The 89,061-nt window shown below is 68.0% G+C and carries 84 protein-coding genes, 3 tRNA genes and 1 other RNA gene (1 of these 88 only partly in view); 27 read left to right on the top strand and 61 right to left on the bottom strand.

All coding sequences use genetic code 11. From position 1 onward, the window contains the following. Nucleotides 1-32: 32 nt before the first annotated feature. Nucleotides 33-179, bottom strand: coding sequence for a zinc finger domain-containing protein (locus ABD705_RS07190; protein WP_425562046.1), 147 nt, complete (start codon nt 177-179; stop codon nt 33-35). A 329-nt stretch (nt 180-508) separates the two neighbouring features. Continuing rightward, nucleotides 509-853 carry a hypothetical protein gene (locus ABD705_RS07185; RefSeq protein WP_344782003.1) on the bottom strand — a complete coding sequence of 115 codons (345 nt, stop codon included), beginning with the start codon at nt 851-853 and terminating at the stop codon, nt 509-511. A gap of 116 nt (nt 854-969) precedes the next feature. On the opposite strand from ABD705_RS07185, the gene ABD705_RS07180 reads away from it, so the two are divergent. Both ABD705_RS07180 and ABD705_RS07175 read left to right on the top strand, forming a co-directional pair. Beyond that, on the top strand, nt 970-1,194 hold the full coding sequence (locus tag ABD705_RS07180) for a helix-turn-helix domain-containing protein (protein WP_344782001.1): 225 nt from the start codon (nt 970-972) through the stop codon (nt 1,192-1,194). Nucleotides 1,195-1,359: 165 nt separating this feature from the next. After that, a complete protein-coding gene (locus tag ABD705_RS07175) occupies nt 1,360-2,076 on the top strand; it encodes a hypothetical protein (RefSeq protein ID WP_344781999.1) in 717 nt (238 codons plus the stop codon). 142 nt (nt 2,077-2,218) lie between these two features. On the opposite strand, the gene ABD705_RS07170 is transcribed toward ABD705_RS07175, so the two are convergent. Together ABD705_RS07170 and ABD705_RS07165 are read right to left on the bottom strand one after the other, a co-directional pair. After that, nucleotides 2,219-3,532, bottom strand: a complete 1,314-nt coding sequence (locus ABD705_RS07170) for a nucleotide-binding domain-containing protein (RefSeq protein ID WP_344781997.1) — start codon at nt 3,530-3,532, stop codon at nt 2,219-2,221. Then, complete coding sequence (locus ABD705_RS07165; RefSeq protein WP_344781995.1) at nt 3,529-4,110, bottom strand: SLATT domain-containing protein; 582 nt, start codon at nt 4,108-4,110, stop codon at nt 3,529-3,531. Before ABD705_RS07165 ends, ABD705_RS07170 begins: the two co-directional genes overlap by 4 nt. A gap of 325 nt (nt 4,111-4,435) precedes the next feature. On the opposite strand from ABD705_RS07165, the gene ABD705_RS07160 reads away from it, so the two are divergent. From ABD705_RS07160 to ABD705_RS07150, 3 genes are all read left to right on the top strand, one after another. Beyond that, nucleotides 4,436-7,150 (top strand): DNA methyltransferase, encoded by a 2,715-nt coding sequence (locus ABD705_RS07160; RefSeq protein ID WP_344781993.1) that lies wholly within the window; start codon nt 4,436-4,438, stop codon nt 7,148-7,150. Nucleotides 7,151-7,239: 89 nt separating this feature from the next. Continuing rightward, entirely contained in the window at nt 7,240-9,132 is a 1,893-nt protein-coding gene (locus ABD705_RS07155) for a DEAD/DEAH box helicase (RefSeq protein ID WP_344781991.1), read from the top strand. Beyond that, complete coding sequence (locus ABD705_RS07150) at nt 9,129-10,319, top strand: GIY-YIG nuclease family protein (RefSeq protein ID WP_344781988.1); 1,191 nt, start codon at nt 9,129-9,131, stop codon at nt 10,317-10,319. Before ABD705_RS07155 ends, ABD705_RS07150 begins: the two co-directional genes overlap by 4 nt. A 47-nt stretch (nt 10,320-10,366) precedes the next feature. Here ABD705_RS07150 and ABD705_RS07145 read toward each other — a convergent pair whose 3' ends face one another. Then, nucleotides 10,367-11,995 (bottom strand): DUF6119 family protein, encoded by a 1,629-nt coding sequence (locus ABD705_RS07145; protein WP_344781986.1) that lies wholly within the window; start codon nt 11,993-11,995, stop codon nt 10,367-10,369. A 231-nt stretch (nt 11,996-12,226) separates the two neighbouring features. Here ABD705_RS07145 and ABD705_RS07140 point away from each other — a divergent pair, with 231 nt between their 5' ends. Next, entirely contained in the window at nt 12,227-12,565 is a 339-nt protein-coding gene (locus tag ABD705_RS07140) for a hypothetical protein (RefSeq protein WP_344781984.1), read from the top strand. 240 nt (nt 12,566-12,805) lie between these two features. Here the strand turns inward: ABD705_RS07140 and mutM are convergent, their stop codons facing one another. The 6 genes from mutM to ABD705_RS07110 form a co-directional block, all read right to left on the bottom strand. Next, a complete protein-coding gene (gene mutM / locus ABD705_RS07135) occupies nt 12,806-13,699 on the bottom strand; it encodes a bifunctional DNA-formamidopyrimidine glycosylase/DNA-(apurinic or apyrimidinic site) lyase (protein ID WP_344781982.1) in 894 nt (297 codons plus the stop codon). Between the two features lie 4 nt (nt 13,700-13,703). Next, complete coding sequence (rnc, locus tag ABD705_RS07130; RefSeq protein WP_344781980.1) at nt 13,704-14,396, bottom strand: ribonuclease III; 693 nt, start codon at nt 14,394-14,396, stop codon at nt 13,704-13,706. A gap of 7 nt (nt 14,397-14,403) precedes the next feature. Beyond that, a complete protein-coding gene (gene rpmF, locus ABD705_RS07125; protein ID WP_310291267.1) occupies nt 14,404-14,613 on the bottom strand; it encodes a 50S ribosomal protein L32 in 210 nt (69 codons plus the stop codon). A 17-nt stretch (nt 14,614-14,630) separates the two neighbouring features. Then, a complete protein-coding gene (locus ABD705_RS07120; protein ID WP_344781977.1) occupies nt 14,631-15,125 on the bottom strand; it encodes a YceD family protein in 495 nt (164 codons plus the stop codon). A 117-nt stretch (nt 15,126-15,242) separates the two neighbouring features. Then, on the bottom strand, nt 15,243-15,740 hold the full coding sequence (gene coaD, locus ABD705_RS07115) for a pantetheine-phosphate adenylyltransferase (protein WP_344781975.1): 498 nt from the start codon (nt 15,738-15,740) through the stop codon (nt 15,243-15,245). A gap of 58 nt (nt 15,741-15,798) precedes the next feature. Continuing rightward, on the bottom strand, nt 15,799-17,967 hold the full coding sequence (locus tag ABD705_RS07110; protein ID WP_344781973.1) for an ATP-dependent DNA helicase RecG: 2,169 nt from the start codon (nt 17,965-17,967) through the stop codon (nt 15,799-15,801). 48 nt (nt 17,968-18,015) lie between these two features. On the opposite strand from ABD705_RS07110, the gene rsmD reads away from it, so the two are divergent. After that, nucleotides 18,016-18,585 carry a 16S rRNA (guanine(966)-N(2))-methyltransferase RsmD gene (rsmD, locus tag ABD705_RS07105; protein WP_344781971.1) on the top strand — a complete coding sequence of 190 codons (570 nt, stop codon included), beginning with the start codon at nt 18,016-18,018 and terminating at the stop codon, nt 18,583-18,585. Here the strand turns inward: rsmD and thiL are convergent, their stop codons facing one another. Continuing rightward, nucleotides 18,586-19,578 carry a thiamine-phosphate kinase gene (thiL, locus tag ABD705_RS07100; RefSeq protein ID WP_344781969.1) on the bottom strand — a complete coding sequence of 331 codons (993 nt, stop codon included), beginning with the start codon at nt 19,576-19,578 and terminating at the stop codon, nt 18,586-18,588. It lies immediately after the preceding gene. A gap of 36 nt (nt 19,579-19,614) precedes the next feature. Here thiL and ABD705_RS07095 point away from each other — a divergent pair, with 36 nt between their 5' ends. After that, nucleotides 19,615-20,094, top strand: coding sequence for a DUF3515 family protein (locus ABD705_RS07095; protein ID WP_344781967.1), 480 nt, complete (start codon nt 19,615-19,617; stop codon nt 20,092-20,094). 23 nt (nt 20,095-20,117) lie between these two features. On the opposite strand, the gene ABD705_RS07090 is transcribed toward ABD705_RS07095, so the two are convergent. From ABD705_RS07090 to ABD705_RS07055, 8 genes are all read right to left on the bottom strand, one after another. Beyond that, nucleotides 20,118-21,203, bottom strand: coding sequence for a D-alanine--D-alanine ligase family protein (locus ABD705_RS07090; RefSeq protein WP_344781965.1), 1,086 nt, complete (start codon nt 21,201-21,203; stop codon nt 20,118-20,120). After that, the gene (locus ABD705_RS07085) at nt 21,109-22,236 is read right to left on the bottom strand and encodes an NAD(P)H-dependent glycerol-3-phosphate dehydrogenase (protein WP_344781963.1); all 1,128 of its coding nucleotides are present in this window, start codon (nt 22,234-22,236) and stop codon (nt 21,109-21,111) included. Before ABD705_RS07085 ends, ABD705_RS07090 begins: the two co-directional genes overlap by 95 nt. Beyond that, nucleotides 22,226-22,999: a lysophospholipid acyltransferase family protein gene (locus ABD705_RS07080; protein ID WP_344781961.1), complete on the bottom strand. Its 774-nt coding sequence runs from the start codon at nt 22,997-22,999 to the stop codon at nt 22,226-22,228. Before ABD705_RS07080 ends, ABD705_RS07085 begins: the two co-directional genes overlap by 11 nt. Nucleotide 23,000: 1 nt before the next feature. Further along, on the bottom strand, nt 23,001-24,365 hold the full coding sequence (murA, locus tag ABD705_RS07075; RefSeq protein WP_344781959.1) for a UDP-N-acetylglucosamine 1-carboxyvinyltransferase: 1,365 nt from the start codon (nt 24,363-24,365) through the stop codon (nt 23,001-23,003). A gap of 24 nt (nt 24,366-24,389) precedes the next feature. After that, entirely contained in the window at nt 24,390-24,995 is a 606-nt protein-coding gene (gene leuD / locus ABD705_RS07070; RefSeq protein WP_344781957.1) for a 3-isopropylmalate dehydratase small subunit, read from the bottom strand. A 1-nt stretch (nt 24,996) separates the two neighbouring features. Further along, nucleotides 24,997-26,454 carry a 3-isopropylmalate dehydratase large subunit gene (leuC, locus tag ABD705_RS07065; protein ID WP_344781955.1) on the bottom strand — a complete coding sequence of 486 codons (1,458 nt, stop codon included), beginning with the start codon at nt 26,452-26,454 and terminating at the stop codon, nt 24,997-24,999. Between the two features lie 156 nt (nt 26,455-26,610). Then, nucleotides 26,611-27,615 carry a TerC/Alx family metal homeostasis membrane protein gene (locus ABD705_RS07060; protein ID WP_344781953.1) on the bottom strand — a complete coding sequence of 335 codons (1,005 nt, stop codon included), beginning with the start codon at nt 27,613-27,615 and terminating at the stop codon, nt 26,611-26,613. Nucleotides 27,616-27,750: 135 nt separating this feature from the next. Beyond that, entirely contained in the window at nt 27,751-28,428 is a 678-nt protein-coding gene (locus ABD705_RS07055; RefSeq protein ID WP_344781951.1) for a phosphatase PAP2 family protein, read from the bottom strand. Nucleotides 28,429-28,558: 130 nt separating this feature from the next. Between ABD705_RS07055 and ABD705_RS07050 the strand changes: the two genes are divergently transcribed. After that, nucleotides 28,559-32,320, top strand: a complete 3,762-nt coding sequence (locus tag ABD705_RS07050; RefSeq protein ID WP_344781949.1) for an LGFP repeat-containing protein — start codon at nt 28,559-28,561, stop codon at nt 32,318-32,320. A gap of 156 nt (nt 32,321-32,476) precedes the next feature. Here the strand turns inward: ABD705_RS07050 and ABD705_RS07045 are convergent. Beyond that, a tRNA-Glu gene (locus tag ABD705_RS07045) sits at nt 32,477-32,549 on the bottom strand. Nucleotides 32,550-32,655: 106 nt separating this feature from the next. Between ABD705_RS07045 and ABD705_RS07040 the strand changes: the two genes are divergently transcribed. Continuing rightward, nucleotides 32,656-33,294: an MBL fold metallo-hydrolase gene (locus ABD705_RS07040; RefSeq protein ID WP_344781947.1), complete on the top strand. Its 639-nt coding sequence runs from the start codon at nt 32,656-32,658 to the stop codon at nt 33,292-33,294. A gap of 4 nt (nt 33,295-33,298) precedes the next feature. Here ABD705_RS07040 and ABD705_RS07035 read toward each other — a convergent pair whose 3' ends face one another. Next, the gene (locus tag ABD705_RS07035) at nt 33,299-34,117 is read right to left on the bottom strand and encodes a hypothetical protein (protein WP_344781945.1); all 819 of its coding nucleotides are present in this window, start codon (nt 34,115-34,117) and stop codon (nt 33,299-33,301) included. Between the two features lie 76 nt (nt 34,118-34,193). Here ABD705_RS07035 and ABD705_RS07030 point away from each other — a divergent pair, with 76 nt between their 5' ends. Next, nucleotides 34,194-36,161, top strand: a complete 1,968-nt coding sequence (locus ABD705_RS07030; RefSeq protein WP_344781943.1) for an ArnT family glycosyltransferase — start codon at nt 34,194-34,196, stop codon at nt 36,159-36,161. A 6-nt stretch (nt 36,162-36,167) separates the two neighbouring features. On the opposite strand, the gene ABD705_RS07025 is transcribed toward ABD705_RS07030, so the two are convergent. Continuing rightward, nucleotides 36,168-36,443 (bottom strand): hypothetical protein, encoded by a 276-nt coding sequence (locus ABD705_RS07025; protein WP_344781941.1) that lies wholly within the window; start codon nt 36,441-36,443, stop codon nt 36,168-36,170. A gap of 20 nt (nt 36,444-36,463) precedes the next feature. After that, nucleotides 36,464-37,324: a Rieske (2Fe-2S) protein gene (locus ABD705_RS07020; protein WP_344781939.1), complete on the bottom strand. Its 861-nt coding sequence runs from the start codon at nt 37,322-37,324 to the stop codon at nt 36,464-36,466. 158 nt (nt 37,325-37,482) lie between these two features. Between ABD705_RS07020 and ABD705_RS07015 the strand changes: the two genes are divergently transcribed. Then, the gene (locus ABD705_RS07015; RefSeq protein WP_344781937.1) at nt 37,483-37,704 is read left to right on the top strand and encodes a hypervirulence associated TUDOR domain-containing protein; all 222 of its coding nucleotides are present in this window, start codon (nt 37,483-37,485) and stop codon (nt 37,702-37,704) included. A gap of 87 nt (nt 37,705-37,791) precedes the next feature. Here ABD705_RS07015 and ABD705_RS07010 read toward each other — a convergent pair. The 7 genes from ABD705_RS07010 to ABD705_RS06980 all read right to left on the bottom strand — a co-directional run bounded on the left by ABD705_RS07010 (nt 37,792) and on the right by ABD705_RS06980 (nt 45,255). After that, a tRNA-Gln gene (locus ABD705_RS07010) sits at nt 37,792-37,863 on the bottom strand. Between the two features lie 69 nt (nt 37,864-37,932). Further along, the gene (gene gltX, locus ABD705_RS07005; protein WP_344781935.1) at nt 37,933-39,450 is read right to left on the bottom strand and encodes a glutamate--tRNA ligase; all 1,518 of its coding nucleotides are present in this window, start codon (nt 39,448-39,450) and stop codon (nt 37,933-37,935) included. 10 nt (nt 39,451-39,460) lie between these two features. Beyond that, nucleotides 39,461-40,693: an MFS transporter gene (locus ABD705_RS07000; protein WP_344781933.1), complete on the bottom strand. Its 1,233-nt coding sequence runs from the start codon at nt 40,691-40,693 to the stop codon at nt 39,461-39,463. A 4-nt stretch (nt 40,694-40,697) separates the two neighbouring features. Then, complete coding sequence (locus ABD705_RS06995) at nt 40,698-41,465, bottom strand: fumarylacetoacetate hydrolase family protein (protein ID WP_344781931.1); 768 nt, start codon at nt 41,463-41,465, stop codon at nt 40,698-40,700. Between the two features lie 23 nt (nt 41,466-41,488). Continuing rightward, on the bottom strand, nt 41,489-42,586 hold the full coding sequence (locus ABD705_RS06990; RefSeq protein ID WP_344781929.1) for a branched-chain amino acid aminotransferase: 1,098 nt from the start codon (nt 42,584-42,586) through the stop codon (nt 41,489-41,491). Between the two features lie 50 nt (nt 42,587-42,636). Continuing rightward, the gene (locus ABD705_RS06985) at nt 42,637-43,701 is read right to left on the bottom strand and encodes a 3-isopropylmalate dehydrogenase (protein WP_344781927.1); all 1,065 of its coding nucleotides are present in this window, start codon (nt 43,699-43,701) and stop codon (nt 42,637-42,639) included. Nucleotides 43,702-43,710: 9 nt separating this feature from the next. Next, nucleotides 43,711-45,255 carry an MFS transporter gene (locus ABD705_RS06980; protein ID WP_344781925.1) on the bottom strand — a complete coding sequence of 515 codons (1,545 nt, stop codon included), beginning with the start codon at nt 45,253-45,255 and terminating at the stop codon, nt 43,711-43,713. Nucleotides 45,256-45,345: 90 nt separating this feature from the next. Here ABD705_RS06980 and ABD705_RS06975 point away from each other — a divergent pair, with 90 nt between their 5' ends. Both ABD705_RS06975 and ABD705_RS06970 read left to right on the top strand, forming a co-directional pair. Further along, nucleotides 45,346-45,894, top strand: a complete 549-nt coding sequence (locus tag ABD705_RS06975; RefSeq protein ID WP_344781923.1) for a TetR family transcriptional regulator — start codon at nt 45,346-45,348, stop codon at nt 45,892-45,894. A 106-nt stretch (nt 45,895-46,000) separates the two neighbouring features. Further along, entirely contained in the window at nt 46,001-46,258 is a 258-nt protein-coding gene (locus ABD705_RS06970; protein ID WP_344781921.1) for a DUF6458 family protein, read from the top strand. A 2-nt stretch (nt 46,259-46,260) separates the two neighbouring features. Here ABD705_RS06970 and serA read toward each other — a convergent pair whose 3' ends face one another. The 9 genes from serA to ABD705_RS06925 all read right to left on the bottom strand — a co-directional run bounded on the left by serA (nt 46,261) and on the right by ABD705_RS06925 (nt 56,322). Continuing rightward, the gene (gene serA, locus ABD705_RS06965) at nt 46,261-47,853 is read right to left on the bottom strand and encodes a phosphoglycerate dehydrogenase (RefSeq protein ID WP_344781919.1); all 1,593 of its coding nucleotides are present in this window, start codon (nt 47,851-47,853) and stop codon (nt 46,261-46,263) included. A 135-nt stretch (nt 47,854-47,988) separates the two neighbouring features. Beyond that, nucleotides 47,989-48,354 carry a bacitracin resistance protein gene (locus tag ABD705_RS06960; RefSeq protein ID WP_344781917.1) on the bottom strand — a complete coding sequence of 122 codons (366 nt, stop codon included), beginning with the start codon at nt 48,352-48,354 and terminating at the stop codon, nt 47,989-47,991. Continuing rightward, nucleotides 48,351-48,839 (bottom strand): DNA polymerase III subunit gamma/tau, encoded by a 489-nt coding sequence (locus ABD705_RS06955; protein WP_344781915.1) that lies wholly within the window; start codon nt 48,837-48,839, stop codon nt 48,351-48,353. Before ABD705_RS06955 ends, ABD705_RS06960 begins: the two co-directional genes overlap by 4 nt. A gap of 73 nt (nt 48,840-48,912) precedes the next feature. Then, nucleotides 48,913-49,941 (bottom strand): ketol-acid reductoisomerase, encoded by a 1,029-nt coding sequence (gene ilvC, locus ABD705_RS06950; protein ID WP_344781913.1) that lies wholly within the window; start codon nt 49,939-49,941, stop codon nt 48,913-48,915. A gap of 73 nt (nt 49,942-50,014) precedes the next feature. Continuing rightward, nucleotides 50,015-50,524, bottom strand: a complete 510-nt coding sequence (gene ilvN / locus ABD705_RS06945; RefSeq protein WP_344781911.1) for an acetolactate synthase small subunit — start codon at nt 50,522-50,524, stop codon at nt 50,015-50,017. A gap of 6 nt (nt 50,525-50,530) precedes the next feature. Beyond that, nucleotides 50,531-52,336: an acetolactate synthase large subunit gene (locus ABD705_RS06940; RefSeq protein ID WP_344781909.1), complete on the bottom strand. Its 1,806-nt coding sequence runs from the start codon at nt 52,334-52,336 to the stop codon at nt 50,531-50,533. Nucleotides 52,337-52,386: 50 nt separating this feature from the next. Beyond that, nucleotides 52,387-54,093: a dihydroxy-acid dehydratase gene (gene ilvD, locus ABD705_RS06935; protein ID WP_344781907.1), complete on the bottom strand. Its 1,707-nt coding sequence runs from the start codon at nt 54,091-54,093 to the stop codon at nt 52,387-52,389. After that, the gene (gene otsB / locus ABD705_RS06930) at nt 54,086-54,919 is read right to left on the bottom strand and encodes a trehalose-phosphatase (RefSeq protein WP_344781905.1); all 834 of its coding nucleotides are present in this window, start codon (nt 54,917-54,919) and stop codon (nt 54,086-54,088) included. Before otsB ends, ilvD begins: the two co-directional genes overlap by 8 nt. Then, nucleotides 54,916-56,322 carry an alpha,alpha-trehalose-phosphate synthase (UDP-forming) gene (locus ABD705_RS06925; protein WP_344781903.1) on the bottom strand — a complete coding sequence of 469 codons (1,407 nt, stop codon included), beginning with the start codon at nt 56,320-56,322 and terminating at the stop codon, nt 54,916-54,918. Before ABD705_RS06925 ends, otsB begins: the two co-directional genes overlap by 4 nt. A 111-nt stretch (nt 56,323-56,433) precedes the next feature. On the opposite strand from ABD705_RS06925, the gene ABD705_RS06920 reads away from it, so the two are divergent. Then, nucleotides 56,434-56,688, top strand: a complete 255-nt coding sequence (locus tag ABD705_RS06920) for a cytochrome c-type biogenesis protein (protein ID WP_344781901.1) — start codon at nt 56,434-56,436, stop codon at nt 56,686-56,688. A gap of 24 nt (nt 56,689-56,712) precedes the next feature. On the opposite strand, the gene ABD705_RS06915 is transcribed toward ABD705_RS06920, so the two are convergent. From ABD705_RS06915 to ABD705_RS06905, 3 genes are read right to left on the bottom strand one after another with little or no spacing between them, the layout of a single operon-like run. Next, nucleotides 56,713-57,891 carry an acetyl-CoA C-acetyltransferase gene (locus ABD705_RS06915; RefSeq protein WP_344781899.1) on the bottom strand — a complete coding sequence of 393 codons (1,179 nt, stop codon included), beginning with the start codon at nt 57,889-57,891 and terminating at the stop codon, nt 56,713-56,715. A 1-nt stretch (nt 57,892) separates the two neighbouring features. After that, a complete protein-coding gene (locus ABD705_RS06910; protein WP_344781897.1) occupies nt 57,893-58,546 on the bottom strand; it encodes a CoA transferase subunit B in 654 nt (217 codons plus the stop codon). 1 nt (nt 58,547) lies between these two features. Beyond that, the gene (locus tag ABD705_RS06905) at nt 58,548-59,333 is read right to left on the bottom strand and encodes a CoA transferase subunit A (protein ID WP_344781895.1); all 786 of its coding nucleotides are present in this window, start codon (nt 59,331-59,333) and stop codon (nt 58,548-58,550) included. Between the two features lie 69 nt (nt 59,334-59,402). On the opposite strand from ABD705_RS06905, the gene ABD705_RS06900 reads away from it, so the two are divergent. After that, the gene (locus ABD705_RS06900; RefSeq protein WP_425562044.1) at nt 59,403-60,242 is read left to right on the top strand and encodes an IclR family transcriptional regulator; all 840 of its coding nucleotides are present in this window, start codon (nt 59,403-59,405) and stop codon (nt 60,240-60,242) included. Here the strand turns inward: ABD705_RS06900 and ABD705_RS06895 are convergent. The 9 genes from ABD705_RS06895 to ABD705_RS06855 are packed head-to-tail and all read right to left on the bottom strand — an operon-like array spanning nt 60,211 to nt 68,828. Then, nucleotides 60,211-61,140, bottom strand: coding sequence for an alpha/beta hydrolase (locus tag ABD705_RS06895; protein ID WP_344781891.1), 930 nt, complete (start codon nt 61,138-61,140; stop codon nt 60,211-60,213). The genes ABD705_RS06900 and ABD705_RS06895 overlap by 32 nt on opposite strands. Next, the gene (locus ABD705_RS06890; RefSeq protein WP_344781889.1) at nt 61,137-61,889 is read right to left on the bottom strand and encodes a 3-hydroxybutyrate dehydrogenase; all 753 of its coding nucleotides are present in this window, start codon (nt 61,887-61,889) and stop codon (nt 61,137-61,139) included. Before ABD705_RS06890 ends, ABD705_RS06895 begins: the two co-directional genes overlap by 4 nt. Beyond that, complete coding sequence (locus ABD705_RS06885) at nt 61,886-62,575, bottom strand: TetR/AcrR family transcriptional regulator (protein ID WP_344781887.1); 690 nt, start codon at nt 62,573-62,575, stop codon at nt 61,886-61,888. The genes ABD705_RS06890 and ABD705_RS06885 overlap by 4 nt, the downstream gene beginning before the upstream one ends. Next, nucleotides 62,562-64,145: a class I adenylate-forming enzyme family protein gene (locus tag ABD705_RS06880; protein WP_344781885.1), complete on the bottom strand. Its 1,584-nt coding sequence runs from the start codon at nt 64,143-64,145 to the stop codon at nt 62,562-62,564. The genes ABD705_RS06885 and ABD705_RS06880 overlap by 14 nt, the downstream gene beginning before the upstream one ends. Next, nucleotides 64,142-65,266 (bottom strand): branched-chain amino acid ABC transporter permease, encoded by a 1,125-nt coding sequence (locus ABD705_RS06875; RefSeq protein WP_344781883.1) that lies wholly within the window; start codon nt 65,264-65,266, stop codon nt 64,142-64,144. The genes ABD705_RS06880 and ABD705_RS06875 overlap by 4 nt, the downstream gene beginning before the upstream one ends. Further along, entirely contained in the window at nt 65,263-66,141 is an 879-nt protein-coding gene (locus tag ABD705_RS06870; RefSeq protein WP_344781881.1) for a branched-chain amino acid ABC transporter permease, read from the bottom strand. The genes ABD705_RS06875 and ABD705_RS06870 overlap by 4 nt, the downstream gene beginning before the upstream one ends. Then, complete coding sequence (locus tag ABD705_RS06865) at nt 66,138-66,854, bottom strand: ABC transporter ATP-binding protein (protein ID WP_344781879.1); 717 nt, start codon at nt 66,852-66,854, stop codon at nt 66,138-66,140. Before ABD705_RS06865 ends, ABD705_RS06870 begins: the two co-directional genes overlap by 4 nt. Further along, nucleotides 66,851-67,615 carry an ABC transporter ATP-binding protein gene (locus tag ABD705_RS06860; RefSeq protein ID WP_344781877.1) on the bottom strand — a complete coding sequence of 255 codons (765 nt, stop codon included), beginning with the start codon at nt 67,613-67,615 and terminating at the stop codon, nt 66,851-66,853. The genes ABD705_RS06865 and ABD705_RS06860 overlap by 4 nt, the downstream gene beginning before the upstream one ends. Nucleotide 67,616: 1 nt before the next feature. Beyond that, nucleotides 67,617-68,828: a substrate-binding domain-containing protein gene (locus ABD705_RS06855; protein WP_344781875.1), complete on the bottom strand. Its 1,212-nt coding sequence runs from the start codon at nt 68,826-68,828 to the stop codon at nt 67,617-67,619. A gap of 147 nt (nt 68,829-68,975) precedes the next feature. Between ABD705_RS06855 and ABD705_RS06850 the strand changes: the two genes are divergently transcribed. The 3 genes from ABD705_RS06850 (at nt 68,976) to ABD705_RS06840 (ending at nt 72,042) form a co-directional block, all read left to right on the top strand. Continuing rightward, a complete protein-coding gene (locus ABD705_RS06850) occupies nt 68,976-69,410 on the top strand; it encodes a MarR family winged helix-turn-helix transcriptional regulator (protein WP_344781873.1) in 435 nt (144 codons plus the stop codon). After that, nucleotides 69,407-70,639 (top strand): MFS transporter, encoded by a 1,233-nt coding sequence (locus ABD705_RS06845; protein ID WP_344781871.1) that lies wholly within the window; start codon nt 69,407-69,409, stop codon nt 70,637-70,639. The genes ABD705_RS06850 and ABD705_RS06845 overlap by 4 nt, the downstream gene beginning before the upstream one ends. A 158-nt stretch (nt 70,640-70,797) precedes the next feature. Next, nucleotides 70,798-72,042 carry an MFS transporter gene (locus ABD705_RS06840; protein ID WP_344781869.1) on the top strand — a complete coding sequence of 415 codons (1,245 nt, stop codon included), beginning with the start codon at nt 70,798-70,800 and terminating at the stop codon, nt 72,040-72,042. Between the two features lie 388 nt (nt 72,043-72,430). Here ABD705_RS06840 and ABD705_RS06835 read toward each other — a convergent pair. Continuing rightward, a tRNA-Lys gene (locus tag ABD705_RS06835) sits at nt 72,431-72,505 on the bottom strand. Between the two features lie 95 nt (nt 72,506-72,600). Here ABD705_RS06835 and ABD705_RS06830 point away from each other — a divergent pair. Together ABD705_RS06830 and ABD705_RS06825 are read left to right on the top strand one after the other, a co-directional pair. Continuing rightward, a complete protein-coding gene (locus tag ABD705_RS06830) occupies nt 72,601-73,443 on the top strand; it encodes an inositol monophosphatase family protein (protein ID WP_425562043.1) in 843 nt (280 codons plus the stop codon). Further along, nucleotides 73,440-74,030 (top strand): hypothetical protein, encoded by a 591-nt coding sequence (locus tag ABD705_RS06825; RefSeq protein WP_344781867.1) that lies wholly within the window; start codon nt 73,440-73,442, stop codon nt 74,028-74,030. Before ABD705_RS06830 ends, ABD705_RS06825 begins: the two co-directional genes overlap by 4 nt. Here ABD705_RS06825 and ABD705_RS06820 read toward each other — a convergent pair. After that, nucleotides 74,027-74,434 (bottom strand): ester cyclase, encoded by a 408-nt coding sequence (locus tag ABD705_RS06820; RefSeq protein ID WP_344781865.1) that lies wholly within the window; start codon nt 74,432-74,434, stop codon nt 74,027-74,029. The two genes, ABD705_RS06825 and ABD705_RS06820, sit on opposite strands and share 4 nt — an antisense overlap. Nucleotides 74,435-74,534: 100 nt before the next feature. Here ABD705_RS06820 and ABD705_RS06815 point away from each other — a divergent pair, with 100 nt between their 5' ends. The 4 genes from ABD705_RS06815 (at nt 74,535) to ABD705_RS06800 (ending at nt 82,035) form a co-directional block, all read left to right on the top strand. Beyond that, entirely contained in the window at nt 74,535-74,849 is a 315-nt protein-coding gene (locus ABD705_RS06815; RefSeq protein ID WP_344781863.1) for a hypothetical protein, read from the top strand. A gap of 653 nt (nt 74,850-75,502) precedes the next feature. Beyond that, complete coding sequence (locus ABD705_RS06810; protein WP_344781861.1) at nt 75,503-75,937, top strand: hypothetical protein; 435 nt, start codon at nt 75,503-75,505, stop codon at nt 75,935-75,937. 101 nt (nt 75,938-76,038) lie between these two features. Further along, nucleotides 76,039-76,938 carry a DDE-type integrase/transposase/recombinase gene (locus ABD705_RS06805; protein ID WP_344781859.1) on the top strand — a complete coding sequence of 300 codons (900 nt, stop codon included), beginning with the start codon at nt 76,039-76,041 and terminating at the stop codon, nt 76,936-76,938. Between the two features lie 1,134 nt (nt 76,939-78,072). Beyond that, the gene (locus ABD705_RS06800; protein ID WP_344781857.1) at nt 78,073-82,035 is read left to right on the top strand and encodes a helix-turn-helix domain-containing protein; all 3,963 of its coding nucleotides are present in this window, start codon (nt 78,073-78,075) and stop codon (nt 82,033-82,035) included. Nucleotides 82,036-82,997: 962 nt separating this feature from the next. Here ABD705_RS06800 and ABD705_RS06795 read toward each other — a convergent pair. Together ABD705_RS06795 and ABD705_RS06790 are read right to left on the bottom strand one after the other, a co-directional pair. After that, on the bottom strand, nt 82,998-83,402 hold the full coding sequence (locus ABD705_RS06795; RefSeq protein ID WP_344781855.1) for a PIN domain-containing protein: 405 nt from the start codon (nt 83,400-83,402) through the stop codon (nt 82,998-83,000). Beyond that, the gene (locus tag ABD705_RS06790) at nt 83,399-83,620 is read right to left on the bottom strand and encodes a type II toxin-antitoxin system VapB family antitoxin (protein ID WP_330170724.1); all 222 of its coding nucleotides are present in this window, start codon (nt 83,618-83,620) and stop codon (nt 83,399-83,401) included. The genes ABD705_RS06795 and ABD705_RS06790 overlap by 4 nt, the downstream gene beginning before the upstream one ends. Here ABD705_RS06790 and ABD705_RS06785 point away from each other — a divergent pair. Beyond that, nucleotides 83,619-84,935, top strand: coding sequence for a site-specific integrase (locus ABD705_RS06785; protein WP_344781850.1), 1,317 nt, complete (start codon nt 83,619-83,621; stop codon nt 84,933-84,935). The genes ABD705_RS06790 and ABD705_RS06785 overlap by 2 nt on opposite strands. A gap of 142 nt (nt 84,936-85,077) precedes the next feature. On the opposite strand, the gene ssrA is transcribed toward ABD705_RS06785, so the two are convergent. Beyond that, nucleotides 85,078-85,447: a transfer-messenger RNA gene (gene ssrA, locus ABD705_RS06780) on the bottom strand. 160 nt (nt 85,448-85,607) lie between these two features. Here ssrA and ABD705_RS16085 point away from each other — a divergent pair. Beyond that, nucleotides 85,608-85,919 carry a hypothetical protein gene (locus ABD705_RS16085; RefSeq protein WP_425562042.1) on the top strand — a complete coding sequence of 104 codons (312 nt, stop codon included), beginning with the start codon at nt 85,608-85,610 and terminating at the stop codon, nt 85,917-85,919. A gap of 277 nt (nt 85,920-86,196) precedes the next feature. Here the strand turns inward: ABD705_RS16085 and smpB are convergent, their stop codons facing one another. The 4 genes from smpB to prfB all read right to left on the bottom strand — a co-directional run. Next, a complete protein-coding gene (gene smpB, locus ABD705_RS06770; RefSeq protein WP_344781848.1) occupies nt 86,197-86,673 on the bottom strand; it encodes an SsrA-binding protein SmpB in 477 nt (158 codons plus the stop codon). 114 nt (nt 86,674-86,787) lie between these two features. After that, entirely contained in the window at nt 86,788-87,702 is a 915-nt protein-coding gene (gene ftsX / locus ABD705_RS06765; RefSeq protein WP_344781846.1) for a permease-like cell division protein FtsX, read from the bottom strand. Beyond that, nucleotides 87,699-88,787: a cell division ATP-binding protein FtsE gene (gene ftsE / locus ABD705_RS06760; RefSeq protein WP_344781844.1), complete on the bottom strand. Its 1,089-nt coding sequence runs from the start codon at nt 88,785-88,787 to the stop codon at nt 87,699-87,701. The genes ftsX and ftsE overlap by 4 nt, the downstream gene beginning before the upstream one ends. A gap of 61 nt (nt 88,788-88,848) precedes the next feature. Beyond that, on the bottom strand, nt 88,849-89,061 hold the end of the coding sequence (gene prfB, locus ABD705_RS06755; RefSeq protein WP_344781842.1) for a peptide chain release factor 2. 897 nt of this gene lie beyond the right edge of the window; 213 of the gene's 1,110 nt are visible here — the last part of the coding sequence; its start codon lies off the right edge, out of view; its stop codon occupies nt 88,849-88,851.

Below are 89,061 nucleotides of genomic sequence, written 5' to 3'. Positions count from 1 at the left end.
AGCATCCGCACCACAACCGAACAACCACAGGGCTAAACTGCCCGCAACTGCTCACTTTTCGAACGCCGAAACCGTTCAAAGTTCGAGCGCCGCCGACAGTGGCTGGAGCGGTTCATGAAGGACGCCCGCACGATCGGCCGCCCGCACCTCGGGCACGGCTTCCCGCCCCTTCCGTACACGTGCAGGGAGTGCTCGAAGTAGCCCGACTTCCCACGTTAGATACATTCACTCTTCGGTGCGTCGAGGGTGCGGCGTCTTGCCTGGTCAAATGCTGTTTCGTGAGGGTTCAGCATGAACCGGGCACATGGTCAGAGTTCCCGTCCGGACGACTCGCGGGACCTCGTCTCCGGAAGCGTGTCGAACTGCGCATCGTCACTGACAGAGCGCTGCAAGCGCCACCCGGATCTGCGAATCGGCCCTCCGCAGTGGCCGTACTTCGCAACCGTGCGATCTGTTCGACCTCACTGGCGTCCCCGCTCGATGCTTAGCGTTCAGGGACGCGAAATCTCTACGTCGGCGTTCCGGGACCGGTAACGTCTCCCCGCTGCTTGGCATCTCGTTCTCGGATGTGGTCGAGGAAGACCTTGCGAATCGCGACTGCCTGCTCCTCGCTGAACGGAGTCGCCGCCATCCGAATCGCGCGGACATGCGCCTCGTGAGCAGTCCATCCGAATGTGTCGTTCAGGTCGGATGCCCGAACCAAGGTCTTGATGACCGGGCGTCCGTCTCGCCCGTTCATCTTCTTCTTCTGCGCTGGGAGGTCTCCAGCCCTGATACGTCGCCAGATCGTCTGGGTACAGCAGCGGTGCCGCTCAGCCGCAGCTGCGACGTCGAGCCATTCATCTTCGGACATCGCGGCTCCTTCAGATCGTGTGCGTCCACGTGACGACTTGATCGAGGGCGTCGGGGTATCCGCGATGTGACTCATCGTCCGTGGACTCATAGTCAGCGTATCGAAATCGTTGATGCATGACCATCCCGGCGCATCGCATCGCCTTCGGCGAGCACCTCCGCGACTTGCGTCAAGACCGTGGCTGGTCATCGCAGGAAGCCTTCGCCCATCACGTCGGGATCGACCGCACCTACATCAGTGGGCTGGAACGAGGACGTCGCAACCCAACCCTTGATGTCATCGTCAAGCTCGCGCAGAGCCTCGACGTGAAGCCGGCCGAGCTCCTCGCCACGATCGAGTGAGCCTTCGTAGCGATCTGCCCGCTCGCGAGGCACAAACAACCCCCACGCCGTGGTGCGCGCGCACGATTCAGCATTTCCCCGTTCCTTGGCGCACCGTGAGGTAGAAAAGCAGAACCCCGGCCGTGTGATCGGCCCTCGGACGAGGACTACAGGGACGGTTCCGGGGTGTTCGCCAGCGATACTACAGGACAGGAGGTGCATGTGGCCAGTGTGAGCAGCTGGGCGTTCTATGAACGTCACTTCGCCCACGCGCGACTCCAGCACTATCTCACCCACACCGGCGGCGATCAGTCGGCCGCGATGGAGTTGTACCGCTGGAACGTCGCAACCTCCGGCGCTTTCTGGCAATCATTGGCCTATTTCGAGGTGGCGTTGCGCAACGCACTCGATGAGCGCATGAGCACCAGGCACTCTGCGTTCGAGCGTCCGGGTCACTGGGTGTTCGATGACGCTCGCGAGCTAGGTCGAGATGCCGACGGACCAGGTCACCACCGTCAGCCGTACAAAGACATCGCCGAGGGGATCCGGCGTGTGCGCCGAAACCAGAAGCCACTGAGTGCCGGCCAGATCATCTCTGAGGTGTCCTTCGGGTTCTGGCACCAACTGGTCTCACGTCGCCAGATGTTCTTGTGGCCCGATCTTGCCGGCGCATTCCCCCACGCGCCGAATCGCAACCAGCCGACCATCCAACGTCCGGTCGCGCAACTGCGCGAGTTCCGAAACCGGCTCGGGCATCACCACCGGGTGTGGTCGGAGAACGTCCAAGATCGCTACGACGACCTGCTGGGGGTCGCCGGCTACATCGACCCTGATCTCAAGAAGTTCATCGGTCAGCGCAGCATGGTGCCGGCTCTGCTCGCGAAGCAGCCCTGGCCCGCATAGGGACGCAGCCTGCTTGACCTCCGTCGTTTTCTGCCATGACCTCGAACGTAGTGAACAAGTTCGTGAAGGGTCGGCGCTCGATTACTCGCCCAACTGGGATGACCAACGACAGATCCTCCTTGGCGTCCCAAGGGCACACCGATCATGAACTAGTGGCTGCGGCGGGGCTCGTATTGCTGATGGGCACGTCGATCCGGTCCCGTGCGACGACGATGCCGTCCTTGACGGCGTAGCACTCGACGACATGCTCGCCCTTGAAGTCCGAGTGCTCGGTGTGAACTCCCGGCTTGCTCGAGTCGACGATCTGACCTCGGATCATGTCCCGTCTCTCGGCCTCAGCTCCGCGATTGAGTACCTTCCATTTCAGGACGTAGGGTCGCTCGACCGAGCATCCGGTCACCACGAACTTCAGGCTCCTGTTCGCCTTGAGTAGTGCGCCGGTGCGCAGCATCTCGCGCAGCTTCGTTGGTCTCCAGCCATCCTGCGTGACTTCGCAGTCGATCGACACCGACTCCGAGATGTCGATCGGGAAGCAGTCCTCGATGAACTGCTCGGTGTCCCTGAACGACCGCGATGCCTCATTCTTGCTCGTCGCAAGCGGTACCGAGGTCCCGAACACCTCGCGCCACTTTCTGTTCGCGGCCGCCTTGCCGTCGAAGTCGATCGCCTCGAGGCAGCGGTTGTACGCCTTCTTGGCCTTCGGCTGGAACTTCTGCTTGACGTAGACACGTTGCCGGCTGCCGAGCGCCAGGTAGTAGTCCTGTTCGGGCTCGTCCTTGAGGAATTCGAAGAAGTCACGAGCCATCAGGTCGAACGAGCTGCTGCTGGCCGAGTCGTACTCGGTCGTCTGCGCAAAGAAGTTGTGAACGAGCGTGTCAATAAGCAGGCCACCCATGTTCGCGCCGCTGGTGTTCTTCCACGCCCGCGCCATCCGTGCCAGGTGCCGCATGTTCGTCGAGGTGCGGTCGTTGCACTCCTTAGTCGCCGCGATCTCATCGCGCGGCTTCGTGACCTTCCACCCCTCGGCCTTGGTGTCCGGGTAATCGAAGCTGCCGTCGTCGTTCTCGAACGCGGGCTGGACCTCGAACTTGAAGGCGTTCGAGCTGAACTGGACTCGGACGACGCACTGGTCGACGCGGATGTCCGTGTCCTTGTACCTCGACTTGAGGGCGTCTCGGACTCTGTTGAGGATCCGGCGCGGGCCCGTGTCACCGTCGTAGTCCTTCCGGATCCCGGGCGGCAGGATGTAGATCATGTCGAGGTCCGACACGCCCTTAATGGCGGTGTGCCGACCGAACGAGCCGACCATGAGCTTGTGCTCGGTCGAGCCCGTCTTATCGTAGAAATCCTTGTTGAGCGCCTTGGTGATCTCGTCCCGGCGAGCGGCAACCGTCGTGGCGGTCCCTCCCAGCTTGAGGTTCTGCAGCAGCCCGTCGAAGATCTCGGAGGTCTTCATGCCTGCGCCTCGCCTTCGTCGATGCGGAGCGCTTCGGGAAGCAGGAGATCGATCTCCCTGGCAGTGAACGTCATCTCCTCGTTGTTCTTCAGCCCGTCCTGCGCACGCCTGAACGCCATGTCGCTGGTCCGCGGAGCCTCCGCATATGCGTCTCGCGCGGATTCCTGGAGCTCGTCCCTGCGTGCCCGGGCGTCCGTGTCCGAGATGTCGCCGGACATCATGTCCGCGATGAGGGAGATGTAGGACTCGCGCACGTCCCAGAGCTTGGACGCGATGCCACGGTGGGCCTCGGACGTCTCCTCGAACTTGAACGTCTTCGCCCCGAGACTCAGCCAGCTCACGAGCAGCGCGATGAAGGACGTCGCCAGCGCCGTTAGCACCGTGCTGCCGAGGAGGCCGGCGACCGCGGCGAGGAAGGTGCCAGAACTGATCGCGGTGAGGACGACGAGGACGCCCTGCTGCCACCTGTGCTTGGTGAAGCAGATGTCAGCCTGCTTCTCGTGCGTCTTGTGGCCGTAGACGACTCGTCCGAAGGACTCTCGGATCTGCGCCAGCAGGTACGGGTCGCGGTCGGGCACCGCTGCTCGCTCGTGGGTCAACTCTCTCCGATCTCTGGAGAACTGTGGAAGGCGCACCCGGGAGCGGGTGCTGTGGCTCCGAGCATGCCCGGGACCACCGACACTCCACACGAACGAGCGGACCCCCGCGTATCAGAACCACGGATACCGACTCTCGATCCGCGACTTCGTCCGACGTCGTTGGTGCGAGGAGGAGCTCCAAGGCTGGCCGACAGCCTGGTTGCCGAAAGTCGCCGAGGCAACGCTTCGGCCAGAGCGTGTCGGCACAGCCCGATAGCATCGACCTAGCGGTGGCCTGAGGTGGCCAGAGGAGAGGAGACATCCGTTGGCGAAACTCAACCTCAAGGCCGTCGAGGAGCGAGTCGCGCCACTCGGAGGCCGGGGTTCCTACGACCGCGAGTTCATATACGAACTCCTCCTGGCCTACGGCAAGCCACAAGGCAACGTCACGCGGCTCCGGAAGGGATCACTCAACGTCGCCGACAACCCCGAGACCGAGGTTGCGCAGAAGAACGTTGTCTACTTCAAAGAGACGCCCGACGATACGCTCGCCGTCATCGACGGGCTCAAGACCTCCCCGACCGTAGTGCGCTACAACACGCGCTTCGTGGTCGTCACCGACTACAACGAGCTCCTCGCAGTCGACACCAAGACCGGCGAGAATCTGATGATTCCCATCCGGGAAGTCGACCAGCACTTCACCTTCTTCCTGCCCTGGGCCGGCATGGAAAAGGCACAGTACGTCGCCGAAGCGCACGCCGACGTCAAGGCTGCTGAACGCATGGGCAAGCTCTTCGACGAGTTGCTCGCCGCCAACCCTGGCCTCCTCGAGCGGCCGAACGGGCGACATTCACTGAATGTTTTCTTCACCCGTCTGCTGTTCTGCTTCTTCGCCGAGGACACCGGGATCTTCCACGAGGGACAGTTCACGAACGCGGTCGGGTCGCACACTCAGCGCGACGGGTCTGACACCAAGGAGTTCCTTACCGCACTGTTCGAAGTACTGGACACCCAGGACAGTGAGCCGAAGCCCACCTACCTGGCTTCTTTCCCCTACGTCAACGGCCGGCTGTTCCGGATGGATCCGGATCACACGGTGCCGGTCTTCACGAAGTCTGCGCGGGATCTGCTGATCGCGATGGGCACGCTTGACTGGAGCCAGATCAATCCGGACATCTTCGGGTCGATGTTCCAGGCGATCGTCACCCCAGGCAAACGCTCCGATCTCGGGCAGCACTACACCTCGGTGCCGAACATCCTCAAGACCATCGAACCGCTCTTCCTCGACAAGCTCAAAGAACAGCTCGACGCAGGATTCGACTCGGTCAAGAAGCTTGAGCGGCTGCTGGATCGGATCAGCGCGATCAAGGTCTTCGATCCCGCTTGCGGTTCCGGGAACTTCCTCGTCATCGCTTACAAGGAGCTGCGCAAGCTCGAACATGCGATCCTCGAACGCCTCGCCGACCTCGATCCTAAGCATCAGGTTCTGTTCGCCGAGTCGCGAATCAACATCGAGAGCTTCTACGGCATCGAGATCGACGACTTCGCAGTCGAGGTGGCGATCCTCTCCCTATGGATCGCCAAGCACCAGATGAATACCGAGTTCAAGGAGAAGTTTAATGTCGCGATCCCGCTGATCCCACTCAAAGAGACAGGACAGATCCGTGGGGGCAACGCAACCCGCGTCGATTGGAACTCTGTCTGCCCCAACGATGGCGGCGAGATCTACCTCATCGGAAACCCGCCTTATGCAGGCGTCAAAGAACAGACCAAAGAGCAGAAGGCTGACTTTGCGCCCGTGTTCGGGGCGCGCCAATTCTCGAAAAAGCTTGACTACGTATCACTGTGGTTCGTGAAGGCTACCGACTACATCGAGAGCACACGCGCGGAAGCAGCGTTCGTCAGCACGAAATCAATCACGCAGGGCGAGCAGGTTGGACTCATGTTTCCCATGATCTTCGACAGGGGCATAGAGATCGGTTATGCGTACACGCCGTTCAAGTGGGAGAACAATGCCAAGCGCAACGCTGGCGTCACGGTCATCGTAGTTTCGCTCCGCAATGTATACACCTCGGCGAAATATCTATTCCAGGGCGACCTCCGGGTCGAGGCAAGAAACATCAACGGCTATCTGGTCGACAGTGGAAACGTCTTCGTCATCCCTCGCTCCAGGCCTCTGTCGCAACTGCCACCTATGACATCGGGTTCAAATGGAACCGACTGGGGTTACCTGATGCTCGAACCAGAGGAGCGCGCCGCACTTCTGGCGCACGACCCCCAGGCGGAGCCGTTCATCCGTCGAATCTTCGGCACTGACGAGCTGGTAAAGGATCAGGAGAGGTACTGCATCTGGGTTCCAGACGACAAGTATCAGGAGGCGGCCACAATCTCCTCTTTGAGGGCGCGATTCGACCGGACGGCGGCCAAACGAGCAGAGAGCGCAAAAGGCCCGACCAAGCTGTTGGCGCAGGTTCCGTACCGCTTCGGCGAGGTTCGGTACAAGCCTACCGAGTCAATCATCATGCCGAAGGTCTCATCGTCCCGCCGTGACTACATTCCGGTCGGATATCTCGATGCCGAATCCATCATAAATAGATCTGCGTTCGCAATTTACGACGCCGAGCCGTGGGTACTCACGTTGTTGATGTCCAGGACTCACGTCGCCTGGACCGGAGCTGTCGGCGGGCGGATGCGCGAGGACTACCAGTACTCGAACACGATCGTCTACAACAACTTCCCCGTTCCGCCGCTCAGCGATGCAATGAAGGAGCAGCTCACCGTCGCCGCGCTACGGGTGCTGGACGTACGGGAGTACCACTGCGAGCGGACACTCTCCGAGCTCTACAACCCAGACCTCATGCCTGCTGACTTGCGGCGGGTGCATGCTGAGGTCGATGCGCTCGTCGACTCGCTCTACTCCAAGCACGAGTACGAGACCGACGAGCAGAGACTGTCAGACCTGTTCGCTATGTATGAGGTGATGATTACTGAGGAGGCTGCCAAGGCTCCGGTGAAGAAGATGAGGGGTGCTCGGAAGTGAACGCGACGAGGAAGCCGGTCAACATCGTCGATGTGACATACGCCCGGACGGGCGAGTCAGTCACCACGGACGCGTTGGGTATGCGGGAGATGCAGCAGCGGGTCTTCGCCAAGCGCGATGCACAGCACCTTCTCGTGAAGGCTCCGCCGGCCTCCGGCAAGTCCCGGGCCCTGATGTTCGTCGGGCTCGACAAGCTCTACAACCAAGGCCGACGGAAGGTCATCGTCGCGGTACCTGAACGGTCGATCGGCGCGTCATTCGCCTCGACGAAGCTCACCGAGCACGGGTTCTTCGCCGACTGGGAGGTCAAGCCCGAGCACAATCTCTGCGACCCCGGCTCCTCTCAGGGCAAGGTCGGTGCGTTCATCGACTTCCTGAACGGCCCCGACGCGATCCTGGTCTGCACCCACGCGACACTGCGGTTCGCGTTCGAGAAGCTCTCCCCGGACGCATTCGACGGCACGGTACTGGCGATCGACGAGTTCCACCACGTGTCCGCCGACACCGAAGCGAGCCGGCTCGGCGCGCTGCTGCGCGACATCATGAACGGTTCGGACGTGCATATCGTCGCCATGACGGGCTCGTACTTCCGCGGCGACTCGGTGCCGGTGCTCTCCGCCGAGGACGAGGCGAAGTTCACCCCGGTCACGTTCAACTACTACGACCAGCTCAACGGCTATCAGTACCTGCACTCGCTCGGCATCGGTCACCACTTCTACCAGGGCCGCTACACCGACGCGATCGGTGAGGTCTTCGACCTGGACAGGAAGACGATCATTCACATCCCGAACGTCAATTCGGGTGAGTCCACCAAGGACAAGATCGAAGAGGTCGGGTTCATCATCGACTCGATCGGCCTGGTTGAAGACACCGATCCCGACACCGGAATCATCAGCATTCGCCGCTCTGATACGGGCGCGATCCTGCGGGTCGCTGATCTCGTCGACGACACCGACCAGAAGAAGCGCGCCGACACCTTGCATTACCTCGCGACAGTCGCGTCGAAGGACCGCGACGCCGTCGACGTCATCATCGCGCTCGGCATGGCCAAGGAAGGGTTCGACTGGCCCTTCGCCGAGCACGCGCTCACCGTCGCCTACCGTGCCTCCCTGACCGAGGTGATCCAGATCATTGGCCGTGTCACCCGGGACTCCCCTGGCAAGGAGCACGCCCAGTTCACCAACCTGATCGCCGAGCCGGATGCCTCCCAGGGCGAGGTCAAGGTGTCGGTGAACAACATGCTCAAGGCGATCACCGCCTCCCTGCTGATGGAGCAGGTGCTGGCGCAGAATTTCACTTTCAAGACCAAGCACCCCGGCGAGGGCGGCTCTCCCCCACCGGGGGTCATCACGATCAAGGGCTTCAAGGAGCCGTCCAGCGACCGAGTCAAGCAGATCGTAGAGACCGACCTCAACGACCTCAAGGCGACGATCCTGCAGGACGACACCTTCGCGAAGGCCGCCGCCGGCTCGGTGGACCCGGAGACGACGAACAAGGTGCTGATCCCCAAGATCATTCGCGAGCGATACCCAGACCTGAACGAGTCCCAGGTGGAGGAGCTCCGCCAGCAGGTCGTCGTCGACTCCGTGATCAAGAACGGTGAGGTCCGGGAGGTCGGTGACAAACGCTTCATCAAGATGTCGGAGAAGTTCGTCAACATCGACGACATCAACATCAACCTCATTGACTCCGTCAACCCGTTCCAGCGGGCCTTCGAGGTCATGTCGAAGTCGGTCACCCCCTCGGTGCTGCGCATCATCTCCGACGCGATCACCGCCACCCGGATCGAGTTCACCGACGAAGAGGCGTTCGCCCTGTTCCCGAAGATCCAACAATGGGCCAAGGTCAACGGGCGGAAGCCCGATGTGCGCTCGGAAGACCACACCGAGAAGCGGTACGCCGAGGCTTTGTTGTATCTGCAGAGGCGCAAGCAGCAGCATCTCGCCGCGCAACGCGCCACCGAGACAGACGAGGAGTCATGACGAGCAGCGAGGGCGTCGGGCCAGTGGATTTCTCCTATCCCGCTGTCGACATCCAGGTGTTGATCGACTCCGACGTCGATGGCCTCCTGGATGCGCCGGAGAAGCCGAAGAAGGTCACCTCAGCCGACAGGCTGGAGCGCGCCTTCCTCGAAGTCATCGAGTTTCGGCGCACACATGGACGGATCCCGAGCTCGACAACGCGAGAGATCGCCGAGCGGAAGCTCGGTGCGCGACTGGACGGGATCCTCGCCGACGAGGAGAAGATCGCCGCGCTGAAGCCGCTAGACGAGTTCGGGATGCTGGAAGCCCCAGAGCCTCCGGGATCGATCGACGACCTGTTGGAGGGCGACGATCTTGACCTCCTCGGCGATGAGTCGGGGCTGCTTGACGTGTCCGCTCTCCCGGTGCGTCGCCAGGTGTACGACGCGGATGCGGCTCGCCGGCGCAAGGCCGAGGATTTCGAGCAGTTCGAGCCGCTGTTCAGGCAGAAGCACTCCGAACTCAGGGCGGGTACGTCCAAACTCCTGCCCTACCCCGGCATGGCCCACATCGTCCCCGGGGCGTTCTTCGTCCTCAACGGAGTGATGCTGTTCATCGCCGAGGTCGGCGAGACCGAGTACAAGAAGTCGACCGTCCGAGAGAACAAGCGCGAACGACTTAGGTGTATCTTCGAGAACGGCACCGAGTCCTCGATGTACCGCCAGTCCCTGGCGATCCGCCTCAGCGACGAGGACGGTCAGATCTTGGTGCAGACCGCAATGCCCGAGATTCTCACCGACGACGAGGTCAGCGGCTACATCTACGTGCTCCGTTCCCGGAGCGATGACCCCCAGATCGCGGCCATCAAGGACTTGCACAAGATCGGCTTCTCGCGAGGCCCTGTCGAGAAGCGGATCAAGAACGCCGAGAAGTCGCCGACGTACCTGATGGCACCGGTCGAGGTGGCAGCCAACTACCGCGCGTACAACCTGCGGGCCTCAGCGCTGGAGAACCTGCTGCACCGCGTGTTCGCCGAAGTGCGGCTCGACATCACTCAGATCGACCGGAAGGGCGGTGACTACGACCCATCGGAGTGGTTCGTCGTCCCGCTCTCTGTCATCGATCAGGCGGTCAACCTGATCATCTCCGGAGACATCGTGGGCTACGTGTACGACGCATCGGCTCAGAAGCTGATCAGGAACAGCTGAGCAAACGTCAGTAGCGATCCCAGAGCGCGCGACTGCTGGATGGCCTGTCACTCGGGTAAATACCCAATCGTGGTCACTCGTACCTCGATACCCCTGCTCTCCAACTCATCGAATGCCCGAACCAGGGACACCTTGCTGAAGCTGAAGAGGTCATCCGGGGTGATTGACTTGCCAACCTCCTTCGGCCGGATGGCGTAGATGACTCTGCGAGGCTTGTTGCCGATGAGATCGCGATCGCCTCCGCGTTGCTGTACTCGGTCGCGGAGCTTCATTCGAGCCTCTTCGTCGTGCTGCAGCGCGTGAGCGGAGTTGGCTCCCTGAGCGAACAGATGACTAAGCGGTGCCGACGAGGTCGCCGACTTGACGTGGACATAGACGTCGCTTTCGATGATGAGATCGCTCGGCTCGAAGCCCCGCTTGTTCTGGGCCGTCTGCACGAGCTTGCGATCCATCAAGACAGCGCCCATGACCTCGGCAGCCTTCTTGTTGTATGCCTCCTCGTCGTCAGGCACATGCCACTCGGGCATGGTCACTCCGGACGACTTCGCGAAGATGCCCTTCACACGTTGGTCGAGCTGCTTGGCGTAGTCGAGGTCCATGGCAAACCACTGCCCATCATGCAGGAAGTACCGCCGCCCGCCCTCCTCGATCTCGAGCGCAACCCACTTGCGGAGCGGGATGTCGCTGCTCACCGCATCTTCGCCTTCGGCATCGCCGAATAGCTGGATCTTGATCCTGTCCAGCGATGCGATGTCACGGCCCGACAACAGTTGCAGCACGAGCTCCTTTGTCGGTAGATCGGCCCTTGGTTGCGTGCCCCCACCGCCCTTGACTCGGAACGACTCCGCTGGCTTGTTCTCATTCAGGTGCTCGTGAGGCCACGTCACCATGATCTTGGAGGTATCAGGGGCTTGCTGAAGTTCGTATAGAAGGCGCGTCTCCAGGCGCTCGTGTACGTCTGTTCCCTTCTTGACCGGGACAAGCTGTTCCAGCACTTGCAGCTCGGGACGAGGATCCTGAGTCAGGAGATCGTCGAGTACCTTGAGATCGGCGAGCAGCGTTGCCGGTGTGAGCCCGAGCGGCACGGACACGGCATCGGCTCCCCGCACGCGGAACTCTTTCCCGATCGTGAGGCCCTTGATCTCGGCCTTTCCAACGACCCGGGTAACCAATTCACCGAAGCCACCGATGCCGAATCCAGTAAGGCCCGAGCCGGCGGGTATGGAGGAGCGGTCCACCTTGGCTCGTTCGTCGAGGACAGTACGAGTAAGCGAACTCAAAAGGTCTGGATCAGCAGACCTCAGAGCAAGTCGCTGGCCGAACGCTCCGTCCACCAGCCCCTGGTCCAGCAACAACCAACCCATCCCCCAGCAGAGCGCCCAGGTGGCAGCGTCGGGCCGATCGTCCAAACGCAGGAGCAGCACCCCGGCGGCGGTCTCGTTCGAGACCTCCACAACCGTGCCAGTCAGCGTCTTGACGCGAGCTGCCCACTTGACAGGCTCGTTGCCGCCGATTGATCCGACAATCAGGAGTGCGTCGCGATCCTTGACGGTGCACGCGTCTTGAGCGAAGGTCGAGTTCTCCCTGTACTTCTTCTTGACCGCATCCTTCAGCTCGTCGGTATGCCGCAGTCGGTACAGCGTTGTCGCCTGCGCGATGGCCTTCTGACGAGCCATACCTACTCCTTACCTGTGCGCGACGTCATCGCGACGAGCATGATCAGAGTCTGCCAGAGACCGCGCCCGAGTGCGCCAACTCGAGACTTGACTCTCGTCGGGCAGAACCATAAGCACCCGGACCAATCACGGCACCGACGCTCGGCGGGAAGTCCCACCTTGCGTGCAACGCTTCCGTCCGTTCGCGTGTAGACGGCAGCCAGCGAGGGCGTCTTCGGGGAGAATCGGGATATGGCGCAGCACGACGATGACTGGACTCAACAGAACGAGGGTCCCTACGACGTGATCTCGATCGAGTCCATCTCCTCCGATGAGTGGGCCCGCGAGATCGCCAGACGGCCGGGCATGTACCTCGGGAGCGCGACCTTCGAGCGAGCAGTCGGCTTCATCCACGGCCTCGAACACCCACTCATCGTGAAGTGCCGGACGCCGGAGGACACCGCCGCACTGCCGACGAGTCGGCACGCCGAACTACTTCGACGCAACGACGATCTCGACGAGGCCGAAACGATCCGTCAACTTGAGCCTGTGCTTGTCGAGCTCTTCGACGCTCTGAAGGGCGAACGCTGATCGCCGGACCGTTGGCCGTCGTACCAACACGCGTGGGATACAGCGGCAGCTCATAGCTCGACAATCTCGTCCTCGGGCTGACGGCCCTTCGTCACCCAAACATGCCGCGTCACCCTCGACCCTCTGCACGTGAATGTCAACGGGCTGAGCAGTCGAGACGAGCACCGTCACATGCTTCGGCGTGACGCTGGCCGACCCTCGAACCGCGGTATGGTCATCGGGCGCTACGCAAGGGCGAAATCAGCGTTTCCGCTGGCAGCGCGGGCAAAAGTGGCTTGATCGATTCATGAATTTCTCCCGTACGATGGGGGTGCCGCAGCGCCCACACGGACGGCCCGCGAGCCCATAGACACGAAGTTGTCGGGAAAAATAACCCGCCTGGCCGTTCACGTTGACGTACTGCATGTCGAAGGTGGTGCCGCCCTCGGCCAGCGATCTGGTCAGCACCGCGCGCACTTCGGCCAGCAGCCGGTGCACGGCGCGCGTGGCCAATGCCCGGGCGGGCGTGGTGGGGTGGATGCGCGCGGCCCACAGCGATTCGTCGGCATAGATGTTGCCGATTCCGCTGACCACGCCCTGGTCCAGCAGCACGCGCTTGACCGCCGAGTCCTTGCGCGAGAGCGCTGCACGGAACGCGTCGTCGTCGAAGGCCGGATCCAGCACGTCGCGCGCGATGTGCGCCACCTGGCCGGGCACCGCCGCCGCACTGTCGCCGAATCCGCCGGGAGCACCGTCGGGCGTGGGCAGCAGCGCGTCGATGGCCAGCGAGCCGAAGGTGCGCTGATCTGCGAAGACCACCGCGAGCTCCTGTCCGGTGGGATGCTCCAGGTCGAGCCGGATGCGCTCGAAGCGCAGCGCCGGCGCACCGGATTCACGCACCAGGATCTGGCCGCTCATGCCGAGGTGGCCGATCAGCGCCTGCGTGCGTCCCGCCAGCGGCATCCAGAGGAACTTGCCCCGGCGCACCGCCGACAGCAGCGTCTTCCCGGTCAGGGCCGCTTCGAAGTCGGCCGCGGATCCGTGGTGCCGGGTCAGTGCGCGCTCGTCGTGCACCGTGACGGCGACCACGCGCGCGCCGGAGACCGCCGGCGCGAGCCCGCGCCGGACCACCTCGACCTCGGGCAGTTCAGGCACGCCGTCAGCGCCGCTTCGAGAGCGTCTGCCACAGGTCGAGCGCGGCGGCCATCTCGGAGTGCTTCTTGCTGCTGCCGGTGCCGGTGCTGGCGAAATCGGCCACCGAGACGGTCGCGGTGAACACGCGATCGTGGTCGGGGCCGGCGGCGTCCACCGAGTAGACCGGCGGCGCGAAGCCCAGTTGCGCGGCGAGCTCCTGCAGGCTCGTCTTCGGGTCGATCGCGGCGCCGTACCGGTCGGGGTCTGCCAGCAGCGGCTCGATCAGCCGGCGCACGAGGGCGGCGGCGGCATCCTGCCCGGCCGACATGTAGGTCGCGCCGATGACTGCTTCCATGGTGTCGGCGAGGATCGAGTCCTTGTCGCGACCGCCGGTCTGGTCTTCACCGCGACCGAGCTTGAGGTGCTCGCCCAGGCCGATGCCGCGTGCGATCTCGGCCAGCGCGACGGTCGAGACCACGCTCGCCCGTCGTTTGGCCAGGCCGCCCTCATCCAGATCGGGATTGGTCGTGAACAGCAGCACGGTCACGGCCTGCCCCAGCACGGCGTCGCCGAGGAACTCGAGACGCTCGTTGTGCGGCACATGCCCGTGCTCGTACGAGTATGAGCGGTGCGTGAGCGCGCGCGACAGAAGCTCGGGGTCGATGTCGACCCCGAGCTTGTCTGTCAGCAGGGAGGAGTCTCCCGCAGGCGCTGCCACGCGCGAATCAGACGTCGGCGACCTTGCGGCCCTTGTACTCGAGGAACAGCTCGGTGCCCTGCGAGTCGGTGACGACCTTGGCCTGGTGCGGGCGGCTGTAGACGGTCTTGCCGTTCTCGACCGTCTTGACCAGGGTCGGGACCTCGGCCTTCCACTGCGCGCGACGGGAGCGGGTGTTCGAGCGGGAGACCTTCCGCTTCGGGGGGTTGCCTGCCATTTTGCTCTTCCTTTGTCCTAGGTCTGGGGTGTGGGTGCACTGTCGTCTGCGCCCGCTGCCGATTCCGGCGTGAACCCTGCCAGGGCTGCCCAACGCGAGTCGGGGTTCTGGCGGGGTTCTGCATCCGGCAGATCAGCCAGCCGCTCGCCCGTGATCGTGTCCAATCCCGGGCAGTCCGGCCGGCATACCGGCTGAAATGGAAGCGAAAGAACGAGCGCGTCCCTGACCAGAGTTTCAAGATCCACGTGGTCGTCTTGAACCTCGAAGTCATTCGCTTCGTCTCCAGGGTACGCGAAAAGTTCCTGGAACTCGACTTCGACGCTCGCCTCGATCTCGCGCAGGCACCGTCCACACTCCCCGATGTAGCGGCTGTCTGCCGTGCCGGAGGCGAGGATCCCCTCGTGCACGGACTCGAACCGCACCTCGACGTGCACCTGCTCGCCGGCTGGGAAGGCCACGAGACCCTCGCCCCAGTGCTCGGGCAGCGTCACGTCGAAGTCGACCTCGCGCATCGCTCCAGGCTGGTGGATGATGTCGCGCAGGTGCGTGCTGAATGCGCCGGGGCGTAGATGTCTCACACGGGTGAGTCTACCGGCGCGGTCTGAGTGGATGCCGGGGCCCGGCGGGCCTCAGATGCCGCGTGCGCCGGTGTCGAGGAACTGCGCGACCGGCCCGGGCACGTACGGCGAGACGTCTCCGCCCAGGCCCGCGACCTGGCGCACCAGCGAGCTGGAGACCAGCGCGTGGGCGGGATCGGGCAGCAGGAAGACCGTCTCGATCTCGGCGAGGTGCCGGTTGACGATGGCCATCGGCGTCTCGTAGGCCACATCCAGCTGGGAGCGGATGCCCTTGACCAGCACGCCGGCGCCCACCTCGGTGGCGTAGTCCACGAGCAGGCCCATGCTCCACGAGGCCACGACGATGTGGCCTTCGATCTGCTGCCCGGCGATGGACTGCTCCAGCAGCGCGAGGCGCTGCGCGATGGGCAGCATCGCCTGCTTGTCGGGGTTGTGCACGACCAGCACGTGCACGGTGTCATACAGCGAAGCCGCCCGTCGGATCACATCGAGGTGGCCGAGGGTGGGCGGGTCGAACGACCCCGGGACGACGGCGATCCGGTTGCTCACCGCTCCAGCCTATCGGCCGACCCGTGCGCCCGCTGAACGGCCTCTCGCCGGGTGGGAGTCAGTTCTTGGCCAGCGCGGCGCGCTCGGCGGCATCCAGCCGTCGCTCGATCGCCTGGGCCAGGCCGGTGTGCTGCAGCAGCGCCGGGTCGCCCGAAAGGATGGCCTCGCCCTCCTGCCGGGCCAGCGCGATCAGGTCCGCGTCCTTGATCACGCGCAGCAGTCGCAGCGACGTGCGCGCCCCGGATTGCACGTCGCCGAGCACGTCGCCCTCGCCGCGCAGCTCGAGGTCGGCCTCGGCCAGCTCGAAGCCGTCGGCGGTGCGCGCGACGGCGTCGACCCGCGCCCGCCCGGGTGTGGTCGCGTCGGCTTCGGTGACCAGCAGGCACAGGCCCGGCACGCTGCCCCGGCCGACCCGGCCGCGCAGCTGGTGCAGCTGCGACACGCCGAAGCGATCGGCCTCGAGGATCACCATCGTCGAGGCGTTGGGCACGTCGACGCCGACCTCGATGACGGTGGTGGCCACCAGCACGTCGATCTCGCCGTCGGCGAAGGCCCGCATGATGGTGTCCTTCTCCTCGCCCGGCATGCGCCCGTGCAGCATCTGCACCCGCATCTGGGCGAACGCGGGATGCCCGTGCAGCAGCTGGGTGGCCTGCACCACGCCCCATCGGGTCTTCGCCGGTGCGCCGTCGTCGTCGAGCAGCTCGTCGTCGGCGGCCCGATGCTTGGCGTCGACGGTCGCGTCCGCGTCGATGGCCGGGCAGACCACGAATGCCTGGTGCCCGGCGGCGACCTCTTCGGCGACGCGCTCCCACACCCGGGCGAACCAGTTCGGCTTCTCGCCCACCGGCGCCACGAACGATTCGATGCCCGCGCGGCCGGGCGGCATGGTGCGGATCGTCGAGACGTCCAGATCGCCGAACACCGTCATCGCGACCGTCCGCGGGATCGGGGTGGCCGTCAGCACCAGGGCGTGCGGGCTGCTGCCCTTGGCGCGCAGCGCCTCGCGCTGCTCGACACCGAAGCGGTGCTGCTCGTCGACGACCACCAGCCCCAGGTCGGCGAAGGTCGTGCTCGCACTGAGCAGCGCGTGCGTGCCCACCACGATCAGCGCCTGACCGGCGGCCACCCGCAGCGCGGCCCGGCGCCGCTGCGCCGCCGGCAGCTGCCCGGTCAGCAGCGTCGGCATCAGCTGCGGCGCCAGCTGCGGGCCCAGCATCCGCGCGATCGAGCGCAGATGCTGCCCCGCCAGCACCTCGGTGGGGGCGATCAGCGCGGACTGCCCGCCGGACTGGGCGACCTGCAGCATGGCCCGCAGGGCTACCAGGGTCTTGCCCGAGCCGACCTCGCCCTGCACGAGGCGGTTCATCGGCCAGCCCGCGACGAGGTCCGTCGTGATCACGTCGCCGACGGCGACCTGGTCGGGCGTGCGGGTGAACCCCAGCGCCGCGTCGAACGCGGTCAGGAGGTCACCGGCCGGGCGCGCCGTGGCCGACAGGGCGCGCACGAACTGGCGCTCCTGCAGCAGGGCGGTCTGCAGCACGAGCGCCTCGTGCATGCGCAGCGTGCGCCGGGCATCGGGCACCTGGTCTTCGAAATCGGGGCGGTGCACGCGCATCAGCGCGTCCCGGGCGCCCAGCAGCCCGTGCCGGCGACGCAGGTCCTCCGGAAGCGGATCGGCGACGTCACCGAGACCGTCCAGGATGATCTTGACGATCTTCTGCAGCTGCCAGCTGCTCACGCTCGACGTGGCCGGATAGATCGGGATCGGCTCGTTCGCCCGCGCCTCGGCCGTCATCCGCGCCATGTCGAGGTCGTCGAAGAGCTGGTAGTCGGGATGCGCGAACTGCTTGCCGTGCCGGTACTCCCCCACCTTGCCCGAGAAGATGCCCTGCCGGCCCGGGGTGAGCTCGTTCAGGCGCCAGGACTGGTTGAAGAAGGTCAGCTGCGCGTCGCTGCGCCCGTCGGTGATGATCACCTCGACCAGCGAACCGGGACGGTTGCGCATGCGGCGGTCGGTGGCCGAGCGCACCTGGGCGACGATCGTGACCTGGTCGCCGACGGTCAGCTCGTCGATCGGGGTGAGCTCGCCGCGCGTCGCGTAGCGGCGCGGATAGTGCGCGAGCAGGTCGGCCACCGTGCGCATGCCGAATGATCGCTGCAGGGCGTTCGCGGTCTTGCCGCCGAGGGCGCCGTCCAGGCGCGTCTGAAGCGAATAAGCCGACATGGTTCGAGTTTAGGCAACGCGACGGACACGGCTTTGTAGGGTGGTGGGGTGACGCGCATCATCGCCGGCGGGGCCCGCGGCATCCGACTGAGTGTGCCGGCGGCCGGAACGCGCCCCACCAGCGACCGGGTGCGCGAATCGCTGTTCGGTGCGCTCGAATCCGCCGATGCCCTCGACGGCGCCCGGGTGCTCGACCTGTATGCCGGTTCGGGTGCGCTGGGGCTGGAGGCGCTCAGCCGCGGCGCGGCGTCGGTCGACCTGGTGGAGCGGTCGCCTGCCGCGTGCGACCTGGCGAAGGCGAACGCCGCGAAGGTGACCGCCGCGGCGAGGGTGTCGGCATCCGCGGCGACCGTGCACCGCACGATGACGGCGACGTTCCTGCGCCGGATGCACCCGGGCCTTTTCGACCTGGTGTTCCTGGACCCGCCGTACGACGCCCCGGCCGATGAGGTGACCGCCGTGCTGCAGGCCCTGGTGCCGCTGATGTCGCCCGGCGGCATCGCCGTGCTGGAGCGCGCGGCGCGCTCGGGCCAGCCGCAACTGCCGGACGGGCTGGACCTGGAGCGCAGCACGCGCTATGGCGATACCGCTCTGTGGTGGCTGCGCACCGCGGCCTGATCAGCCGCCCGCGGTGCCCCCGTCCCGGTACGGGTCCCACCCGGTGTGCCCGGTGTAGGGGCTGCCGTCGACGCTGAGCCGGTCATCGCCGGCCGCACGCACCCGCCCGATCGGCCGGAACCCCTCCGGCAGCACCGCGTCGGAAGGGAAAGTCGCCAGCAGCGCGTGGTCCTCGCCGCCCGACAGCGCCAGCGCGGGGTCGTCCCCCAGCGCGGCGGTGTGCAGGTCGAGCGTGACGGCGGATGCCGCGGCCAGCCGCGACGCGTCGAGAGCGAGTCCGTCCGAGACATCCATCATCGCCGTCGCGCCCGCCCGCGCGGCGACGGGGCCGAGGTGGATGTGCGGCGCGGGCCGCAGCTGCTGCGCCACGGCGTGGGCATCGTCTGCCGACAGCTGCTGCGCGTCGACCGGCACCGGGCGCCCGGCGCCGTCGCGGAACCGGTCGAAGAGGATCTGCAGCCCGCGCGCCGCCACACCCGCGTCGCCGGCCAGCGCGACCACGTCGCCGGCGCGCGCACCGCTGCGCAGGACCGGGGCGGCGCCGTCGAGCACGCCCAGCGCCGTGACGGCGACGGTGAGCGTCTGCGACACGGTCAGATCGCCGCCGGCGACCGTGCAGCCCGGTGCGAGTGCCGCGCACGCGTCGCGCAGACCGTCGGCGACGGCGGTCACGAACGCGAGCGCCGTGCCGGCGGGCAGTGCCAGCGCGACCAGAAGCGCCGTCGGACGGGCACCCATGGCCGCGACGTCGGCGAGGTTGACGGCGGCGGCCTTCCAGCCCAGGTCGTACCCGCTGGTCCAGGCGAGCCGGAAATCCGGGCCATGCACGAGGGTGTCGACGGTGGCGACGATGCGGCCGTCGCCGGCATCCAGCACTGCGGCGTCATCCCCCGGACCCACCGGCACCGGGGACGGCCCGAGCCGGCCCAGAATGGCCTGCAGCACCGCCGCCTCGCTCATCTCGCCGACGACCGGCCCGTGCTCTGCCACCATGCCTCCACGGTAGCGGGCGCAGGTTAGCCTGGACGGGTGACCCGAATTCGCCGCGCCAGCGCGGTCGCCCTCCTGCTGGTCGGTCTCGCTCTGGCCGGCTGCTCGGCGACCGTCGCCCTCGACCCGGCGCCGAGCGCGAACGATCCCGCATGCGCGGAGATCATGGTGCGACTGCCGGGCAACATCGCCGGCCAGGAACGGGTCTGGACGAACGCGCAGTCGACGGCGTCGTGGGGGTCGCCGACGAAGATCATCTTCACGTGCGGCGTGACTGCGCCGGGGCCGAGCACGCTGAAGTGCATCTCGCTGGGCGGCGTGGACTGGCTGGTCGACGAGTCGGCGCAGCCGAACTTCCGCATCACCAGCTACGGCCGGGTGCCGGCGGTGCAGCTGTATCTGGACGGCAGCAGCACCGGGGTCGACCCGAACGCGGTGCTCACGCAGATGGGGCGCCTGGTGGCGGCGCAGACGACGCAGACCGCCCAGTGCACCAACCCCGACACGGTCGGGAAGTAGCGCCGCCACCCGGCACTCGCCGCTCAGGCCCGGGCCAGCGCCGTCTCGAGCAGGTCGCTGATCAGCTCGGTGTAGGTCATCCCGCTGGCGATCCAGCACGTGGGGAACATCGAGATCGGTGTGAAGCCGGGCATCGTGTTGATCTCGTTGACGAAGAACTCGGTGCCGGTGAAGAAGAAGTCCACCCGCGACAGGCCCTGCCCGCCGACGGCCTCGAACGCGCGCGCGGCGATGCGCTGCATCTCGGCCAGCTCGCCGTCGTGCAGGGACGCCGGGCACACCAGCTCGATGCCGGGCGCGCCCAGGTACTTCGCGGCGAAGTCGTAGAAGTCTCGCCCCGAGATCACCACCTCGCCGGCCACGCTCACCCGGGGCAGCCCGCCGTCGCGCCCCTCGAGCACGCCGCACTCCAGCTCGCGGCCGACGACGGCCTGCTCGACGAGCACGGTGCCGTCCTCGGCGAATGCGGTATCCAGGGCCGCCTCCAGCGTGCTCCAGTCCTCGACCTTCGAGACGCCGACGCTCGAGCCCGCGCGGGCCGGCTTGACGAACACGGGCAGCCCCAGGGCGCGGATCCGCTGCTCCCACAGCCGCCGGTCCCGCCGCAGTCCGGCAGAGGTCACGCTCACCCACGGCACGACCGGCACCCCGGCGGCCTGCAGCACGTGCTTGGTGGTGTTCTTGTCCATGCCGATGGCCGACATCAGCACGCCGGCGCCCGCGTAGGGGATGTCCAACAGCTCCAGGAACCCCTGGATCGTGCCGTCCTCGCCGAACCGGCCGTGCAGGATCGGCAGCACGACATCGACCTCACCCAAGGACCGCGTGCCCGTCGCATCGACGACATTCAGCTCGCGGCTGCGCGCCGAGTCGGGCCAGATGATGCGGGTGCCGTTGTCGACGACCTCGGGCAGGTGCGCCGGGTCCAGCGCGAACTTGCCGGGGTCGTCGTCCTCGAGCACGAACGCGCCGTCGCGGGTGATCCCGATCGGGATCACCCGGAACCGGTCGCGGTCAATGGCGTGGAGCACTCCCCCCGCTGTTGCGGAGCTGATCGAATGCTCGCTGGATCGTCCGCCAAAGAGCACCGCCACCGCCGGCTTGTCCATTCTGGGTCCTCTCACCTTTCGGCGTGTCGTCTTCGGTCGTCAGGTGCGGCGCGATGGTGCGCGGGTCCATGGTGCCATCGAGCACGCGCTTGACCTGTTCGACGATCGGCATGTCCACGTTCGCAGCGCGCGCCAGCTGCAGCACCGGTGCCACCGAGGCGAGACCCTCAGCGGTCTGCTGCATCTGCTTGACGACATCCTGGTAGCTGTATCCCTGACCCAGGAGCCGGCCCGCGGTGTTGTTGCGGCTCAGCGGCGACTGGCAGGTGGCGATCAGGTCGCCGAGTCCGGCGAGCCCTTGCAGCGTCTCGGCTTGGGCGCCCTGCGCGACGGCGAAGTCGGTCATCTCGACCAGCCCCCGCGTGATGATCGACGCCTTCGTGTTCTCGCCATAGCCGACGCCGTCGACGATGCCGATCGCCAGCGCGATCAGGTTCTTCAGCACCGCGCCGAACTCGGTGCCGATCACGTCGGCGTTCACGAACGTGCGGAAGTAGCTGTTGCGGGCCCGTCGGGCCACCGCCGCGGCGGTCTCGGGGCTGGTGGATGCCACGACCGCCGCCGTCGGCTGCTCGCGCGCGATCTCGAGGGCGAGGTTGGGGCCGGAGGCGACCGCGATGCGCGCCGGGTCGCACTGCAGCTCCTGTTCCAGGACCTGACTCATCCGCAGGCCGGTGCGCCGCTCGATGCCCTTCATCAGCGACACGACCGGCGCCGCGGTTCCGGCGACCAGTGGACGCACGGCCTTCAGGCTGTCGCGCGCGGACTGGCTCGGGATGCAGACGTAGACCTGCTCGGCGCCTTCCAGCGAGGTGGACAGGTCGTGCGTGGCCGCCATGCTGCGGGGCAGGTTGATGCCGGGCAGGTACTGGCTGTTGCGCTTTGCCTCGTTGATCTCGAGGGCGAGCTCCGGCCGGCGCGCCCAGATCGTCACCAGGGCTCCGCCGTCGGCGAGGATCTTGCCGAACGTGGTGCCCCAGCTGCCGGCGCCGAGGACGGTGACCCGGGTGGCGGGCTCATGTCTAGGGGTCAAGGCGACCGGTCTCCTTCTGGCCGTGCTCGGCGGGGTTCCAGCGCTGCGCCGGGGCGGGGATGCCGCGCAGCGTCGACAGCATCTCGGCGATCCGATCCATCACGACGGTGGTCGCGCGGCTGAGCGTCGCCGGCGCCGGCTTGCCGTCGCTGTGGAACCCGGCCAGGTCGATCGGGTCGCCGAAGACGACCGTGACCGGCCGGCGCAGCGGCCACAGTGCGATCTTGCCGTAGCGCGGCATGATCTCCTGCGCACCCCACTGCGCGACCGGGATGAGCGGGATGTCGCCGGCCAGCGCCAGTCGCACGGCGCCGGTCTTGCCGCGCATCGGCCACAGGTCGGGATCGCGGGTCAGCGTGCCCTCCGGGTAGACGATCACCCCGCGGCCGTGCTCGACCAGCGCCTGGGAGACGTCCAGGGTGTGCTGCGCATCGGCCGACGAGCCGGTGCGGCCCACCGGCACCATGCCGGTGGCCCGCAGCGCCCAGCCCAGCACCGGCACGTGGAACAGGCTCTCCTTGGCCAGGAACCGGGGCAGGCGGCGCAGCCGCCAGACCGCGACGGCGACCATCACCGCGTCGAGCTCGCTGTAATGGTTGACGGCGAGCACGAACGGGCCCTCACGGGGCAGCTTGTGCCCGTCGACGATCCTGATCTTGGCGAGCAGGCTGATCGGCGGCACCACGATGGCCGCCAGCGTCCAGAATGCGCTGGGCCAGGTCCGCTCACTGGTGCCGCGCGAACGCGCCGTGCGCCAGGCCATCTCAGTCGAGGACGTCGAAGTCGGCGCCCAGCGCAGCGAGCTTGCTGAAGAACTTCTCGTAGCCGCGGCTGATGATGCCGACGTTGTGCACCGTCGACTGGCCGGTGGCCGTCAGCGCGGCGATGACGTGGCTGTACCCGCCGCGCAGGTCGGGCACGGTGATGTCGGCGCCGGTCAACGGTGTCGGGCCGTTGATGACGGCAGCCTGCTCCAGCGTGCGTCGCGGCACCCGGCGGGGGCCGTCCTGCAGGCCGTGCGGGTGCACCGTGATGTCGGCGCCCATCTTCACGAGGGCGGCGGTGAAGCCGAACCGGTTCTCATAGACCGTCTCGTGCACGATGGACTCGCCGTGCGCCTGGGTCAGTGCGACGATCAGCGGCTGCTGCCAATCGGTCATGAAGCCGGGGTGCACGTCGGTCTCGACGGTGACGGGCTTCAGGTCGCCGCCGCGGCGGAACATGATGCCGTCTTCGCGGATGTCGAAGTCGCCGCCGACCTTGCGCACCACGTTCAGGAACGTGAGCAGCTCGGGCTGGCGGGCACCGCCGACGAAGATCTCACCGTCGGTGGCCAGGGCGGCACTGGCCCAGCTGGCGGCCTCGTTGCGGTCGAAGATCGCGCGGTGCTCATAGCCGGTCAGCCGGTCCACGCCCTCGATCAGGATGGTGCGGTTGGGCTCGTACGAGATGATCGCGCCCATCTTCTGCAGCACCGCGATGAGGTCCATGATCTCGGGCTCGATCGCGGCGTTGCGCAGTTCGGTCACGCCCTCGGCGCGCACCGCCGTCAGCAGCACCTGCTCGGTGGCGCCCACGCTCGGGTACGGCAGATGGATGTTCGCGCCGTGCAGTCCATGCGGGGCGGAGAGCCGGATGCCGCTGGGCTGCTTCTCCACGACCGCACCGAACTTGCGCAGCGCGTCGAGGTGGAAGTCGATCGGCCGGTCGCCGATCCGGCACCCGCCCAGGTCGGGGATGAACGCCTGGCCGAGCGCGTGCAGCAGCGGACCGCAGAACAGGATCGGGATGCGCGACGCACCGGCGTGGGCATCGATCTCGGCCATGTGCGCAGATTCGACGTCGGCGGGGTCGAGCAGGATCGTGCCCTCCTCGTCGCCGTCGGCCACCCGCACGCCGTGCACCTCCAGCAAGGAGCGCACCACCGCCACGTCGCTGATGTCCGGCACGTCGCGCAGCACGCTGGGGGTCTCGCCCAGCAGCGCCGCGACCATGGCCTTGGTCACCAGGTTCTTGGCACCCTTGACGTCGACGCGACCGCGCAGCGGGCGTCCGCCGCGAATCGCCAGAGTCTCACCGGATCCTCCCGCACGAGCGCCCGTGGTGGTGATGCCGTTCAGGAGTGTCATTCAGTGTGCCTCACAGTGTTGGATTCAAGCAGCCGGCGGCACCGGAAGAGTCTTGGGCCGCCAATTCTCACGTCGCGCCTCGTAAGCGGCGATCCGCTCTTCATTGCGGAGGGTCAGTCCGATGTCGTCCAGACCTTCCAGAAGCCGCCACCTAGTGTAATCGTCGATCTCGAACGGCACCTGGATGTCGTCCAGCGTCGCCGTCCGGGTCTGCAGGTCGACGGTCATCTCCACGCCGGGCTGCGCGTCGATGGCGGCCCACAGCCGTTCCACGTCCGCCTCCGAGATCACGCCGGTGACCAGACCCTGCTTGCCGGCGTTGCCGCGGAAGATGTCGGCGAAGCGCGGGCTCAGGACCGCCCGGAACCCGTAGTCGCGCAGCGCCCAGACGGCGTGTTCGCGACTGGAGCCGGTGCCGAAGTCGGGGCCGGCGACCAGGACGGATGCCTTCTGGTACGGCGCCTGGTTCAGCACGAAGTCGGGGTCCTGGCGCCAGCTGGCGAACAGCGCATCGTCGAACCCGGTCTTGGTCACGCGTTTGAGGTAGACGGCCGGGATGATCTGGTCGGTGTCCACGGCCGAGCGCTGCAGCGGCAGGGCGATGCCGGTGTGCGTGGTGAACTTCTCCATGTCAGGCGCCCTTCTCGATCAGTTCGGCCTCGACGTCGCTGGGGCTGGACAGCGTGCCGCGGATCGCGGTCGCGGCCGCCACCAGTGGTGAGACCAGGTGGGTGCGGCCGCCCTTGCCCTGGCGGCCTTCGAAGTTGCGGTTGCTGGTGGAGGCGCAGCGCTCCCCCGGCGCGAGCTGGTCGGGGTTCATGCCCAGGCACATCGAGCAGCCGGCGAACCGCCACTCCGCACCGAAGTCGATGAACACCTGGTCCAGTCCCTCGGCCTCGGCCTCCAAGCGCACGCGGGCCGAGCCCGGCACGACCATGACGCGCACGCCTTGCGCCTTCTTGCGACCCTTGATCACCGACGCGAACTGGCGCAGGTCTTCGATGCGGCTGTTCGTGCACGATCCCATGAAGACGGCATCCACCGGCACGTCCTTCATGCGCGTGCCCGGTGCCAGATCCATGTAGGCCAGCGCACGCTCGGCGGCGGCGCGCAGATTGGGGTCGTCGAACGAGTCCGGTGCCGGGATGACACCGGAAAGCGACACGCCCTGCCCGGGATTGGTGCCCCAGGTCACGAACGGCTCCAGCTCGGCGGCATCCAGATACACTTCGGCGTCGTAGACGGCGCCCTCATCGGAGGGCAGTGTGCGCCAGTACGCGACGGCATCGTCCCAGTCCTGGCCCTTCGGCGCGTGCGGGCGGCCTTCGAGGTAGTCGAAGGTGGTCTGGTCGGGGGCGATCATGCCGGCGCGGGCGCCGGCCTCGATCGACATGTTGCACATCGTCATGCGGCCCTCCATCGACAGGGCCCGGATCGTGCTGCCGCGGTACTCCAGCACATAGCCCTGGCCGCCGTTGGTGCCGATCTTGGCGATGATGGCGAGAATGATGTCCTTGGCCGTGACGCCGGCCTTCAGCTCGCCCTCGACCGTGATCGCCATGGTCTTGAACGGCTTCAGCGGCAGCGTCTGGGTGGCCAGCACGTGCTCGACCTCGCTGGTGCCGATGCCGAACGCCATGGCGCCGAACGCGCCATGGGTGGACGTGTGGCTGTCGCCGCAGACGACCGTGATGCCCGGCATGGTCAGCCCCAGCTGCGGGCCGATGATGTGCACGATGCCCTGCTCTTTGTCGCCCAGCGAGTGCAGCCGCACCCCGAACTCCGCGGCGTTGCGGCGCAGCGTCTCGATCTGCGTGCGGCTGGTGGGGTCGGCGATCGGCCGGTCGATGTTCAGCGTCGGGGTGTTGTGGTCCTCGGTCGCGATCGTCAGGTCGAGCCGGCGCACGCCGCGGCCCTCGGCACGCAGTCCGTCGAAGGCCTGCGGACTGGTGACCTCGTGCAGCAGGTGCAGATCGATGTAGATCAGGTCGGGCGAACCATCCTCGCCCTTGACGACCAGATGATCGTCCCAGACCTTGTCGGCCAGGGTGCGGGGGCGATCCGGGATGGCGGACTCGGGTGTGCTCATAGCTGTTCGTGCTCCTTGCGAAGAGGGGATCCAGCCCACGACGGACTCCGCGACGAGTCTGGGCTGATGATCAGAACTCGCCGCGGCAGGTAAGGAGGAGCCGAGCGATCCGCACCAGGTCAGATTACCACCGTCTGTGATCGCGCCGGCTGCCCGTCACCGGCCGGCGGAGGCATCCGACCTCTTCTGGCGCCGGGAGGCGATCAGGCTCGCGATCGTGGCCACGCCCATCGCGATGATGATCACCAGCAGGGATGCCACGGTGGAGATCTCCGGTGCCCATTCGATGCTCTTGCCGCCGTTGATGAACGGCAGCTCGTTCACATGCAGTGCGTGCGCGAACAGCTTCACCCCGATGAAGGCGAGGATGAAGGCGATGCCGTAGTGCAGGTAGCGCAGCCGGTCGAGCAGGCCGCCCAGCAGGAAGTAGAGCTGGCGCAGCCCCATCAGGGCGAACACGTTCGCGGTGAACACGATGAAGGCGTGATGCGTGATGCCGAAGATCGCCGGGATGGAGTCGATGGCGAAGATCAGATCCGTCACACCGATCGCGATGAACACCAGCAGCATCGGCGTCCACACCTTCTTGCCGCCGACCAGAGTGCGCAGCTTGGAACCGTCGTAGTGGTCGGTGATGTCGATGAACCGGCGCAGGAAGCGGACGATGCCGGTCTCGGTCTGCGTGTCGTCGTCTTCTGAACCGGGGAACGCCTGCCGCCAGGCGGTGTAGAGCAGGAAGGCGCCGAAGATGTAGAAGATCCAGCTGAAGTTCTCGATCAATGCGGCGCCGAGCAGGATGAAGACGCCGCGCAGCACCAGGGCGATGATGATGCCCACCATCAGCACTTCCTGCTGATATCTGCGGGGCACCGCGAACTGGCCCATCAGCAGGATGAACACGAACAGGTTGTCGATGGACAGGCTGTATTCGGTGAGCCACCCGGCGACGAACTGGCCGGCGGCATCGGAGCTGCCGGTGACCCACAGGATCACGACCGTGAAGATCAGCGCCAGTGCGACATAGAAGACGACCCACGCGGTCGCCTCCCGAGCGGACGGGATGTGCGGCCGTTTCAGGATCAGCAGCAGGTCGGCGGCCAGGATCAGCACCAGCACGATCATGGCGGTGATCTCGAACCAGGCGGGGATCACGAAATCCATGGATTCCTCTCGAGCGGTCGACGAAGCGTCGAAAGTCTCTCCCCCGCGGGTGCGGAGCGCGCCCGGGATTCCTCCGACGGAACCCGTGATGACGAACGCGCAGTGGCTGGGATACTCCCCCTCGTGCGGGCCAGTCTAACGGTGCGAGATGGCAAGCACCGGCATCCGGCGCGTGATCCGGTCCAGCGGTATCGCGATCGCGGGGATCAGGATGATCGACGCGAGCACGTCGGTGGGGTAATGCACGCCCAGATACACGCGCGACCAGGCGACGGCCAGCGTGAAGAGCGCGCCGATCACGATGACCGCGGTGCGGGTGGCGGTGCGCGGCGCGGTCAGGCACAGGATGACCGCGCAGGTCAGTGCCGCGGCGAATGCGGCATGCCCGCTGGGGAAGCTGGAGGTGAAGGTGTCGGGCGGGATCGTCCGGGTCAGGGCGCGGATGTCGGGCCGAGGTCGCTGCACCGCGTACTTCATCGCCTCGGCGATGCCCCAGGGCACCGCCAGCAGGACGGCCGCGCGCAGCGCCGCCCGCCAGGTGCGGGCGACGATCAGCGCCGCGACCACCAGCAGCAGCCCGAGCAGCGGTGCCACGAACGGACCGATCACCACGTCGATCGTGCGGGCGAGGGCGTCCAGGAAGGGACTGTGCGGCGAGCCGACCCAGGCCACGACGTGCAATTCGGCGCGGGAGAAGCCGGCACTGGCCGCGATGCTCAGCCCGGCGACCCACACCGCGACCAGGATGGCCAGGCCGGTCAGGCTGGTGGCCAGGATGGACGGCCGGACGGCGTGCTGCGTCGTGGAGGTCATCCCCCGATGATGCTCTCGCTTGCTTTGGATCTGCCCGATCGACGCGGCCGTGTATCAGGCGGCACCCGCCCGCCCTCTTCCTGCGTGACGGCCCAACGCCGCGCCACCGATCCACACCGAGGGGTTCACCATGTCCGCTCTGATCGACTACACACTGTCCGCCACCACCGCCGCGAACCCGGATTCCTCCCATCCCGCCGCGTTCGCGGGTGCGACGCCGATCGGCGGGCCGGGCGCGACGGCGCTGGGCACCTACCCCGATGCGCTGATACTCGCCGCCGCGGGCTCGCCCGCCGCCACGGTCGACCTGACCGGGCTCAGTCCGGACCGCACCCGTTTCACGGTCGACGTCGTGCTGCGACTGGATGCCGTCCCCACGACCCCGCAGCCGATCCTCTCCGGCGCGCTGCTGCCGTTCGCGCTCGCCGCGGTGCCGCACAGCGCGGGCGGATACGCGATCGAGGCCGACCTCGCTCTCGCCGTGCCCGGGCTGGCGGGCGCTCGCACGCACACTCCCCTCGCTGCGGGCACGTGGTACACGGCGACCCTCGTGTACGACATCGACACCCTCGCCGTCTACATCGACCACGTCATCGAGTCCGTGCACGCCTACCCCGCGGGCGCCGTGGCCGCGGCGGGCGCGGCGGGCGCGGCGACCATGACGGTGGCGGCCGGTCCGATCGCGCTCGCCGCGATCCGCTGGCAGGACGACATCGACCCGGCTCTCGAAACGCAGCTGGACGACCGTCGCGACGGCCCCGAATGGGCGCTCAGCTACAAGCGCGAACAGCTCGGCGCCGGCTTCGCGCTCGGTGACGCCCAGGGTGAGCCGACGCAGGACACGCGTACCGGCGCCTGGGTGCAGCACTACGCGGCCGGTCTGATCATGTGGTCGGAGTACACCGGCGCGGCATGCGAGATGCACGGCGACATCTGGAGAACCTACCTGTCGCTGGCCGACGCGACGCCGCTGGGCGTGCTGGTCTCCGACGAGCTCGCCGGCGCGGGGCCCGGCTCGCGGCGGTCCACGTTCACAGCGGGGACGATCTACTGGTCCCCGGCCACCGGCGCCGTCGCGGTGATCGGGCATCTGTATGCCGACTACGAGCGCCTGGGCGGCCCCGGCGGGCTGCTCGGGATGCCCACGGCGCTGTCGGTCGCCGTCTCGGGCGGGCTGATGCAGACCTTCGAAGGCGGCCGCATGTACTACCGCAGCGGGGCCGGTGCCGCGCATGAAGTGCACGGCGCGATCCTCGCGCAGTTCCTGGCCACCGGGGATGTCAACGCGTGGGGCTTCCCCCTCACCGACGAGATCGACGCCACCGCCGAAGGCGGGACGATCGGACGGATGAGCGAGTTCGACGGCGCCACGTTCTACTGGTCGGCCGCCACCGGAGCGCACGAGGTGCATGGCGACATCCGCAGCTACTACCGCGCGAACCGCGGGGCGGCGAGCGACCTCGGTCTGCCCACGTCCGACGAGAGGGACATTCCCGGTGGCTCCGGCCGCATGAACACCTTCGCCGGCGGATCCTTGCTCTGGTACGGCTCGTACCCGAGCATCGCGTGGGTGCACCCGTTCCAGCTCTACATCGGCAGGATCGACACGGTCGAAGACGAGGGCCTGTTCATGGGGCAGAACGACGTGTACGGCAAGGTCACGCTCACGCAGGGTGGTGTCACGCTGTACGACCGCCGCCAGCCGGCATCCGGCGACAGCGACGACCACAACGTCGTCGACTGGGCGTTCACGGTGTCACCCACGATCACCCCGACTCTGGAGACGGTGACGCTGACGATCGACCTCTGGGACAGTGACGACGGCGCGCCGTTCGGCGGCGGCGATGACCACCTCGGCACGTGGCACGTGGACCTCACCCCCGCCAACAAATGGGGGCTGGACATCGCCGGCGGCATCATCGATTCGGGCAAGTTCCAAGACGTCAATTCCGTGCAGGTGGCGGTCAAACCGGTCGTCGACGTCGCCGCACTCACCCCGTCGCAGCGGTGGTGGGGCGCGCGCAACCGCGGCACCGACACGATCGGCTATCCGCTGTACGCCGCCGCCTTCGCCGACGTCGACTCCGATCCGGAATGGTCGGATCCCGGCGACTGGCTGGCGAAGGCCTACTACGCCGCGGTGGCCGAGCACATCGCCGAGGGCGGCAATTGCTTCGGAATGAGCGTCGCCGGCATCGATGCGCTCAAGGGCACCGGCCCGTTCAGTCTTCCGCTGGACCGGTTCACGACCTGGAGCGCGCTCGAGTCGCAGTTCAACGTGCGCCACCAGTACCAGGTGGGAGCAGGCCCGATCTGGTGGTTCGTGACCGAGTTCCTCAGTGGCAGCACGCACTCTCCCAAAGCCGTCTTCGCACGCACGCGCGAGGCATATGCGCGCGGCGACAACCCGGTGCTGTGCATCTCGCAGAAGTCCGACTTCAGCGGTGCACCGCACTGCATCATGCCCGTCGGGTGGGACGATTCCTCGACGCCGTGGCGGTTGATGGTGCAGGACCCGAACTTCCCGGCATCCCCGCCCCGTCCGCTGCTGGTCGACCCGCGCGCCGACACCTACCACTATGACGGCGGCAACGTCTATGACGGAGCCTCGGACGGCGGCGGCCGCATGCACTGGATGCCCTATCACCTGCTCTGCCACCGTCAGGACACGCCGATCGGCGAAGTCCTCGCGCTGCTGCTGGCCGGCACCATCATCGTGCTCGGCGCCGGTGCCGATTCGGCGGCGATCACCGACCCGGACGGCAATGATCTGGATGCCGCCGGCACGCGAGCCGCGGGGGTGCTGTCGCACGGCGCGCCGCTGGACGGCTATTTCCTTTCGGTGAAGGGCTCGTCCTCCGACCTCGGGCACGTCGGCGGCCGCAACCCCGTCCGGGTGTCCACCGCGGCTGCGGCGGGGGCTGTGCACGGCGTCGGCATCACCCAGAAGGTCACGGACAAGGTCACGGATGCCATTCGCGGGACCGTGCGAGTGCCGATCGGCGAGGGAATCGTGGTCACGCCGGTCCGACGGATCGAGGACCCGATCGCGGGCGGCCTGCTGCTGCGTCCGGGCCAGCCGATCCAAGACGTCGTGCTGACAGTCCGGCCCCGGCGCGTATTCGTGCCCCCCATCACCACGGTCGATCTGACCGCCCGGCCGTCGGGACGGACCGCTCCCGAGCCCCTGGACGAGCGAACGGTCACGCCCGCTCATCGGGCCGCCCTGCTCACGGCGCTTCAGAAGGATCCGCAGGCCGCCCGCGTGGTCGCGGCGCGTTCGCCGCACAACGTGCTCGCCGATCCGATCGCGTCGGCCCGGCTCGAACCCGCCGTGATCGCCGCGCTGCGGTCGCAGACGGCGGCAACCGGCTCCGACTTCGTCCATCGCGTCACGGGGACCGGCGCCGATCTGGACTGCACCGTCAGGTACGGGCTCGCCGAGATCCGCGTGACCAGCCCCCTGGCGGCGGGCGAGCGGTCCGAGGTCACGGTGACCGGGCTGGGTACGGCCAAGGCCGTCGTCGGGCTCACCGCGGCGACCGCCAAGGCCGCGTCCGTGCGCATCGACCATCGACTCGGCGTCGGCGGGGATCACCTGTCGATCCGGTTCGACCGGCTGCCGGTCGGCCCCGGCGCCGATCTGCAGGTCAACGTCAAGCCCGGGATCGCCGGGGTGGACGTGCTGGCAGGCGGCGCGCACCTCGACGTGCCGGTGTCCATCCAGGGCGTCATCGCCGGCCGACCGATCGGCGGGCAGTTCTCGGTCCGCCTCGATGACGGCATCCGACTGGCGGTGTCGTCGATGATCGACAGCGGTGCACTGCGGGTCGGGCAGATCGCGGCCCTGTTCGCTCCGGCATCCGCGGTGTCGGTGGTGGCACCGCTCTGATTCGGCCGCCAGAGAGCGAAGAAGCCCCGACCGTTACCACTCGGCCGGGGCGAGACGGATGAGAGTCCGCCTATCGGTCTACAGCCTACCCCACCGCATGGCGGGAGCGGCACAAACCGAGAAAGCCGGTCTGGAAGGACCGGCTTTCTGATGTCGTGACCCCAGCGGGATTCGAACCCGCGTTACCGCCGTGAGAGGGCGACGTACTAGGCCGCTATACGATGGGGCCGTCGGACAACCGTTCAAGTATGCCATGCCAGGCAGGGCTCGCAAAATTCGCACGCCGCCCGCGGCAGCGGCTTGCCGCGGCCGATTCGGAAGGGTTGACTGCAGTCATGCGAGTCACCAAACACGAACATGCGGCGCTGCGCATCGAGGCGGGCGGCAAGGAGCTCATCGTCGATCCGGGCACGTTCACAACCCCGCTCAGCGAAGTGCAGAACGTCGTCGGCGTCGTGGTCACCCACCTGCACGCCGACCATTGGACCCGAGAGCATCTCGACCGCATTCTCAAGGGCACCGGCGGCGTGCCGATCTATGGTCCGGTGGGTTTCGCGGCGGCCGCTGCCGACTATGGCATCACCGTGGTCGCGCCGGGCGACACCATCGCGGTGGGCCCGTTCACGCTGGAGTTCTTCGGCGGCACGCATGCCGTCATCCACGAGTCGATACCGGTGGTCGACAACGTCGGCGTGCTCGTCAACGACCAGTTCTACTATCCCGGTGACTCCTACGCCGTGCCCGCCGGCCACGACGTCCGGCTGCTGGCCGCCCCGGTGGGCGCGCCCTGGCTGAAGATCGGCGAGGCCATCGACTTCGTGCTCGCCGTGGCACCGCGCCGCGCGTTCGGCACGCACGACATGACCCTGTCGGTGATCGGCCGCACGATGGGCCGGGAACGCTTGAAGTGGGCGGTCGAGCAGGGCGGCGGCGAGTTCCTGGAGCTCGATCCCGACGACACCGCCGACATCTGACCCGTCAGTCGTGCGCCGGCGCAGGCGTGCCCGCCGACTTCCACACGAGCACCGAGTCGCCGTGCACCTGCACGCGCACCCAGCTGCCGTCCTCCGTATAGGACGTGCCCATGTCCGGTTCGAACGCCGACCCCGGCATGTCGGTCAGTGCGTCCATCCCCGCCGGGGCGCACGCCCCGCCCCGCGGAGAGTCCTCGACGACGGTTCCGGTCTGGTCGTTCTGCACGTACTGGGTCGTCTGCCCGATCAGCACGAGGCAGCGCAGCCCATCACGGTTCGTGCCCGTCCACACCCGCATCGAGCCGTACCGATCACTCAGACTCAGCGTGGCGGGGTCGATGCCCCAGCTGTCGAGGAAGAACCTCGATTGGTCCATCGCGCTGTCGTCGGCGGTGATCGCGTGCAGGGCGAGAACGGCAGTGGGATGCTGCGTGGCGGTGGGATTCGCACTCACCAGCCCCGACACGAACCCTGCGCCGATCAGCAGGGCGGCCGCCACCGCTGCGGCGACACCGACCAGGGCGCGCCGACGCGGCGCCGGAGCCGATTCAGACCGCACGACGGCCGCGGCCGGTGCGGCCGTCGCAGATGCGACCGGCCTCGCGGTCGCCGCCGGGATACCCGGCTGCCCGGCGGCCGGAGCGGTCGGAGCAACCGGCACCGGCGGGCGCGGCGGCCGGCTGCGTGCCATCCGCTCGAGTTCGGCCAGCCGCGCGGCGGCGACGGGATCCGAGGCGATGTCGCCGCCCGGCGCATAGGCACGCCGTCGCAGGGCGGCCAGCTCCTCGGCCAAGGGTGCGGGCATCGTCGCGTCATCGGGCATACCTAGATTCTGCCTGACAGTTCGTTCATAGGCGTTCCTGGGCGCGCGCCTGCCGCCGCGCTTTAACGTGCTCTGCATGGCCGTTCTCTCGCCCGCCCCGCCGCGCGCCGCCGCACCCCGGCCGCACCTGCGGCGGCGCGGGACGTCGTGGCGCACCGCACTGGTGGTGCTCGGGCTCGGCGCGGCGCTGCTGACCGTGTGGCAGCTGTGGAACGGGTCGCGTTCGGAGTACTACGCCTCGATCGCGCTGTCGATGAGCCACAGCTGGCCGGACTTCTTCTTCGGCGCGCTGGATCCGGCCGGCACGGTCACGCTCGACAAGATCCCCGGCTCGTACTGGATCCCCGCGCTGTTCGTGAAGCTGTTCGGATTCTCGACCTTCGCGGTCGTACTGCCCAACGCGCTGGCCGCCGTGGCGGCGACCCTGATCACCGCGGTCACCGGGCGCCGCCTCGGCGGCGATGCGACCGGGTGGCTGGCAGGCGCCGTGGTGGCCACGACCCCGATCCTGATCGCGGTATCGCGCTCGAACCAGCCCGAGTCGTTCTTCGTGCTCGGTCTGGCGCTGACGGCGTGGGCCGCGGTGCGGGCGATGCAGCGCGCGCAGCTGCGCTGGCTGCTGCTGGCCGGCGTGTTCGTGGCCGCCGCGTTCCAGGCATACATGCTCGAAGCGTGGGCGGTCTGGCCGGCGCTGGCCGCCGGCTACCTGTGCACCCGGCAGTCGTGGCGGCGCCGCATCGGCCACGTCGTCTGCGCCGGGCTGACCAGCGCGGCGCTGTCGGTGCTGTGGATCGCGATCGTCTGGCTGATCCCCGCGGGCAGCCGGCCCTACCTCGGCAGCACACTGCACGACAACCCGTGGGAGATGGTGTTCGGCTACAACGGGCTCGGCCGGTTCGGCTCGGCCACGGCCGACTCCTCGGTGTACAACTCATTCACCCCGCCGTTCTCGGGCAGCCCGGGCGTGTTCCGACTGTTCACGGCGCAGCTGGCCGGTCAGATCGGCTGGCTCATCCCGGCGGCGCTTCTGGCCGTCGCGCTGTTGGTGATCCTGCGCAGCCCCGCCTGGCAGTACGCGCTCGTGGGCGGGTGGCTGATCACGTACCTGGTGATGTTCTCGGCCGTCGCCGGCATGCACCAGTTCTACACCGCCGCGCTCGCCGTGCCGATGGCGCTGTCGATCGGCACCGCGTTCGGCAGGGCGCGCAGCCTCGGCGTCAGGTGGCCGCAGGTGCTGCTGCTGGCGGTGACCGCCGGTACGGCGATCGGCATCGGCATCGCGTACGGCGGATACTCGGTGCCCGTCGCGACAGCGCAGGCGGTCCTGGCACTGGCGGCCGTGGCGCTGCTGGTCCGCACTCCGTCGGGGCGCGGCCGGTTCGCGACGATCGGTCTGATCAGCGCCGGGATGCTGATGGCTCCCGCGGTCTGGTCGGCAGTGGCCATCAGCCATCCCAGTGCCACGAACCCGGTCGCCGGGGGCGTCAGCGACGTCAGCATCGGCAGTGGCTTCACCGGCCCCGCATTCGCGCGTGCGGCGGGCGGCGCGGCTGCGGGCTCGGGCCGGTTCGGCATGCCGGGCGGATTCGCCGCCGGGAGGTTCGGGGCCGGCGGCGGCCAGCCCGCGCCGGCCGCGAACGGCCCACGGCCCGCACCCAACGGTGGACGGTTCGGCGGCGGGATCACCGGCGGCTCGGACGACGCGGCGCTGCTGTCATACGTGCGTGCCCACGCCGGCGGCGCCGAGTACCTCGTCGCGGTGTTCGGCGCGCAGCAGGCGGCGACCTTGATCGTGCGATCCGACGGCGGCTCGGTGCTGCCGATCGGCGGCTTCAGCGGCGACGACCCGGTGCCCACGCCCGACGCGTTCACCGCGATGGTGGGGGCCGGCGACGTGCCCTACGTGCTGGTCAGCGGGCGCGGCGGCGGGTTCGGCGGCGACCCCTCGACCGCCTCGACGCAGATCCTGACCTGGGTGCAGGCGAACTGCATCCAGGTGACCGACGCGAACGTCAACGGGCTGTATGCGTGCGCCGCCCGCTGACCCCGGTCACGACTCCCGCACGCTCAGCAGCTGGTACCCGGCGGGCACCTTCGCCTGCAGGGCGGCCAAGTCCGGTGCCTCGATGTCCTCGACGCCGTCCCGTCGGGCGATCTTGGCGTGCAGCGTGATCGTCGTGGACGCCTTGGCCATCGTCGCCTCGGCATCGGTCAGCACCCAGCCCGCCGGCACCTGGGCTTGGGCCTGCTCTCGCGCGGCCTGGATGCTGTCGGCCTGAACGGTCAGCTCGCGCACGTCAACCGGACGAATTCGACCACTCAGCATGCGTCTCAGATTACCGGCCGCTACGCACGCACCAGAACGCGCCCGCCCTCGACCTTCACGTCCCATCTCGGCGCGGGTTCGGACGCCGGTCCCCGCTCGACGCCGCCGTCCTCGATGCGGAAGCGACTGCCGTGCCACGGGCAGGTCACACAGCCGCTCGCGTCGAGGGTGCCCTCGTCGAGCGGCCCGCCGGCGTGCGTGCACACGGCGGAAAGGGCATGCAGCTGCCCGCGCTTCCTGATCAGGACGACCGGAACCCCGTCCACCTCGACCCGGGTCAGCGAGCCCGCCTGCAGGTCGGCTTCGGCCGCCACATCGGTCCACTCCTCGGCCGGCTCCTCGAACGCGGTGTGATTGACCCCGACACCGCGGCTGAGGGTCAGGTGGCCGCCGAGGTACGCCGAGCCGAGCGTGAGACCGAGGCCGACCAGGCTCAGCAGCGCACCCTGTCCGCGACTGCCGCGGCGGCGTGCGGCCCAGGATGCCGCCTGCAGGGTGGTCGCGGTGATGTTGACGACGGCGTGCACCAGGCCGATGCGCTTGTCGGGCCCGTACGTGGTCGACCAGTCGCTGCTGCCCGAGATCCCGGTCGGGACGGCGGCGAGCACGCCGAGTCCGACCATCGTCTGCGCGGCCCGGGCACCCTGCTCGCCCGCTGCGACATCCAGCGTGGTGGCGGCCAGCCACGCCCCGATCGGCACATCCGTCAGAGCGGGATGCAGCGGATGACCCAGGAAGGTGCCCGACAGCAGGTTCTTGACCGGGGTGGGGCCGGTGATCTTCGTGACCAGGCCCGAGACGGCATCCGCGATCGTGTCGATGGCCTGCCAGTCGCCGATCGATCGGACCGTGCTGCGCAGCGCGGTGGTGACATTTCGCATTCTGAACACTCCTGTCCGCGCGAACTCCGCGCGTCAACGGCCCGGCGTCGGTGCCGTGTCCTGTCTCGTGTCTAGCCCGCTGCATGCGGCAGGTCAACACCCCCGCACATTCGCCGGGGTTCCGCGGCAGAATGGAGCCGGAACGGAGGACGCCGGAGATGACTTCGCAGCGTTTCGAGATCGGTGACCACGTGCGGTGGAACTCGGAGGCCGGCTACGTGTCGGGCACGATCATCAAGATCCACACCGCCGACTTCGACTACAAGGGGCACACCCATCGGGCCAGCCGCGACGACCCCCAGTACGAGATCAAGAGCGACAAGACCGATCACGTCGCCGCGCACAAGGGGCGCGCGCTGCGCCTGGTCGATCCCACCTGACGGCATCGTCGCGGCGGCCGACGTTCGGGCTCGCACAGAGTGATGAGGCAAACGAGAACCCCCGGATGACCGGGGGTTCATTCACTGCTGGGGTACCTGGACTCGAACCAAGAACGACGGTACCAGAAACCGCTGTGTTGCCAATTACACCATACCCCAAGAGGTCTGACCGAAGTCGTACCGAGGGTCAAGTCTAGACGACGCCCGGGCCCTGGCCAAACCAGCGCGTCACCGGGCGAGTCGCTGCACGAGGGCTCCCAGCCGGCGCAACGTCTCGGCCTTGCCGAGCAGTTCCATCGACTCGAACAGCGGCGGCGAGATGCGGCGCCCGCTCAGCGCGACGCGCAGCGGTCCGTATGCCACGCGAGGCTTCAGTCCCAGCTCCTCGACCAGCGCGGTCTTGAGAGCGTCCTGCACCACGGCGGCCTCGAACTCCGACTCGGGCACCAGCTCGAGCGCGCTCACGCCGGCCACGAGCACCTCGGCGGCGTTGGCGGGCAGGGTCTTCATGGCGTCGTCGGCATAGTCGATGTCGTCCGTGAACAGGAACCCGAGCAGCCCGGGCACCTCACCCAGCAGCTGCACGCGCTCCTGCACCAGCGGCGCCGCCGCGGTGATCAGCGCCTGCTGGCCGGCCGTCGGACTCTCGCCCACGATGCCGGCGTGCTGCAGGTACGGCACGATCCGTGTCGCGAAATCGTCTGGCGCCAGCATCCGGATGTGGTCGCCGTTGATCGACTCGGCCTTCTTCTGATCGAACCGGGCCGGGTTCGGATTGACGTCGGCGATGTCGAACGCCGCCGTGAACTCCTCCAGCGAGAACACGTCGCGGTCGGCGGCGATCGACCAGCCCAGCAGCGCCAGGTAGTTCAGCAGCCCCTCGGGGATGAACCCCTTCTCGCGCTGCAGGAACAGGTCTGCCTGCGGATCGCGCTTGGACAGCTTCTTGTTGCCGGTCTCCCCCAGCACCAGCGGCATGTGCCCGAACCGCGGCATGAACGTCGCGACACCGGCCCTGATCAGTGCGTCGTACAGCACCAACTGGCGCGCTGTGGACGGCATGATGTCTTCGCCGCGGATCACGTGCGTGATGCCCATCAGGGCATCATCGACCGGATTGGTGAACGGATACAGCGCCTTGCCGCCGGCACGCACGATCACGAAGTCGGGGAACGACCCGGCGGGGAAGGTCACTTCGCCGCGGATCAGGTCCACGTAGGTGAGGTCCTCGTCCGGCACCCGCACCCGATACGCCGGCTCGCGGCCGACGGCGCGGAACGCGGCCTTCTGCCCGTCGCTCAGGTCACGATCGAAGTTGTCGTAGCCCAGCTGGCGCGCCCGCCCCGCGGCGTCGTTGCGCGCGTCGATCTCTTCGCCGGTCGAGAAGCTCTCGTAGACGAGCCCCGCATCGATCAGCTTCGCCAGCACCTCGGCATAGACGGCGGTGCGCTCGGACTGCCGGTACGGGCCGTGCGGACCGCCCTTCTCGACGCCCTCGTCCCAATCGATGCGCAGCCAGGTCAGCGCCTCGACCAGCTGCTGGTAGCTCTGCTCGCTGTCGCGGGCGGCATCGGTGTCTTCCACCCGGAAGATGAGCTTGCCGCCGGTGTGCCGCGCGTACGCCCAGTTGTACAAGGCGGTGCGCACCATGCCGACGTGCGGCAACCCGGTCGGCGAGGGGCAGAAGCGCACCCGCACATCGGGGCCGGATGCGGTCGTGGTCAGGGCGTGGGGGGAAGCAGGCACGCCCTCCAGCTTAGTTCGCGCGGCTCGCGCGCCCGAGCGGCGAGAACGCCACGACGACGGCCACGACCGCCAGCGCGCACAGCGCGAGCCCGCCGTAGCCGATCCACGACAGCACGACGCCGGCCAGCACCGCGCCGGCGGCACCGGTGAGATTCATGGTCAGGTCGTTGCGGCCCTGCCGTGTGGTGCGCAGGTTCTCGGCGGATGCCTCGGTCAAAAGTGCCGCGCCCGAGACGGTCGACGCGCTCCAGCCCAGGCCCAGCAGCACCAGCGCGACCGTGACCGCAGTGGTCGAGGACTGCCCCATCGCGGCGGTCAGCATCGCCGCCACCAGCAGCGCCTGGCCCAGCAGAATCGTGCGGACGCGGCCGAATCGGTCGGCGAGGATGCCGAACACCGGCGACAGCGCGTACATGCCCGCGATGTGCAGGCTGATCGTGAGCCCGACGATCTCGATCGCGGCGCCTTCGTGCACCAGGTGCACCGGCGTCATCGCCATCACCGACACCATCACGCCGTGGGCACCCGCCACCGCGAGGATCGCGTATCGCGCAGCCCCAGGCCGGTCGGCGTGCGCGACGGCGTGCCCGGCGGCCGCGTGGTGGGCCACCAGACGCTGCGCGAGCAGCAGCGGGTCGGGTCGCAGCGCGACCAGGTACAGCACGACGCCCAGCCCCTGGGCGACGATCGTGAACAGATACGGGCCGGTCAGCTCGGGCATCCCGAGCAGGATGCCCAGCGCGTCACCGGGCCCGACCAGGTTCGGGCCGAGCACCGCGCCGATCGTGGTCGCCCAGATCACGATCGACAGGTCGCGGGCACGCGAGGAGTCGGTCGCGAGGTCTGCCGCAGCGAACCGCGACTGCAGGTTGGCGGCCTGACCGGCGCCGATCAGCACGAACGCGACGATCAGCAGCGGAAAGGCCCGGACATCCACGGCATAGATGACCAGGCCGACACCGGCAAGCGCGATGATCATGCCGGTCGCCAGCGATGGCCGGCGGCCGGCGCGATGGGCCAGCGCCGCCAACGGAATGGCGGTGCAGGCGGCGCCGAGGGTCACCGAAGCCGTGGCCCATCCGGACAAGGCCTCCTGCCCCGAGATCTCGGCGGCCAGCACGGCGCCCAGCGAGACGGTCGCGCCGAACGCCAGGCCGCCGAGGATCTGACCGAGCGAGAGCACCCAGATGGTGCGTCGCCGGATCGCCGCCAGCGTGGCCGGGTCGACCAGTGCCGTCGTCATCCGTTCACGCGCTGCGTGCGGTGTTGCGCAGCACGCCCAGTCCGGTGATCTCGACCTCGACGCTCTGCCCGGCGGTGAACGACCCGACACCCGCCGGCGTGCCGGTGAGGATGACGTCTCCCGGCAGCAGCGTGAACGCCGCCGACGCGTACGCGATGATCTCGGCCACCGAGTGGATCATGTCGGCGATCGCGCCGTGCTGGCGCACTGCCCCATCGACACGCGTCGTGATCACCGCGTCACCGGCCGGGTCGAAGTCGGTCTCGATGGCGGGTCCGAGCGGGCAGAACGTGTCGAAGCCCTTGGCGCGCGACCACTGTCCGTCGGAGCGCTGCAGGTCGCGGGCGGTGACGTCGTTGCCGATCGTGTACCCGAAGACGTACTCCAGCGCCCGCTCGGCGGGCACGTTCTTGGCGATCGTGCCGATCACGGCGGCGAGCTCGCCCTCGAAGTCGACGCGCTCGGACTGCGGCGGCAGCATGATGGCGTCGCCGGGCCCGATCACCGACGTGTTCGGCTTGAGGAACAGCATCGGCTCCGGCGGCACCTCGTTGCCCAGCTCGGCGGCGTGGTCGCGATAGTTGCGCGCGATCGCGACGACCTTCGAGCGCGGGATCACCGGCGCCAGCAGCGCGACATCGCCCAGTGGCACGCGCTCACCGGTCGTGTCGAATCCGGCGAACATGGGGTCGCCGGCGAGCACGACGAGATCGGTCTCGTCGACGATGCCGAACTTGATGGCGTCCTGGTGGCTGAACCGCGCGATTCTCACCGCACCAGCCTACTGGCCCGCGCTCACGCGTCCAGGCGGTAGAGCCAGCCGTGCGCGTCGCCGCGGCGGCCGTACTGGATGTCGGTGAGCTCCTCGCGCAGCTGCAGCGCCAGCGTGCCGGAGGGCTGCTCATCGGTGAAGTCGTGGCCCTTCAGAGCGCCGATCGGGGCGACCACGGCGGCGGTGCCGCACGCGAATACCTCGACGATGTCGCCGGATGCCACTCCCTGGCGCCACTCGTCGATCGAGATCGCGCGCTCCCGCACCTGGTGGCCGCGGGCGGCGGCCAGCTCCAGCAGCGACCGGCGCGTGATGCCCTCGAGGATCGAGTCGGACTTCGGGGTCACGATCGTGCCGTCCTTGAAGACGAACACGACGTTCATGCCGCCGAGCTCTTCGACGTTGCGGTCGTGGTCCAGGAACACCACCTGGTCGCACCCCTGTGCGGATGCCTCGGCCTGCGGCAGCAGGCTCGCGGCGTAATTGCCGCCGGTCTTGGCCGCCCCCGTGCCGCCCTTGCCGGCGCGCGCGTAGTCCTCGCTGAGCCAGATCGAGACGGGCTTCGCGCCGCCCTTGAAATAAGCGCCGACCGGGCTGGCGATCAGCGCATACTCGACGTGGCGGGCCGGACGCACGCCCAGGAACGCCTCGGCGGCGTACATGAACGGCCGCAGGTACAGGCTCTGGTCGGCCCCGGACGGCACCCAGCCGCCGTCGACCGCGATCAGCTCGCGCAGCGACTGCAGGAAGTACTCCGCCGGCAGCTCCGGCAGCGCCAGCCGGTGCGCGCTGCGCTGCAGGCGCCGCGCGTTCTGGTCGGGGCGGAACGTGTAGACCGATCCGTCGGCATGCCGATAGGCCTTGATGCCTTCGAAGATCTCCTGCCCGTAGTGCAGCACGGCCGCCGCGGGGTCCAGCGAGATCGGCCCGTAGGGCTGCACGCGCGCGTCGTGCCAGCCGGCATCCTCGGTCCAGCTGATGCCGACGGTGTGGTCGGTGAACACGGTGCCGAAGGCGGGCTCGCGCAGCAGCTCATCGCGTTCGGCCGACGATTTGGCGGCCGCGTTGCGAGTCACGGCGAACTCGAGCGCGGCGCGCTCGGTGTCGAGGGAAACGGTCATTTCACACATCCAGTCATCGTGGGCGAGGGCAGTGCTCGCACGCCTTCAGGTTACGCCTGCAGCCGTGCGGTGATGGCGTCGCCGATCTGCGCGGTGGTGCGGCCGGCGGCCGGGGCGGCGGCGCTGCGGGCGCCGATGTCGGCTTCGACCGCGCGCGTGACGCGGCCGGCTTCGCTCGCCAGCCCGAGGTGGTCCAGCAGCAGCGCGATGGACAGGATCGCGGCAGTCGGATCGGCCTTCTGCTGGCCCGCGATGTCGGGCGCCGAACCGTGCACGGGCTCGAACATCGACGGGAACGCGCCGTCCGGATTGATGTTCCCGGATGCGGCCAGACCGATTCCGCCGGTGACGGCACCGGCCAGATCGGTCAGGATGTCGCCGAAGAGGTTGTCGGTGACGATCACATCGAACCGCCCCGGGTTCGTGACCAGGAAGATCGTCGCGGCATCGACGTGCAGGTAGTCTACGGCCACCTCCGGGTACTGGGTGGCCACTTCGCCCACCACCCGCTGCCAGAGCGATCCGGCGTTGACCAGCACGTTCGTCTTGTGCACGAGGGTGAGCCGTCGATCGCGGCGCCGCGCCAGATCGAACGCGTAGCGCACCACCCGCTCGACGCCGAAGGCGGTGTTGACGGATGTCTCGTTGGCGACCTCGTGCGCGGTGCCGCGGCGGATCGACCCGCCGTTGCCGACATACGGGCCCTCGGTGCCCTCGCGCACCACGACGAAGTCGACGGCGCCGGGGTCGGCCAGCGGGCCGGGTGCGCCCGGGTAGAGCCTGGCGGGACGCAGGTTGACGTAGTGGTCGAGCTCGAAGCGCAGCCTCAGCAGCAGCCCGCGCTCGATGTTGGCGTCCTTCAGCCGCGGGTCCCCCGGCACGCCGCCGACCGCGCCCAGCAGGATCGCGTCGTGCGCCTTGATGGCGTCGAGGTCGTCGTCGGTGAGGGTGTCGCCGGTGGCGAGATAGCGGGCCGCGCCCAGCTCGAACCGGGTCTTGTCGAATCGGATGTCGCTGCCGGCGGTGGCCGCCGCCAGCACCTTCTCGGCTTCGGCGATGACCTCGGGACCGATGCCGTCACCCGGGATCACGGCAAGCTTGACGACACGGGACATTCCGCTCCTTCATTCGACGCTGTCTCTGGTGCCTCCCAGCGTAGCGGCCGCGACGATCGCCGCCACGACGACCAACCCGGCGCCGATCAGCCCCGCCATCATCACGCCGGAGTCGAAGGCGCGCGCCGCGGCATCCCACAGCGCCCGTCCCGTGGCCCCGCCGAGCGCGTGTGAGGCGTGCACCGCGCCGGCCAGCGTCTCGCGCGCCTCGGCGGCCACGCCCGCCGGCACTCCGGCCGGAATCGCGATGGAGCTCCGGTACACCGCCGTCAGCAGTCCGCCGATGACCGAGGTGCCGAGCACGGTGCCGACCTCATAGGCCGTCTCGGAGACGGCGCTGGCGGCCCCCGCCTTGGCTGCGGGCGCGCTGGAGAGGATCAACTCGTTCGAGACCGTCTCGGCCATGCCGATGCCGATGCCCAGGCTCACCGACGCCAGGACCGTGGGCAGCAGCGAGTGCGGGCCGGTGGTCAGGGCGATCCCGAGGTAACCGGCCACCGAGAACACCAGCGCCGCGGGGATCAGCACGCGCGGGGCCAGCCGGCTCGAGACCGGCACCACGGCGAGCCCGGCCACGATCATCACCGCGAGCGAGGGCAGCAGCGCCAACCCGGCCTGCATCGGCGACAGCCCGACGATCAGCTGCAGGTGCTGCGTGACGAAGAACAGGAATCCGACCAGCGCGATGACGCTGCACAGGTTCACCAGCAGCGCGCCGCTGAACCGCGCGTTGCCGAACAGGCTCACATCGAGCATCGGGCCGGTCGTGCGCCGCTGCCGGCGCACGAACAGCACGCCCAGCAGCGCTCCGGCCGCCAGCAGCGGCAGCACGATGCCGCCGATGCCCGACACCGCCATCTGCTTGACGGCGTAGACGACCGGCAGCAGGGCGCCCACCGACAGCGCGATGCTGACCGGGTCGACCCGTCCCGGCTGCGGATCGCGGCTCTCGGGAACGAGGATCGGCGCGAGGATCGCCAGCGGCACCAGCACGGGCACTGCCATCAGGAACACGGCGCCCCACCCGAAGTGCTCCAGCAGCAGGCCGCCCACGATCGGGCCGAGTGCGGCACCGGCCGAGAACGATGCGGCCCAGATCGCAATGGCCAGTCGGAGCTGTCTCCGGTCGGCGAAGATGCTGCGGATCAGCGAGAGCGTGGACGGCATCAGCATCGCCCCGAACACGGCCATCGCCGCCCGGCCGGCGATCAGCCAGACCGCGTCGGGGGCGAACGCGGTCACCGCCGACACGGCCGCGAAGCCGACCGCGCCGATCAGCAGCATCCGGCGCCGGCCGAACCGGTCGCCCAGCGTGCCCATCGTCACCAGCAGCGTCGCGAGCACGAGCGGGTAGGCGTCGATGATCCACAGCTGCTGGATGCTGGTCGGCTCCAGATCCAGCGCGATCTGCGGCAGTGCGAAGCTGAGCACGGTGTTGTCGACGGCGACCAGCAGCACCGGCAGCATCAGCACGGCCAGCGCGCTCCAGCCGCGCCAGCAGACCCGCAATCCACGGTCGGCGATGACGGGCTGGGGCAGGGTTGCGGTGCGCATTTCTTCTCGTGTCTGTGATGGGCGGAGTTACTATACCGGCCAGACGGTATAGTAGCAGCAGATTCCCACCCCGTCGATACGATCGAGACCATGAGCCGTCCCCCGCATGCCCGCCAGGGCGTCCTCGACGCGTTCGAGGCGATCCTGATCGCCGACGGCGAGCGCGCGGCGACGATGGATGCCGTCGCCCGCAGCGCCGGCGTCTCGAAGGGCGGACTGCTGTACCACTTCGCCTCCAAGGACGCCTTGGAGGCCGCATTGATCGAGCGCCTGCGGACGCTGGTCGATCAGGACCTCGACGACATCGCGGCGGCGCCCGAAGGTGTCGTGGCCTACTTCATCCGCTCGTCGATCATGCTGGGCAATCCGATCGACCGCGCCGTGACGGCCGTCTCGCGCCTGGCCCAGGGCGGCAGCGCCGCCGCGGGCGCCGCGCTGCACGAGGTGCGCGAGCGGTGGGCGGGTGCGGTGCGCCCGCACGTGCGCGACGATGCGGCGCTGAATCTGGTGCTGCTGCTGAGCGACGGACTCTACTTCAACAACCTGATCGACGACACCAGCATGCCCGCCGCCGCCCTGCCGTCCGGCGACGATCTGGACGCCCTGATCGCGCTCGTGCGGGCTGCGACCGCGCCCTGAGCACGCGCGTGCGTCTCGCGCAACCCCCTTGTTCTGCGCCGCCGGGCCCCCCTAGGGTGTACCGAGCGCGGCTACCCTGCCGTACGACGACAGAAAGCGAGACACCATGAGCATCGGACTAGGCGTCGTCCTCTTCGTGATCGGCGCGATCCTTGCCTTCGCCCTGCACGTCGAGGTGGACTGGATCAGCCTGCCCCTGGTGGGCTACATCCTGATGGCGGCCGGAGTGGTCGTGTTCATCCTCGGACTGGCGTTTCTCATGCGGCGCCGCAAGACCATTTCGACGTCGCACACCTCGGTCGATCCGCGCAGCGGCGAAGCGATCCGCCGGGATGAGACATCCGCGCCGGATGACGGGGTCTGAGCTCAGCTCTCGATGATCTCGATCTGACGCAGCAGATCGGCGTCGATCGCGGTGTGCACGGCTTCGAGCACGTCATCGGGCACCGGCGAGTCGACGGTCAGCACCGACAGCGCCTGGCCGCCGACTTCGCTGCGCGCAACCTGGAGTCCTGCGATGTTGATGCCGGCCTCGCCGAACTTCTGACCGTAGATCGCGACGATCCCGGGCCGGTCGGTGTAGAGCATCACGACGTGGTGCTTCTCGATGGCCAGTTCGACCGCGTAGTCGTTGATGCCGACGAGCTTCTCGATCTGCTTCGGGCCGGTCAGCGTGCCCGAGACCGACAGCTGCGAGCCGTCCGAGAGCGCGCCGCGCAGCGTGATGACGTTGCGGTACTCGGGGCTGTTGTCGTCGACGATCAGACGCACCTCGACGCCGCGCTGCTGCGCGAGCAGCGGCGCGTTCACGTACGAGACCTGCTCACTGACGATCGGTGCGAACACGCCCTTGAGCGCGGCGAGCCGGAGCACGCTCACGTCGTAGCCCTGCAGTTCGCCGTGCACTTCGATGTCGAGGCTCGTCAGCGGCGAGCGGGCCAGGCCCGAGAAGATCTGGCCGAGCTTCTCGACCAGCGGAATGCCCGGGCGCACGTACGGGTCGATGACGCCGCCGGCCACGTTCACCGCGTCGGGGACGAGCTCGCCGTCCAGGGCCAGCCGCACCGATCGGGCCACCGACACGCCGGCCTTCTCCTGCGCCTCGGCGGTCGACGCGCCCAGGTGCGGCGTGACCGAGGTGTTCGGCAGCGACAGCAGGCGGGGGTCGGTCGGCGGCTCGGAGGTGAACACGTCCAGGCCCGCTCCGGCGATGACATCGGCCGACAGCGCCTCAAAGAGGGCATCCTCGTCGATGAGGCCGCCGCGTGCGACGTTGATGATGAACGCCGTCGGCTTCATCCGCTGCAGCTGCGCGGCGCCGATCATGCCGGTGGTCTCGGGGGTCTTGGGCATGTGGATCGTGATGAAGTCGCTGCGCGTCAGCAGGTCCTCCAGGCTCACCAGCTCGACACCGAGCTGCTGCGCGCGCGCACTGGTCACATACGGGTCGTAGGCGATCACCTTCATGTCGAAGCCCTGCAGGCGCTGCGTGATCAGCGCGCCGATGCGGCCCAGGCCGATGATGCCGACGGTCTTCTCGAACAGCTCGACGCCGGTGAACGAGCTGCGCTTCCACTCCCCCGCCGACAGCGACGCGTTGGCCGCGGGGATGCGGCGGGCCAGGCTCAGGATGTGTCCGACGGTCAGTTCCGCGGCGGAGATGATGTTCGAGGTCGGCGCGTTCACGACCATGACGCCGGCGGTGGTGGCGGCGGGCGTGTCGACGTTGTCCAGTCCGACGCCGGCGCGCGCGATGACCTTCAGCCGCGGGGCCGCGGCAATGGCCTCGGCATCCATCTTCGTCGCCGAGCGGATCAGCACCGCGTCGGCCTCGGCCAGTGCGGCCAGCAGGGCGGGCCGGTCGGTGCCGTCGACGTGGCGGACGTCGAAGTCGGGCCCGAGGGCATCGACGGTCGCGGGAGAGAGCTGTTCAGCGATGAGAACGACGGGCTTGGTCACAAGCAGACCCTTCGGCAAGGCGCGACGCGCACAGCACACGACGGCGACGTAATCGGGGATGCCGCGCCGCACGCCTTCGGGGCGAGACAAGCCCAGCCTACCGGCATCCGAGCCCTGCTTCTGACCGGATGACGCTCAGGAGATGAGCGCCCTGGTGTTGATCACCGAATAGGCGACCACGTTCAGCCAGAACACCGCCACCAGCGCGAGGCCGGTGAGCATGATCAGCACGACGTGCCCCGCATGCCGGCGGTAGCCGAGCCGGAAGGCGGCGACGAACACGATCAGCGGGAAGACCGCGGCGAACAGCCAGAGGAACCAGCCGAGGCCGTTCAGCGGAACTCCGATGCCGTTGAAGAACTGCACCGAGGTGATCAGGTTGGCGATCGCGTTCCACACCGCGTAGGCGTAGAACAAGGCGAACACGCCGACGATGGCGCCCAGCAGCCACACCGGAGTGCGGCGGCCGGCGCCGGTTCGCGCGGCCGCCTGCTCGCTCATGCGCCCACCGCCCCGGTCATGATGAACGGCCACGGCACCAGCAGGATGAACCCGGCGACGAGCCAGACGATGCGCAGCCAGGCCGCCTTGCCGCGCGTGAGCAGAAAGACGGTGCCGAACCAGATGATCGGCGCGAGCACGGCGAGCCAGAAGCTGCCCTGGAACATCGCGTCGGTCACCAGCGACTGCGACTTGCCCTGCAGCCGGAAGCCGCCGATGATCCACCCGATCACGAACAGCAGGTAGACGCCGCCGAGCATGCCCAGTCCGATCAGGGTCGCGTTGCCCATCGGCTCGGGGTCGGCCTCGGCCAGGTCTGCGGCGGCGATCGCGTGCGTCGGATCCACGGCCGAGTCCGCCGTGGCGACGGTCTCGGCGCCCTTGCCCTTGGCCGCCCAGCCTGCCGGCAGCACCGGTCGCGACTGCTCATCGCCCTCCCACCGCAGCGCGGCGTCTTCGTCGGGCGGGTTGGGATCGGCGGCCATGCGCGTCAGTCTAAGACACCGCCCGGCGAACGGGCCGGAGGATCGCTCCCCCGGCCCGTTCGTGCGGCACTGCTCAGCGGGCGGCCGAGCCGTCCACGTAGTCGCTGTCCTGCTGCTTCCAGGCGAACAGGGCACGCAGTTCGCGGCCGGTCGCCTCGATCGGGTGCTGCTCTTCCTTCTCGCGCAGGGCGAGGAACTCCGTGCCGCCGTTGTCCTGGTCGTCGATGAAGCGCTTCGCGAAGGCACCCGACTGGATGTCGGCGAGCACGGCCTTCATGTTCTCCTTGACGCGGGAGTCGATCACGCGCGGGCCCGACACGTAGTCGCCGTACTCGGCGGTGTCCGACACGCTCCAGCGCTGCTTGGAGATGCCGCCCTCCCAGATGAGGTCGACGATCAGCTTCATCTCGTGCAGCACCTCGAAGTAGGCGATCTGCGGCTGGTAGCCGGCCTCGACCAGGGTCTCGAAGCCCGCCTCGATGAGGTGCGACACACCGCCGCACAGCACGGCCTGCTCGCCGAACAGGTCGGTCTCGGTCTCTTCCGTGAACGTGGTCTTGATGCCGCCGGCGCGAAGGCCCCCGATCGCCTTGGCGTACGACCAGGCCGTGTCCCACGCGTGGCCGGTGGCATCCACCTCGACGGCGGCGATGATGGGCACACCGCGGCCGGCCTCGTACTCACGGCGCACGGTGTGGCCGGGGCCCTTGGGGGCGACCATGATGACGTCGACGCCCTCGGGCGCCTGGATGTAGCCGAAGCGGATGTTGAAGCCGTGCGCGAACAGCAGCGTCTTGCCCGGGCGCAGGTGGTCCTTGATCGACTCGGCGTAGATGCCGCGCTGGTGCTGGTCGGGCGCGAGCACGACGACGACATCGGCCCAGTCCGCGGCGTCGGCGACGGACTTGACCTCGAAGCCGGCCTCCTGCGCCTTCTGGATGGACGAGGAGCCCTCCTTCAGCGCGATGGTCACCTCGACGCCCGAGTCGCGCAGGTTCAGCGCGTGCGCGTGGCCCTGCGAGCCATAGCCGATGACGGCGACCTTCTTGCCCTGGATGATCGACAGATCGGCGTCTTCGTCGTGGAAGATCTCGGTGGTCATGTGGGGTTTCTCCTTGGGTTGTGTCGATTGGTCTGGCGGCGCCCGCGCGGCCACGCAGGCGCGGAGGTGCTGGTCAGCTGCGCAGGATGCGCTCGGTGATGCTCTTGCCGCCGCGGCCGATGGCCACCAGGCCCGACTGCGCGAGCTCTTTGATGCCGAACGGCTCCAGCGCCCGCAGGAACGCTTCGACCTTGGCCTGATCGCCGGTGACCTCCACCACCAGCGCGTCGGGCGCGTAGTCGACGACCGAGGCGCGGAACAGGTTCACCACCTCGAGCACATTCGAGCGGTTGGCGTTGTCGGCGCGCACCTTGACCAGCATGTGCTCGCGCTGGACGGATGCGGGCTGCTCGAGCTCGACGATCTTGATCACGTTGACCAGCTTGTTCAGCTGCTTGGTGACCTGCTCCAGCGGCTGCTCCTCGACGTCGACGACGACCGTGATGCGGGACAGGCCCGGCACCTCGGTGACGCCCACGGCGAGGGACGAGATGTTGAACGCGCGGCGGGCGAACAGACCGGCGACCCGGGTCAGCAGACCGGGCTTGTCCTCCACGAGGAGGCTCAGCACGTGGTTGGGCATGTCGTGTCAGTCCTCCTGGTCGAACGCCGGCGCGTGGTCGCGCGCGTATTGGATGTAGCTGTTGCTCACGCCCTGCGGCACCATCGGCCACACCATGGCATCGGCGCTGACGACGAAGTCGATCACCACCGGGCGGTCGTTGGTCGCCAGCGCGGTCTGGATCGCGGCATCCACATCTTCGATCTTCTCGACCCGGATCGCGAGGGCCCCGTAGGCCTCGGCCAGCTTGACGAAGTCGGGGATGTGCACCGTGCCGTGGCCGGTGTTCAGGTCGGTGTTGGAGTGGCGGCCGTTGTAGAACAGCGTCTGCCACTGGCGCACCATGCCCAGCGACGAGTTGTTGATGATCGCGACCTTGATCGGGATGTTGTTGATCGTGCAGGTCGCCAGCTCCTGATTGGTCATCTGGAAGCAGCCGTCGCCGTCGATCGCCCAGACCACCCGGTCGGGCTCGGCCACCTTGGCGCCCATCGCCGCCGGGACGGCATAGCCCATCGTGCCGGCGCCGCCGGAGTTCAGCCACGCGTTGGGCCGTTCGTACTTGATGAACTGCGCGGCCCACATCTGGTGCTGGCCCACGCCCGCCGCGTACACGGCCTCGGGTCCGGTGAGCTCGCCGATGCGCTGGATGACGTGCTCGGGCGAGAGCAGGCCGTCGCTGGTGGGCGAGAACCCGAGCGGGAACTCCTCGAGCAGCCCGTCCAGGTACGACCACCACTCCTCGATGTCGGGCTTCTCCTTCTCGGTGCGGCCGCGGAAGGCGATGTCCAGGTCGACCAGGACGTCCTTCAGGTCGCCGACGATCGGCACGTCCGCGATGCGGATCTTCGAGATCTCAGCCGGGTCGATGTCCACGTGCACGACCTGCGCGTTCGGTGCGAACAGCGCCGCCTTGCCGGTGACCCGGTCATCGAATCGGGCGCCCAGTGCCACGATCAGGTCGGACTCCTGCAGCGCCAGCACGGCCGGCACGGTGCCGTGCATGCCCGGCATGCCCAGGTGCTGGCGATGCGAGTCGGGGAACGCGCCCCGCGCCATCAGGGTGGTCACGACCGGCACTCCGGTCGACTCGGCGAGGGTGAGCAGCTCGGCCGACGCGCGCGCGCGGATCACACCGCCGCCGACGTACAGCACCGGCTTCTTCGCCTCGGCCAGCAGCCGGGCCGCGGCCTGGATCTGCTTGCCGTGCGCCTTGGTCACCGGCCGGTAGCCGGGCAGGTCGACCTTCGGCGGCCAGATGAACGGCGCCTGCGCCTGCTGCGCATCCTTCGTGATGTCCACCAGCACCGGACCGGGACGGCCGGTCGAGGCGATCTCGTAGGCCGAGGCGAGCGCGCCGGGGATGTCTTCTGCGCGCCGCACCAGGAAGGAATGCTTCGTGATCGGCATCGTGATGCCGACGATGTCGGCCTCCTGGAACGCGTCGGTGCCCATCAGCGTGCTGAACACCTGACCGGTGATGGCCAGCATCGGCACCGAGTCCATGTAGGCATCGGCGATCGCGGTCACGAGGTTGGTCGCGCCCGGACCCGAGGTGGCGATGGCCACCCCGACCCGGCCCGACGCCGACGCGTAGCCCTCGGCCGCGTGGCCGGCGCCCTGCTCGTGGCGCACCAGGATGTGGCGGATGTCGGAGGCGTCCATGAGCGGGTCGTACACCGGCAGGATCGCCCCGCCGGGCAGGCCGAACACGTCGGTGACCCCCAGCAGCTCGAGCGAGCGGACCACGGCCTGCGCACCCGTGAGCACGGGTGCCGACGTGGATCGGGCGGGCGGCCGGGGCACGGCCGTGGCAGTGGATTCTGCGGGCATGATGATCAGTCCTCGCTGCGAAGTGAGTTGGAACGGAAACGGCCGGCCGGTCACCCCGTGACGGCACCCTGCGCGGCAGAGTGCACGAGCTTCGCGTACTTGGCCAGAACGCCACGGGTGTAGCGGGGGGGCAACGGCTCCCAGCCGCTGGTGCGGGAGCTCAGCTGCGCCTCATCGACGAGTAGATCGAGAGTGCGAGCCGCGATATCGACCCGTATCAGATCACCATCGCGCACCAGCGCGATGGGACCTGCGTCCACCGCCTCGGGTGCTATATGTCCGATGCACAGGCCGGTTGTGCCGCCTGAGAATCGTCCGTCTGTCAAGAGTAATACATCTTTTCCGAGCCCCGCGCCCTTGATGGCGGCGGTGATGGCCAGCATCTCGCGCATGCCCGGACCGCCCTTGGGACCCTCGTAGCGGATCACCAGGACGTCGCCGGCCTGCACCTGCCCGGCTTCCAGCGCGTCCATCGCCGCGCGTTCGCGCTCGAACACGCGCGCCGGGCCCTCGAAGACCGCCGCGTCGAAACCGGCGGTCTTCACGACCGCGCCCTCGGGGGCCAGCGAGCCGTGCAGGATCGTCAGCCCGCCGGTGGCGTGGATCGGGTCGTTGAAGTTGTGGATGACGGTGCCGTCCACCGGGTCGGGGTTCAGATCGCGCAGGTTCTCGGCGAGCGTCTTGCCGGTCACCGTCAGTGCGTCCCCGTGCAGCAGACCCTCGTCGAGCATCGCCTTCATGATCACCGGGATGCCGCCGTTGCGGTCGACGTCGTTCATCACGAACTGGCCGTACGGCTTCATGTCGGCCACATGCGGCACCTTGTCGCCGATGCGGTTGAAGTCGTGCAGGCTCAGCTCGACACCGGCTTCGTTGGCGATCGCGAGCAGGTGCAGCACGACGTTGGTCGAGCCGCCCAGCGCCATGGCCAGGGCGATCGCGTTCTCGAACGCCTCGATGGTCAGGATGTCGCCGGTCGTGATGCCTTGCCGCAGCAGGTTCACGACGGCCTCGCCGGAGCGGTGCGCGAAGTAGTCGCGGCGGCGGTCGGCGGCCGGCGGCGCGGCCGAGCCGGGCAGGCTCAGGCCGAGCGCCTCGGCGACGGAGGCCATCGTGTTCGCGGTGTACATGCCGCCGCAGGCACCCTCGCCGGGGGCGAACGAGCATTCGATGCGCTTGAGGTCCGCCTCGGTCATCCGGCCGGCCATGCAGGCGCCGACGCCTTCGAACGAGTCGATGATCGTGATCTCCTTCTCGGTGCCGTCCGAGAGCTTGACCCAGCCGGGGGCGATCGATCCGGCGTACAGGAACACGCTGGACAGGTTCAGCCGCGCCGAGGCCATCAGCATGCCCGGGATCGACTTGTCGCAGCCCGCCAGCAGCACGGTTCCGTCCAGCCGCTCGGCCATCACGACGGTCTCGACCGAGTCGGCGATGACCTCGCGCGAGACGAGCGAGAAGTGCATCCCCTCGTGGCCCATCGAGATGCCGTCCGAGACCGAGATGGTCCCGAACTCCAGCGGGTAGCCGCCGCCGGAGTGCACGCCCTCCTTCGCACCCTGCGCCAGCCGGTCCAGGCTCAGGTTGCAGGGCGTGATCTCATTCCAGCTCGAGGCGATGCCGATCTGCGGTTTGTCCCAGTCCTCATCGCCCATCCCCACGCCGCGGAGCATGCCGCGTGACGTGGTGGCTTCGATGCCGTCGGTGACGACACGGCTGCGGGGTTTGATGTCGATCGGGTTCTCAGACTCAGGCATGCCCGCAGTCTATTCCGCTCTCGCGGAGCCGAAGGGTTCGAAGTCGTCCAAGGAATGCCGCCAGCGACGCGATGTCGGGCACAATGACGCCCGCTGCGGTCGCGTGGCCGGTGCCCACGCGCACGCCCACGTCGGCGGGCTGCAGACTGCGCAGCGCGTCTTCGTCGGTGATGTCGTCGCCGGCGAATATCACCGCATCGGCATGCGTGCGTTCGCGCAGTCGGGCGATGCCGGTGTCCTTGCCCTCGTCGCGGAAGGCGTACTCGACGATGCTGTGTCCGGTGCGCCGTCGCCAGTGCGGTGCGCGAGAGCTCACCAGCGCGTCGACGGCGTCGTTGGCGGTCTGGGCGACGTCGGCCGCGGCCTTGCGGGTGTGCACGCCGAACCCGAACGTCTTCGGCTCGATCAGCACCCCGACAAGACCCCGGGTGGCCTCTTCGGCGTCGGCGCGCAGCCGGTCGCGCAGGGCGAGGTCGTCGCGGTCCTCGGCCGGCTCGATGAGGCCGTCGGCGGGCGTCCAGAATTCGGCGCCGTGCGAGCCGGCCAGCATGATCGGGGAGTCGTCGCGGTGCTCGGCGATGATGCGCAGGTCAGACAGGCTGCGGCCCGACACCAGCGCCACCCAGGTGCACGGCATCGCGGCCAGCCCCTGCAGCGCCGTCCGCGCGGCCGGCACCATCCGCGCAGCCATCGGCTCGTCCACCAGCGGCGCCAGGGTCCCGTCGAAGTCGAGGGCAACCAGCAGGCGCGGCGTCGCCGCGAGCTGCTCCAGCGCCTGGTGCAGCGCCGGTTCCGGTGTCATTTCGGTGGCGGCCTGCCCGGTCACTGCGCGTTCGCCTGCCTGGCTTCGGCCAGCGCGTGCAGGTAGCCGCGCGACCACGCCTCCACGTCATGGTCCTGCACGCGCTTGCGCAGCTTCCGCATCCGCCGACGCTGTTCGTCCCGCGGCATCTCGACAGCCTGCATGATGGCGTCCTTGAGCCCTTCGATGTCGTGCGGGTTGATCCGGATGGCGCCGGTGAGCTCGTCCGAGGCGCCGGTGAACTCGCTCAGCACGAGCACGCCGAGATTGTCGATCCGCGCCGCCGCGTACTCCTTCGCGACCAGGTTCATCCCGTCGCGCAGCGCGGTGACCAGCATGATGTCGGCCGCCAGGTACAGCGCCACCATCTCCTCCCGCGGGAAGGCCTGATGCAGGTAGCGGATCGCGGTGTGCCCCATCGTGTCGTAGGTGCCGTTGATGCGGCCCACGGTCAGCTCGATCTCTTCGCGCAGCTGGATGTAGGCGACCACCCGCTCCCGGCTGGGGCTGGCCACCTGCACGAGCGTGGCGTCTTCGACCTGCAGCCGGTCTTCGCGCAGCAGTTCGCCGAACGCCTTCATGCGATGTCGGATGCCCTTGGTGTAGTCCAGGCGGTCCACGCCGAGCAGGATCTTCTCGGGATTGCCCAGCTCGGCGCGGATCTCGCGCGCCCGCTTCTGGATCTCGGGGCGGCGCGCCATCTCGACGTAGGAGGCCGTGTCGATCGAGATCGGGAACGCCTTGGCGATGGCGATGCGCGTCGTCCCGTCCGGGCGGGGAATGCGGATGCCGCGGGCCCGCGTCTCGTAGCGCAGCTGGCGGTGCACGGCCCGGGCGAAGTTGCCGGCGTCCGCGACGCGCTGAAAGCCGATCACGTCGGCGCCGAGCAGTCCTTCCAGCACCTGGCGGCGCCATGGCAGCTGTGAGAACAACCCGTATGCCGGGAACGGAATGTGGTGGAAGTATCCGATCGTGACATCCGGGCGCCGCTCGCGCACCAGCTGCGGCACCAGCTGCAGCTGGTAGTCCTGCACCCACACCGTCGCCCCGGGGGCGGCGACGGCAACGGCGGCGTCGGCGAACCGGGTGTTGACCGCGACATATGCATTCCACCACTCCCGCCGGTACCGCGGCACGGCGATCACGTCGTGGTACAGCGGCCAGATCGTCTCGTTCGAGAAGCCCTCGTAATACTGCGCTATCTCGCCGGCGCTGAGCGAGACCGGCACCAGATGGGTGTCGTCGAACTCGAACGGCTCGAGGTCGAGGTCGGGTTGACCGCCCCAGCCCACCCAGGCGCCTTTGGCGTGGCGCATCACCGGTTCCAGCGCCGTGACGAGCCCGCCCGGCGAGGTGCGCCAGCCGCCGTCGTCGTCACGATCGACCGGGAGTCGGTTCGCGACCACGACCAGTTCTGCTCCAGCCATGTCACACCCTGCTTTCGTATCGCGAATGCCGTCTCAGGCTAACAGCGTGCGGGCACCCTGACGCGCGGCAGGTGGGCAGATTCCCGGCGGCACTCACGCTAGCGTGGAGGCATGCGCAAGTACGTCTTCGGCACCGGGATCATCGGAGCACTCACCAGCGGGATGACACTGCTGCGCGCGCTGCGCGCTCATGAGCCGTTCACCTGGCGCACGGCGCTGGCCTGGCTCAGCTGGGGCATCACGCTGCTGCTGGCCATCGGCGCGATCGTCGACACCCGGCGCGCGACGCGCGGTCATCTGGTGGCACCCGACTCCCCTGTCTCGGGCCACGAGAAGAAGCTGCTGAAGAAGCGCATCGAGCGCTGAGCGGCCGGTGCGCCCGCTCCCTCATCAGCGGGTGAGGATCAGCGCGTCGCCCTGACCGCCGCCGCCGCACAGCGCCACCGCGGCGGTGCCGCCGCCGCGCCGCACCAGCTCATGCACCATGTGCACGACGAGCCGGTTGCCGCTGGCACCGATCGGGTGGCCGATCGCGATGCCGCCGCCGTGGATGTTCACGATGTCGTCCGAGAGCCCGAGCTCGCGCTGCGACCGGGCCACGACGGCCCCGAACGCTTCGTTGATCTCGACCACGTCGATGTCGCTGACCGCGATGCCCTGCTTGCGCGCCGCCAGCGCGATCGCCCGCGCCGGCTGCTCGTGCAGCGAGTTGTCGGGCCCGGCGACCTGGCCGCTGGCTCCGACCACGGCCAGCACGTCCCAACCGTTGGCATCGGCGTGCGCACGGGTGGTCAGCACCACGGCCGATGCGCCGTCGGAGATCTGCGACGAGTTGCCCGCCGTGATCGAGCCGCCTTCGGCGAACGCCGGGCGCAGACCCGCCAGCGTCTCCACGGTCGTCTCGGGCCGGATGCCCTCATCCCGCGTCGCCGTCGTGGTCTGCCCGCGCCTGCCCGGAACGGTCACCTCGACGATCTCGTCGTCGAACACACCGGCATCCCATGCCGCGGCCGCACGCTGATGCGACCGCGCCGCGACCGCGTCCTGCTGCTCGCGGGTGACCTCGTACTTCGCGTTGAGCCGCTCGGTCGAGGCGCCCATGCTCTCGTCGTCGAATGCGTCGGTGAGGCCGTCGTACGCCATGTGATCGAGCACCTCGATCGTGCCGTACGAATACCCCTCGCGCGAGCCCATCAGCAGGTGCGGGGCGCGGGTCATCGACTCCATGCCGGCGGCCACGACCACGGTGGCATCGCCCAGGCGCAGCATCCGCGACGCGTCGATCACGGCGGTCAGACCCGACAGGCAGACCTTGTTCACCGACCCGGCGTGCACGTTCCACCCGATCCCGGCACCGATGGCGGCCTGCCGCGCGGCGTTCTGCCCGGCCCCGGCGGCCAGCACCTGGCCGACCAGCACGGCGTCGACCGCGGTGGCGGGGATGCCGCCCTTGGCCAGGGCACCGGCGATGGCCGCCGCACCCAGCTGCACGGCGGTCAGCGGTGCGAGCTGTCCCTTCAGGCGCCCCTGCGGCGTGCGCGCCGCGGCGACGATGACGACGTCATCCATGTCATGCCCTCACTTTCAGATCGGCCGAGACGACCAGTTCCGGCTCAGTGGCCGCGACGACGTCGGCCACGCTGACACCGGGCGCGGTCTCGACCAGCACCAGGCCCGCGTCGGTGACGTCGATGACGGCCAGGTCGGTGATGATGCGGTCGACCACCCGCTTGCCGGTCAGCGGCAGCGAGCACTCGTTCACGATCTTCGCCGAGCCGTCCCGGGCGACGTGCTCCATCAGCACGATCAGCTTTCCGGCGCCGTGCACCAGGTCCATCGCGCCACCGGGCCCCTTGACCATCTTTCCGGGGATCATCCAGTTCGCCAGGTCGCCGGTGCGCGAAACCTGCATCGCGCCGAGGATCGCGGCGTCGATCTTGCCGCCGCGGATCATGCCGAAGCTCGTCGCCGAGTCGAAGAATGCCGCGCCCGGCAGCAGTGTGACGGTCTCTTTGCCCGCGTTGATCAGGTCGGGGTCGACGGCGTCCTCGGTCGGGTAGGGGCCGACGCCGAGGATGCCGTTCTCGGACTGCAGCACGACGGTCACGCCCTCGGGCACGTAGTTGGGCACCAGCGTGGGCAGCCCGATGCCGAGGTTGACATACGCGCCGTCGGGCAGCTCCTGCGCGGCGCGGGCGGCCATCTGGGGTCGGGTGAGCGCCATCTCAGGCTCCTTCCGTGGACGAGGATGCCGCGACGGTGCGTCGCTCGATCCGCTTCTCGATGTCGGGGCCGACCTCCACGATGCGATGCACGAAGATGCCGGGCAGATGGATGCTGTCGGCATCCAGCTCGCCGGGCTCGACGAGCTCTTCCACCTGGGCGATGCACACCCGGCCGCTCATCGCCGCGAGCGGGTTGAAGTTGCGGGCGGCCTTGTTGAACACCAGGTTGCCGTGCCGGTCGCCGCGCGCGGCATGCACCAGCGCGTAGTCGGCGACGATGCCCTCTTCCAGGACGTATTCGCGCTCGCGGCCGCCGACGGTGAAAAGGCGGGTCTCTTTGGCCGGGGAGGCCACCGCGACCTCGCCGTGGCCGTCATAGCGCCGCGGCAGACCGCCCTCGGCGACCTGGGTGCCCACCCCGGTGGGGGTGAAGAAGGCGGCGATGCCGGACCCGCCGGCGCGGAGCTTCTCGGCGAGCGTGCCCTGCGGGGTCAGCTCGAGCTCGAGATCGCCTTCGAGGAACTGACGCTCGAACTCCTTGTTCTCGCCGACGTACGACGAGGTCATCTTGCGGATGCGCTGCGCGCCCAGCAGGATGCCCAGGCCCCAGTCGTCGACGCCGCAGTTGTTCGAGATGATCGACAGATCGGTCGTGCCCTGTGCGAGCACCGCCTCGATCAGACTCATCGGGTTGCCGCTGAGTCCGAAGCCTCCGACGGCGATCGTCGCCCCGTCTGGGATGTCTGCCACCGCGGCTGCGGCGCTGGCCACCTGCTTGTCGATCACGCGGACCTCCTTGATCCGGCGACGCCCGCGCTGGCGCTGCCTCCCTTCCATGTTCGCGCGGTTTCGCGCATGGCGCACGCGCGCGCTTGCGATGTGGATGGACGAACCCATAGTGTTCACATTGTGGACACCCGTGCAACCGTACCCGGCGCGCAGGCGATCGCCCGGGCGGCATCGCTGCTGCGTCTGGTGACCGCCTCCGGCGCCGACGGCGTCACGACCAGCGACCTCGCCCGCGGCGCCGACCTCACCCGGCCCACGGCGCATCGGCTGCTGACGGCGCTGCGCCGCGAGGGACTGGTCGATCAGGAAGAGCACACCGGCCGATGGATGCCGGGGCCGGAGCTGTTCCTGATGGGCAGCGTCGCCGCCGCCCGGTATGACATCACCGAGATCGCCCGTGACATCGTGCGCTCGCTGGCGGTGCGCACCGAGGAGAGTGCGTTCCTGTCGGTGCGCCGCGGCGACGAGACGGTGTGCCTGGTCAACGAGGAGGGCAGCTTTCCGATCCGGTCGTTCGTGCTGCGCGAGGGCGTGCGCTTTCCGCTCGGTGTGGCATCGGCGGGGCTGGCGATCCTGGCCTTCCAACAACCCCACGATGTGGACGCCTACTTCGAGCGGCATCCGGAGCTGCCCGAGCGGTGGGGCGCCGCGCACGGCGAGCAGCGGCTGCGCCGGCGCCTGGCCGAGACGAAGGAACGCGGCTATTCGATCAACCCGGGGCTGATCGTGGCGGGCAGCTACGGCATCGGCGCGGCGGTGTTCACCCGGGAAGGGCACCCGCAGTGGGCGCTGAGCCTGAACGGCGTCGAATTCCGGTTCACGCCCGAGCGGATGCCCGAATTGGGGCGCACGCTGCTCGCACACGCCCACCAGCTCACCTCGCGGATCGCGTCGGCGCGGCGCTGACGGCCCCGGCGTCGACGGCCTGTGCGATCAGCGGTGCGACCACGTCGGCGCCTGCCGGCGACATCACGATCGTGTAGTGGTTGAAGCCGTCGTACCGGGTGTGCTCCACAGCCGGGTGCTCGGCGAGCACCCGCTGCAGGTGCTCGGGGCTGTACAGGCCGGGCTCTTCGTTCTGCAGGCCGCGCGGAACCGTGAGCAGCCGGACGGGATGGGCCAGTGCCGCCAGCGCCTGGGGCAGCGCCGTGCCGGTGTTCATGTCGACGGTGTCGTCGACGACGGTCTGATAGGCCGTCGCCGGTTTCAGGGTGCCGTCGCCGGCATCGACGAGGTCGTAGGCGAGATAGTCCTCGAGCTCGCGCGTCCAGTCGTGCGTGAAGGCCGGGTGCGCCCGCCAGAAGTCGAGGTACTCCCCCACCGAGCGAAATCGCATGTTCAGCCGTTCCGCGGTCGGGCCGAGCACATAGGCGACGACCGCCTGCGGGTCCAGGCTCGCGGGCACGTCCAGCGGCATGCCGCCGTCGACGAGCACGAGTCGCGAGACCCGCCCGGCGTACAGGTGCGCGAAGACGACGGCGACGAAGCCTCCCATCGAATGCCCCACCACGACGGTGCGCTCGATGCCCAGGTGGTCGAGCACCGCGGCCAGATCGGCCGCGTGCGCGGCCATCCCGGCCGGGCCCTGCACGCCGTTGCTCGCGCCCCGGCCCCGCAGGTCGGGCGCGATCAGGCGCACGCCCGGCAGCCGGTCGGCCACGAACGGCCAGGCCAGGTGCGATGACGTGACCCCGTGCACGAGCAGCGCGGTGGGGGCATCGGGCCGATCGGCCTCCCAGACGCCGACCCGCAGCATCCCGCCCGCGACCGGAACCTCGATCTGGGTGCAGTCGCGCGCGCTCACCGGGCGGTCCACCCTCCGTCGATCGTGTACGAGGCTCCGGTGACCATGCCCGACGTCGCACCCACCAGCCAGCCGACCAGCGAGCCGACCTCGTCGGGCTCGACGAGCCGCTTGATAGCCGTCTCGGTCAGCATGATCTTCTCGACCACTTCGGACTCGGGGATGCCGTGGGTCCGCGCCTGGTCGGCGATCTGCTTCTCGACCAGGGCGGTGCGCACGTAGGACGGGTTGATGCAATTGCTGGTCACGCCGTGCCCGGCGCCTTCCAGGGCGGTCACCTTCGACAGCCCCTCCAGTCCGTGCTTGGCGGCGACGTAGGCGACCTTGAACGCGCTGGCGCGCAGTCCGTGCGCGCTGGAGATGTTCACGATCCGTCCCCAGCCGCGCTCGTACATGCCGGGCAGCACCGCGCGGATCAGCAGGAAGGGCGCCTCGAGCATGAGCCGCTGGATCAGCCGGAACGCGTCCGGATCGAACTCGGGAATGGGCGCCACACGCTGGATGCCGGCGTTGTTGACCAGGATGTCGGCGTCCAGCGACAGGTCGTCCAAGGCCGCGGTGTCGGACAGATCGACGGCCCAGGCCTCACCGTCGATCTCGGATGCCACCGCCTGCGCCGCGTCGGCGTTGAGGTCGGCGATCACGACGTGCGCGCCGCGCCCGGCGAGCTCCCGCGCACAGGCCAGGCCGATGCCGCTCGCGCCGCCGGTGATGACGGCCCGTCTGCCGCCGAGGTCGTGCTGGGTCATCGCCCGCCGCCTTCCCTGTCAGCGCCGCGCGGGGCGAGCGCATTGTGGATGAATCGCATCATGTCTTCGAACACGTCGTCGGGCAGCTGGTCGGGCCCGGCGCCGTCCGCGCCCCGCTCCCACAGCAGGAATCGCATGCCGATCAGCTCCCCCATGCCCATCAGCGCCCACGCGGCGACCTCGGGGTCGAGCTCCTGGTCGATCTGGCCGTCGGCCTGCGCGCTGCGCAGGCCCTGCTCGTAGCCCTCGACGATGCGGGAGTAGTGCAGGCGCAGCATCTCGGGCGAGACGAACTCGGCCTCTCGCACGATGCGGTACAGCGCCGGGTGGGCGGCGGTGAACCGGAAGAATCCGGCGAAGCCGGCGCGCTCGGCATCCAGCCGGGTGCCGGCATCGGCCATGGCCTCGGCCATCGAGTGACGCACGCGCTGGTTCAGGTCGACGACCAGGTTGTCGAAGATCGTCTTCTTGCTGTCGAAGTACAGATAGAACGTGCCCAGGCCGATGCCGGCGCGCTCGGTGATCTTGACGATGGACGCCTCGTGGTAGCCCTGTTCGGCGAACACCTCTTCGGCGGCTTCGAGCAGACGTCGCCGGGTGGCTTCGCCGCGCTTGGTCAGCGGCCGGCCGGTGGCCGTCGACACGTTCTCGACCGAGCGGTGGAGCAGTTCGTCATTCCGACTCATGGGTCACCTCAGCCACCAGTTCCCGCGCCCGGTCGCGCAGCCGCGATCGGGCGAGCTTGTCGATCGCCGACCGCGGCAGTTCGTCGACGACGACGACGCGCATCGGCACCTTGAACGAGGCCAGGTGCGCACGCGCGTGCGCGAGCAGCTCGTCCTCGCCGCACCGGGCGCCCTCGGTCAGCTCGACGAACGCGACACCGCGCTCACCCCACACCCGGTCGGGCACCGCCACGACGGCGGCGGCGGCCACCAGAGGATGCGCGCCCAGCGCGCGCTCGACCTCGGCCGGCGCGATGTTCTCGCCGCCGGAGATGTAGATGTCCTTGAGCCGGTCGATGACCCGATAGTCGCCGTCGGCGGTCCGCTGCACCAGGTCGCCGGTGCGCAGCCATTCTCCCGCCATCGCGCGGGCGGTGGCGGCCTCGTCGTCCAGGTAGCCGGCGAACACGCTCGGGCCGCGCACCCAGAGCTCGCCGGTGGCGGCTCCGGTCAGCGCCAGCCCGGTCTCGGTGTCGGCCAGCTGCACCTCGACGTGCGGGTACGGCCGGCCGACGGTGCCGATGGCGGCGGCGCCCGCGCCGGGCGCGACCGACAAGGTGTTCGGCGACGCTTCGGTCAGGCCGTAGCCCTGCAGCAGCTCGACGCCGCGGTCGGCCCATGCCTGGAACAGGTCGGCGGCCATCAGCGCGCCGCCCACCTGGGCGATGCGCAGACTCGACAGGTCGGCGGCGGCGAACCGGGCGTCGTCGGCGAGCAGCCGGTACTGCGTGGGCACGCCCATCATCGCGGTCACGCGCCGCTCGGCGATCAGCTGCAGCACGCGCTCGGGCTGGAACGAGCGCTCCAGCACGACCGTCGCACCGGTCCACCAGGCCAGCAGCGGCTGCACGTTCCAGCTCGCGACGTGGAACTGCGGCAGCATCGCCAGCACGACGTCGTGCGCGGTCAGCTGCAGCACGCCCGACAGCGCGAGGTTGTTCCAGAAGCAGTTGGCGTGGGTGAGCTTGACGCCCTTGGGCGAGCCCTCGCTGCCGGAGGTGAAGATCACCAGCGCGACGTCGTCGTCGCGCACATGCTGTCGGTCGGCGGCGGCGCCGAGGCGGTCGGTGCGGGTGGGCACGTGCGTCTCGACGCCGGTGCCGCCCAGCAGTGCGACCGGCGCAGGCGCACACATGCGGTCGCGCGCGTCGCCGGCCAGCGCGGCGTGCTCGTCCTCGATCAGCAGCAGGTGCGGGGCGGCACGGTCGATGATCGGGGCGAGCTCGCCCGCGGTGAGTCGCCACGACAGCGGGATGAACGCGAGGCCGGTCTGCGCGCAGGCGAAGAAGGCCACCACGTGGTCGATCGAGTTGCCGCTGACGGTCGCGACCCGGTCCCCGGGCCGATAGCCGGCGTCGCGCAGGCTCTCGGTCAGGGCGCCGGCCCGTTCCGCCAGGGCGCCGTAGGTGATCCGCACGCCACGGTCGTCGATCGCGATCGCCGCCGGTGTCGCAGCGGCACGATCGGTCAGCCACCGGCCGATCGTGTGCGGCTCGTCGGCGGGCTGCAGCATCCCGTCTGCGTCGTTCATGCCCGCACCTGCTCGTGCTCGGGCGCGATCTCGACATCGCCCGGCAGGTCGCCTGTGCGGCGGGCACGGCGGCGGCGCATCAGCGAGTCGACGGTGCCGGCGATGCCGCCGGGCAGGAACATCACCACGAGGATGAACAGTACGCCCAAGATGAACAGCGGCTCGGCCAGCGGCACGCGCAGCATGTCGGGCAGGCCGGCGATGGCGTCCGACCGTGACAGCACCGTGAGCCGCTGGTCGAGCAGCGTGTAGACGACGCCGCCGACCACGGCGCCCCAGCGGAATCCGACGCCGCCGAGCACGAGCATCACCAGCACTGTGATGGTCAGGTCGGCCGAGACGGCTTGGGGCTGGGTGCCGCTCTGCAGCAGCATGTAGGCGATGCCCGCCAGCGATGCCCCGATGGCGGCCGCGACGAACACGATGAGCTTGGCGAGATAGGGGCTCAGGCCCAGCACGCGCACCCGCAGCTCATTCTCCCGGGTGGCCTGGGCGATCCGGCCGAGCCGGGAGCGATCCACCCACAGCGCGATCAGGTAGACGATGACCACCACGACGAGGGCGACCCAGTACAGGTTGCGGGTGTTGATGACGCCGATCAGCCAGTCCGGCACGTGCGCGGTGGGCAGGCTCATGCCCTCTTCGCCGCCGGTGATCTGCGCGTTTCGGCGCACCAGCAGCGACATCGCCTGGGCGAAGGCGAGCGTGACCATGGCGAACGGGATGCCGGTGACCCGCAGGCTGATGGCACCGGTGACCGCGGCGATCACGAGGCCCCCGAGCACCGCGATCAGGATGCCGGGCCACAACGGCACCTGCAGGTACTGCAGGACGATGCCCAGGCCGTACGCGCCGGCGCCGAAGTAGAGCGCGTGCCCGAATGAGAGCAGGCCGGCCGTGCCCAGGAGCATGTTGTACGAGAGTGCGAGGGCGGCGTAGACCATGCACAGCGACAGCAGCGCGAGCGTGCCGGGCGTGTAGGTGGGGCCGGGGAGGATGCCGGGCACCTCGACGTTCAGCAGCGGCAGGATCGCCAGCAGGACGACGATCGCGGCGCCGATCAGGGCAGGCAGCAGTGCGCGCAGTCCGGCGGAGCGGGTGCGACTGGTGGTGTCGGTCATATCGCCGTCCTCCCCATCAGGCCCCGTGGTCGCACCAGCAGCACGACCGCGAGGAGGATGACGACGATGAAGTCGCCGGTTCCGGCCAGGAAGAAGTTCGCGAACTGCTGCAGCACCGCCACCAGCACCGAGGCGATCGCGGCACCCGGCAGCGACCCCAGGCCGCCGATGATCGTCACGATGAACGCGAAGATCAGCAGCGTCTGACCCAGCACCGACGAGACATAGCCCGCCCACTGCGCGGCCAGCACGCCGCCGATGCCGGCGGCCGCTCCCCCGATGGCGAACACCAGCGTGAACGAGCGACGCACGTCGATGCCCAGGGCGGTGACCATGGCGCGGTTCTCGACGCCGGCGCGGATGATGATGCCGTGCCGGGTGCGCCGCAGGAACACCACGAGTGCGGCCAGCACGGTCGCGGCGGTGACGATCAGGACCCAGTACACGTTGGGCACGTTGGCACCCAGCACACCGGTGGTCTGACTCAGCCACTTCGGGCCGGAGATGTAGATGGCGTCGGTGCCCCAGATGCCGTCGAACAGCGCGATCGCGGCGAACGAGAGGCCCACGGTGACCAGCACCTGCTCGATATGCCGGTTGTACAGCGGCCGGATCAGGGCCAGTTCGGTGAGGGCGGCGAACGCTGCGCCGACCAGGGCGCCGACCAAGATGGACAGCAGGAATCCGCCCCATGAGCTGGAGTCCAGCCGCCGCGCGACCTCCCAGCCGATGAACGCGCTCAGCGACAGGAAGACGCCGTGTGCGAAGTTCAGCACGTGCATGAGCCCGTAGATCAGGCTGAGGCCCGACGACACCAGGAAGTAGAGGGCGCCCAGGCCCACCCCGGTGATCAGGGCGAGGATGATCGTGCTCATGCGCCGACTCCGTCCACGTGCACGCCCAGCAGGCGCTGGGTCAGGGCCGGGTCGTCGAGTATCTCGGCGGCGGATCCGGTGTGCACGACTCGGCCGCCGGCGATCACGATGGCGCCGCCTGCGAGGCGCCGCACGACATCGAGGTTCTGCTCGACCAGAAGGATCGGCACGGACTTGGCGGCCTCCTCCAGGGCGTCGGCGACCTCGGTGACGATCTTGGGCGCCAGGCCCTTGGTGGGCTCGTCCACCAGCAGGATCCGATTCTCGTTCAGCAGCGCCCGGGCGACCGAGACCATCTGCTGCTGGCCGCCGGACAGCGTCCCGGCCCGCTGGGCCAGGCGGTCCATCAGGTCGGGGAACAGCGCCGCGACCAGATCGTTGCGGGGGGTGCGGGTGCGCGCGGCCAGCGTGAGGTTCTCGGCGACGGTCAGGTCGGAGAAGACCTCGCGCTCTTCGGGGACGTAACCGACGCCGAACTGGGCGATCCTGTGCGTGAGCAGGCCGTCGATGCGGGTGCCGGCCAGACGCACTTCGCCGCGGCGGTGGATGAGCCCCATGATGGCGCGCAGCGTCGAGGTCTTGCCGACGCCGTTGCGGCCCAGCACCGCGGTGATGCCGCGGGCGGGCACGTCGAAGGTGACGTCCTCGACGACCTGCGCTCCGCCGATGGATGCGCGCAGCCCGCGCACCTGCAGGATCGGGTCGGCGCTCATGCTGCGCTGCCGAGGTAGGCGCTCTGCACGAGCGGGTTGGCCATGATCTGCTGCGGGGTGTCGAAGGCGATGATGCTGCCGAAGTACATCACCGCGACCTTGTCGACCAGGCCCATCAGCACGTCGATGTGGTGCTCGACCATCAGCAGCGTGCAGCCGGTGGCGCGGTGGAACTCGCGGATGCTCTCGACCAGGCCCGCGACGTCGCCGGAGGCGACGCCGGCCATCGGCTCGTCCAGCAGCACGGTGCGCGGCGAGATCGCCAGCAGCACCGCGATCTCGAGCTTGCGCTTGTCACCGTGCGAGATGTCGCCGGCCAGTGCGGACTCCTTGTGCGTCATGCCGACCGCGTGCAGCTTCTCGCGGGCCAGTACGGTGGCGGCATCCGATCGATGCGGAAAGCGCAGCAGCGAATAGCTGCCGCCCATCGCGGCCTGGGCCGCGATGCGCACGTTCTCCAGTACGGTCAGCCGCGGGAAGAGACTGGATGTCTGGAAGGTGCGCCCCAGTCCCGCCCGTGCGCGCTGCGCCACGGACATCCGGGTGATGTCATCGCCATCCATGAAGATGCTGCCGGCGGTCGGGCGCAGCACGCCCGAGATCGCGTTGAACAGGGTCGTCTTGCCGGCGCCGTTGGGGCCGATCACGCCGATCAGCGCACCGGGGGCGACGTCGAGATCGACATCTTTCAGGATGGTCGCGCCGCCGATCTGCAGGCCGAGGCCTGAGATCTGCAGTGCGGGCGGGACGGGGGCGGTCATGCTACTTGGTCACCTCGGCCGGCGAGACCTCGTCGGCGGGAACCGACTTGATCAGCTCGGGCGTGAACTTGCCGCCGTTGTCGACCAGCTTGGCCTGGTACATCTCCTGCAGCAGGGCGTGGTCGGAGGCGCGGACCGTGGTCTTGCCCTTGACGCCGTCGAAGGTGTAGCCCTCGAGCGCCTTGATCATCGCCGGCACGTCGCCGTGGCCTTCCTTGACCGCGTGCACCAGCATGATGGCGGCGTTGAATCCGTCCGGGCTGAACAGGTCTGGGGTGCCGCCGGCGGCGGTGACCATGTCGATCATCTTCTTCTCGACGTCGGTGTCGGCAGCGCCCGGGAAGTAGTAGCTGAGGAACTGGATCTTGCCACTGGCCTCACCGTACGCACTGTACGTCGGCGAGTCGCCGAGGCCGGTGACCACCGGAATGGCGCCCAGCACGTGCTGCTGCGACAGCGCCTGCCACATCGCGCCGCTGGTCGCGCCGGCCCAGGCCACGAACACCAGGTCGGGCTTGCCCTGCAGGATCTGCTGCGCGAACGGCGTGAACTCCGTCGCGTCCTCGGGCACCAGCACCGAGTTCACGGTGGCGCCCTTGGCGCCGAGGATCGCCTTGACGGCGGCCTCGTTGCCTTGACCGAACGCAGTGTTCTGCGCGAACACGGTGATCTTCTTGCCGGTGATGTCGGTGAGGAAGGTACCGGCGGTGGCGACATCCTGCGCGCTCTGGCGACCGGAACGGAACGTGTACTTGTTGATGCCGGTGATCGCGTCGGCCGCGGCCGGTCCGGATATGAACAGCACCTTGTTCTGCGCGGCTTGTTCGGCCACGGCCAGCGCGACACCCGATGAGACGCTGCCGAGCAGGATCTTGGTGCCGCTGCCGATCATGTCCTTGGCGGCGGTGACGGCGGTGTCGGGGTCGCCGGCGTCGTCGCGATAGGCGACGTCGAGCTTCGCGCCGTCCACCGCTCCGGTGCCGTCGGTCGCGTAGTCGAGGCCTGCCTTGAACGCGTCCAGGTACTGCTTGCCGTAGCCGGCCAACGGCCCGGTCTCACTGGAGATCACACCGACGCTGATCGAGCTGGGGGCGCTGGGGCTCCCGCTGCCGCCGGTCGCAGGACCGGTGGTGCTGGGCGCGCACGCCGCCAGCGCCATCGCGGCCGTTGCCGTGAGTGCCCCGAGGAGCAGCTTCTTCTTCATACACCGCATGGGAGTGCCTCTTTCGCCGTTGGAAGGGAGTACATGAAACCCGATTCAGGTATTAGGAATACTAGGAACCCGGTGTCTCGTTGTCAATCCCGACACGGCAGCGGATCTACATGCTCATGTTATATATCTTTGGTATATACTTTTCCGGTGCCCCGCGCTGAAGACATCTCCGAGATCGTCACTGCGGCGCACGCGCTGACCCGGCTGGCCGCGCTGCGGACCAAGAACGAGGTGCCGACCGCGCAGTGGCGCGCACTGAGCGTACTGGTCACCGAGGGGCCGCTGCGCCTGGGCGAATTGGCCGTGCGCACCCGTACGACACAGCCCGGCATGACCAAGCTCATCGGCCAGATGGCCGACGCCGGCCTGGTCAGCCGGCAGCGCGATGCGTCCGATTCCCGCGCGAGCGTGATCAGCATCACCCCGCACGGGCAGGAGGAGCTGGCCGCGTGGCGCGTGGAGCTGCGCGACGCGCTGGCACCGCTGTTCGCCGATCTCGACGATGACGACTGGGCCGTGCTGTCACGGGCCGCCGGCATCCTCTCGTCCCGAATCACCAACCCCCAAGGAGCCACTGCATGATCGCCAAACCAGCCGCCGGATCGATCTGGCGCCAACCTGCGCAGGTGTGGGCGGTCGCCTTCGCGTGCGTGGTCGCCTTCATGGGCATCGGGCTGGTCGATCCCATCCTGCCCGCGATCGCCGCCTCGCTGGAGGCCGACCCGGCGCAGACCGAGCTGCTGTTCACGAGCTACCTGCTGGTGACCGGGGCGGCGATGCTCATCACGAGCTGGGTCTCGAGCCGCATCGGCGCGAAAGCGACGCTGCTGGCGGGCCTGGCGCTGATCGTGGTGTTCGCGCTGCTGTGCGCGCTCAGCGGCAGCGTCGATGCGATCATCGGCTTCCGCGCGGGCTGGGGGCTGGGCAACGCGCTGTTCATCTCGACGGCGCTGGCGACGATCGTGGGAGCGGCCAGCGGCGGCAGCGAAGCGGCGATCATCCTCTATGAGGCGGCGCTGGGCATCGGCATCGCGGTCGGGCCGCTGCTGGGCGGCGTGCTCGGCACGATCAGCTGGCGCGGGCCGTTCTTCGGCGTCGTGGTGCTGATGGCGATCGCGTTCATCGCGGTGTCGATCATGGTGCGCGGCGGCAAGAGCGAGCGGCGCGCGCCGATGCCGCTGTCGGCGCCGTTCCGGGCGCTGCGCACGCCGGCGCTGGCGATCCTGGCCGTGGCCGCGCTGTTCTACAACATGGGCTTCTTCGTGCTGCTGGCCTTCTCGCCGTTCCCGCTCGGCTACAACGCGATGGGCATCGGCCTGACCTTCTTCGGGTGGGGCGTGGCGCTGGCCATCGCCAGCGTCTGGCTCGCGCCGATCCTGCTGCACCGGATGGGCCGGTCGGCGGTCATGCTGACGATCCTGCCGCTGCTGGCGATCGACTTGATCGTCGCCGGGCTGCTCGTGGCCAGCGCCATGGCGCTGGTGATCTGCATCGTCGTGGGCGGTGTGCTGCTGGGCATCATGAACACGGTGCTGACCGAAGCGGTCATGGAGTCGACGAACCATCCCCGGGCCGTGGCATCCTCCGCCTACTCCGCCGTGCGGTTCATCGGCGGCGCCATCGCCCCGCCGATCGCGGCACTGCTGTGGCACGCGTTCAATGCGACGGTGCCATACCTGTTCGCCGCCGCCGCGGTGCTGATCGCCACCGTGACGATCGCGCTCGGGCGCAGGGTGCTGACCGGAATCGAAACTCATCAGGCAGATGCCGAGGAAGAGGCCGAGGCGGTCCTGCTCGGCGACGCGGGCTGAACTCGGCGGCGCCGGCTGAACTCGGCGTCGGCTGAACTCGGCGGTCGCGGTGGACAACGGAGTCCCCGGGGCTGTCGTCTCCCGTCAGCGTGACACGCCGACCGGTCAACCCTCACGGACTGGAAAGACGGATTCCCGGCACCGATTAGGCTGATCGGGTGCCGCCGCCGGAACTCGAGCAGCTACGGGAACCGCCGCCGTTTCGACGGGATCATCTCGCGCACGCATGGATTCTCATGCGCGGCATCGCGGATGCCGGCGACGCGATCTGGACAGTTGCACTCGTCTGGACAGCGGTTCAAGTGACCACGCCTGCGCTCGCAGGGCTTATCGTGGCGGCCGGCGCGGTACCCCGTGCGTTGGCACTGCTGTTCGGCGGCGTGCTCGCCGACCGGCTCGACGCACGCAAGATCATGGTGTTGTTCAACATCGTCCGCACGATCGTGCTCGTGGCCATCGCGATCTGGTGCACACTCACCGCACCATCGGCGCTCGTCCTGCTGCTGGCAGCGCTCGCGTTCGGTCTCTGTGACGCGTTCTACGAACCCGCTGCCAGCACAATTTCGCGTCAGATGGTCAGCAAGTCCGACCTGCCCGCGTACGGGGCAGCAATGCAGACCTCGAGCCGGCTGGGCGGGATGGTCGGCTCGGCTGCTGGCGGCGTGGTCGTCGCACAGGTCGGGCTGTCCGGCTCCGCCTCGCTCGACGCCCTCGCATTCGCGCTGGTCGTCGCCTTCATCGCAATCTGGCTCCGCCCCCGCTTCATGCTGCCCCGCGCCGCCCGCGAGCCGGTACTGCGTGGCATCGCCGCCGGCTTCCGTCACCTTCATGACGTGCCGCCGACGCGAACGCTGGTCATCGCCCTGGCGAGCCTGAATCTGGCCGCTGCACCGGCCATGGGCATCGGTATCGCGCTGCGCGCGACAGCGGAAGGCTGGGGCGCCGAAGCCGTCGGTGTCTTCGGAGCATTCGCCGGCATCGGTGCGGCACTCGGCGCCGTGATCGTGCTCAGGTGGCGTCCCCGCCGCGAGGCATACGCCGGATTCTGGGCATTCAGTACACAGGGCATCGCAATCGTCGTGGTCGGGCTCGGACCATTCTGGCTCGTCCTCATCGGCGGCGTCGCCATCGGCGCAGGCGCAGGGTTCGGATCAGTGCTGCTCGGTGCGACATTCGCCGGCACCACTGATCCGAGCTACCTCGGACGTATGGGTTCGATCATCAAGGTGGGCGACGACAGCCTGCGCCCCCTGACAATGGCGCTGTTCGGCGCACTCGCATCGGCGACCGTGCTCTGGGTGCCGTTCGTCATTTATGGCGCAGCCATCACGGCGCTCATCGTTGTGCTCTTGGGCAACAGGGAGCTTCGAACCCTGTCGCTGCGCGATCCGGACCCAGAGTAGGCCCGCAGGTTCTGAGACCGGCCCGTCTGGGTGGTCTCACCTCGGGTGGGTCGGCCGCCGACAACCCGCACGTTCTGAGACCGGCCCGTTCGGTCTGGTCCGGCACCTCGATCTGCCGGCCCTGGTCGGCGCATACCCGCAGGTTCTGAGACCGGCCCCCCTGGGGGTCTCACCTCGGGTGGGTCGGCCACCGACAACCCACAGGTTCTGAGACCGCCCCGTCTGGGTGGTCTCACCTCGGGTGGGGCAACCGCCGGCAACCCGCAGGTTCTGAGACCGGCGCTGCGCCAGGGTGATTGGTCGGTCAACGCCAGAATCGCCGGAGCCATCGCGGCGCATGCCGGCCGAAAGGTAAACCCCCGGGCTCCACTGAAGCTCCGGGGGTTCGTGGTGCGCCCCCTCGGATTCGAACCGAGAACCCATTGATTAAGAGTCAATTGCTCTGCCGTTGAGCTAGAGGCGCATGGTTTCCGCAACGGGGAACCGAGGATCAACACTAGCATTTCGATCCGTGCGCCACGAAATCGAAACGACGCCCCTGGCGACTATCCTGGGCAGGTGACGTCTGCCGCCTCCGACCTGCCCCGCGCCGCCACCGCGGATGCGTCTGCGACACCCGCTTTCGCGGCCGACCTCGCACTCGCTCTGCGGTTGGCGGATGCCGCCGACGCCGTCTCGATGCGCCGCTTCGATGCACCGGATCTGGACATCCGCACGAAAGCCGATCACACCCACGTCACCGAGGCGGACCTGGCGACCGAGCAGGCCATCCGCGGCATCCTCGCGACTGAACGACCCGACGAGGGCGTCTTCGGCGAAGAGTTCGGCAGCACCGGTTCCACCGCCCGGCAATGGATCATCGACCCCATCGACGGCACCGCGAACTATCTGAAGGGCATCCCGATGTGGGCGACCCTGATCGCGCTGGCGGTCGACGGGATGCCGCAGATCGGCGTGGTCAGCCAGCCCGCCCTCGGCAGACGCTGGTGGGGCGGAACCGCACTGGGCGCCTGGACCAGCACGCCGGATGGCGCGACGCGGCAGATCCACGTCTCGGAGGTGTCGGATGTCGCGGCCTCGAGCGTGAGCTTTCAGAGCATCGGGCAGTGGGACGAGGTCGAACGCCTCGATGACGTGGTGCGACTGACTCGCGCGGTCTGGCGAGACCGGGCGTACGGCGATGCGTGGCCTTACATGCTGCTCGCCGAGGGCCGCCTCGAGCTGGTCGCCGAGTTCGACGTCAAGGAGTACGACATCGCCGCGCACGTGCCGATCGTGCGAGCCGCGGGCGGCCGGTTCACAGACATCGACGGGGCCGATGCCATCGACACACGGTCTTCGCTCGCGACCAACGGCATCCTGCACGACGATTACCTGGCTCTGCTGCGCGGGTCACCGTGACGGCGGCACGGGTGCGACTGGGCGCCGCGACCGTGGCGCTGGCCCTGGCCGCCGCCCTCGCCGGGTGCACCGCAGCCCAGCCTGCCCCGACGACCTCGGCATCCGCGTCGGCGGGCGATCACGTGCCGCAGCCGTCGACCACGGTCCGAGGGTCCGAGGTCTCGGCGACCCCGGCCGGGGACCCGACGTGCGAGAAGATCATTCCGCAGACGACCGTGCAGACATTCGCCGATACCGGCTGGAGCTCGCGCGAGGAACTGTTCTATGTCGGCAACGTCGAGCTGCCCGGCGGCATCCAGTGCACCTGGGGCGACCCGAAGGTGCCGAGCGACCAGGTGCAGCTCTTCGGCTGGGCGCCCGCGACGCCCGAGCTGATCGCTGCTGCGAAGAAGGAGCTGCTGGACGCCGGTGCCGGCTGGACCGAATTCGACGAGGGCGGCGCGACCTACATCACCGCCGGCAAAGACATGATCATGAATCCCGACGATCAGGGCTACGGCATGACCTACCGGTTCGACAAGGACCAGATCACCGTGGCCGACACCAAGCAGGGGCTGCTGCTGGTGGAGTGGCCGCCCACGGGCTAGCCCGGACGGCTCGCCTCCGTCAACTGGGCCATCAGCTCGACGTGATCGGCCGTGCCGGCGAGCTCGATGATGCGCCCGGCTGCGACGCGGTAGATCGCGAACTCGGCCACGTTGACGTGCCGGCGCGTCGGCGCGACGCCACGGAACTCGCCGACGTGGGTACCACTGGCCCGCACGTGCGCAGCCAGACGGTCTTCCTCCACGACGAGCTGGATGCGCCGCCAGCGCCAATCCGGGAACGCGCGGAAGAGGTCGGCCATGTCGTCGACCCAGGCATCGGCACCGCCCGGCAAGTGCGCACGCCGCACCGATGGATCGACGAACCCGCGGATCGCATCGAGGTCATGCCGGTTGCAGGCATCGAGGTACTCGGCGAACCATTCGCGCATCTGGCCGGGCTCCACCCCCTCATTATCCGCATGTCACGGCGGATGTCGGTCGGATGTCTCGGCATGCCGGGCGCCGATATCCTGAAGAGATCGAACGACGAAAGGCGCGGCTCCGATGAGCACCGGCGATGGCACGACCCGTCGCATCGAGTTGACGCTGCACAAGCCGTGGTTCGCGCTGTATGCCGGCTTCAAGCCGACCCTGGTGATCGAAGGTCGGGGCCAACCGACGCAGTGGGGCCTGGGCACCTGGCAGGTTCCGGCCGATCGGCCCGCGGTGATCGGGCTGTTCCTGTTCAACCGGCTGTGGCGCTTCGGCCGCGCTGAATTCGCCATCCAGCCGCAACATGCACCGGCGCTGGTGTATCGGGCACCCGTGCTGCCGTTCGGCCGTGGCCGCATCCGCCTGCGCGGCGGCTCGCGCCGATAGCGAGGAGCACTCACACCTCGACGTCGGCCCAGCCGGCGATGTCGACGCCATGGTTGTCAGGTGATGCGAGCGTCCACCACCCCGGGCGCCGAGCTGTCGTCCACGATGCGACCGCCGGCGACGACCGCCGCCTGCACCCGTTGCTCGGCCAGATCGGCCGGCACCGACACGTCGCTCTATGCGTCCGGCCGCGACCCGGACGCGGATTGCGCAGCAGCTGCACGAATTCTGCTGGATCCGCGCTGCGGGCGGATGCCTCACCCATGGCATGTCCCCTCTCAGGTGCCCTAGCCTCGGCCGGTGCGCCTGCGAGCGACCCCAGCCGAAGTCTCCGACGTTGAGGTCGAACGTGAGTGGCACGGTCTCTCACGTCACGTGACCTTCCAGGCTCGGCTCGCTCAACGAGAGGGGTGACACCGAGAGCCGCGCGTTCACGCGGCTCTCGGGCCTCCTTCTGCAACAGCGGCTTGGTGGAGATGGGGGGAATCGAATTATGCCGAGGCACCCCGTTGTTCCGGCGATCTGGCTCAAAATCCGCGGAGTTCCGCGGAACTTCGGCCATGTCTTGGGGTGCTCAGTGGGGCTTGTTTTGGTTCGATCCCTCTTCGCCAGGCTGGTTGTGAGTCAGTTCACAATCAGCGAGGAGAGGTCAGATGTCGATCAGCGCGGGGTTCACGGCGGAGGAGATCCGCGAGTTCGTGCTCGAGTATCAGGCGCAACCGCAGGGACGGAAGGGTCCGTGGCTGTCGGCGCGTGGCGTGCCGTATGAGCGGTTGCGGCGGTGGCGGTCGGCGGTGTTCGAGGGCGACCTCGACCGGGCGCTGATCCCGCGAGAGAGTAGTCCTATGACTGTCCCTCCGAGCAACCGGACCGCGATCGCGAGAGCGCGGGCTGCGGAACGCGCCGCGCACGATGCTGAGGTTGCGAAGCTGAACGCGCGGGTGCGTGAACTCGAGCAGACCAACGAGGCATTGGGAAAAGCTATCGGGCTCTTGCATCAGATGAGCGAGCAAGAGCCCGCCGCCATCCCGACGACGCCGGGTCAGTCCGATTCCTCGACGCAGAGAACGACCTCGTCGGGGAGCTGACCGCGGTCACCGGGTCACAGCGGAAGGCGCTGCGACTGACCGGGGTGTCTCGGTCGACATGGCATTACCGAGGTCATCCGCGGGCGGGGGTCTTGGCGCCGGTGCCGCACGCGACGCGAGCTTATCCGTCGCGGATCGAGCACGCCGATCGGGAGGCGATCGCTGCGCTGATCACCGCCGGCTGGGAGAAAGGCCATTCGGTCGACCACGCATTCGCCGACGCGTGGGATGCCGGCATGATGCTCGGTTCGCGCCGCTCATGGTGGCGGATTGCCGCGACGATCCAGGACCAGTCCGCTCGTCCGGTCGCACCGACACGGCGCGGCACCGGCAGGCCCCCGCGCGAGGCGCCAGTGCTGGAAGCCACCGGCCCCGGCCAAGTCTGGAGCTGGGACATCACCGACCTGCGCACCCCGTGGCGCGGTGTCGCGTTCAAGGCGTACTCGATCATCGACATCTACTCACGCAAGCTCGTCGGCTGGCGAGTCGAAGAACGTGAAGTCGACGACCTGGCTGTCGAGATGTTCCGCGACGCAATCACCCGCGAGGGGATCCCCGGCGCCGTGCACGCTGACTCCGACCCAGCGATGCGCTCGACCGTGCTGAAGGACTACCTCCAGGAACTGAACGTCACGCAGACTCACAACCGGCCGCGGGCGTCGAACGACAACCCGTTCTCAGAATCGGAGTTCCGCACCATGAAGTATCGGCCGAACTACCCCGGCACCTTCGTCGACATCGAGCAAGCCCGAGCGTTCATGACCTGGTACGCACCCTGGTACAACTGGAACCACAAGCACTCCGGCATCGCCCTGTTCTCACCGAGCGAGGTCCACGACGGCACCTGGCGTCAGCGATGGGACGCCCGCGCCCGCACTCACCAGGCGTACTACGAGAAGCATCCCGAGCGATTCCGCAGACGGCCCACAACTCCCACACCCGCCAGCATCGTCGGCATAAACCTCCCGAAACCGGAACCCGAACGACTCCAAGCAGCTTGACATCGCCCGGATCCGACAGTCAGCCGACCAGCGATCGGGGCCGGCGGAGTGCTCGCTGAGAGCGGCTCCTAAGCGCAGCGCGAAGCGCGAAGTCTGGAAGGAGCGAGCAGTGAGAACGGAGCCGGGCGCGATCGCTACACTCTCGGCGTCGGGGCGCATTGAGCCAGGCGCGACTTCCTCCGGATCCTTCGAAATGGGGTCGCCAGTCGGCACGTCCGTCGCCCCCATGCACGACTCGGTCACTTCGTGTCTGACGGCGACGCGTCGGATCGTCTCGGTCTCATTCTCATCACGGCGCCGCAGGCAGACCGGCATCACTCATGGGTTGGTCGACCCGTCTCCGTGCGCTTCATAAGAGCCTGCCGACTCAGCCGGGTCCGTGCGCTCAGCGCTGCCCAACTCTGACCACGCTGACGTAGCCACCCCACCAGCTCGTCGCGTTCGCTCAAGAGACGCGTCTCGTCCCGATGCAGCTTCTCTAGGTCCCGCGATAGAGCGCCGAGGCGATCGAGCCCCGCGCGCTCAGTCCCCCATCGCCGCATCAGCCGGCGATCAAGGATCGCCCGGGCTTCCGCTTCGTGTCGGTCTCTCTCGGCGTGCTCGAACTCGAGCTTGCTCCGCGTTTCCGCGGCCTCGCGCTTGGCATTTCGGCGTCCCCGAGCCATGTAACCAAGTTGTCACGGGTCGCCGGTGTTTTCAACGCGACGGAGCGTGCCACTGAATAGTGCCTGCGTGCATTGCTTCTCGATTGCTTCTCGGTTGCTCGTGCGGGCAGCAGCGATCTGTTGCAGGTGACGAGACTGGAGCGGAGGGCTGTCGAGCTGCCGTCCCGTGAAGACCATCGGGGGCCGCGTAGGTGGGACGCTCTTTGGGCTTTCGTCTGTGCCGGTCGTACGAACCTCAGCTCTCATCACCACCGACTTGCTGGCCCGCGCACGCTTCCCGCCGACTGAGCGACGGACTTGCGGGCGTTGCCGGTCTCCGCGAAGGCAGACTTCCAGCCGCAATCCAAATGGCACGTCCTGCTGCCGAGGGCGTGTCACCCGATGGGTGATCCGGTCGAACACGGCCTCAACTCATCGGCCGGGCGAATCGCTCCAGTACACAAAGTCCACAATCTGTTAGACTGATGGTATGAACAGTGGCGATGGGCCCAAGCCATACCTGAACGTTCGTGAGACCGCGAAGCTCCTTGGGGTGCACGAAAACACCGTTAGGAACTGGGTCACAGCGGGCACCCTCGTATCAGCTCGTGTTCCTGGCTCGAGGCAGCATCGTTTTGCTCGAGAGGAGGTGCTGCGCCTTCAGAAGGAACGCGGCTCAAGCGCTTCGTCGGTCGCGCCCGCGCTGCGCACGGACGGGCCTGAGCTCATCACTGCCAACGAACTGAACACCTGGGCTGCTCGCGATGATGCAAAGACCGCCTTTCCCGAGTTTATTCGTCGTCTTCTCGCGGTGACTCCCGGGATCAGCAATCTTCAAGTCCGTGCCCACGAGGGTGTTGCTGCGTCTGGTTGGGACGGCACCGCCACGTCTGCAGGTAGTGCGTATCTTCCAGTCGGCGAGCTGCGCTTCGAATTCGGCACGGACGCCAACCCGAAAGGAAAGGCTCAGAGCGACTACGACAAGCGTGTGCTCGCGCTCCCCGCTGACGCGAGTTCAGTCTTTGTCTTCGCCACGCCGAGGAACTGGGCTGGCGGTAGCGCGTGGGCTTCCGATCGCGCCGCCGAGAAGAAGTTCTCTGGCGTGAAGGCCATCGATGCGCACGCTCTGGAGGGCTGGCTTCAAGAATCACCGTCCGTACATCGTTGGATTTCGGAGCGACTAGGCTACCGCCCGCGAGACGCACAGACCATCGAACGGTGGTGGCAGGCATTTCAGGGTCGCACGACGGTGGCGCTCCCGGCTGACTTCTTCACGGCAGGACGCACCGCTGAGGCCGACGAGTTGCGGGCAACCCTTACTGGTGCGGGATCCGGCGATGCGATCTTGGCCATTCAAGCGCCATGGCGCGATGAGGCGCTTGCCTTCACGTTCGCCGCCTTGGCTGCGCGAAACGACCTTCTGTATCGGGCCATTGTTGTCACCGAGAGCGCCGCCTGGCGGCGGCTGACCGAATCGCGGTCTCCTCTCATTCTCGTGCCGTTGTTTTCCGATGCGCCCGACCTCGCGGCCGCCGTCGATAACGGACATCGGGTGATCCTGATCGCCGAGCCTGGCGACATCATTCGAAACGCCAAGAAGATCGAGCTCCGCAAGGTAGACCGCGCAACCGCTCGCGAGGCGCTCAAGGCCGTCGTGGCCGACTCGAACAAGGCCGAGGCGATGGTGTCCCTCGCGCGTCGCAGTGTGCCCGCGCTCGTTCGTTCGATCGCGCGCGAGCCACGCTTCCGAGCCCCAGAGTGGGTCACCAACACCGATCAAGCCGCTGCCCTCGCACCACTCGTTCTGGTTGGATCGTGGACGAACGCTGAAGGCGACCTTGCAGTGATCGAAAGGCTGACCGGACGATCACGCGACGATATCGATCGCCTTCTGAAAAGTCTCGCAGGCCGTGCGGATGCACCGTTCGTTCGTTCGGGCGGCACCTGGCGTGTCACCTCGCCGGCAGAGGCTGCTCTTCTCCTCCTACCGACGCTCACTGATGGTGAACTAGCGAGGTGGGCCGAGGTTGTCACGGATGTCCTGTTGACACCGGACCCATACCAGGGCATGGATGCCGTCGCTCGTCTGACCGCGAGCACCCAACGCACCAACACGACCCATTCGGAGACGCTCAGGAAAGGCTTGGCCGATGGACTAGCGCTCGCCGCCGCGAGCGACGTCGAGCTTCCTGCTGACCTAGCCATGCAGGGGAGGGTCAGCCGGCTCGTTCACGATCTACTGCAAGCTGCAAACGCCGACGACACAGGAACGCCGTGGGCTCGACTGGCCAGTGTCCTGCCTAGCTTGGCGGAAGCCGCCCCGGAGGTGTTTCAGGATGCGGTTGAACTCGACTTGGACCGCGCCGACCCGATTCTGCGCACTATGTTCCAAGACAGCGGCGCGGACACTCTTTTCGGACCATCGTCGCCACACCCCAACCTGCTGTGGGCACTCGAGACGCTGTGCTGGTCGCCGACCTATTTCGGTCGGGCGGCAGCGCTTCTTGGAAGGCTGTCCGCACTGGATCCCGGTGGTCGGCTAAGCAATCGTCCGATCGAGAGCCTGCAGAATGTCACCGCGGGCTGGTTGCCTCAGAGCGGCGCGAGCGTCGACGACAAACTCGCCGTCATCGCGCGTCTCATGAAGCGCGAACCAGATGTCGGCTGGAAGCTTGCGCTCGGCGTCTGGCCTGATAGTCACGCAGTTGCTTTCCAGCCGCACGCTCCGACGTATCGCGACTGGTCGCCCATTCGGCAATCGGTCACCTATGCGGACTGGGGGCATTTCGTTCATGAGCTCGTGATCCTCGTCACCGCCGCTGCTGGGACCGACGCAGCATGCTGGAAAGAGCTGGTTCCGCAGATTGATGAACTGCCGCCCCAGGAACGAGTCGCAGTCCTAACCAGGCTCCGCGAGGTCATCGGCGCTCAACACTGGTCGCCCGAAGACGTGTATGCGGTTTGGGAAGCGCTGAGCAGCGAGGCAGATCGGCACGAGGAGTACTCCGACGCCGAGTGGGCTATGCCCGCTGAGAACGTGGCCACTTTCCGCGACCTTGCCGACGCCCTCGCGCCTACCCAGGACGGGCGACGGTTCTCCAGTCTCTTCGACTGGCGGGCTCACGTGCCCAATCTCAAGCTGGGCGACGAGGGATACGACATCGAACTTGCGCGACTTCAACGCGAGGCGCTCGACCAAGTACTTGTGCTCGGCTCAGACGCACTGCGCTCGCTCACCATCGATGTCAAGACACCCTATGTCGTGGGACGGCTGCTCGCAGGCACGGCCAACGCACCACATCAAGAGATTCTCAGGTGGCTGAGTTCATCGGAGCCCAACTTGAATCAAGCAGCGTTGAACTACGTGGGCGTGAAGATCCACGAAGGCGGGATGGAGTGGCTGAAGGAAGCCCTCGCAAGCCCGACGCTTCAGGAGGCCGAAGCTCGAGAGACGCTGATGGCGGCCGTGCCCCTCTCCCGCCAGTACTGGACTGAGTTGTCTTCGCTGAGCGAAGGACTCGAAGAGGCCTATTGGAAGCGAGCTCAGCCCTTCGCTGCGGCCTCGGACGATCGGGCGGAGGTCGTTCGGCGGTTCGTTCAACACGGTCGCCCCTGGGAGGCGATGGCACTTCTGAGCATCATGCTGCACGAGCATCAGGAACCGGAGATCAGTCTCGTCAAGGAGGTGTTCGACGCACTACGTCGAGGAACGGAGCCTCCTCAGGACACCACGATGAGCGGCTACTACGTCGGCCAACTTCTGAAATACATGGAACAACGGGTGCCCGACGACGACGAGCTCCCGGGCTACGAGTTCATGTTTTTTGAGCTTGTCCACGACCACGAGCCTTCGGGCGCCCTCTATCGAGCGCTGAGTAAGGATCCCACTGACTTTGTCAACATGGTGAGCGCCATCTTCCGCGCGGAAGGGGAGCCCAAGCGAACGCCCACACCACAGGAGCAGGCCTTCGCGCACCTATCCTTCTCAGTGCTCCGCAAATGGCGCATGCTCCCCGGACTCGCGGACGATGGCAGCATTGACGCCGACCACCTTACGGAATGGGTACGCGCCGCCCGCCTTGCCCTAGCGGATAGTGGGCGAGCATCGATCGGCGACGAGCAGATCGGGCAGGTACTTGCCTCGAGCCCTGTTGGGTCAGACGGGGTTTGGCCAGCCGAGGCCGTTCGGGAAGTGATCGAAAACGTTGGCAATGCACGGATCGATACGGGCTTGCACATCGGCAAGACGAATCAACGTGGTGTGACTTCGCGTGGCGTGTTCGATGGCGGTGGTCAGGAACGTGTGCTCGAACAGCAGTACCGGGAAATGGCTAGTAAGATCGCCACACGGTGGCCACGCACGGCTCGCATCCTGCGGGGCATCGCGGATGGTTATCAGCATGAAGCCCGCCGTCACGACGCAGAAGCCGAACGGATGGGCGACGACGGATGACGTTCTCTTCCCTCACCGATCATGGATCGCCGGGTGGCAGAGCAGGAGGGAGCCCGTCCGCAACGCATTCAAGATCCTTCAGTTCGAATGGCGGCTACAGGCTGGACCAACTGGGCTACTAGCCGGCCGCGTCAACCTGCCGGTGAATCCTTGCCACGAGACTTTCGACACGAATCCGCGCCGAGACAAGCCCTCGAGGCTTGGGAAGACCCAAGCTGGTCACGCGATCGGTCACCGAGTCAATCACTTCAGCAGCAACGTCAAACTGCCGTTGGACTCGGTTCCTCACCGATGTTCGAAGCTGAGCCGTGAGCTGCGCTTTAAGCAACGTCGTATCCCACGAGACCTCGAGAAGCATTCCCGCTGACTCGCGGAGTTCGTCATCGGTCAAGTTGTGGACGTTGCGGCTGGCTAGGAAGAAGTCGCTCCACTCGGCCAGAGACTCAGAGATGAGGGTTCAGGGAGTGGGGGCCGCGATCGCGGCACGCTCGATACCGACCGTGGGGCGACACCCGAGCGCCACCTCACTGGATATGTGAGCGACTTCCATTGGCCCGGTTTCTAGATGTGGACCGTGCCCGCCGCCAGAGCGGGCCAGCGAGCAATGCCAGGCCACTCCGCGACCCTGCGCCCTCGCGCAGTACCCGCAGGAGGTCCCGCTCCCGTTCACTGCCCGCAAGGGGATACCAATGGCGACCGAGGTCGCACCACCATGCATGCATCGCTGGCAGAAGTGTGCTCAGCCCGGAAGCCACGGTGCAGTGTCTACGGCTCGCGGTGCAGTGTCTACGGCTCGCGCTGTGTGCTGGGAATCATCGTCTGCCCCATCCACGGTTTCCGCTGCCGTCAGGTCGGGCGGGATCTCTGGCAACTCGATTCCAGCCTTCTTGAGGGCCGCATTTGCAACATCTCCGGGCAGCTCCGTCTACGTAACCCGTTCACAACCTCCCGGGGAACTACACCTAGGCCTCGACGTACTCCTGCCGAACCGCGCCCCGCGTGGCGATCTCGATGAATTCAAAGTCGTGGTCTGAGTTCAGGATGACAGCGTCGTTGACGACCGCGTATGCCGCAATGAGGCAATCGAACGCCGCTGCCGCACGCATGAGCCCGGTGTCCCATAGCGCCTGCTGGATGTCTAGGGCTTGCTGCTCGTCGGGGTGCTCCCATGCAGGCAGTAGCTGCTCCATGTCCGCGCGGAGTTCTTGGTACTCCAGTGGGCTCCGGGCCGAATGGCAGTACTCGAGGACTTGCGGCGGGCAGGTGATGATCAGGTGACTGGGTGAGAGCTCCCGGAGTCTTGTCGCAATCGCTTCGCTCGTTGCGGCCTTCTGCCAGATGCTGTTGTCGACGAGGTAGGTCGTCACTGGCCGGCAATCGCCGTCGCCGGTGGAATCGTCGGTGCGTCGATCTGGTCGGGCTCGAACGTACGGGCGATAATCCGCTCGACGGCCGCTGGCTGGCGACGGACGGCGATGAGAGTGCGCAGGGCGAGATCCACCGTCTCGCGATTGGAGGTCGTGCCGGCGAGCTCTTTCGCTTGGCGCAGCTCGTTGGGGTCGATATCGATTGACGTGACCGTCATGACTCCTCCTCCGGTTTGTATAGAACAGTATATAGACCTTTCGCCCGACTCCGCATCGATCTCACGCGCATGGCTTCCATCGCGCCAGATGCCCAAGAGGGTGCCATGTCCGCCTCCTGAGCTAGCCTGGCCGTCGAGGCGCATCATGGGCAGCATCACGGCGTATCAGGCGGCGGCCGGCCGCCGCTACCGAGTTCGCTGGCGCGACGACAGCACTCACCGCCAGGTCGAGAAGCGCGGGTTCCGGACAAAGCGCGAGGCCGAGATCTTCCTCGCCCGCACCGAAGTCGCCCGCACCGACGGCTCGTACACCGATCCGTCCGCGGCCCGAGCCGCCGTGGGCAATCACGGCACCGTATGGATGCGCAACAAGCGCCACTCCCTCAAGGCGTCGTCGTACAGCTCGCTCGAGACCTCGTGGCGCGTCTACGTCCGCCCTCGATGGGAAGACACGCGAATCGGCGACATCCGCGCGTCACAGGTCGAGCAGTGGATCCGGGAGCTCTCCGAAGGCACGGCACCGACGAATCGCACCAAGAGCAGCGGCGTCGCCGGCAAGCCGCGCTCGGCGACGGTCGTCTACCGCGCTCTCGGCGTGCTTGCCGGCATCCTCGACACCGCCGTTCGTGACGGGCGAATCCCCCGCAACGTCGCTCGCGGCGCACAGAACCTGCCAACCAAGCGCTCCGAGAAGCCGCGACGCTACCTGACGCACGCCGAGGTCGTCCGCCTCGCCGAAGCAGCGAGCACGTCGACCTATCGCACGCTGATCCTCGTCCTCGCTTACTGCGGCCTTCGATGGAGCGAGGCGATCGGCATGCACGTCCGCGACATCAACTTCGACCGGCAGCGTATCCAGGTCAATCGTGCGGCGGTCGAAGTCGAAGGACGCATCGTCCTCGGCGCTCCAAAGAACTGGGAGCGGCGGATCGTGCCCTTCCCCGAGTTCCTCGAGCCGCCACTCCAAGAGATGTGCACCGGCAAGGGTCCAGACGACCTCGTGTTCACCGACGCTGAGGGCAACCACCTCCGACGGGCGAAGACCAGCGTCGGGACCACGTCGTGGTTCGCCGCAGCGCTCGAACGCTCAGGCATCGAGCGACTCACGCCGCACGACCTTCGGCACACGGCCGCGAGCCTGGCGATTTCGTCCGGCGCCAATGTTAAGGCGGTGCGACGGATGCTCGGCCACAAGTCCACAGCGATGACGCTCGACACGTACGCCGACCTGTTCGAGGACGACCTGGCCGACGTCGCCGCCCGCCTCAACCAGGGTGCGCTCGCCGCGGACGTCAGCCGCATCATTCAGGTATGAATGTGGGCAAGCCCCGAAAGTGTGGGCAAATTGTGGGCAAATTGTGGGCAAATAAGGAATCGACGCTGGGTCCGAGCAAAGGAAGAGGGCCAGAAATCCGCGCGATTCCGCGGGTTTCTGACCCTCTTCCGTGACAGCGGCTTGGTGGAGATGGGGGGAATCGAACCCCCGTCCATCGCTGAGTCTCCACGTCTTCTCCGGGCTCATTCTGTGCAGACGTTCTACTCGGCTCCGACCTTTGTCACAGACACCTAAGTCGACGAGCCCAGCCTGGGAAGAGTCCCGCGCGACGTCCAGACGCCGTCGCACAGCAAGATTCCTAGATGACGCCAGGATCCGTACCGGAATCACATACGGTCTGACGGACTATCGAGCTCGCTTACGCAGCGAGGGCGAAGTCAGTGCGCTTTGCATTGGCACTTATTGTTTTGCAGGGAGCGTTCACGAGATAACCCTGCATCCTCGGCCCGCTTCCCGTGAATTCACAAGCGATGTCGAAACCGATCATCCCCGTGGATGCTCCGTGGGAGCGGCCGCTGTCACACTGTGGATTTGTCACACCCGGGCGTATAAAACACCCGAGCATCACAGGATACAACAGACCCGCCCCATCGGGAATTCCGGCGGCACCGCCGCATCCCACGGCTGCATGCCGCACCGTAGGCTCACGATATGGGCGAAGTGACGATCACCGTCCGGGGCGAGCACGGAGTGCTGCGGGCCACCGAAGAAGCCGTTGCCCGCATCACCGTCAGCGCCGAAGGCCCCGAGCGCCGCGAGGTCGTCGCCCAGGCCGTGCAGGTCGCGGTGGAGCGCGCCACGGCGTCTGCGCAGGCGCTCGGCCTGGCCGAAGTCATGCCGGTGGAGGTCGCGGATCTGGGCCTGCTCGCGCTGGAGTGCACCCTGCAAGGCGACGTTCAGGCCGCGCACCTCCAGGCCCACCTTGATGAGTTCGTGTCCCGCTTCAATCGCCGCACGGTCTGAGAACGCGGGCTGCTGTTCCTCCGGCTCCTCGAAAATGCTGTTGCCGCTTCCCCTGTCTCGTACAGGACCCTGGTCGCGAACCCCGAAACCACGCAGCCGGCCGCATCCGAGAGCCGCCATCCGGAACCCCCGGCAAGCCTCACCGATGACCCACTCGGCAGGCTATGTCGGCAGGCCATGTCGGCACGCCGCATCGTCACGGCAGCAAGACGGACGCCCGGTTCCCCGAAGCCCTTGACATCCTGTCTCGCTGCTCTACGCTCACAGTGCCGACAGGTTAGTCGCCGAGCCGGTTGCGGCTGCGCATGGCCCGCTCGGCCTCGCGCTTGTCCTGCCGCTCGCGCAGCGTCTGCCGCTTGTCGTACTCGCGCTTGCCCTTGGCCAGGGCGATCTCGACCTTGGCGCGGCCGTCCGAGAAGTACAGCTTCATCGGGATCAGGGTGTAGCCGCCGGCCGAGACCGCGTGCGAGAGGCGCACGATCTCCTCCTTGTGCAGCAGCAGCTTGCGGGTGCGCTTGGCGGCGTGGTTGGTCCAGTTGCCCTGCAGGTACTGCGGAATGTTCACGGCATCCAGAAATGCTTCGCCGCCGTCGATGTACGCATAGCCGTCGGTGAGGTTCGCACGCCCTTCGCGCAGCGACTTGACCTCGGTGCCCGAGAGCACGAGGCCCGCCTCATACGTCTTCTCGATGGTGTATTCGTGGCGCGCGCGACGATTGGTCGCGACGACCTTCTCACCGCGTTCCCTGGGCATGAGCTCTCCTGATCGACCGGTTGATTCACCAGACCGTGCGGATGCCGCATCCGGCACCACCGCGACCGGGCGCGTGGACGGCAGCCCATCAGTGTACCGCAGCGGCCGAGGCCGCTAGGCGCGCAGCCAGCGCCGGATCGCGATGCCCGCCGACACGGCCGCCAGCACCACGCCGATGATGATCAGCACCGGGACGACGTAGGTGACCTCGCGCATGCCCACCCAGGTCGTGATGAAGTCCACCCGGGAGCGCAGATAGCCGAGCACGCCGAACCGCACGCCCGCCCACACCGCGCCGCCGGCCAGCACCGACCCGATCAGCGCCGCGAAGACCCCCTCGAGGATGAACGGCGTCTGGATGAACCCGTTGGATGCCCCGACCAGCCGCATGATGCGCAGCTCGCGCCGTCGCGCATACGCCGACAATCGGATCGTGGTCGCGATCAGCAGCACTGCGGCGATCAACATCAGCGCAGCGATGCCGACGGCGACATAGGTCGCCACGGTCAGCGCCGAGAAGAGCGGTTGCAGCAGCTTCATCTGGTCTTGGACGGCCTGCACCCCCTTCTTGCCGGCGAACGCCTCGGTCAGGACCTCGGAGTTCTCGGGGTTGACCAGGTTGATGTAGAAGCTCGCGCCGAACTGGCTGGGCTGCAGGATGTCTTTGTAGTCGGCGCCGAGCAGTTCGAGCGCGTTCTCGTACGCCTGCTTGGGCGTCTCGTAGCGCACCTTGGCGATCAGCGGCTTCAGGCCCGCGCCGTCGAGCTGATCGCGCACCGCCTGGATCTGCGCGGCCGTGGCCTGGCCCTGGTCGCAGGTGGCCTCGCGGGCGCCGTCCATGCACATCGAGACCTGCACCTGCGCGCGACCCGACCAGAAGTCGCGCATCGTGCCGATCTGCGCCTGCATCAGGATCGCGGCGCCCACGAACGTGAGCGAGACGAAGGTGACCAGCACGATCGAGATCACCATCGACGCGTTGCGGCGCAGTCCCGACAGCGCCTCGCCGAAGACCAGTCCCGCCCTCATCGCGTCGGCCCCACTTCGTCGTCGGTGTCGTCCAGGCCAAGTCGGTCGGCCAGTCCCAGCTCGTCGATGTTCACCCCGTCCACGGTCAGGGGGTCGGGCGCCGCGAATGACGTGGATGCCGCGGGTTCGGCCTGCTCGGCCGGCTGCGCCGCGGTGGCCGGGGCGGGTGCGGGCGCCGCAGCACCGGCATCCGCGGGCACTGCCGGAGGCACGGGCGGGGGTGTCGGAGATGCAACGGGTGTCGCCGGCGCCGTGGCGCCCGCCGGCTCGGCGGCGGCGTCGTCGACGCTGCGCGCCGGGATGCCCTCGACCGTCTCGCGGTGCACTTCGAGCACCGCGGTCAGAGCAGCCACGGCCGCCGCGCCCCGCTCCGGGGCGGGCGCGAGGCTGGGCAGACCCGAGGTGTCGCCGTAGCCGCCGCGCCGCTCGTCGCGGACCAGTTCGCCCTGGTGCAGCTCGATCACGCGGCGCTGCATCTGGTCGACGAACCCCGCCTCGTGAGTGGCCATCACGACGGTGGTGCCGGTCGCGTTGATGCGCGCCAGCAGCCGCATGATGTCCACCGACGTACCGGGGTCGAGGTTGCCGGTCGGCTCGTCGGCCAGCAGCACCTGCGGGCGGTTCACGAGCGCGCGGGCGATCGCCACGCGCTGCTGCTCGCCGCCGGAGAGCTCATGCGGCAGCCGCTTGCCCTTGCCGTCCAGGCCCACCAGCGCCAGCACCTCGGGCACCGATTGACGGATGAACGCGCGCGAGGAGCCGATCACCTGCAGCGCGAACGCCACGTTCTGGAAGACCGATTTGGTCGGCAGCAGCCGGAAGTCCTGGAACACCGCGCCGATATGACGACGGAAGTAGGGCACCTTGCGGCTGGACAGGGTGCGCAGGTCGCGCCCGAGCACGACCACACGACCCTGGCTGGGCGACTCCTCGCGCAGGATCATCCGCAGGCACGTCGACTTGCCCGACCCCGAGGGGCCGACGAGGAAGACGAACTCCCCGCGCTGCACCTCGAAGTCCACACTGTTGAGCGCGGGCCCCGCGGTGCCGCGATACCGTTTGGTGACGTTTTCGAAGCGGATCATGGCTGTACGAGCCTAAGCGGGACGATCCGGATTGCCCGCAGCGACACCGCGCGGCATCCGATCAGTCTTCGGTCTTGCGCTTTCGCCAGCGGATGCCCGCCGAGATGAAGCCGTCCAGGTCGCCGTCGAACACCGCCTGCGGGTTGTTCACCTCGTGGTCGGTGCGCAGGTCCTTGACCATCTGGTACGGCGCCAGCACATAGGAGCGCATCTGGTCGCCCCAGCTGGCGGTGATGTTGCCGGCCAGCTCCTTCTTGGTGGCGGCCTCCTGCTC

This window comes from Microbacterium kribbense, assembly GCF_039537285.1.
GTDB classification, from domain to species: domain Bacteria; phylum Actinomycetota; class Actinomycetes; order Actinomycetales; family Microbacteriaceae; genus Microbacterium; species Microbacterium kribbense.
The sequence above is the reverse complement of the archived record's forward strand: the minus strand, read 5'-3'. Positions and strand labels throughout refer to the sequence as shown.

Excerpts from the sequence above, each read along its gene's own strand:
- ABD705_RS07110 (WP_344781973.1), bottom strand. The coding sequence starts at position 17,967 with ATGTCGGCTTATTCGCTTCAGACGCGCCTGGACGGCGCCCTCGGCGGC.
- ABD705_RS06910 (WP_344781897.1), bottom strand. The coding sequence starts at position 58,546 with ATGGCGCTCACCCGACCCCAGATGGCCGCCCGCGCCGCGCAGGAGCTG.
- ABD705_RS07050 (WP_344781949.1), top strand. The coding sequence starts at position 28,559 with ATGTCCGCTCTGATCGACTACACACTGTCCGCCACCACCGCCGCGAAC.
- ABD705_RS06890 (WP_344781889.1), bottom strand. The coding sequence starts at position 61,889 with ATGACCCAGCACGACCTCGGCGGCAGACGGGCCGTCATCACCGGCGGC.
- ABD705_RS06875 (WP_344781883.1), bottom strand. The coding sequence starts at position 65,266 with ATGACCGACACCACCAGTCGCACCCGCTCCGCCGGACTGCGCGCACTG.
- ilvD (WP_344781907.1), bottom strand. The coding sequence starts at position 54,093 with ATGCCTGAGTCTGAGAACCCGATCGACATCAAACCCCGCAGCCGTGTC.
- ABD705_RS06810 (WP_344781861.1), top strand. The coding sequence starts at position 75,503 with ATGTCGATCAGCGCGGGGTTCACGGCGGAGGAGATCCGCGAGTTCGTG.
- ABD705_RS07030 (WP_344781943.1), top strand. The coding sequence starts at position 34,194 with ATGGCCGTTCTCTCGCCCGCCCCGCCGCGCGCCGCCGCACCCCGGCCG.
- ABD705_RS07025 (WP_344781941.1), bottom strand. The coding sequence starts at position 36,443 with ATGCTGAGTGGTCGAATTCGTCCGGTTGACGTGCGCGAGCTGACCGTT.
- leuC (WP_344781955.1), bottom strand. The coding sequence starts at position 26,454 with ATGAGCACACCCGAGTCCGCCATCCCGGATCGCCCCCGCACCCTGGCC.
- ABD705_RS06955 (WP_344781915.1), bottom strand. The coding sequence starts at position 48,839 with ATGGCCGCCGATCCCAACCCGCCCGACGAAGACGCCGCGCTGCGGTGG.
- ABD705_RS06885 (WP_344781887.1), bottom strand. The coding sequence starts at position 62,575 with ATGAGTCGGAATGACGAACTGCTCCACCGCTCGGTCGAGAACGTGTCG.
- ABD705_RS06880 (WP_344781885.1), bottom strand. The coding sequence starts at position 64,145 with ATGAACGACGCAGACGGGATGCTGCAGCCCGCCGACGAGCCGCACACG.
- ftsX (WP_344781846.1), bottom strand. The coding sequence starts at position 87,702 with ATGAGGGCGGGACTGGTCTTCGGCGAGGCGCTGTCGGGACTGCGCCGC.
- ABD705_RS06790 (WP_330170724.1), bottom strand. The coding sequence starts at position 83,620 with ATGACGGTCACGTCAATCGATATCGACCCCAACGAGCTGCGCCAAGCG.
- ABD705_RS07090 (WP_344781965.1), bottom strand. The coding sequence starts at position 21,203 with ATGGACAAGCCGGCGGTGGCGGTGCTCTTTGGCGGACGATCCAGCGAG.
- ABD705_RS07020 (WP_344781939.1), bottom strand. The coding sequence starts at position 37,324 with ATGCGAAATGTCACCACCGCGCTGCGCAGCACGGTCCGATCGATCGGC.
- ABD705_RS07180 (WP_344782001.1), top strand. The coding sequence starts at position 970 with ATGACCATCCCGGCGCATCGCATCGCCTTCGGCGAGCACCTCCGCGAC.
- leuD (WP_344781957.1), bottom strand. The coding sequence starts at position 24,995 with ATGGAGAAGTTCACCACGCACACCGGCATCGCCCTGCCGCTGCAGCGC.
- ABD705_RS07055 (WP_344781951.1), bottom strand. The coding sequence starts at position 28,428 with ATGACCTCCACGACGCAGCACGCCGTCCGGCCGTCCATCCTGGCCACC.
- ABD705_RS06815 (WP_344781863.1), top strand. The coding sequence starts at position 74,535 with ATGAGCACCGGCGATGGCACGACCCGTCGCATCGAGTTGACGCTGCAC.
- ABD705_RS06925 (WP_344781903.1), bottom strand. The coding sequence starts at position 56,322 with ATGGCTGGAGCAGAACTGGTCGTGGTCGCGAACCGACTCCCGGTCGAT.
- ABD705_RS06920 (WP_344781901.1), top strand. The coding sequence starts at position 56,434 with ATGCGCAAGTACGTCTTCGGCACCGGGATCATCGGAGCACTCACCAGC.
- ABD705_RS06855 (WP_344781875.1), bottom strand. The coding sequence starts at position 68,828 with ATGCGGTGTATGAAGAAGAAGCTGCTCCTCGGGGCACTCACGGCAACG.
- ABD705_RS06845 (WP_344781871.1), top strand. The coding sequence starts at position 69,407 with ATGATCGCCAAACCAGCCGCCGGATCGATCTGGCGCCAACCTGCGCAG.
- ABD705_RS07145 (WP_344781986.1), bottom strand. The coding sequence starts at position 11,995 with ATGGCTCGTCAGAAGGCCATCGCGCAGGCGACAACGCTGTACCGACTG.
- ABD705_RS06900 (WP_425562044.1), top strand. The coding sequence starts at position 59,403 with ATGGCGCACGCGCGCGCTTGCGATGTGGATGGACGAACCCATAGTGTT.
- ABD705_RS06785 (WP_344781850.1), top strand. The coding sequence starts at position 83,619 with ATGACTCCTCCTCCGGTTTGTATAGAACAGTATATAGACCTTTCGCCC.
- murA (WP_344781959.1), bottom strand. The coding sequence starts at position 24,365 with ATGACACTCCTGAACGGCATCACCACCACGGGCGCTCGTGCGGGAGGA.
- ABD705_RS16085 (WP_425562042.1), top strand. The coding sequence starts at position 85,608 with ATGGGCGAAGTGACGATCACCGTCCGGGGCGAGCACGGAGTGCTGCGG.
- rpmF (WP_310291267.1), bottom strand. The coding sequence starts at position 14,613 with ATGGCAGGCAACCCCCCGAAGCGGAAGGTCTCCCGCTCGAACACCCGC.
- ABD705_RS06990 (WP_344781929.1), bottom strand. The coding sequence starts at position 42,586 with ATGACCGTTTCCCTCGACACCGAGCGCGCCGCGCTCGAGTTCGCCGTG.
- ABD705_RS07150 (WP_344781988.1), top strand. The coding sequence starts at position 9,129 with ATGACGAGCAGCGAGGGCGTCGGGCCAGTGGATTTCTCCTATCCCGCT.
- ABD705_RS07170 (WP_344781997.1), bottom strand. The coding sequence starts at position 3,532 with ATGAAGACCTCCGAGATCTTCGACGGGCTGCTGCAGAACCTCAAGCTG.
- ABD705_RS07015 (WP_344781937.1), top strand. The coding sequence starts at position 37,483 with ATGACTTCGCAGCGTTTCGAGATCGGTGACCACGTGCGGTGGAACTCG.
- ABD705_RS07040 (WP_344781947.1), top strand. The coding sequence starts at position 32,656 with ATGCGAGTCACCAAACACGAACATGCGGCGCTGCGCATCGAGGCGGGC.
- ABD705_RS07035 (WP_344781945.1), bottom strand. The coding sequence starts at position 34,117 with ATGCCCGATGACGCGACGATGCCCGCACCCTTGGCCGAGGAGCTGGCC.
- ABD705_RS06860 (WP_344781877.1), bottom strand. The coding sequence starts at position 67,615 with ATGACCGCCCCCGTCCCGCCCGCACTGCAGATCTCAGGCCTCGGCCTG.
- ftsE (WP_344781844.1), bottom strand. The coding sequence starts at position 88,787 with ATGATCCGCTTCGAAAACGTCACCAAACGGTATCGCGGCACCGCGGGG.
- ABD705_RS06975 (WP_344781923.1), top strand. The coding sequence starts at position 45,346 with ATGAGCCGTCCCCCGCATGCCCGCCAGGGCGTCCTCGACGCGTTCGAG.
- thiL (WP_344781969.1), bottom strand. The coding sequence starts at position 19,578 with ATGGTGGCAGAGCACGGGCCGGTCGTCGGCGAGATGAGCGAGGCGGCG.
- smpB (WP_344781848.1), bottom strand. The coding sequence starts at position 86,673 with ATGCCCAGGGAACGCGGTGAGAAGGTCGTCGCGACCAATCGTCGCGCG.
- ABD705_RS06960 (WP_344781917.1), bottom strand. The coding sequence starts at position 48,354 with ATGAGCGAGCAGGCGGCCGCGCGAACCGGCGCCGGCCGCCGCACTCCG.
- ABD705_RS07000 (WP_344781933.1), bottom strand. The coding sequence starts at position 40,693 with ATGACGACGGCACTGGTCGACCCGGCCACGCTGGCGGCGATCCGGCGA.
- ABD705_RS07120 (WP_344781977.1), bottom strand. The coding sequence starts at position 15,125 with ATGCGCGAGGTCGACTTCGACGTGACGCTGCCCGAGCACTGGGGCGAG.
- ABD705_RS06980 (WP_344781925.1), bottom strand. The coding sequence starts at position 45,255 with ATGCGCACCGCAACCCTGCCCCAGCCCGTCATCGCCGACCGTGGATTG.
- ABD705_RS06800 (WP_344781857.1), top strand. The coding sequence starts at position 78,073 with ATGAACAGTGGCGATGGGCCCAAGCCATACCTGAACGTTCGTGAGACC.
- ABD705_RS06970 (WP_344781921.1), top strand. The coding sequence starts at position 46,001 with ATGAGCATCGGACTAGGCGTCGTCCTCTTCGTGATCGGCGCGATCCTT.
- ABD705_RS07140 (WP_344781984.1), top strand. The coding sequence starts at position 12,227 with ATGGCGCAGCACGACGATGACTGGACTCAACAGAACGAGGGTCCCTAC.
- ABD705_RS06985 (WP_344781927.1), bottom strand. The coding sequence starts at position 43,701 with ATGTCCCGTGTCGTCAAGCTTGCCGTGATCCCGGGTGACGGCATCGGT.
- ABD705_RS07155 (WP_344781991.1), top strand. The coding sequence starts at position 7,240 with ATGCAGCAGCGGGTCTTCGCCAAGCGCGATGCACAGCACCTTCTCGTG.
- ilvC (WP_344781913.1), bottom strand. The coding sequence starts at position 49,941 with ATGACCACCGAGATCTTCCACGACGAAGACGCCGATCTGTCGATCATC.
- ABD705_RS07080 (WP_344781961.1), bottom strand. The coding sequence starts at position 22,999 with ATGGCCTGGCGCACGGCGCGTTCGCGCGGCACCAGTGAGCGGACCTGG.
- ABD705_RS07185 (WP_344782003.1), bottom strand. The coding sequence starts at position 853 with ATGTCCGAAGATGAATGGCTCGACGTCGCAGCTGCGGCTGAGCGGCAC.
- ABD705_RS06870 (WP_344781881.1), bottom strand. The coding sequence starts at position 66,141 with ATGAGCACGATCATCCTCGCCCTGATCACCGGGGTGGGCCTGGGCGCC.
- ABD705_RS06915 (WP_344781899.1), bottom strand. The coding sequence starts at position 57,891 with ATGGATGACGTCGTCATCGTCGCCGCGGCGCGCACGCCGCAGGGGCGC.
- ABD705_RS06865 (WP_344781879.1), bottom strand. The coding sequence starts at position 66,854 with ATGAGCGCCGACCCGATCCTGCAGGTGCGCGGGCTGCGCGCATCCATC.
- ABD705_RS07060 (WP_344781953.1), bottom strand. The coding sequence starts at position 27,615 with ATGGATTTCGTGATCCCCGCCTGGTTCGAGATCACCGCCATGATCGTG.
- ilvN (WP_344781911.1), bottom strand. The coding sequence starts at position 50,524 with ATGCCCAACCACGTGCTGAGCCTCCTCGTGGAGGACAAGCCCGGTCTG.
- ABD705_RS06940 (WP_344781909.1), bottom strand. The coding sequence starts at position 52,336 with ATGCCCGCAGAATCCACTGCCACGGCCGTGCCCCGGCCGCCCGCCCGA.